101 protein-coding genes (2 of these 101 cut by a window edge) are annotated in these 112,848 nt (G+C 65.7%); 42 read left to right on the top strand and 59 right to left on the bottom strand.

Translation table 11 applies throughout. The features are described from left to right. On the top strand, window positions 1–448 hold the 3' portion of the coding sequence (locus QEP15_RS14950) for a TetR/AcrR family transcriptional regulator (protein ID WP_152384749.1). The gene continues 203 nt to the left of window position 1, outside the view; 448 of the gene's 651 nt are visible here — the last part of the coding sequence; the start codon falls outside the window, past its left edge; the stop codon is at window positions 446–448. Here the strand turns inward: QEP15_RS14950 and QEP15_RS14945 are convergent. The 4 genes from QEP15_RS14945 to prfB form a co-directional block, all read right to left on the bottom strand. Then, window positions 432–752 (bottom strand): preprotein translocase subunit TatB, encoded by a 321-nt coding sequence (locus tag QEP15_RS14945; RefSeq protein WP_175155759.1) that lies wholly within the window; start codon window positions 750–752, stop codon window positions 432–434. The two genes, QEP15_RS14950 and QEP15_RS14945, sit on opposite strands and share 17 nt — an antisense overlap. A gap of 15 nt (window positions 753–767) precedes the next feature. Then, a complete protein-coding gene (gene lysS / locus QEP15_RS14940; RefSeq protein WP_056318923.1) occupies window positions 768–2,291 on the bottom strand; it encodes a lysine--tRNA ligase in 1,524 nt (507 codons plus the stop codon). A 10-nt stretch (window positions 2,292–2,301) separates the two neighbouring features. Continuing rightward, on the bottom strand, window positions 2,302–3,057 hold the full coding sequence (locus QEP15_RS14935) for an SDR family oxidoreductase (protein WP_128828489.1): 756 nt from the start codon (window positions 3,055–3,057) through the stop codon (window positions 2,302–2,304). Window positions 3,058–3,100: 43 nt separating this feature from the next. Further along, window positions 3,101–4,205, bottom strand: a protein-coding gene (prfB, locus tag QEP15_RS14930) for a peptide chain release factor 2 (RefSeq protein ID WP_152384748.1) whose coding sequence is annotated in 2 segments (ribosomal slippage) — window positions 3,101–4,123 and window positions 4,125–4,205 — 1,104 coding nt in all. Because the reading frame shifts where the segments join, the coding sequence is not laid out codon by codon here. 254 nt (window positions 4,206–4,459) lie between these two features. Here prfB and QEP15_RS14925 point away from each other — a divergent pair. After that, window positions 4,460–5,770, top strand: coding sequence for an MFS transporter (locus tag QEP15_RS14925; RefSeq protein ID WP_152384747.1), 1,311 nt, complete (start codon window positions 4,460–4,462; stop codon window positions 5,768–5,770). Between the two features lie 134 nt (window positions 5,771–5,904). Here QEP15_RS14925 and recJ read toward each other — a convergent pair whose 3' ends face one another. Together recJ and QEP15_RS14915 are read right to left on the bottom strand one after the other, a co-directional pair. Further along, entirely contained in the window at window positions 5,905–7,605 is a 1,701-nt protein-coding gene (gene recJ, locus QEP15_RS14920; protein ID WP_280147655.1) for a single-stranded-DNA-specific exonuclease RecJ, read from the bottom strand. After that, entirely contained in the window at window positions 7,587–8,537 is a 951-nt protein-coding gene (locus tag QEP15_RS14915) for a hypothetical protein (RefSeq protein ID WP_217617541.1), read from the bottom strand. The genes recJ and QEP15_RS14915 overlap by 19 nt, the downstream gene beginning before the upstream one ends. A 130-nt stretch (window positions 8,538–8,667) precedes the next feature. On the opposite strand from QEP15_RS14915, the gene QEP15_RS14910 reads away from it, so the two are divergent. From QEP15_RS14910 to QEP15_RS14900, 3 genes are all read left to right on the top strand, one after another. Beyond that, window positions 8,668–9,948 carry a lipoprotein-releasing ABC transporter permease subunit gene (locus tag QEP15_RS14910; protein WP_056318935.1) on the top strand — a complete coding sequence of 427 codons (1,281 nt, stop codon included), beginning with the start codon at window positions 8,668–8,670 and terminating at the stop codon, window positions 9,946–9,948. Further along, a complete protein-coding gene (locus tag QEP15_RS14905) occupies window positions 9,941–10,654 on the top strand; it encodes an ABC transporter ATP-binding protein (protein ID WP_056318936.1) in 714 nt (237 codons plus the stop codon). Before QEP15_RS14910 ends, QEP15_RS14905 begins: the two co-directional genes overlap by 8 nt. Window positions 10,655–10,734: 80 nt before the next feature. Then, window positions 10,735–11,553, top strand: a complete 819-nt coding sequence (locus tag QEP15_RS14900; protein ID WP_280147654.1) for a TatD family hydrolase — start codon at window positions 10,735–10,737, stop codon at window positions 11,551–11,553. Between the two features lie 37 nt (window positions 11,554–11,590). Here QEP15_RS14900 and QEP15_RS14895 read toward each other — a convergent pair whose 3' ends face one another. Then, complete coding sequence (locus QEP15_RS14895; protein WP_280147653.1) at window positions 11,591–12,994, bottom strand: HAMP domain-containing sensor histidine kinase; 1,404 nt, start codon at window positions 12,992–12,994, stop codon at window positions 11,591–11,593. Continuing rightward, window positions 12,994–13,707: a response regulator transcription factor gene (locus QEP15_RS14890; RefSeq protein WP_152384742.1), complete on the bottom strand. Its 714-nt coding sequence runs from the start codon at window positions 13,705–13,707 to the stop codon at window positions 12,994–12,996. Before QEP15_RS14890 ends, QEP15_RS14895 begins: the two co-directional genes overlap by 1 nt. A 211-nt stretch (window positions 13,708–13,918) precedes the next feature. Here QEP15_RS14890 and QEP15_RS14885 point away from each other — a divergent pair, with 211 nt between their 5' ends. The 5 genes from QEP15_RS14885 (at window position 13,919) to QEP15_RS14865 (ending at window position 19,685) form a co-directional block, all read left to right on the top strand. Then, on the top strand, window positions 13,919–15,940 hold the full coding sequence (locus QEP15_RS14885) for a ligand-gated channel protein (RefSeq protein ID WP_280147652.1): 2,022 nt from the start codon (window positions 13,919–13,921) through the stop codon (window positions 15,938–15,940). A gap of 42 nt (window positions 15,941–15,982) precedes the next feature. Continuing rightward, window positions 15,983–16,933, top strand: coding sequence for a siderophore ABC transporter substrate-binding protein (locus QEP15_RS14880; protein ID WP_280147651.1), 951 nt, complete (start codon window positions 15,983–15,985; stop codon window positions 16,931–16,933). 76 nt (window positions 16,934–17,009) lie between these two features. Next, the gene (locus QEP15_RS14875) at window positions 17,010–17,954 is read left to right on the top strand and encodes an ABC transporter permease (protein ID WP_280147650.1); all 945 of its coding nucleotides are present in this window, start codon (window positions 17,010–17,012) and stop codon (window positions 17,952–17,954) included. A gap of 1 nt (window position 17,955) precedes the next feature. Beyond that, complete coding sequence (locus tag QEP15_RS14870) at window positions 17,956–18,930, top strand: iron chelate uptake ABC transporter family permease subunit (RefSeq protein WP_479272347.1); 975 nt, start codon at window positions 17,956–17,958, stop codon at window positions 18,928–18,930. After that, entirely contained in the window at window positions 18,927–19,685 is a 759-nt protein-coding gene (locus QEP15_RS14865; protein ID WP_280147649.1) for an iron ABC transporter ATP-binding protein, read from the top strand. Before QEP15_RS14870 ends, QEP15_RS14865 begins: the two co-directional genes overlap by 4 nt. A 13-nt stretch (window positions 19,686–19,698) precedes the next feature. On the opposite strand, the gene QEP15_RS14860 is transcribed toward QEP15_RS14865, so the two are convergent. After that, on the bottom strand, window positions 19,699–21,819 hold the full coding sequence (locus QEP15_RS14860; RefSeq protein WP_152384738.1) for a 5'-nucleotidase C-terminal domain-containing protein: 2,121 nt from the start codon (window positions 21,817–21,819) through the stop codon (window positions 19,699–19,701). A gap of 74 nt (window positions 21,820–21,893) precedes the next feature. After that, entirely contained in the window at window positions 21,894–22,709 is an 816-nt protein-coding gene (gene thiM, locus QEP15_RS14855) for a hydroxyethylthiazole kinase (protein ID WP_175155747.1), read from the bottom strand. Window positions 22,710–22,947: 238 nt separating this feature from the next. Here thiM and QEP15_RS14850 point away from each other — a divergent pair, with 238 nt between their 5' ends. Further along, window positions 22,948–23,583, top strand: a complete 636-nt coding sequence (locus QEP15_RS14850; protein WP_280147648.1) for a glycoside hydrolase family 19 protein — start codon at window positions 22,948–22,950, stop codon at window positions 23,581–23,583. 84 nt (window positions 23,584–23,667) lie between these two features. On the opposite strand, the gene QEP15_RS14845 is transcribed toward QEP15_RS14850, so the two are convergent. The 5 genes from QEP15_RS14845 to QEP15_RS14825 form a co-directional block, all read right to left on the bottom strand. Further along, complete coding sequence (locus QEP15_RS14845) at window positions 23,668–24,117, bottom strand: PA2169 family four-helix-bundle protein (protein WP_142054773.1); 450 nt, start codon at window positions 24,115–24,117, stop codon at window positions 23,668–23,670. A gap of 119 nt (window positions 24,118–24,236) precedes the next feature. After that, window positions 24,237–25,526 carry a M28 family peptidase gene (locus QEP15_RS14840; protein WP_217617547.1) on the bottom strand — a complete coding sequence of 430 codons (1,290 nt, stop codon included), beginning with the start codon at window positions 25,524–25,526 and terminating at the stop codon, window positions 24,237–24,239. Between the two features lie 46 nt (window positions 25,527–25,572). Continuing rightward, window positions 25,573–26,550 carry a Bug family tripartite tricarboxylate transporter substrate binding protein gene (locus QEP15_RS14835; RefSeq protein ID WP_217617548.1) on the bottom strand — a complete coding sequence of 326 codons (978 nt, stop codon included), beginning with the start codon at window positions 26,548–26,550 and terminating at the stop codon, window positions 25,573–25,575. A 138-nt stretch (window positions 26,551–26,688) separates the two neighbouring features. Continuing rightward, entirely contained in the window at window positions 26,689–27,612 is a 924-nt protein-coding gene (locus tag QEP15_RS14830) for a LysR substrate-binding domain-containing protein (RefSeq protein WP_056318978.1), read from the bottom strand. A gap of 97 nt (window positions 27,613–27,709) precedes the next feature. Beyond that, window positions 27,710–28,759: a cupin domain-containing protein gene (locus QEP15_RS14825; RefSeq protein WP_338077633.1), complete on the bottom strand. Its 1,050-nt coding sequence runs from the start codon at window positions 28,757–28,759 to the stop codon at window positions 27,710–27,712. Between the two features lie 23 nt (window positions 28,760–28,782). Here QEP15_RS14825 and QEP15_RS14820 point away from each other — a divergent pair, with 23 nt between their 5' ends. Next, window positions 28,783–29,313 (top strand): carboxymuconolactone decarboxylase family protein, encoded by a 531-nt coding sequence (locus tag QEP15_RS14820; RefSeq protein ID WP_056318980.1) that lies wholly within the window; start codon window positions 28,783–28,785, stop codon window positions 29,311–29,313. 49 nt (window positions 29,314–29,362) lie between these two features. Here the strand turns inward: QEP15_RS14820 and QEP15_RS14815 are convergent, their stop codons facing one another. Then, window positions 29,363–30,322 carry a GlxA family transcriptional regulator gene (locus QEP15_RS14815; protein WP_276558123.1) on the bottom strand — a complete coding sequence of 320 codons (960 nt, stop codon included), beginning with the start codon at window positions 30,320–30,322 and terminating at the stop codon, window positions 29,363–29,365. A 227-nt stretch (window positions 30,323–30,549) separates the two neighbouring features. Between QEP15_RS14815 and QEP15_RS14810 the strand changes: the two genes are divergently transcribed. Together QEP15_RS14810 and QEP15_RS14805 are read left to right on the top strand one after the other, a co-directional pair. Continuing rightward, on the top strand, window positions 30,550–31,335 hold the full coding sequence (locus QEP15_RS14810) for an SDR family NAD(P)-dependent oxidoreductase (protein ID WP_280147647.1): 786 nt from the start codon (window positions 30,550–30,552) through the stop codon (window positions 31,333–31,335). A gap of 217 nt (window positions 31,336–31,552) precedes the next feature. Continuing rightward, window positions 31,553–33,934, top strand: coding sequence for a DNA internalization-related competence protein ComEC/Rec2 (locus tag QEP15_RS14805; RefSeq protein WP_280147646.1), 2,382 nt, complete (start codon window positions 31,553–31,555; stop codon window positions 33,932–33,934). Between the two features lie 30 nt (window positions 33,935–33,964). Here the strand turns inward: QEP15_RS14805 and QEP15_RS14800 are convergent, their stop codons facing one another. The 5 genes from QEP15_RS14800 to QEP15_RS14780 form a co-directional block, all read right to left on the bottom strand. After that, window positions 33,965–35,338 carry a four-carbon acid sugar kinase family protein gene (locus tag QEP15_RS14800; protein WP_280147645.1) on the bottom strand — a complete coding sequence of 458 codons (1,374 nt, stop codon included), beginning with the start codon at window positions 35,336–35,338 and terminating at the stop codon, window positions 33,965–33,967. Then, window positions 35,335–36,612: a ribulose-bisphosphate carboxylase large subunit family protein gene (locus tag QEP15_RS14795; RefSeq protein ID WP_279988954.1), complete on the bottom strand. Its 1,278-nt coding sequence runs from the start codon at window positions 36,610–36,612 to the stop codon at window positions 35,335–35,337. Before QEP15_RS14795 ends, QEP15_RS14800 begins: the two co-directional genes overlap by 4 nt. Window positions 36,613–36,637: 25 nt before the next feature. Next, window positions 36,638–37,177: a VOC family protein gene (locus QEP15_RS14790; protein WP_056318999.1), complete on the bottom strand. Its 540-nt coding sequence runs from the start codon at window positions 37,175–37,177 to the stop codon at window positions 36,638–36,640. A 67-nt stretch (window positions 37,178–37,244) separates the two neighbouring features. After that, complete coding sequence (locus QEP15_RS14785) at window positions 37,245–39,125, bottom strand: TRAP transporter large permease (RefSeq protein ID WP_062840771.1); 1,881 nt, start codon at window positions 39,123–39,125, stop codon at window positions 37,245–37,247. A gap of 11 nt (window positions 39,126–39,136) precedes the next feature. Then, window positions 39,137–40,159 (bottom strand): TRAP transporter substrate-binding protein, encoded by a 1,023-nt coding sequence (locus QEP15_RS14780; protein ID WP_062840772.1) that lies wholly within the window; start codon window positions 40,157–40,159, stop codon window positions 39,137–39,139. A gap of 112 nt (window positions 40,160–40,271) precedes the next feature. Between QEP15_RS14780 and QEP15_RS14775 the strand changes: the two genes are divergently transcribed. Then, window positions 40,272–41,333, top strand: coding sequence for a LacI family DNA-binding transcriptional regulator (locus tag QEP15_RS14775; RefSeq protein WP_262761131.1), 1,062 nt, complete (start codon window positions 40,272–40,274; stop codon window positions 41,331–41,333). A gap of 261 nt (window positions 41,334–41,594) precedes the next feature. On the opposite strand, the gene QEP15_RS14770 is transcribed toward QEP15_RS14775, so the two are convergent. Next, window positions 41,595–42,443, bottom strand: a complete 849-nt coding sequence (locus QEP15_RS14770) for a class I SAM-dependent methyltransferase (RefSeq protein ID WP_280147644.1) — start codon at window positions 42,441–42,443, stop codon at window positions 41,595–41,597. 125 nt (window positions 42,444–42,568) lie between these two features. Here QEP15_RS14770 and QEP15_RS14765 point away from each other — a divergent pair, with 125 nt between their 5' ends. From QEP15_RS14765 to QEP15_RS14745, 5 genes are all read left to right on the top strand, one after another. Beyond that, complete coding sequence (locus tag QEP15_RS14765) at window positions 42,569–44,710, top strand: transcriptional regulator (RefSeq protein WP_280147643.1); 2,142 nt, start codon at window positions 42,569–42,571, stop codon at window positions 44,708–44,710. Window positions 44,711–44,824: 114 nt separating this feature from the next. Next, on the top strand, window positions 44,825–45,280 hold the full coding sequence (locus QEP15_RS14760; protein ID WP_063955708.1) for a MarR family winged helix-turn-helix transcriptional regulator: 456 nt from the start codon (window positions 44,825–44,827) through the stop codon (window positions 45,278–45,280). Between the two features lie 79 nt (window positions 45,281–45,359). Beyond that, complete coding sequence (locus QEP15_RS14755; protein ID WP_280147642.1) at window positions 45,360–46,868, top strand: efflux transporter outer membrane subunit; 1,509 nt, start codon at window positions 45,360–45,362, stop codon at window positions 46,866–46,868. A 44-nt stretch (window positions 46,869–46,912) separates the two neighbouring features. Beyond that, window positions 46,913–48,082, top strand: a complete 1,170-nt coding sequence (locus QEP15_RS14750; RefSeq protein WP_280147641.1) for an HlyD/EmrA/EmrK family protein — start codon at window positions 46,913–46,915, stop codon at window positions 48,080–48,082. 11 nt (window positions 48,083–48,093) lie between these two features. Then, the gene (locus QEP15_RS14745; protein WP_280147640.1) at window positions 48,094–49,620 is read left to right on the top strand and encodes an MFS transporter; all 1,527 of its coding nucleotides are present in this window, start codon (window positions 48,094–48,096) and stop codon (window positions 49,618–49,620) included. A gap of 55 nt (window positions 49,621–49,675) precedes the next feature. On the opposite strand, the gene QEP15_RS14740 is transcribed toward QEP15_RS14745, so the two are convergent. The 7 genes from QEP15_RS14740 to QEP15_RS14710 all read right to left on the bottom strand — a co-directional run bounded on the left by QEP15_RS14740 (window position 49,676) and on the right by QEP15_RS14710 (window position 58,540). Further along, entirely contained in the window at window positions 49,676–50,938 is a 1,263-nt protein-coding gene (locus QEP15_RS14740) for a nitrate- and nitrite sensing domain-containing protein (RefSeq protein ID WP_152384718.1), read from the bottom strand. A gap of 44 nt (window positions 50,939–50,982) precedes the next feature. Next, window positions 50,983–51,759, bottom strand: coding sequence for a uroporphyrinogen-III C-methyltransferase (gene cobA, locus QEP15_RS14735; RefSeq protein ID WP_152384717.1), 777 nt, complete (start codon window positions 51,757–51,759; stop codon window positions 50,983–50,985). A gap of 12 nt (window positions 51,760–51,771) precedes the next feature. Further along, entirely contained in the window at window positions 51,772–53,517 is a 1,746-nt protein-coding gene (locus QEP15_RS14730; protein WP_280147639.1) for a bifunctional protein-serine/threonine kinase/phosphatase, read from the bottom strand. Between the two features lie 12 nt (window positions 53,518–53,529). Further along, on the bottom strand, window positions 53,530–54,342 hold the full coding sequence (locus QEP15_RS14725; RefSeq protein ID WP_056319032.1) for a formate/nitrite transporter family protein: 813 nt from the start codon (window positions 54,340–54,342) through the stop codon (window positions 53,530–53,532). Between the two features lie 50 nt (window positions 54,343–54,392). Beyond that, a complete protein-coding gene (gene nirD / locus QEP15_RS14720; protein WP_152384715.1) occupies window positions 54,393–54,743 on the bottom strand; it encodes a nitrite reductase small subunit NirD in 351 nt (116 codons plus the stop codon). Continuing rightward, a complete protein-coding gene (gene nirB / locus QEP15_RS14715; protein ID WP_217617559.1) occupies window positions 54,743–57,304 on the bottom strand; it encodes a nitrite reductase large subunit NirB in 2,562 nt (853 codons plus the stop codon). The genes nirD and nirB overlap by 1 nt, the downstream gene beginning before the upstream one ends. A 360-nt stretch (window positions 57,305–57,664) precedes the next feature. Beyond that, window positions 57,665–58,540 carry a LysR family transcriptional regulator gene (locus QEP15_RS14710; RefSeq protein ID WP_152384713.1) on the bottom strand — a complete coding sequence of 292 codons (876 nt, stop codon included), beginning with the start codon at window positions 58,538–58,540 and terminating at the stop codon, window positions 57,665–57,667. Window positions 58,541–58,761: 221 nt separating this feature from the next. On the opposite strand from QEP15_RS14710, the gene QEP15_RS14705 reads away from it, so the two are divergent. Beyond that, a complete protein-coding gene (locus QEP15_RS14705; RefSeq protein ID WP_280147638.1) occupies window positions 58,762–60,378 on the top strand; it encodes a GMC family oxidoreductase in 1,617 nt (538 codons plus the stop codon). A gap of 69 nt (window positions 60,379–60,447) precedes the next feature. On the opposite strand, the gene cfa is transcribed toward QEP15_RS14705, so the two are convergent. After that, the gene (cfa, locus tag QEP15_RS14700) at window positions 60,448–61,641 is read right to left on the bottom strand and encodes a cyclopropane fatty acyl phospholipid synthase (protein ID WP_217617561.1); all 1,194 of its coding nucleotides are present in this window, start codon (window positions 61,639–61,641) and stop codon (window positions 60,448–60,450) included. Between the two features lie 352 nt (window positions 61,642–61,993). On the opposite strand from cfa, the gene QEP15_RS14695 reads away from it, so the two are divergent. The 3 genes from QEP15_RS14695 (at window position 61,994) to greB (ending at window position 64,395) form a co-directional block, all read left to right on the top strand. Beyond that, window positions 61,994–62,860, top strand: a complete 867-nt coding sequence (locus QEP15_RS14695; RefSeq protein ID WP_227741386.1) for an alpha/beta fold hydrolase — start codon at window positions 61,994–61,996, stop codon at window positions 62,858–62,860. Window positions 62,861–62,929: 69 nt separating this feature from the next. After that, window positions 62,930–63,775 carry a 3',5'-nucleoside bisphosphate phosphatase gene (locus QEP15_RS14690; protein WP_062841093.1) on the top strand — a complete coding sequence of 282 codons (846 nt, stop codon included), beginning with the start codon at window positions 62,930–62,932 and terminating at the stop codon, window positions 63,773–63,775. Between the two features lie 68 nt (window positions 63,776–63,843). Then, window positions 63,844–64,395, top strand: a complete 552-nt coding sequence (greB, locus tag QEP15_RS14685) for a transcription elongation factor GreB (RefSeq protein ID WP_056319052.1) — start codon at window positions 63,844–63,846, stop codon at window positions 64,393–64,395. Window positions 64,396–64,537: 142 nt separating this feature from the next. Here greB and QEP15_RS14680 read toward each other — a convergent pair whose 3' ends face one another. The 3 genes from QEP15_RS14680 to QEP15_RS14670 all read right to left on the bottom strand — a co-directional run bounded on the left by QEP15_RS14680 (window position 64,538) and on the right by QEP15_RS14670 (window position 67,488). Beyond that, complete coding sequence (locus tag QEP15_RS14680) at window positions 64,538–65,566, bottom strand: DctP family TRAP transporter solute-binding subunit (RefSeq protein ID WP_152384708.1); 1,029 nt, start codon at window positions 65,564–65,566, stop codon at window positions 64,538–64,540. An 84-nt stretch (window positions 65,567–65,650) separates the two neighbouring features. Continuing rightward, entirely contained in the window at window positions 65,651–66,949 is a 1,299-nt protein-coding gene (locus QEP15_RS14675; protein ID WP_253855579.1) for a TRAP transporter large permease, read from the bottom strand. After that, complete coding sequence (locus tag QEP15_RS14670) at window positions 66,946–67,488, bottom strand: TRAP transporter small permease (RefSeq protein WP_062841090.1); 543 nt, start codon at window positions 67,486–67,488, stop codon at window positions 66,946–66,948. Before QEP15_RS14670 ends, QEP15_RS14675 begins: the two co-directional genes overlap by 4 nt. A 361-nt stretch (window positions 67,489–67,849) precedes the next feature. Between QEP15_RS14670 and purL the strand changes: the two genes are divergently transcribed. Beyond that, on the top strand, window positions 67,850–71,899 hold the full coding sequence (gene purL, locus QEP15_RS14665; RefSeq protein ID WP_062841089.1) for a phosphoribosylformylglycinamidine synthase: 4,050 nt from the start codon (window positions 67,850–67,852) through the stop codon (window positions 71,897–71,899). A gap of 188 nt (window positions 71,900–72,087) precedes the next feature. Then, window positions 72,088–73,719, top strand: a complete 1,632-nt coding sequence (locus tag QEP15_RS14660; RefSeq protein ID WP_226846148.1) for a methyl-accepting chemotaxis protein — start codon at window positions 72,088–72,090, stop codon at window positions 73,717–73,719. Between the two features lie 110 nt (window positions 73,720–73,829). Here QEP15_RS14660 and QEP15_RS14655 read toward each other — a convergent pair whose 3' ends face one another. Next, window positions 73,830–74,813, bottom strand: a complete 984-nt coding sequence (locus tag QEP15_RS14655) for a Bug family tripartite tricarboxylate transporter substrate binding protein (protein WP_056319064.1) — start codon at window positions 74,811–74,813, stop codon at window positions 73,830–73,832. Window positions 74,814–74,832: 19 nt separating this feature from the next. Continuing rightward, window positions 74,833–75,789, bottom strand: a complete 957-nt coding sequence (locus QEP15_RS14650; protein ID WP_226846147.1) for an alpha/beta hydrolase — start codon at window positions 75,787–75,789, stop codon at window positions 74,833–74,835. A 162-nt stretch (window positions 75,790–75,951) separates the two neighbouring features. Between QEP15_RS14650 and QEP15_RS14645 the strand changes: the two genes are divergently transcribed. From QEP15_RS14645 to QEP15_RS14610, 8 genes are all read left to right on the top strand, one after another. Beyond that, window positions 75,952–76,869, top strand: a complete 918-nt coding sequence (locus QEP15_RS14645; protein WP_062841086.1) for a LysR family transcriptional regulator — start codon at window positions 75,952–75,954, stop codon at window positions 76,867–76,869. An 82-nt stretch (window positions 76,870–76,951) separates the two neighbouring features. Next, complete coding sequence (locus QEP15_RS14640; protein WP_253855577.1) at window positions 76,952–78,424, top strand: M20 family metallopeptidase; 1,473 nt, start codon at window positions 76,952–76,954, stop codon at window positions 78,422–78,424. A gap of 69 nt (window positions 78,425–78,493) precedes the next feature. Continuing rightward, on the top strand, window positions 78,494–79,051 hold the full coding sequence (locus QEP15_RS14635) for a DUF1415 domain-containing protein (RefSeq protein WP_280147637.1): 558 nt from the start codon (window positions 78,494–78,496) through the stop codon (window positions 79,049–79,051). A gap of 573 nt (window positions 79,052–79,624) precedes the next feature. Next, window positions 79,625–80,044, top strand: coding sequence for a hypothetical protein (locus QEP15_RS14630; protein ID WP_280147636.1), 420 nt, complete (start codon window positions 79,625–79,627; stop codon window positions 80,042–80,044). Beyond that, on the top strand, window positions 80,041–81,435 hold the full coding sequence (locus QEP15_RS14625) for a ParA family protein (RefSeq protein WP_280147635.1): 1,395 nt from the start codon (window positions 80,041–80,043) through the stop codon (window positions 81,433–81,435). Before QEP15_RS14630 ends, QEP15_RS14625 begins: the two co-directional genes overlap by 4 nt. Further along, window positions 81,435–82,826 carry a hypothetical protein gene (locus tag QEP15_RS14620; protein WP_280147634.1) on the top strand — a complete coding sequence of 464 codons (1,392 nt, stop codon included), beginning with the start codon at window positions 81,435–81,437 and terminating at the stop codon, window positions 82,824–82,826. Before QEP15_RS14625 ends, QEP15_RS14620 begins: the two co-directional genes overlap by 1 nt. 566 nt (window positions 82,827–83,392) lie before the next feature. Continuing rightward, a complete protein-coding gene (locus QEP15_RS14615) occupies window positions 83,393–84,382 on the top strand; it encodes a Bug family tripartite tricarboxylate transporter substrate binding protein (protein WP_280147633.1) in 990 nt (329 codons plus the stop codon). Between the two features lie 25 nt (window positions 84,383–84,407). Then, window positions 84,408–85,703, top strand: a complete 1,296-nt coding sequence (locus tag QEP15_RS14610) for an acyl-CoA thioester hydrolase/BAAT C-terminal domain-containing protein (RefSeq protein ID WP_280147632.1) — start codon at window positions 84,408–84,410, stop codon at window positions 85,701–85,703. Between the two features lie 12 nt (window positions 85,704–85,715). Here QEP15_RS14610 and QEP15_RS14605 read toward each other — a convergent pair whose 3' ends face one another. Together QEP15_RS14605 and QEP15_RS14600 are read right to left on the bottom strand one after the other, a co-directional pair. Continuing rightward, complete coding sequence (locus QEP15_RS14605; protein WP_223575919.1) at window positions 85,716–86,300, bottom strand: YceI family protein; 585 nt, start codon at window positions 86,298–86,300, stop codon at window positions 85,716–85,718. Between the two features lie 146 nt (window positions 86,301–86,446). Beyond that, on the bottom strand, window positions 86,447–86,911 hold the full coding sequence (locus tag QEP15_RS14600) for a MarR family winged helix-turn-helix transcriptional regulator (protein ID WP_280147631.1): 465 nt from the start codon (window positions 86,909–86,911) through the stop codon (window positions 86,447–86,449). Window positions 86,912–86,964: 53 nt separating this feature from the next. On the opposite strand from QEP15_RS14600, the gene QEP15_RS14595 reads away from it, so the two are divergent. Next, window positions 86,965–87,435, top strand: a complete 471-nt coding sequence (locus QEP15_RS14595; RefSeq protein WP_280147630.1) for a cupin domain-containing protein — start codon at window positions 86,965–86,967, stop codon at window positions 87,433–87,435. A gap of 13 nt (window positions 87,436–87,448) precedes the next feature. Here QEP15_RS14595 and QEP15_RS14590 read toward each other — a convergent pair whose 3' ends face one another. The 6 genes from QEP15_RS14590 to QEP15_RS14565 form a co-directional block, all read right to left on the bottom strand. Continuing rightward, the gene (locus QEP15_RS14590; RefSeq protein ID WP_142054826.1) at window positions 87,449–88,750 is read right to left on the bottom strand and encodes a UDP-N-acetylglucosamine 1-carboxyvinyltransferase; all 1,302 of its coding nucleotides are present in this window, start codon (window positions 88,748–88,750) and stop codon (window positions 87,449–87,451) included. A gap of 133 nt (window positions 88,751–88,883) precedes the next feature. After that, entirely contained in the window at window positions 88,884–89,363 is a 480-nt protein-coding gene (locus QEP15_RS14585; protein ID WP_280147629.1) for a hypothetical protein, read from the bottom strand. Window positions 89,364–89,389: 26 nt separating this feature from the next. Beyond that, window positions 89,390–90,025 carry a hypothetical protein gene (locus QEP15_RS14580; RefSeq protein ID WP_128827191.1) on the bottom strand — a complete coding sequence of 212 codons (636 nt, stop codon included), beginning with the start codon at window positions 90,023–90,025 and terminating at the stop codon, window positions 89,390–89,392. Between the two features lie 170 nt (window positions 90,026–90,195). Further along, the gene (locus QEP15_RS14575) at window positions 90,196–90,678 is read right to left on the bottom strand and encodes a nucleoside deaminase (protein ID WP_062841078.1); all 483 of its coding nucleotides are present in this window, start codon (window positions 90,676–90,678) and stop codon (window positions 90,196–90,198) included. 58 nt (window positions 90,679–90,736) lie between these two features. Continuing rightward, complete coding sequence (locus QEP15_RS14570) at window positions 90,737–91,330, bottom strand: BPSL1445 family SYLF domain-containing lipoprotein (RefSeq protein ID WP_128827189.1); 594 nt, start codon at window positions 91,328–91,330, stop codon at window positions 90,737–90,739. A gap of 150 nt (window positions 91,331–91,480) precedes the next feature. Continuing rightward, window positions 91,481–91,873 carry a hypothetical protein gene (locus tag QEP15_RS14565; RefSeq protein WP_217617572.1) on the bottom strand — a complete coding sequence of 131 codons (393 nt, stop codon included), beginning with the start codon at window positions 91,871–91,873 and terminating at the stop codon, window positions 91,481–91,483. 254 nt (window positions 91,874–92,127) lie between these two features. Between QEP15_RS14565 and QEP15_RS14560 the strand changes: the two genes are divergently transcribed. Further along, entirely contained in the window at window positions 92,128–93,174 is a 1,047-nt protein-coding gene (locus QEP15_RS14560) for a glycosyltransferase family protein (protein ID WP_280147628.1), read from the top strand. 3 nt (window positions 93,175–93,177) lie between these two features. Here the strand turns inward: QEP15_RS14560 and QEP15_RS14555 are convergent, their stop codons facing one another. From QEP15_RS14555 to QEP15_RS14545, 3 genes are all read right to left on the bottom strand, one after another. Continuing rightward, complete coding sequence (locus QEP15_RS14555; protein ID WP_280147627.1) at window positions 93,178–93,756, bottom strand: hypothetical protein; 579 nt, start codon at window positions 93,754–93,756, stop codon at window positions 93,178–93,180. 115 nt (window positions 93,757–93,871) lie between these two features. After that, window positions 93,872–94,615 carry a DUF899 domain-containing protein gene (locus tag QEP15_RS14550; protein WP_280148911.1) on the bottom strand — a complete coding sequence of 248 codons (744 nt, stop codon included), beginning with the start codon at window positions 94,613–94,615 and terminating at the stop codon, window positions 93,872–93,874. A gap of 165 nt (window positions 94,616–94,780) precedes the next feature. Then, window positions 94,781–95,680: a LysR family transcriptional regulator gene (locus QEP15_RS14545; RefSeq protein WP_180098532.1), complete on the bottom strand. Its 900-nt coding sequence runs from the start codon at window positions 95,678–95,680 to the stop codon at window positions 94,781–94,783. A 109-nt stretch (window positions 95,681–95,789) separates the two neighbouring features. Here QEP15_RS14545 and QEP15_RS14540 point away from each other — a divergent pair, with 109 nt between their 5' ends. After that, window positions 95,790–96,818, top strand: coding sequence for an NADP-dependent oxidoreductase (locus QEP15_RS14540; protein ID WP_280147626.1), 1,029 nt, complete (start codon window positions 95,790–95,792; stop codon window positions 96,816–96,818). Window positions 96,819–96,853: 35 nt separating this feature from the next. On the opposite strand, the gene QEP15_RS14535 is transcribed toward QEP15_RS14540, so the two are convergent. Further along, on the bottom strand, window positions 96,854–97,276 hold the full coding sequence (locus tag QEP15_RS14535) for a hypothetical protein (RefSeq protein WP_280147625.1): 423 nt from the start codon (window positions 97,274–97,276) through the stop codon (window positions 96,854–96,856). A 45-nt stretch (window positions 97,277–97,321) separates the two neighbouring features. Continuing rightward, a complete protein-coding gene (locus QEP15_RS14530) occupies window positions 97,322–99,079 on the bottom strand; it encodes an eCIS core domain-containing protein (protein WP_280147624.1) in 1,758 nt (585 codons plus the stop codon). 217 nt (window positions 99,080–99,296) lie between these two features. On the opposite strand from QEP15_RS14530, the gene QEP15_RS14525 reads away from it, so the two are divergent. From QEP15_RS14525 to QEP15_RS14515, 3 genes are all read left to right on the top strand, one after another. After that, a complete protein-coding gene (locus QEP15_RS14525) occupies window positions 99,297–100,046 on the top strand; it encodes an SDR family oxidoreductase (protein WP_280147623.1) in 750 nt (249 codons plus the stop codon). Between the two features lie 116 nt (window positions 100,047–100,162). After that, entirely contained in the window at window positions 100,163–100,768 is a 606-nt protein-coding gene (locus QEP15_RS14520; RefSeq protein WP_280147622.1) for a hypothetical protein, read from the top strand. 160 nt (window positions 100,769–100,928) lie between these two features. Then, a complete protein-coding gene (locus QEP15_RS14515) occupies window positions 100,929–101,144 on the top strand; it encodes a hypothetical protein (RefSeq protein WP_056319125.1) in 216 nt (71 codons plus the stop codon). A gap of 100 nt (window positions 101,145–101,244) precedes the next feature. On the opposite strand, the gene QEP15_RS14510 is transcribed toward QEP15_RS14515, so the two are convergent. The 6 genes from QEP15_RS14510 to QEP15_RS14485 form a co-directional block, all read right to left on the bottom strand. Beyond that, window positions 101,245–102,021, bottom strand: coding sequence for an aldolase/citrate lyase family protein (locus QEP15_RS14510; RefSeq protein WP_280147621.1), 777 nt, complete (start codon window positions 102,019–102,021; stop codon window positions 101,245–101,247). Between the two features lie 8 nt (window positions 102,022–102,029). Beyond that, the gene (hpaH, locus tag QEP15_RS14505) at window positions 102,030–102,812 is read right to left on the bottom strand and encodes a 2-oxo-hept-4-ene-1,7-dioate hydratase (protein WP_175155703.1); all 783 of its coding nucleotides are present in this window, start codon (window positions 102,810–102,812) and stop codon (window positions 102,030–102,032) included. A 9-nt stretch (window positions 102,813–102,821) separates the two neighbouring features. After that, complete coding sequence (locus QEP15_RS14500) at window positions 102,822–103,688, bottom strand: fumarylacetoacetate hydrolase family protein (RefSeq protein ID WP_279988918.1); 867 nt, start codon at window positions 103,686–103,688, stop codon at window positions 102,822–102,824. Beyond that, window positions 103,685–104,557: an amidohydrolase family protein gene (locus QEP15_RS14495; protein WP_279988915.1), complete on the bottom strand. Its 873-nt coding sequence runs from the start codon at window positions 104,555–104,557 to the stop codon at window positions 103,685–103,687. The genes QEP15_RS14500 and QEP15_RS14495 overlap by 4 nt, the downstream gene beginning before the upstream one ends. Window positions 104,558–104,569: 12 nt before the next feature. Then, entirely contained in the window at window positions 104,570–104,950 is a 381-nt protein-coding gene (locus QEP15_RS14490) for a RidA family protein (RefSeq protein WP_152384682.1), read from the bottom strand. A gap of 121 nt (window positions 104,951–105,071) precedes the next feature. Next, on the bottom strand, window positions 105,072–106,040 hold the full coding sequence (locus tag QEP15_RS14485; RefSeq protein WP_062841059.1) for a Bug family tripartite tricarboxylate transporter substrate binding protein: 969 nt from the start codon (window positions 106,038–106,040) through the stop codon (window positions 105,072–105,074). Window positions 106,041–106,282: 242 nt separating this feature from the next. On the opposite strand from QEP15_RS14485, the gene QEP15_RS14480 reads away from it, so the two are divergent. Together QEP15_RS14480 and QEP15_RS14475 are read left to right on the top strand one after the other, a co-directional pair. Beyond that, a complete protein-coding gene (locus QEP15_RS14480; protein WP_152384680.1) occupies window positions 106,283–106,915 on the top strand; it encodes a flavin reductase family protein in 633 nt (210 codons plus the stop codon). Then, on the top strand, window positions 106,912–107,703 hold the full coding sequence (locus QEP15_RS14475) for an IclR family transcriptional regulator (RefSeq protein ID WP_152384679.1): 792 nt from the start codon (window positions 106,912–106,914) through the stop codon (window positions 107,701–107,703). The genes QEP15_RS14480 and QEP15_RS14475 overlap by 4 nt, the downstream gene beginning before the upstream one ends. 21 nt (window positions 107,704–107,724) lie before the next feature. Here the strand turns inward: QEP15_RS14475 and QEP15_RS14470 are convergent, their stop codons facing one another. The 5 genes from QEP15_RS14470 to QEP15_RS14450 form a co-directional block, all read right to left on the bottom strand. After that, entirely contained in the window at window positions 107,725–108,780 is a 1,056-nt protein-coding gene (locus QEP15_RS14470; RefSeq protein WP_279988905.1) for an RNA methyltransferase, read from the bottom strand. A gap of 57 nt (window positions 108,781–108,837) precedes the next feature. Further along, window positions 108,838–109,392 carry an SMI1/KNR4 family protein gene (locus QEP15_RS14465; RefSeq protein WP_152384677.1) on the bottom strand — a complete coding sequence of 185 codons (555 nt, stop codon included), beginning with the start codon at window positions 109,390–109,392 and terminating at the stop codon, window positions 108,838–108,840. Between the two features lie 24 nt (window positions 109,393–109,416). Beyond that, window positions 109,417–110,265, bottom strand: a complete 849-nt coding sequence (locus tag QEP15_RS14460; protein ID WP_128828897.1) for a class I SAM-dependent methyltransferase — start codon at window positions 110,263–110,265, stop codon at window positions 109,417–109,419. 189 nt (window positions 110,266–110,454) lie between these two features. Next, window positions 110,455–111,624 (bottom strand): CMD domain protein, encoded by a 1,170-nt coding sequence (locus QEP15_RS14455; RefSeq protein ID WP_280147620.1) that lies wholly within the window; start codon window positions 111,622–111,624, stop codon window positions 110,455–110,457. Window positions 111,625–111,648: 24 nt separating this feature from the next. Further along, window positions 111,649–112,848, bottom strand: partial view of an acyl-CoA thioester hydrolase/BAAT C-terminal domain-containing protein gene (locus QEP15_RS14450; protein WP_280147619.1) — the 3' portion only. 150 nt of this gene lie beyond the right edge of the window; the window shows 1,200 of its 1,350 coding nt (coding positions 151–1,350); its start codon lies off the right edge, out of view; it ends in the stop codon at window positions 111,649–111,651.

Here is a 112,848-nt window from a genome sequence, read left to right as displayed (position 1 = left end):
GATGAACAACGGTATCCAGGAGGTGATCGACCTGGGCGAGAAGGCGCTGGACTGCTATGCCGTGCCGGCAGACCGCCTGGCGGCGCTGTTCCGTGTGCATATGTGGAGCATGCTGCACGGCGCGGGCGGGGATGCGATGAACGCGCTGGTGTACGAATGGCGCAGCCTGTCGGCGCCCAGCCAGGCGTCGGTCAAGGTGCTGAGCGACCGCTACGAGGCGATGTGGCAGTCCGTGGTGGCGGGGGCGGTGCAGGCGGGGTTGCTGCGGGGCGATGCGCGCGTCATCAAGCGATGCGTGCTGGGCGCGATGAACTTGACGGTCCAATGGTACAAGCCGGGCGGGCGGCTGGCCCCCGCCGCGTTCATCGACGCCATGTTGCAGGCGGCGTTGCCGGCGCTGCCCGCGGGGGCGGGCAGGTGGCCGGTGGAGCCTAGCCGCGCCGCTTGATGAAGGCGCCGACGGCGCAGGCGACCGACAGCGCCAGCAGCGAGGCCGCGACGGGCAAGAGGAAATCGGCTTCGCCGTGATAACCGCCGCCCGTGACGCCGCCAGCCACGCCGCCCATCCAGAGCAGGGCGGTCAGGATCGCGGCGATGAGCGAGATGGCGGTGGCCACGCACAAGGCAATGAACGCCGGCCGCCGCACGGGCGCGGACCGGTAGGGCGCGCCCGGCTGGACGCGGCGGGGTTGCTTGATCCAGTAGACCAGCCCCGCCACGACCAGCAGCAGCATCAGGATCTTGAAGATCATGACGCGCGCCGACGATCAGTCTTCACGGCGCAGGTGCGGGAAGAGGATGACGTCGCGGATGCTGGGGCTGTCGGTCAGCAGCATGACCAGGCGGTCGATGCCGATGCCGCAGCCGCCCGTCGGGGGCATGCCGTATTCCAGGGCGCGGATGTAGTCCGCATCGTAGAACATGGCTTCCTCGTCGCCGGCGTCCTTGGCTTCGACCTGCGAGCGGAAGCGCTCGGCCTGGTCTTCGGGGTCGTTCAGCTCGGAGAAGCCGTTGGCGATTTCGCGGCCGGTCATGAAGAGCTCGAAGCGCTCGGTGATGCCTTCTCGGGTATCGGAGGCGCGCGCCAGCGGCGAGACTTCGACCGGGTAGTCGATGATGTAGGTGGGGTTCCAGAGCTTGGCTTCGGCGGTCTCTTCGAAGAGCGCCAGTTGCAGCGCGCCCAGGCCGGCGCGCGACAGCACGGGGCCGTCGGCGTCGGCGCCCAGCTTTTTCAGTTCGGCGCGCACGAAGGCCGGATCGTCGAGCTGGGCCTGGGTGTAGCCGTCGGTGTACTTGAGGATGGCTTCGCAGATGGTCAGGCGGTCGAAGGGCTTGGACAGGTCCAGCTCGCGTTCCTGGTAGGTCAGGACGGCGCTGCCGGTGGCCGAGATGGCGGCCTGGCGGATCAGCTCTTCGGTGAAGTCCATGAGCCAGCGGTAGTCCGCGAAGGCTGCGTAGAACTCCATCATCGTGAATTCGGGGTTGTGCCGCGGGCTCACGCCTTCGTTGCGGAAGTTGCGGTTGACTTCGAACACGCGTTCGAAGCCGCCGACGATCAGGCGCTTGAGGTAGAGCTCGGGTGCGATGCGCAGGAACATTTCCATGTCCAGCGCGTTGTGGTGCGTGACGAAGGGCTTGGCCGCCGCGCCGCCCGGGATCGGGTGCAGCATGGGCGTTTCGACTTCGAGGAAGCCCGCGTTCAGCATGAACTGGCGGATGCTGCCCACGGCCTTGCTGCGCGCCTCGAAGGTGCGGCGCGTGGCGTCGGTCATGATGAGGTCGACATAGCGCTGGCGGTAGCGCAGTTCCTGGTCGGCGACGCCGTGGAACTTGTCGGGCAGGGGGCGCAGCGACTTGGACAAGAGGCGGGCAGAGGCGGCGTGCACCGACAGTTCGCCCTTGTTGGTCTTGAAGACCGACCCTTCGATCGCGATGATGTCGCCGATGTCCCACTGCTTGAACGCGGCGTAGACGTCTTCGCCAAGCGTGCCGCGGTCCAGGTAGATCTGGATGCGGCCGGTGCTGTCCTGCAGCGTGGCGAAGCTGGCCTTGCCCATGACGCGCTTGAGCATCATGCGGCCGGCGACCTTGACGTTGACCGCGGCGGCGGCCAGGGCTTCCTGCTCCTGGCCGTCGTACTTGTCATGCAGGGCCGCGGCGCGGGCGTCCGGGACGAAATCGTTGGGGTACGCGACCCCGGCTTCGCGCAGTTTGGCCAGCTTGGCACGCCGTTCGGCGATCAAGCGGTTTTCATCCTGGGCGGGTGCCGGAGTGGTCGAGTGGTCGGTCATGGTCGGGGGATCAGTCGTAATTGCGGATGTCGTCGATTTCGGTCGTGCCGAAATCTTCGCGATCCAGGTAGGCGAGGATGCGGGAGGCTACGTTGGCGGGCGAGGACAGCTTGCCGGTGGCATGGAAGTCCTGGAACTTGGCCAGCGCGGGGAAGCTTTCGGGGTCGCTTGCGCGGATGGCGGCCTGCATGTCGGTGTCGACGATGCCGGGGGCCAGCGCGACGATGCGGGCGCCGTCGGCACCTTGTTCCTGCTTGACGACGCGGGCGTGCATGTCGAGCGCGGCCTTGGTGGCGCAGTACACGCCCCAGCCGGCGTTGGGATTGCGGCCCGCGCCGGAGGAGATGTTCAGGATGCGGCGGTCGGCCTTGATGTCAGCGACGGCGGCGAGGAACCGCGCCGTGAGCAGCATGACGGCAGTGACGTTCAGGTTGAAGGCGGCGGTGATGGCCGCGCCGTCGGTGAGTTCGTCGGTGCGCGCCACCGGATGCACCGTGCCCGCGTTGTTGATCAGCAGATAGCGCTTAGCGTCGCGCGGCAGCGCGGCGCAGATGCGTTCGGCCGCGGATTCGGCCGCTTTCAAGTCCGAGAGGTCCACGGACAGTTGTTCCAGCTGCACATCCTGCGAGCGCGCGTGGGCGGCGAGCTCGGGGTCTTCGCGGCGCGCCAGGGTAATCAGGCGGGTGCCGGGTTTGACCAGGCCGCGCGCCATGGCGGCGCCGATGCCGCGCGAAGCGCCGGTGAGAATAGCAATGGTGTCGGACATTCGTGGACCTCTGGGTGCGTAAAAGCGGGAAGAATCGCGGAACTTAGACGTTTTGCTTCAGGCTGGCCTGGATGAAGGGATCCAGGTCGCCGTCCAGCACTTTCTGCGTGTTGGAGATTTCGACGTTCGTGCGCAGGTCCTTGATCCGGCTCTGGTCCAGCACGTACGAACGGATCTGGTGGCCCCAGCCCACGTCGGTCTTGGAGTCTTCTAGCTTCTGCTGCTCGGCCATGCGGTTGCGCATTTCCAGTTCGTAGAGCTTGGACTTCAGCATCTGCATGGCTTCGGCGCGGTTGCGGTGCTGCGAACGGTCGTTCTGGCACTGCACGACGATGCCCGTCGGGATGTGCGTCAGGCGCACGGCCGAGTCGGTCTTGTTGATGTGCTGACCACCCGCGCCCGAGGCTCGGTAGGTGTCCACGCGCAGGTCGGCGGGGTTCACTTCGACCTCGAAGGAATCGTCGACTTCCGGATACACGAAGACGCTGGCAAACGACGTGTGACGGCCGCCCGAGGAGTCGAATGGGCTCTTGCGGACCAGGCGGTGCACGCCGGTTTCGGTGCGCAGGTAGCCGAAGGCGTAGTCGCCCTCGATCTTGATCGTGGCCGACTTGATGCCCGCGACTTCGCCATCGGATTCTTCAAGGATCTCGGCCTTGAAGCCCTTGCGTTCGGCGTACTTGAGGTATTGGCGCAGCAGCATCGACGCCCAGTCCTGCGCTTCCGTGCCGCCCGCGCCCGCCTGGATGTCCAGGAAGCAGTTCAGGGGATCGGCCGGGTTGGAGAACATGCGGCGGAATTCCAGGGCTTCGAGCTTTTCCTGGAAGGCGTCGGCGTCCAGTTCGATCGCTTCGAGGGTGTCGCCGTCATCGTCGGCGGCGGCCATTTCGAAGAGTTCCTGGGAATCGGCCACGCCGGCGCCCAGGCTCGTGAGCGTTTCCACCACGTCCTCGAGCGATTTCTTTTCACGGCCCAGATCCTGGGCGTGCTTGGGGTCGTTCCAGACGGCCGGGTCTTCGAGTTCGGCGTTTACGACCTGGAGGCGTTCAGCTTTGGCATCGTAGTCAAAGATACCTCCGTAGAGCCTGTTCGCGCTCCGCGTAGTCGGCGAGGCGGGCTGCGAGCTGGTTCTGACGTTCGGCTTCCATGATGATCCTGTCCTGATGACTTTGTGCGAAACCTGGCATTTTACCGTGGATGGAGCCTGTTCGCGGGCGTGCATCGCGGGCACGGGTGGCGGGTCCTGTTTCCCGGGTTACGCGGGGGCAATTCCAGTTGTTCAGTTTTTTGTCAACCCGACGGCTCTAGCCTTGCCTGATGGCCGCGATGTCCCCGTTTGGGGCGCGGACCGCGACAACGCCGGCCCGCGCCGGCCTATCCCGCCAGAGGAATGGAGACAGTGATGGAAAACACGATGCCCCCCGGGCTCTCGCCGGCGCTCGACGCCAACGAAGAGGACCGGATCTACCGCAAGGTGGGCTGGCGGCTGGTGCCGCTGCTGGTGGTCTGCTACGTGGTGGCGTACCTGGACCGCGTGAACGTGGGATTCGCCAAGCTGCAGATGCTGCAGGAACTGCAATTTAGCGAAACGGTGTATGGGCTGGGCGCCGGTATTTTCTTCATCGGCTACTTCCTCTTCGAGATTCCCAGCAACATCATCCTGCACAAGGTGGGGGCGCGGATCTGGATCGCCCGGATCATGATCACGTGGGGCATCATCTCGGCCTGCATGATGTTCGTGACCAGCGTGCATATGTTCTACCTGCTGCGATTCCTGCTGGGCGCGGCCGAGGCGGGCTTCTTCCCGGGCATCATCCTGTACCTGACCTATTGGTACCCGGCCGCCCGGCGCGGACGCATCACCACGTTCTTCATGACCGCCGTGCCTATGTCCGGCCTCATCGGCGGCCCGATTTCCGGGTGGATCATGGCGACCTTTCACGGCGACCACGGCCTGTCGGGCTGGCAGTGGCTGTTCCTGCTGGAAGGGATTCCGTCGGTGGTGATCGGCGTGCTGGTGCTGATCTATCTGGACGACCGCATCAACAAGGCCAAGTGGCTGACGGCCAATGAAAAGGCCGTGCTGATCCGCAACATTGCGGCCGAGGAACAGCAAAAGGAAGATCCGCCGATCCGCGCCGCGTTGACCAAGCCGCGGGTGTGGGCGATGGCGCTGATCTACTTTTCGTTCGTGATGGGGCTGTATGGGGTGGGCTTCTGGATGCCCAGCCTCATCAAGAACACCGGCGTGCAGAGTCCGCTGGCGATCGGTCTGCTGACGGCGGTGCCCAACCTGTTCGCCGTGATCGGCATGATCTTGATCTCGCGCAATTCGGACCGGCAGCGCGAGCGCCGCTGGCACGTGGCATTGCCGGCGCTGTTTGGCGCGGTGGGGCTGTTCCTGTCGGCGGTGTGGAGCGGCAATACGGTGCTGGCGATTCTGGCGCTGACGGTGGCCAACATCGGTATCTGCACGGTCCTGCCGCTGTTCTGGAGCCTGCCGACAGCGCTGCTCGGCGGCACGGCGGCGGCTGCGGGCATTGCGCTGATCAACTCGGTGGGGAATCTGGCCGGCTTTGTCAGCCCGTATCTGGTGGGCTGGTTGAAGGACATGACCGGCACGACGAACACGGGGCTGTACATGCTGGCCGGCTGCCTGGTGGTGGGTGCATTGGTGGCGCTGGCGCAGCCGGCGAAGCTGGTGAATAAGTAGCGCCGCTGGGAGGCGGTGTCTCATAGGTGTCTGACTCCCTGGGGAGAGGCGCGTCGGCTTGGGCCGGCGGCTCAGAGGGTGTCAGACCTTTTGCGCGGACTGTGCCTGATGGGGTGTCAGACAATGTCGCGCCCTTATCCGGCGTGTTCGATCACCAGTTGCACCGACACCATCCCGTTCCACACGTTTTGTTCCAGACGGTACGCCGCCTGTATGTGTTCCGGCAGCGACTGGTCGTGGCCGAACCAAATGGCGTCAAAGCGCTGGTGGCCACGTTCCAGGGACAGCTTCAGGTGCTTTTCGCCGACCAGCCGCTGGTTGCGCACGGTGAATTCGTCCAGGAACAGGGGGGCGGCAAAGCCCGCACCCCACACCTGCTGTTGCAGCATGCCGGCCACGTCGGCGTTGGCGTAGCCCGTTTCCAGCGAGCCGTCGGTTTCGATGACGGGTTCGAAGGTGTCGCGTCCGGTGAGTTCGCGCACCGCAGCGTCGAAGGCGGGGGCGAAGGCCGGGAAATCAGCCTTGCCCAACGTCAGGCCGGCTGCCATCGCGTGGCCGCCGAACTTGCGGATCAGGTTGGGATGGCGCTTGGACACCAGGTCCAGCGCGTCGCGCAGGTGCACGTCGGGGATCGATCGGCCGGAGCCGCGGATCTCTTCGTCGCCCGCGGGCGCGAAGGCCAGGGTGGGACGCCAGAATTTTTCCTTCAGGCGCGAGGCGACCAGCCCCACGACGCCCTGGTGCCAGCCCGGGTCGAACACGCAGACGGTTGCGCCCGCGGCAGCGTCGGGCGCTTCCATGGCGGCCAGCGCCTGCTCGCGCATCTCGGCTTCGATCGTGCGGCGTTCGCGGTTGATGTTGTCCAATTCACGCGCCATTTCCAGCGCCTGCGCCTCGTCCTCCGTGGTCAGGCAGGCGATGCCCAGGCTCATGTCGGCCAGGCGGCCCGCGGCGTTGATGCGCGGACCCAGCGCGAAACCGAGGTCGAAGCCGTTGGCGCTGCGCGGCTCGCGGCCGGCGACGGCGAAGAGCGCGCGCAGTCCCGGCTGCAGGCGGCCGCTGCGCATGCGCTGCAGGCCTTGCGTGACCAGCAGGCGGTTGTTGGCATCGAGCTTGACCACGTCGGCCACGGTGCCCAGCGCAACCAGGTCGGACAGCGCGTCCAGGCGCGGGCCGCCGTCGGGGGCATACACGCCGCGGCGGCGCAGTTCGGCGCGCAGCGCCAGCATCATGTAGAAGATGACGCCCACCCCGGCCAGATTCTTGGACGGAAAGCCACAGCCCGGCTGGTTGGGATTCACGATCGCCAGCGCCTCGGGCAGGGTGTCGCCCGGCAGGTGGTGATCGGTGATGACGACGCCGATGCCGGCGGCATTGGCGGCGGCCACGCCGTCGACGCTGGCGATACCGTTGTCCACGGTGATGATGATGTCGGGCTTGCCGGCGCGGTGGCGGCAGGCCAGCTCGACCACGGCAGGCGACAAGCCGTAGCCGGTTTCGAACCGGTTGGGCACCAGGAAGTCGACATCCGCGCCCATGGCCGACAGCGCGCGCAGGCCGACCGCGCAGGCGGTGGCGCCGTCGCAATCGTAGTCGGCCACGATCAGCAGCTTCTTGCCCGCCTGGATGGCGTCGGCCAGGACGGCGGCGGCGTGCGCCGAGTGTGTCAGGCCGGCCGGCGGCAGCAGGGACGGCCAGGCGAGGCGGGTCTGGTCGGGATGGGTCACGCCGCGCGCGGCCCACAGGCGGGCCAGCAGCGGATGGATGCCGGAGGATTCGAGGATGTGGCAGGCGGCCAGGTCGGCCGGACGGATCGTTAAGCGGGGTGAGACCACCAGGCGCTCCAGTTCTTCTTGGGCGCGGGCAGCAAGCCGAGCAGGCCCCCGCGCGGTTTCAGGTCAAGGGCGGCCTGGCGGTCATCGCCCAGTAGCAGCAGTTCGATAGGCGTGGCGGGCAGGCCTTTGGCGGCCGCCAGCGGGCGCAGATGGCGCGCGTCCAGGTCAGCCAGCGCGTCGAGCCAGGCGGCCCAGTCGCCGGCGCGTTGCGGCGCGTCCAGTTCCGTCAGCACCTGGGCCGGGCTGGCGGGCGCCGCCGTCCAGGGCGTGCCGCCGCCATACAGCCACAGGGCGTTCACGGGCGGCAGGCCGCGCGCGGCCCGGTCATCGTTGACGGGGTGTTCGTGCCACGCCATCTGGATCTCATTGAGCAGGCGCCGCCACGGACGCGCTTCTGCATCCTGGCGCCACCAGTCATTCAGGCGCTTTCCCGCCACTGCTGCCGGGCTGGCCGTCTGGGGGCGCAGGTCCGCCGGCAGGCGCAGCCGCCACCGCTGGGGCGAAAGCGGCTCGACCGAGAAGCCGGTGCCGTCAAAGAGGGGGCGGGCGGTCTCCAGCAGGGCGGCCGTTTCGGATTCCGTCAGGTCCATCAAGGCGGGATCCAGCAACGAGGCCTGGTCCGCGCCCAGGGCAAGATGAACCAGCTCGCAGAGCCAGACGGGCTCTTGCGGCGAGGCACTGGACTGTTCTGCGGCCAGCAGCGGGCCGAGGCCCGCGCTTTGCAGCAGGCCGGGCTCGGCGGCGTACCCCGAGCGTGCAAGTTGCCAGGATTCGAAGGCCGTGCAGCCGTGGGCGCGCAGGTCGTAAGCCTGCAGACGGGCGGCCGCGGCCTGCAGCCAGCCGTGCAGGGTGGGCGCGCGCTCGGGCAGGAGCTTGGCCAGTTCGGCGGCGACGGGAAGGGAGGGCAACGCGCCCGGAATGACGATCAGCATGGGCGCGATTGTAGTCCGCGGCGGCATGGGGAACTTAGCGCCTTCCGGAACTGCCATACGTTGTCACGGCTGGTCTAGGATCCGCACATCCGCGCGGCGATTTGCGGACGGTTAATGCAATAATGCGCACGTGCTGAAAATACCCTACGAACTCTGGATCGGCGCCCGCTATGCGGGTCTTGCCCGTATCCGCCAGCGACGCGGCCGCCGCGATCGCTTCATCTCCTTCATCGCCGCCAGCTCCATGGCGGGCATCGCGCTGGGCGTCGCCGCCCTGATCGTGGTGCTGTCCGTGATGAACGGCTTTCAGAAAGAAGTGCGCGATCGCATGCTGTCGGTGCTGCCGCACATCGAACTCTACCTTCCCGGCGCGTCGCCCGAACGGGTGCTGGAGCAGTGGCAACAGTTTGCCACCGCCGCCGAGCGCAACCCCGAGGTCAAGGCGGGCGCGCCCTTCGTCGCGGCGCAGGGCATGCTGGTCAGGGGCCAGGCGCTGCGCGGCGTTCAGGTGCGCGGCATCGATCCGGCCACCGAGGGCAATGTGTCGGACCTGCCCCGGCAAATGGTGTCGGGCAAGCTGACCGACCTGAAACCCGGCGGCTTCGGCGTGGTGCTGGGCAATGAACTGGCCGACGGCATGGGCGTCAAGGTGGGCGACACGCTGCTGATGATGGCGCCCCAGGGCTCGATCAGCCCGGCCGGTTTCGCGCCGCGCATGCGTCAGTTCACCGTGGTGGGCGTGTTCTCGTCCGGCCACTATGAATACGATTCCTCGCTGGCATTCGTCGACAACGAAGACGCCGCCCGCGTTTTCCGCGAAAGCGGCACCGCCGGCGTGCGCCTGCGCATCGCCGACATGCAGAAGGCGCCCGAGGTGGCGGCCGAGCTGCGCAACGTCCTGCCGCCCTATGTCATGGCCAGCGACTGGTCGCGCAACAACCGCACCTGGTTTGCCGCGGTCCAGACCGAAAAGCGGATGATGTTCCTGATCCTGGCGCTGATCGTGGCCGTGGCCGCGTTCAACCTGCTGTCCTCGCTGGTCATGGCCGTCAAGGACAAGCAATCGGACATCGCCATCCTGCGCACGCTGGGCGCGGGGCCGGGCGAAGTGGCCCGCATCTTCCTGGTGCAAGGCGCGCTGATCGGCGTGATCGGCACCTTGCTGGGCGTGGCCGGCGGCATTGCCATCGCCTACAACGTCGATGTGATCGTGCCGTTCATCGAGCGCATGCTGGGCGTGCATTTCCTGCCGCGCGAGATCTATTTCATCAGCGCGCTGCCGTCCGATCCCCAGGTGGGTGACATCGTCACCATCGGCGTGACCTCGCTGGTGCTGTCCCTGCTGGCGACCTTGTATCCGAGCTGGCGCGCCTCGCGCCTGCAACCCGCACAGGTGCTGCGCCATGATTGATTCCCCGACGCACACGCCCCAGGCCGGCGCCACCCCGGCACTGCAGGCCGAGAATATCGTCAAGGTCTACGACGAAGGCCCCGCCCGCATCGAAGTGCTCAGCAACGTCAGCCTGTCCGTCGCGCGCGGCGAGATGGTCGCCATCGTGGGTGCCTCGGGATCCGGCAAGAGCACCTTGCTGCATATCCTTGGACTGCTCGACGTGCCCACCAGCGGTTCGATCACCGTTGATGGCCAGTTGGGCATCGGGCTGTCCGAATCGCGGAAAAGCGCGGTGCGCAACCGCAGCCTGGGCTTTGTCTACCAATTCCACCATCTGCTGGCGGAGTTTTCCGCGCTGGACAACGTGGCGATGCCGCTGATCGTGCGCCGCGAGAACCGCGACAAGGCGCGCGAGGCCGCGCGCGAAGTCCTGGGCCTGGTGGGGCTGTCGGCCCGTGAAGGCCACTTTCCGGGGCAGTTGTCGGGCGGCGAACGCCAGCGCGTGGCGCTGGCGCGTGCCCTGGTGACGCGACCGGTGTGCGTCCTGGCCGACGAGCCCACGGGCAACCTGGACCGCCACACCGCCCACAACATGTTCGAATTGCTGACCCGGGTGAACCAGGAGTCGGGCACGGCATTTGCGATCGTGACGCACGATCCCGAACTTGCCGCCCGCGCCGACCGTCAGTTGCTGATGGAAAACGGCCGCCTGGTGTCCGGCTAGCCCGGTCCGCAGCGAAAGCCGCCGGTCGCTGGTCCGCACGGCGGCCGCGGGCGGATAATCCGCATTCGGAGGACACGCCCATGCTCATCGACACCCATTGCCACCTGGACGCCGCTGAATTCGATGCCGACCGCACCGAGGTCGCGGACCACGCCGCCCGCGCCGACGTCCAGGCCATCGTGATTCCGGCCATCGAACGGGCCAACTTCGCCATCGTGCGTGACCTGGCCGCCAGCATCGCCGGCGGCGCCTATGCGCTGGGCATTCATCCCTTGTACGTCCAACGCGCTGACGATGCCGATCTGGACGCGTTGCGCGAAGCGATCAAGGCATCGCTTGGCGATCCGCGCTTTGTCGCCATTGGCGAAATCGGACTGGATTTCTTCGTGCCGGAAATTTCGTCCGGCGAGCCGCGCGAGCGCCAGGAGCGCTTCTACGCCGCGCAGCTGGGCATGGCCGTCGAATTTGGCCTGCCGGTGCTGCTGCACGTGCGCAAATCCCAGGACATCCTGCTGAAATACCTGCGCCGCCATCCGCGCATCGGCGGCATTGCGCACGCGTTCAATGGCAGCGCCCAGCAGGCGCAGGCCTTCATCGATCATGGATTTGCCCTGGGAATGGGCGGCGCGATGACGTTCGAGCGCGCGCTGCAGATTCGCCGGCACGCGGTGGACGTCGGGCTGGAGCATCTGGTGCTTGAGACCGACGCGCCCGACATTCCGCCCGCCTGGCTGCACGAGCCCAACCGCCGCAATCGTCCCGGCGAACTGGCACGTATTGCCGAGGTGCTGGCGGAGCTGCGCGGCATCACGCCGGGGCAGGTGGCGCACGCGACGACCGCGAATGCCATGCGGGTGTTGCCCAGGCTGCCCGCAGCCATCCTGGCCGACGCGGACTGACCGCCACGTCCTCGACCCGGGCGCCGTGCCCGTCGTCTTACGCTGGCGTTGTCAGCAGCGGCAGGTCCATGCGCACGCTCAGGCCCTGCGGCGCCACGTTACGGGCCGATATCGTTCCCTTGTGCGCGGCGATCGCGGCTTGCGCAATCGATAGGCCCAGCCCCGCGCCGCCGCCTGGCGTGTGGGCGGCGGCGGCCGATCCCGCGCGATAGAAAGGCTCGAACAACGACGCGAGTTCCTGCGTGGCGACGCCCGGACCGCGGTCTTCGATTTCAAGGCTGGCCTCGGTGGCGCTGGTCAGCAAGCATACGCGGATGACGCTTTCGGCGGGCGCGAAGCGCAGGGCGTTGCGCAGCACGTTCTCGATCGCGCTGGCCAGGCTGGCGCGGTCGCCGGCGATCAGGATGGGCGCCGGTGTTTCCCAATCGATGCGCAGGCGCCGGCCCGCCGCCTCGTAGCGCGCGTCGTCCACCACGCCCGATACGACTTCCGACAGATCCAGCGGTTCGGTGGGCACGGGCAGCGCGCCCACGCGGGCAAGCCGCAACGTGTTGCCCACCAGCGCGTCCAGGCGTTCGCATTCGCGTTCGATGCGGTCCAGCTGCAGATCGCGCCGCTCGTCGTTGCGCCGCGCCAGTTCCGAGGCCAGGCGCAGGCGCGCAAGCGGCGAACGGAGTTCGTGCGCGACGTTGTGCAGGAGCTGCTCGCGCGTATCGACCAGCGCCTTCAGGCGCACGGCCATCGCGTCGAAGTCGCGCGCCAAGAGGCCGAGTTCGTCCTTGCGCGTGGCGAGCTTGGCCGGGGTGTGCGTGTCCAGGCGTCCCGCGGCCAGGGCATGCGTGGCCTGGCGCAGTTGCGCGAGCGGTGCGGTGATGTGGCGGGTCAGCGCCCAGCAAAAGGGCGCAGTGACCGCCAGCGCGAACAGCAGCAGCGCGAGCGCGACGGGCGACAACGCCAGCACCTCCCAGCGCGACGAGTCAAAGGGCAGGAACAGCATCAGCATTTCCGAGCCGTCCGGCAGCAGCAGCGTCTGGGGATCCCACCAGGAGACGCGCTCGCCTGCGGGATCGGCCGGCGCGTAGTCGGACTGCGTGGCCCGGTCGGGTCCCGCGCGGTACGCGACCAGCCAATCATGCAGGCGCGTGGGCAGGCGCCTGCCCAGGATGTCCCGGTCCTCTGCATCCATGATGTAGATCTTCAGCGCCGAGTAGTTGTCGTCCATGGCGCGGACCCAGCGCGCCAGGCCTCCTTCGCCCTGCGTGCGCGCCACCTGGGCGGCGTCACGCGTGAGGTTGCCCGGGTTCAGGCCATCCAGCGAATTGAAGCGGTACCAGGCCACGCTGGCGGTCAGCACCATGCCGCAGACCAGGATGACCGCCATGGCGCCCCAGAACGTCAGGAATGCGCGCCAGAAGAGCGAGCGGGCGGGCAGCAGCGTCATCACGCGGCGCCCGCCAGCACGTAGCCCAGCCCGCGCAGATTCCGGATGGACAGCATGTCTGCGTGTTGATCCAGGCGCAGCTTCTTGCGCAGGCTGCTGATGTGCGTGTCGATGCTGCGGTCGTACCGGTCTGGGGCGCGGCCCAGCGCATACAGGCCGATCTGGTCGCGCGCGATCACCTGGCCGGGCGCGCGCATGAGGATTTCCAGAATGCGCTGTTCGGCGCCGGTCAGCATGACCTCGTCCTCGCCCAGGCGCGCGCGGCCCGTCGCTGGATCCAGCGAGAGCGCGCCCAGGCTGAGGGACGGGCTGACGGGGGCGGGGGCGTGCTCGAAGCGGCGCAGCACAGCCGTGATGCGGGCCTTCAGTTCGCGTGGGCTGAACGGCTTGGCCAGGTAATCGTCGGCGCCGAATTCCAGCCCCAATACGCGGTCGGTCTCGCCGCCGTGCGCCGTGAACATGATGACGGGGCGGCGTGAGCGCTGGCGGTAGTGCTTGAGCAGGTCCAGACCGTTGCCGTCGGGCAGCATGAGGTCCAGCAGCACGAGGTCAAAGTCGTCCTGCGCCAGCAGGGTCTGGCCTTGCGAGCGGGTGTGCGCCAGCGTGAGCTGGCACTGATTCGGTTCCAGGTATTCGCGCAGCATCTGCGCCAGCTCGACGTCGTCGTCGATGAGCAGGATGCGGCGCGCCACCGCTGAATGATTCAAGAGCATGCGTGTTGGGCGTCGTGCATCCGGCAGTTTGGCCGAAGGGGGCACGGCGCAGTGTCAAGAAGTGCAAAGAAGATAAAAGTTGCGGAAAGCGTGTTGCCGCGTGCTGCAAGCCCCAATTCTAATATGAGAATGGTTTTCATTAATAAGTGGGAGCCGGCGTAACGCCGCGCGTGGGGCGCGGTGCAAACCGGGGACGGGAGAAGTTGGAATCATGAGCAGGAAAGAAGTGGCCTCGGGCCCGCGCATCGCCGCGTCGCGCACGCAACTGGCCGCCGCCTTGTGCGCCGCGGCTTTCGGCATTGCGCCGCAAGCGGTCTGGGCCCAGGCCGCGGACGCCACGACGACGATGGACACGGTGGTCGTGACGGCCAGCGGTTTTGAGCAGCGCATCCAGGATGCGCCCGCCTCGATCAGCGTGATCACGCGCGAAGACCTGGACAAGAAGTTCTACCGCGACCTGAACGACGCGCTGGTGGAAGTGCCCGGCGTCATCGTCACGGGCGGCGGCGACCGCCAGGACATCAGCCTGCGCGGCATGGGACCGAAGTACACCCTGATCCTGATCGACGGCAAGCGCCAGAACTCGCGCGAAACCCGCACCAATTCGGATTCGACGGGTGTCGAAGGCGGCTGGACGCCGCCGCTGTCGGCCATCGAGCGCATTGAAGTCGTGCGCGGGCCGATGTCGTCGCTGTACGGCTCGGACGCGATGGGCGGGGTGATCAACATCATCACGCGCAAGGTGCCTGAAGAATGGCATGGCGAAATCCGCATGGATACGACCATCCAGGAAAGCAGCAATTCGGGCGACATTTACCAGGGCAATTTCTACCTGGCCGGTCCGATCAAGAACGACCTGCTGGGCCTGCAGATCTACGGCCAGGCCACCCAGCGCGACGAAGACGACATCTACAACGGCTTTCGCAAGCGCAATGCCGAAAGCGTGACGGCCAAACTGGCGCTCACGCCCAACCGCGATCACGACATCGTGCTGGAAGCGACCACGATGCGCCAGAAGTTCCAGGACACCCTGGGCAAGACGGTCGAGCCGCTGCCGCCCGGCACGGCGTGCCCGCGCACGGGCTGCCCGGCGTCCTCGGAGACCGATTACCGCAGCAGCAAGTGGGCGTTGTCGCATACCGGCCGCTGGGGCTGGGGCGTGTCCGACAGCTACGTGCAGCAGGAAGCGTTCGACAACCGTTCGCGCCAGATGAAGATCAAGAACCTGGACCTGCAGACCAGTTGGTCGCTGCCGCTGGGTTCGCACATGCTGACGCTGGGCGGCAGTTACCTGAACCAGCGCCTGAACGATCAGACGGGCAACCAGCTTGCTGGCGGCCCGAGCAAGGTCGAACGGTATCAATGGGCATTGTTCGCCGAAGACGAATGGCGCCTGACCGAACGCTTTGCCGTCACGACCGGCCTGCGCATGGACGAGGACGAGAATTTCGGCAACCACTTCAGCCCGCGCCTGTACGGCGTGTGGCACATGGCCGAACGCTGGACCCTGAAGGGCGGCGTGTCCACGGGATTTCGCGCGCCCGACCTGCGCCAGACCGTGGCCGGCTGGGGCCAGACGAGCCGTGGCGGCAACATGTACGGCAACCCGGACCTGACGCCCGAAAAGTCCGTGACCCAGGAAATCGGCCTGCTGTATGACGACGGCCAAGGCGTGAGCGCCGGCGTCACGCTGTTCAACAACGACTTCAAGGACAAGATCACCCGGGTGGCTTGCCCCCTGACGCAGTGCACGGACGGCCCCAACCAGTTCGGCTCGAATCCCACTACCTACATGAACGTGGACAAGGCCGTGTCGCGCGGCGTGGAAGCCAGCCTGAAACTGCCGCTGGCGGCCGACTGGTCGATGACCAGCAGCTACACCTTCACGAAGTCGGAGCAGAAATCCGGCCAATACAAGGGCGAGCCGCTGAACCAGTTGCCCAAGCATCTGTTCACGACCACGGTCAATTGGCAGCCGTCCGACGCGCTGCAGGCGTGGGCCCGCGTGAACTTCCGCGGCCGCGAAAGCCAGCCGACCACAGGCCCGTCGTCGGACGCGCTGGTGGCCCCGTCCTACACGTTCGTGGACCTGGGCGGTTCGTACGCCGTGAACAAGACCGTGTCGGTGTACGCCGGCATCTACAACTTGTTCGACAAACAGGTCGCCTACGACGACTTCGGCTATGTCGAAGACGGCCGCCGCTACTGGCTGGGCGTGGGCGTGAAGTTCTGAGTTTGACGGGGCGCGAGAGCGCCCCATTACAGAGAGGTTTGCATGAACAATGGAAAACAGGCGGGCGCCGCCCGCCGCTGGGCAACGCGTACCGGCATGGCCTTGGCGCTGAGCGCGGCGGCAGCGGTTTGCGCCGCGCAGTCCACCACGCCGGTCAAGCACGCGCGTGGCGAGACGGCGGTGCCGTCGAACCTAACCAAGGCCATCGTGCTGGATCTGGCCGTGCTCGATACCCTGCACACGCTGGGCGTGGACCCCGTGGGCGTGCCCAGCGCGGCAAAGCTGCCGCCGCACCTGAGCCAGTTTGCGGACAAGCGTTACCTCAAGGCGGGCACGATGTTCGAGCCCAACTACGAGGTCATCCACGCCGCCGCGCCGCAGGTCATCTTCGTGGCGGGCCGCTCGGCGCCGAAGTACGACGAGCTCTCCAGGATTGCGCCCACGGTCGACCTGACGGTTGACGCCAAGGATCTGGTCGGCAGCGTCAAGCGCAACACCGAAATGCTGGCCGCGCTGTACGGCAAACAAGACGAGGCGAAGACAAAGCTGGCGGCGCTGGACGCGTCCATTGCATCGCTGAAGGGCAAGGCGGCCAACGCCGGCACGGCGCTCATCGTGCTGACCACCGGCGGCAAGATGAGCGCCTACGGCCCGGGCTCGCGGTTTGGCGTGATCCACGACGCGTTCGGCGTCAAGCCCGCCGCGTCGGGCCTGAACGTGTCGAACCACGGCCAGGCGATCTCGTTCGAGTTCATCGCCCAGACCGATCCGGACTGGCTGTTCGTCATCGACCGCGACGCCGCCATCGGCCGCGAGGGCGTGTCGGCCGAGCGCATGCTGGACAACGAACTGGTGCGTCCGACCAAAGCCTGGAAGAACCAGCGCGTGGTGTACCTGAACGGCTTTAACTGGTACCTGCTGGGCAGCGCGGGCCTGACCGCGATGCAGCAGAACGTGGACCAGATCGCGGCGGCGTTGGCGCAGGGAAAGTAAACAGCATGCAAGACGGGAAGGGCGGCTGGTGAACTGGCGGCGCGCAATCGGCGGGTGGGGCGGCCTGGCCGCCGTAATGGTGGTATTGCTGCTGTTGTGCGTGGCCAGCGTCAGCGTGGGCGCGGGCCAGATGCCATGGACCGCGCTGTGGGGCGGCGGCGAGGCGGGCGAGCGCGCGTGGCGCCTGCTGATGGTCAGCCGCATACCGCGCACGCTTGCGCTGCTGCTGGCGGGCGTGGCGCTGGCCGTGGCCGGCCTTATCATGCAAATGCTCGTGCGCAACCGCTTCGTCGAGCCCTCGACGGCCGGCACCGTCGAGTCCGCCACCCTCGGCATTCTGGCCATCACGCTGCTGGCGCCCGATACGCCCGTCATCGGCAAGATGCTGACGGCCACGGGCTTCGCGCTGGCGGGCACCTTGTTGTTCTTGGCCCTCTTGCGACGCGTGCCGCTACGCACGCCGTTCATCGTGCCGCTGATCGGGCTGATCCTGGGCGGCGTGATCCAGGCGGTCACAACCTTCGTGGCGTACCGCTTCGATCTGCTGCAATCCCTGCATGCGTGGACGACCGGCGACTTCTCCGGCGTGCTGCGCGGCCGCTACGAACTGTTGTGGATCGGCTTTGCGCTGGGCTGCGCGGCCTATGCCGCCGCCGACCGCTACACGGTTGCGGGAATGGGCCGCGAGTTCGCGTCCAACCTGGGACTGAATCATGCACGGCTGACGCTGGTGGGCCTGTTGATCGTTTCCGCCATTTCAGCGGTGGTGGTCGTGACGGCCGGCAGCATCCCGTTCCTGGGCCTCATCGTGCCCAATGCCGTCAGTCTGGTGCTGGGCGACAACATGCGCCGCGCCATTCCGTGGGTGGCGCTGCTGGGCGGCGTGTTCGTGCTGGCCTGCGACATCATTGGCCGCCTGGTCATCCATCCCTACGAAATCCCGATCGGGACGGTGGTGGGCGTGCTGGGCAGCATTTTGTTCTTGTGGCTGCTGCGCACGCGGAGGAATCGCGTTGGCTGATATCTCGATACCGGCCCTGGCCGCGCGCGCGCCGCAGACGTGGCGCCTTGCGGCGCTGGGCGCTTTTGCGCTGCTGTGCATTGTGGCCTTCATGACGCTGGGCGCCAATGGCCAGTGGTCATTCGTCATTCCTTTTCGCGGCGGCAAGCTGCTGGCGATGTTGCTGGTGGCCTATGCGGTGGCCGTGTCTTCGGTGCTGTTCCAGACGATCACCCACAACCGCATCCTGACGCCCGCCATCATGGGCTTCGATGCGATGTACCTGCTGATCCAGGCGGTTGTGGTGTTCGGCTTTGGGCAGGCAGCGGCCACCGCCAGTCATCCGGTCGCGGCCTTTCTCCTGGAAGTGTGCGCGATGACGGCGTTCGCGTGCCTGCTGTTCCGGTGGCTGTTCTCCGATGCCGTGCGCAGTCTGCATCTGATGATGCTGGTTGGCATCGTCTTTGGACTGCTGTTTCGCAGCCTGTCCAGTTTCGTCGTCCGGCTGATCGATCCGAATGAATTCCTGGTGCTGCAGGACCGCATGTTTGCCAGCTTCAATTCGGTGCGCATCGAATTGCTGCCGATCGCGCTGGCGGCCGTCTGCGCGGCTTCGGTCCTTATCTGGCGCATGCGACGGCGCTACGACGTGCTGGCGCTGGGGCGCGATATTGCCTTGAACCTGGGCGTGGACTACCGGCGCACGCTCATGCTGACATTGGCGGCCATTGCGGTGCTGGTGTCCGTGTCGACGGCGCTGGTCGGGCCCGTCACGTTCTTCGGCCTGCTGGTCAGCAACCTTGCGTATCACGCCATGGGGTCGGACCGGCACCGCCACACCGTGCCGGCCGCGATGCTGCTGAGCGTCATATTCCTGGTCGGCGGTCAGACGCTGCTGGAGCGCGTGCTGGGGCTGAACACCACCGTCAGCGTGGTGATTGAATTCGTGGGCGGCGTGATGTTCCTAGTCCTGATCCTGCGCAGGGGGCGCCGATGATAGAAATCCAGAAGGTCAGCAAGCAATACGGCGACACCGTCGTCATCGACGATGTCAGCCTGGATCTGCCGGCAGGCGGCGTCACCGCCATCATCGGGCCGAACGGCGCGGGCAAGTCCACCTTGCTGTCCATGGTAAGCCGGCTGTTGCCGATGAGCGCGGGGCGGGTGCTGGTCGAAGGCCTGGACGTGACGCGCGCGGACAGCCGCGAGCTGGCCCGGCGCCTGGCCATCCTGCGTCAGGACAACCATCTGCCGCTGCGGTTGACGGTCAGGGATCTGGTGGCGTTTGGCCGGTACCCGCACACGGGCGGGCGGCTGACGATGGATGACAAGGTCCATATCGACCAGGCCATCGCGTATCTGAATCTGGAGCCGCTGGCAGGCCGCTACCTGGACGAGATGTCCGGCGGCCAGCGCCAGCGCGCGTTCGTGGCCATGGTGCTGTGCCAGGACACGCGCTACGTGTTGCTGGACGAGCCGCTGAACAGCCTGGACATGAAGCACGCCGTCGCCATGATGGGCACGCTGCGCCGGGCAGCCGATGAACTGGGCAAGACGGTTATGCTGGTGCTGCACGACATCAATTTCGCATCCAGCTACGCGGACCGCATCGTGGCGATGCGTCAGGGGCGGATCGCCCGGCACGGCACGCCGGCCGAACTGATCCGGCCGGACGTGCTGAGCGATCTGTACGAGCTGCCGATTGACGTGCACGAAATCGGCGGCAAGCGCATCTGCGTCTACTACCGGTAAGGCGGCGGGCCGCTTACTGGGTCAGATCAAGCGCATAACGCGACAGCTGCGTCACCGGGTCCGGCGTCGCGTCGTACACCGAGACGTTGGTCACGCCGTGCGCCGTGGCCATCGCCAGCGTGCCCGGCACCGACGAAAACACCACCGGTCCGGCAAGCCCGCTCACCTGCGTGAAGCGCCAGCTGCGATCCAGCCCGAAAGTGGCCAGGTCGAGCGTGGGGTTCTTCTTGATGTAGGCGATCAACACGTCGCGGCTGGCATCCGGCGCTTGCAGCACGATGTCGCCCTTGCCGCCGGCCAAGCCGGGGAAATCGCCGCCACCGCTGGCGCGGTAATTGTTGGTCACCACCAGGAACTGCGCGGTCAGGTCCAGCGGCGCGCCGTTGTACGTCAGCGCCTTGATGCGCGAGCCCTTCGGCTGCGTCACGTCGATTTCATACCGCAGCGCGTTGCCCGCCGCATACAGCACGTCGAAATTGAACGTGGGAAAGCCGGTGTCGATCAGGTCCTGCGGCGCGACCTGTGCGGGGTCGATCTGCTTGAACTGCTCGGCCGTCTTCTCCAGCCACTGGCGCACGATGTCGCCGCTGACTCGCACCACTTGCAGCGTGTTCGGGTACAGGTACAGATCGGCCGCGTTGTTGATGGCGACGTTGCCTTGCTTCACATACGTGAAGTCGCCGGGACCGTTGCGGCCGCCCTTGAACGGCGCTGCAGCCGACAGGATCGGCAGGCCCGCGTACGACGGGCTGTTTTTGGCGATGTAGTCGGACAGGTAGTCGATCTGCGCCATGTTCACGATCTGCAGCGCGGACACGTCGCCTGCCAGCGCGTAGTACGTGGCCATGTCGAACTGGCTTTGGCCGATCGGCGTCTTCACATAGCCGATGGTCGCGGCGTGCTCGGCCTGCACCAGCTGCTGCGCGGCCGAGTCAGGCGCGACGTAGGTCGCGGGCGTGGATCCGCTTTGCGCGGTCAGCCTTGTCGAGATGCGTTGCACCTGCGTGGCGTCCTTCTGCACCTTCCAGCCCTGGTCATACGCCAGCTTGAGCGTGATCTGACCCAGGTTGTTGCCCCATTGGCCGGCTTGCACGGTGGGCACGCCGTTGATCAAGCCCTTTTCCAGTTCGACGCCCGGCTGCCCGGCAAACTGCGACTTGGCGTTGGTGTCGGGAAACAGCAGATGCTGGTGGCCCGTGATGAGCGCATCGATGCCCGCCACCTGGCTGAGATAGCCCGCGCCGTTTTCCATGTCGGGGCTGTAGGCCGTGGCCAGGTCGATGCCGCCGTGCGCCAGCGCCACCACCAGGTCCGCGCCGGCGGCCTTCATCTCCGGCACGTAGCGCGCCGCGGTTTCCTTCCAGCCCGTGACTTCCACGTGGCCTTCCAGATTGGCCTTGTCCCATTGCATGATGGGCGGCGGCGCAAAGCCGATCACGCCCACCTTGAGGGGCACGTCGATGGACTTGCCGGTGGTGTCGGTCGCCTTGAAGGTCTTTTCCAGCAGGACGTACGGCTTGAAGATCGGCTGTTTTGAGGCGGCCGAGACAACGTTGGCCGACACGAACGGAAATGCCGGGGCGGCGCAATCCTTGGCGCCCGCCGGGTTCGTCTGCGCCGTGCCCTTGCCGATGCCGGCCAGCCCGAAATCCACATTGGTGATCTGCGACAGATAGGGCAGACCGTAGTTGAACTCGTGGTTGCCCATCGTGGCCGCGTCGTACGACAGCAGCTTCATCTGCTTGTAGATCGCGATCATGTCGGAACACTGCACCGGCGACACCAGCGCCTGATAGTCCGACAGCGCCGTGCCCTGCACCGTGTCGCCGTTGTCGAACAGCAGCGTGTTCGGGTGCTGCTTGCGCGCATTGGCGATCAGCGTGGCCGTGCGGTCCATGCCGTAGCTCTTGTCTTCGGCAAGCTTGTAATAGTCATAACCGAGCACGTTCGCATGCAGATCCGTGGTGCCCAGAATCGCGACGTCCAGCGTGGCGCCTTGCGGCACGCTGGCCTGCGGCGGCGTCTCGGGCGCGGCAGTGTCGTCGTCATCGTCATCGCCGCCGCAGGCGGACAGACCGGCTACCAGCGCAAAGCTGGCGGTGACTGCATAGATCTTGCGTAGGTGTGGCTTCACCGTCTTTCCTCCGTGTTGAAGGAAAGAATTTTGGGGACGGTGTGTGACCTACCCGTGACATGCGCGGGGCCAAATCAACGCAGGGGAGACTCGCGCGTCAGGCAATCCGCTTCCAGCGCGGCCAGCGCATCCAGGAACCGCCATGCGAACGATCCCGGTCCGTCGGCATGTAACGCGGCGCGCTGGCCCGCAATGCCGAAGCACGACAGCGCGGCCACGGCCGCGGCAAACGCATCGTTGCGCGATACCGCGGCAAACGCCCCGACCACCGCGCTAAGCGCGCACCCGGTGGCGGTCACGCGCGGCATCAGCGGCGAGCCGCCCGTGATGTGTACGTCGCGTGCGCCGTCCGTCACGTAATCGGTTTCGCCCGTCACTGCCACCACCGTCTGGCGCTGCGTGGCGATGTCCCGGGCAGACTGCTCGGCATGCGCCACCGCGTCGCGCGCGTCCACGCCTTTGCCCGAGCTGAGGCCGCCGGCCAGCGCAATGATCTCGGATGCGTTGCCGCGGATGATGGCGGGCTTGAGGTCCAGAAGCCGCTGGATGGCGTCACGGCGAAAGGCGGTGGCGTGGTGTGCGACCGGATCAAGCACCCAGGGCGTACCCGCGTGCGCGGCGGCCTTGGCCGTCAGCAGCATGCTTTGCAGCCAGGGCGAGGAAAGCGTGCCGATATTGATGACAACCGCGCCGGCGAATCCGGCGAACTCGGGGGCCTCTTCTTCGGCATGCACCATGGCGGGCGACGCCCCGATCGCCAGCACCGCGTTGGCCGCGTAATTCATGGAAACGAAGTTGGTCAGGCACTGCACCAGCGGCGCGTCACGGCGGACAGCGGACAGCAGGTCCTGGGCGTGATGGGCGAGGGGAGTCAGAAGGGAATGGGGCATGCCGGGCGGATGTTGCGCGGGGACGCGCTCCCCGGGTGAATGGCGTATGTTCCCGGGGGAACCCGGGAGGTGTCAAGCTCGCGTTGCGCAACAGCACGCCGGCCATACCCAATTTGAGGTACGGGCAGCTTTCACGCCCGGTTCACAATCATTGACCGGCCCCGGATCGTCGTGAGAATCGGGCACGCGACGTTATCGCCCGGGCGGCACGAACCTTTAAGCAAGCAGAGGAACCGCCATGCTGAGTTCCGAACAACTTCAACGCGTGTTTCCCAACTGCAGAGCCCCCGCCGAGTGGGCGCAAGCGTTGGCGCCCGCGTTTCAGAAGTACGAAATTGAAACCCCTGACCGCATGGCGAGTTTTCTGGCGCAGACGGGCTATGAATCCAGCCAATACAACCGGATCGAGGAAAACCTTAATTACTCAACCGCCGCGCGGTTGACCAAGGTGTGGCCCAAACGATTTCCGGATGAAGCGTCCGCGATGCCCTACGTGAATAACCCGCAGGGACTCGCAAATCTGGTTTACGCAAACCGGATGGGCAATGGCGATGAGTTAAGCAACGATGGTTACCGATATCGCGGACGAGGCATCATCCAGCTGACGGGACGCAGCAATTACGATTCGGCAGGCGATGCGATGGGCGTGGACCTGGTCAACACGCCCGAGTTGCTGGCCGACCCGAAATGGGCGGCGCTGAGCGCGGGTTGGTATTGGCAGTCGCGTGGGTTGAATGAGTTGGCCGACGACCGGACCCATGACGACGATCTGGAAGACTTTGCCCGAATTACGCGGCGCATCAACGGGGGACTGGCAGGGCTGAAGGAGCGCTTTGCCTTGTTCGAGCGCGTCTATGCCGAACTGATGCGATAGCCCGGCAAGGGCGCGCCGCCCGCCCGGCGCAGGTTGCATCGGGCAGGCGGCGTTTCATGTACCGCTTGGTTCGCAGCGCGACGCTTACGTCGTGGCGCGGTAGCGGTTACGCAGGTCGCGGATCTGGTCGTGGTTGTGCAGCACGCCCTGGTATTGACGTTCGACGATGGCACGCACATTTTCCGGCAGCGTTTCCTTCAGCGCCTTGTCGTAGTCGGCCTTGGCCACGTCCTCGCCTTTCTCGCATTCCTCGAGCAGCGTCAGGTCGGTGCGACTGGAAACCGCTGCCTTGATGTTGGTCCAGCCACGGTGCATGGCGCCGGCCACCGTGCCGCTGTCTTCGGGCTCGCCGCCCATCTGCGCCACGAGCGCTTGCAGTTCTGCGGCGCCAGCGGCGCAATCGCGGGAGCGGTTGCGAAAGAGTTCCTGCAACTCGGGAGCCTTCGCGTCCTCGGCCGCCGAAGCGAAGCCCTTCTCGCCGTTCTTCGACGTTTCGATGAGGTTGTTCAGCACCTTGATCACATGATCGGCCATATCGGTCTCCTTGGTTTGGAAGGATCAGGCAGCGGGGTGCTGCCTGTGGAACCGGATATTCAGCAAGCGGCGTGCCCGGCCCGCATCGCGGCCGGGCAATCGAGGTCGCCGAGGTTGCGCTAGACGCGCGGGCAAGTGGAACCGGCTTTCAGCGCATCCAGTTCCGGATCGGTCATCTCCAGCGCCAGCGACGCCATCGCGCAGGTGACCGCCAAGGCGTTGCGCAGTTCGTCTTCCCGGATGATGTCCGGCAAATCGCCGCGCGACAGGATGTGGCGCACGCGCGATTCGGGTTTCTCGAAGCCCGCAACCAGACGCAGGGCAGGAATGCCTTGCTTGGCGAAATTGGCGTGGTCGGAGTTCGGCATGAAAGGCAGCCAGTGCGACACTGGCGCCCCGGCGCGCGCGGCGGTGTCCTGGACCACGTCCGCCAGCGCCGGATAGTCGCTGATCAGCGCGCAGAGCGTGTCGTCGCCCGCAACGGTGTCCAGATTGATGTCGAACTTCAGCCGCTGACGCTCGGCGGCCGGCATGTCGGCCAGGTAGCGGGCCGACCCGGCCAGCGCCCATTCTTCAGCGGTGAAGAAGCAGATGCGCAGTCCGGGCGTGCCGGGCCCCAGCCGTTTAGCCAGCAACCGCGCGGCAGCCAGCGCGACGGCAACGCCCGTGGCATTGTCCAGTGCGCTCTGGCCGAGGTCATGGCCGTCCATGTGGGCGCTGATCACGATCCGGCTGTCCCGGCCGCCGGCCAGGTCCAGAACGCCGGCGCAGGCCATCGAATCGCGCAACTCTTCGCCCTGGATCTGCAAGCGGACACGGGCGCCGGACCGGGCGGTCAATGCGGAAGCGGCTTCGTGGCCAATATAGGCCGCGGGAATGCCCGCGCCGTCGCGGGGGCGGCCGGAAGAGCCGGACAAGGGGCCCGCGCCGGGCAGCGTGTTGGCAATGAGGAAGGCGGCAGCGCCCTGAGCGACCGCCATGTCGTATTTGCGGCGGCGGTGCACGTGCGTTTGCGAGAACGGATATTCATGTCGCACCAGCACGATCCGGCCGCGCACGGCATCGCCAGCACGCTCGAAGTCCTCTGGGCGGCCCGCGCCGACATCCAGCACTTCGCCTTCCAGGCCTTGCGCGGACGTGGAGGCCGAGCGCAGCAGGGGCACGCACTCCAGATCCTCGGGCGCGTCGCCTAGCAGGGTCAGGCGGCTGGATAGGCAGCGCCAGCCCTCGTAGGACACCGGCACGCGCCGCACGTCGGGTCCGATTTCCCGGAGCCGGTCCAGCGCCCAGTCCATGGCTGCATCGTCCTGCCCGGTGCCGGACAGGCGACCGCCAAAACTGCAAAGAGTCTGGAAATCGTGCATCAAGGCCGCGTCGTCGGCGGCCTGCTGTTGCCAGCTTGTCGTCATCAATGTCTCCGGCGCCGCGCGCATGCCGCGCGGCGCTGCTTGCGTGTTATTCGAAGGTGATATTGGCGCGCTGCACCAGATCGGCCCAGCGGGCGAAGTCCTGCGTCAGCAACGCCTTGAGGGCTGCGGCGCTGGTGTCGGGCGGCAGGTTCATGCCCACGCTGGCGAGCCGCTGCTTGACGGGCTCGGACTGCATGACCTTGGCCATCGCTTCCGACAGTTTTTTCTGGACGGGCTCAGGCGTGCCGGCCGGCGCGACCAGTCCCCACCAGCTTTGCACGGTCAGGCCCGGGTAGCCCAGTTCCTGGAAAGTCGGCACGTCCGGCGTGCCGATCTGACGGGCGGGCGAGGACACGCCAATCGGCTTGATCTTGCCGCTCTGGAACAGGGCAACGGCCGAGGCCATCGTCGTAAAGCTGGCGTCGATCTGGCGGCCGGCCAAGTCATTGACCGATGCCGACGCGCCCTTGTAGGGGATATGCGCGAGCTTGGTGCCGGTGTTTTGCATGAACAGTTCGGCCATCAGATGGGTCAGCGAGCCGTTGCCGCCCGAACCGATGGAGACGGTGTCCGGCTTGGCCGAAGCGATCTTGACCAGCGACGGCACGTCCTGCGCCTCGAACCCGGGATTCACGAACAGGTACATGGGCGACAAGCCCAACAGCGTGATCGGCGCGAAATCCTTTTTCGCGTCGTATTTCACCCGGTCCTTGTACAGCGCCGGCACGATGGTGAACGGCACGTCGGCCAGCAACAGCGTGTAGCCATCGGGCGCTTCGGTCGCCACGTAGGCGGTGCCCAGCATCGATCCCGCACCGGCGCGGTTTTCCACCACGACGGATTGCCCAAGTTCGGCGCTCAATTGATCGCTGAGCGCCCGGGCCACTACGTCCGAGCTGCCGCCCGCCGAATACGGCACGACGATCTTGACGGGTTTATCGGGATAGGCGGCCGAGGCGGATTGCACGCTTGCGAAGCACGCGGGAATGGCCATGGCGGCCAGCAGTTTTTTCCACTTGAACATGATTTTTATGGTGATCCATGAATTATTCACGTCATTGTGGTGCGCGCGCTGGCCCCCCGCAAAGGAAGTATGCGCATAGGATATTCCAAACTGGAATAGGTGCTTTTGCGGGGCCGGCGGCCTGAAAGCAGTCAGGTTCTAGGCAATGCCCGCGTATTGCCGCGTTTGCCTGTTCAGCGCCTGGCCCTGGGCGATGACCCACTCGCAGAACGCTTCGCAGTAGGGGCCGCCGACGTTGGGACGGGGCTGCATCAGGTGATAGCCGTAGCGGCCTTCGATGGCCTCGCCGAAGGGCCGCACCAGGCGTCCCGACTCCAGATGCTCCAACACCATGCACAGCGGCATGATGCCCGCGCCCAAGCCATTGAGCACCGCCGGCAACAGGATCGAAAAGCCTTCGTATTCCGCCGCGGTGGCGGCGGGACCGGACCACAACGGGGCGACGTCGGCGCGCCACTCGTCCCAGCCATAGCCGCGCTGGGCGCGCTTGAGCAAGGGCAATCGGGCGATGTCGTCCACGCACTTGACCGGATGGCGCTTGATCACCGAGGGCGCTGCCACCAGCGCCATTTCGCGGCCGCACAGATACTGCGCGCTCATGCCCGACACATATCCCGTGTGAAGCTGGATTTCCGCGTCGAACCGTTCGGAGCGGTCGCGGCCATGCAGCAGGCGAGGGCGGATGTTGACGCGGATCTCAGGGTGCAATTCAAAGAACTCGGCCAGCCTGGGCAGCAGGAAAAACTGCGCAAACGACGGCGAGACCGCCACGTTCAGGGCGACGCGCGACGCGGGGTTGGCGACCAGCGCGTCAGCCTCGTCGATGAGCCGCACCGCCGCGCTGATGCGCTCCAGGTAGAGGGCGCCCGCGTACGTCAGCCGCAGCCCCGCAGGCATGCGCTTGAAGAGCGCGGTGCCCAATCGGCCCTCCAACGCCGCCACGTGTTTGCTGACCGCGCTTTGCGTCAGGCTAAGCGCTTCGGCCGCGCGGCTGAAGTTCAGCGTTTCGGCGGCGGTGAGGAAGATGCGCAGCGAAGACAGGGAGTTGCGGGAGCCTTTCATGGGAAGCGGGGCGTGAGAGTAGGGTGGCGCTACTGTACTGCGTGCGCCCGGACGGTAAATCGCATGCGGGCGCACGTCGCACCATAGTCAGGGGTAATCAATTCGCCAGACCGGCTCGAGGTGATTTTCTCCATTGCGCGGGAGTCACGCCAAGATGCTGCTTGAACACGCGTTGAAACGCCGCGTCCGACTGATAACCCACGCGCTCGGCGATGCCGCCGATGGATTCGCCACTTTCGCGCAAGAGTTGTGCAGCCTTTGACATGCGTATGTCCGTCAAATACTCCGTTGCTGAACAATCCAGCGCTTCCTGGAAATGCCTGACAAACGTGGCGCGGGACATATTGCAAAGGGCAGCCAGGTCAGGGAGTGTCCAGGCTTGTCCCGGCGCTTGAAACATCTGATTCAAGGCCGGCGCCAAGCGCGGGTTGTTGGTTAATGCAAGCAATCCAGATGCGGCTTGTTCGGCTTTTGCCGCATGTCTCAATGCGACTGCCATCAGCGCAGTGGACAAGGCGTTAAGGATGGCGAGGCCGCCTAGCTGCTCATTCATTGACTCATTGCGGATTAAACCGATCAGGTTATTGAGCTCGGTGCTCCGGTCGGCCTGATTATCCGGATTGGTGTTGACGATCAGAGCAGGAGGCAGATGCTTGCGCATGAGCCTGTCATAGGGTTGCTTCAGCATGAATCGTCCACACAACATGTCCATCTTGGCACCCGGCCCTTGATTTTCGCCGACCGTGATGTTGGCGAGACTGCGCTTTTTGATCGGCAGGGGCGCCTTGCCACTTCCGTCATGCAGGACATGCGGGCCACCGTCAACCGCCATGAAGATCGTCCCTGCCTCAAGAAGCTGCGGCGGCTGATCTGGAAGTTCAAGCACGGCACTGCCGCTCAGTATCACGTGATAGGGAATCTCGTCGGCAGGCGCCTGTTCAAACGTCTCGCGCCACGGGGCACCAAACAAGCAGCGCACCTCCAGGCGTCCTCTCACGGTCACGATATCCAGCAGGTTGCTTAGCCAGTCAGTATTGGTCATGTTCGCGAATTCAGCGCTTTCAGGTGTGTGAGACGAATGAGCATATTGTTGAGCCTTGCTCGTCTTCAGCAACGTCGTTGAGAGAAATACAGTGACTACTCCCATCTTTGCTCTCAAAGGAGTTAGTCATGTCCCGAATCGTTACCCCTCCGGTTGAGTCTGCCTCTGGAGCCACTGCAGAACTCTTTTCCCAGATCAGCAAGGCGGCTGGTCGCGTCCCGAATGCCTACGCGGCCATCGGCGCACACAACCCTGCCGCCCTGAAAGCCATCTTGCAGGCGGACAGTGTGCCCGGCACCTTGAGCAGACAGGAAAAGGAAGTCATCAAGCTGGCCGTCAGTTCGGCATCGGGTTGCGATTACTGCCAAGCCGCGCACTTCCTGGTTGGCAAGCTGGCAGGCGTTCCGCAAGAGACGTTGAAGCAGGTCATTGCAGATCAATCTACCGGAAACGTGCGTTTCGATGCGCTTACCCGCTTTGTTCGCAAGCTTGCAAGCAACCCTGGCACGCTTGCCGACGAGGCCTTTACCGATATCAAGTCCGCCGGATTCAGCGATGCCGAAATTGTTGAAATTGGCTTGGTCGTCTCTGTGATTACATTCACCAATATCTTCAATCGCGTGAACGATACGGCAATCGATTTTCCACAAATTCCGTAATCACGGCGCGCGGAAAACACGCCGGGAACATTTTTCCGGCGTGTTGGAATCAGTTGATATAAACGTTGTCGCGCTTGCTGCGGGCCTGCAAGACCAAGGCCTTCGGCGTAACGCCATGCGACCGCATGAATGCGCGACGCATGCGCTCTTCATCGCCAAATCCCGTCAGCGAGGCAATACGGCTTACTGATGCATGGCCCTGATCAATGAGCGTCTCGGCAGCCTCGATTCTTAGCTTTTCAATCGCCTTTGCGGGCGCCATGCCTGTTTGCATTTGAAAAATCCGGCTGAAATGACGGGGACTCCAATGCACGTGTTCCGCCAGATCCTCGACGCTCAGATCCTTGCTCAGGTTCTCCTTTGCAAATCTCAGGGCTTCCTTGACGCGATCAGAGCTAGGCTCCATTTCCGCCATCGCCGAGAACTGCGACTGCCCACCCGTGCGGCGGTGGTAGACGACCATGAGGCGCGATATGGTCTTGGCGATTTCCACGCCTAGGTCAACCTCGACCAGCGCCAACGATAAGTCGATGCACGCTGTCACACCGGCCGATGACCACATGTCGCCATCCTTGACGAAGATCTTGTCCTCATCAACCTGAATTTCGGGATTTTGCTCCTGCAGAAGTCTTCCGAAGTACCAGTGCGTAGTGGCCCGTTTACCGTTCAGCAGGCCAGTCTTGGCCAGGATGAAGGCACCTGTACAGATGCTTGCCACGCGCCGGGTTGCTCCGGCTGCGTGTCGAATTTTATCGATCAGGTCAGGTGTCGCATTTGGAATGCTTGTAGCACCTGCGATGAGCAGCGTGTCATAGCTTCCCCAACCTATCGCCTCGGTGCCGACAACGACGCCGGTCGAACTTTCAATGAGTCCGCCCGAGACCGATAAGGCAGCGAATTCGTACACCACGTCTTTCTGCAAGCCGTTTGCAAATTCGAAAACGGTGAGGGCAGCCAAATCCAAAGCTTGGAAGCCCGGATAGACGACCAGTCCGATGCGCTTAATCATGGAAGTCCTTAAATGCGTTTTTCTGATTGTTGAAGACATTGCCATCGAAACTCTGCAATGTCAATTGTTGCTTATTAAACAGTCACTTAATGGCGGGGTGTGTGTGTTTCGGCGTAAGTGATGGCAGAAATTGCGTGTTTGTTGTCTGAAATGCCAAATCCGCTGGTAGCACAATGACTTCATCGCATCAACAACGCAACGCAGCACATCAACTAAGGAGCTTGACCATGACTGACAAAACCGCACTTATCACTGGCGCGTCTTCCGGAATCGGCGCCGTCTATGCCGATCGACTGGCTCGTCGGGGCTTCGACCTGATCCTGGTGGCCCGCAACCAGAATCGACTGAGCGCGGTCGCAGAAAGGATCTCGACCGCCACCGGGCGCAACGTGCAAACCGTCAACGCTGATCTGGGCAGCAACGAGGGAGTGGCGCGAGTCGAAACCATTCTGGCCAATGGCGGCATCGACCTGCTGCTCAACAACGCCGGCTTCGGCGCGGTGACGCCGCTTGCGCAGAGCGATATTGGCGAGATGGTCAAGATGATCGACCTCAACGTCACAGCCCTGACTCGCCTGACCTATGCCGCCGCGCCCGTCTTCATCAAGCAAGGTGGCGGCACCATCATCAACATCGCTTCCATCGCAGCCATCGGCCCGGAAATCCTGAACGGCGTGTACGGCGGCACCAAGGCGTATGTCCTGGCGCTTACGCAATCCCTGCATCATGAATTGGCAGCCAAGGGCTTGCGCATTCAGGCCGTATTGCCAGGCGCCACCGCGACTGAATTCTGGGACGTGGCAGGACTGCCGCACAGCAACCTTCCGGGCGAGATCGTCATGCGCACGGAGGACATGGTCGATGCCGCTCTGACCGGCCTTGATATCGGGGAGGTCGTGACCATTCCCCCACTGCAAGACGGCGCGGATTGGCACAACTTCGAAGCCGCTCGCAAGCAACTTTCCAGCCGCTTTGGTCACTCGTCGCCGGGCGCACGTTACTTGGTCAAGTGATTCCGCCTCGCTGCAGAACCCGGTGCGCGCGCTCCCATTTCTTCGTCTGGCGCACGGACTGACCGCCAGATGGTGGCGGCTGGCCGAGGGGGATCGATTCGTTCACTAGCTGCCCATCCCGGTCTCGCCGTGACCTACTCTCTTCGGTTTCTGGGAGAAGACCATTACGGGCCGCTCGATCTGTATTGCGTTTGTCGCGGGTTCGGCACTGGTGCAGATGCTGCCGTCCCTGCCCGATACTTTCGTGCTATGGCTCGTGGCCGCGGGGGGCGCCGCTTCATGTTTCGTATGGGCGCGCGCGGGCAACCGTTCCTGCCGTGTACTTGCGTCCCTCGGGCTAGGGCTTTCGGCCGGACTGATCAATGCGACGCTGCAAGCGCAGCAACGGTTGGACGATGGGCTTGCCGACGCGCATCAGGATCAGGTGTCGCGGCTGGTGTTGCGCGTGGCCGCATTGCCCGATGGCGACGCGAAGCGTCAGCGCTTCCTGGCCGAGGTTATGCCGCCCGCTCGTCCCGGCATTCCCTCGCACGTCCAGGTCACCTGGCAGGCTGGCGCGGGGTCCAGCCAGGCCGTGCCGCAGGTACTGCCCGGGCAAGTGTGGCGGATGGCGCTGGTGCTGCGGCGGCCGCATGGGTTGCTCAACCCCGCGGGGCCGGACGTGGAGGGGCGCATGTTTGCCAACGGCATCCGCGCCACGGGAACCGTGCGCGGGCAGCCCGTCCTGCTGGACGACCGGCCGTGGGCCACGCCCGGCATTGCCATCGAACGTGCCCGGCATCTCGTGCGCGAGGGCATGCGCGCGGCGTTGGGCGAGCATCGCTACGCGCCGGTGCTGATTGCGTTGGCGATTGGGGATCAGGCCGGCGTGGCGCGCGACGACTGGCGGATCTTCAATCGCAGCGGCATCACGCATCTGGTGTCGATCAGCGGCATGCACGTGACATCGATTGCCGGTATTGCTGGCTTGCTGGCGTCTTCGCTCTGGCGGCGCGTGCGGTGGCGGGGCGTGGGCCTTGCCGAGCGGATGCCTGCGCGCGTTGCCGGCGGGGCGGTAGCGGCGGTGGTTGCGTTGCTGTATTGCCTCTTGGCGGGCTGGGGCGTGCCCGCACGCCGCACGTTTTTCATGCTGCTGGTGGTGTTGGGGGCGGCGTTGTCGCGGCTGCCCTTGTCGGGTGATCGGGTCCTGGCCTGCGCGGCGGCCGCCGTGGTGGCGCTGGACCCATGGGCGCCGATGTCTGCGGGCTTCTGGTTGTCGTTCGGCGCGGTGGCGGTGCTGTTGCGCATCGCGGCCGCGCCGATCGATGTGGATGCCAACTGGCGCGCGCGATGCGCGGCCCGGCTGCGGCAGGCCGTGCACGTGCAGCTAATGGTCACAGTAGGACTGATGCCGCTGCTGGCCTTTCTGGTGCATCAGGTGTCGCTGGGTTCGCCGTTTGCCAATGCCGTCGCCATTCCGTCGGTGACATTCATCGTGACGCCGCTGGCGTTGCTGTGCGCGGCGCTGTCGTCCGTGCCCGGCGCCGAGGCGCTGGCGGCGTTGGCCGGGCTAGCCGGGCTGGCCGCGTTTGACCTGACCATGACGCCGGTTGCGTGGGTCGGCAATGCACGCTGGTCGAGCGTGCCGGTTGCCGCGGCCGGCTGGCCCTGGCTGCTGCTGGCGGTGGCGGGCATGATCTGGGCGCTGCAGGCGAAGGGTTGGCCTGGTCGGCACCTTGGGTGGTTCTGCATGCTGCCGTTGCTGTTCTGGCGGCCCGACAAGCCTGAGCCGGGCCATTGGCGCATGAGCGCGATGGACGTGGGGCAGGGCAGCGCCATCCTGGTGGAAACGGCGACTCGGTCGTTGCTGTTTGACGCGGGCCCGCGCAGCTACGGCGGCAGCGATGCGGGGGAACGGGTCGTCGCGCCTTTTCTGCAAGCGCGGGGAATCGGGCGGCTGGATGTGCTGGTGCTGTCGCATGCCGATATGGATCATGTCGGCGGCACGCGCGCGGTGCTGGGGGCGGTGCCGGTGGGGCGAAGTTATACCTCGTTCGATCTGCCCGCTTATCTACGGCGCGACGCAAGGTTGTGGCCCGACGTTGGCAATGCCGAACCGGTGTTGCCCGATACGATGGCGCGGTGCGAACGAGGGCTGGGATGGGAAGCGGACGGGGTGGTGTTCACCTTCCTGCATCCGGGGCCGTCAGAACGCAGCGCGAAGGCAGATGACCGCAATGCCGACAGTTGCGTGCTGCGCGTGGAGGGGGCAAGCCATACCCTGTTGCTGACAGGGGATGTCGGCGTGGCGCAGGAGCGAGACATGGTGGCGCAGGGGCTTGCCAGTGCCGATGTGGTGCTGGCGCCGCATCACGGGTCAGGGTCGTCGTCGGGGCATGACCTGGTGAATGCGACGCAGGCCGTCCATGCCGTTGCGCAGGCTGGGCACCTGAACCGGTTCCGCCACCCGGCACGGGCGGTGGAGCTGCGTTGGAGCCGGGCGGGCAGCAGCTTCTGGCGTAGCGACCGGGACGGCGCCGTGATGGCGGCGTCGCTGCCGGATGCGTTGGAAGTGTGGGGACAGCGCGAGCGTGCGAGACGGTATTGGCATGGTCGTTAGCCCCCCACGTCAGAACGCGTGGGCCGGGGGTTAGACCTTGCCGGCCGCCAACTCGTCAAACAGCCGATCCCCACCCATCTGCCCGCCCTTGAGCATCAGCTCAACGCCATCCGTCACCGGATCGTCGCTGCGTGCAACGCTGACGGTCACGCCGGGCGCCAGCACGCAGCGAAACGCCAATCCCCACAGTCCCAACGCAAGCGTTGCCTGGCTGGACGTGTCGCCACCGGCAATCCCAATGCGGTTCAGCCGGTGACCGGCCTGGGCGCTGGCGCGCACGATGTCGGCAACCAGCCTGGCGGTGGCGCGGGCGGTGGCGGTGGTCTGGTCTGCGTTGACGGCGCCGGCAGGCTTGTCGGTATGCACCAGCACGTTGCGGCCCTGGGCCAGCGTGGCGGCGGCCAATGCGACCTGTTGCGCGGCGTAGTCGTCATCCGCCAGCAGCCGTTCGACTTGCAGCGCTTGGCGCGTGTAGGTTTCGCACGCGGCGATCTGCCGGGCGGTGACGGGCGACAGGCTGCCCGCCACGACCAGCACCGGGCCACTGGCCGGGCTGAGTGGCGTCGCCGGTGCGGCCCCCGAGTGCCCCGCGGGCCGAGCGCGGGCCAGCGCCTGTTGCACGCTGCTGGGGCCGACGGCCAAGAGGGGGGCGCGGGAAGCGGCACGTTGAATCAAACGGCCGATGACGGGGAGCTGCGATTCGTCTATCAGATCCAGCAGCAGCGGACCGTCGGTGCTTCCGATGATCTGATCGATCCAGGCAGCGAGCGCGGCTGAGTGCGCGGCGGCGGCCTGGGCTGCACTCGTCCTCGCACCTGGTTCCAAGGCCGAAGGGTAGGCCGTGTGCGGCACCGAGCGGATGCCCGCCAAACCCTGCGCCTCCAGGTGCAATCGCAAATCCGCCTCGTGCATGGGTGTCACGGGATGCACGCTCATCACGGGATGGCGATCAATGCGGTGAACCTCCGGCGCGGAACCTGCGCGCGCAAAGAGGTTTCCAAAGCTGCAATACCGGCCGATGCTGGGCTGCCCACCCACGATCGGCACGATGGGATTCGCAAAATGCCGACGCAATTCGCGCACCGCCACCCCAATGCTGCCGACGTGCGGCGCGCTGTCAAAGGTGGAACAGCACTTGTAGTGCAGCACGCGCGCCCCGATGCTTGCCATGAATGCACCGACCGCCCGCAGCTCGTCCGTCATCTCCGCAGGCGCCATGCCGCGGGCGGCGCCCGCGATGCCGATGGCATCCAATGGCCCGGCACGTTCCAGTTGTGCGGAAGAAGGCACGCTCAGAAAAAGCAGGCTGCGCAGCCCGGCGCGAGCGACCTCGGCCAACGTGTCGGTGGCGCCGGTGAAGTCGTCGCCATACCAGCACACCTGCGGCGCGGTGCCGCCAATCATGCGCGGCTTCCAAAAAATTCCAGCGCGCGCTGCAGCTCGGGCGCGTTGCGGGCGTAGTCTTGCAGGGTCTGGTTGTCGCGCACGGCGTGCCAGGCCTGGCGGATGCTCTGCACGCCGGCGGCGGGCCCGTCGGGGTGGGCCAGGATGCCGCCGCCCGACATGAAGAGCAGGTCGTCGCTGCGCACCGCGGCCCAGGTGGCGGGCACGGTGCCGGCCCATTGACCGGACGAGAAGGCGGGCATGACGGCGTCGTCGATGCCTGGCGTCAGGGACGCCAGGCAGTCCCGGGCCGAGTCGACGACTTCGCTGTCTTCCTGCGAGAACTTGCCTTGCAGGCCGTGCACGTGCATGTGGTCCACGCCCGCCAGCCGCCACAGCGTCTGGTAGGCCTGAAAGCCGATGCCCAGCAGCGGGTGGCGCGACAGCGCGCCGAAGCCGTTGCGGTGGCCGTGCAGCGCCAGCGGCGTGCTGCGGCGCAAGGTCTGGATGGCCGAATAGCCGCACCAGTTCAGGCTGGCCATGACGCAGGTGCCGCCTTCGCGTTCGATCAGGTCGGCGTGGCGGCGCATTGCGTCGGTTTCGTCGGTGATGTTGAAGGCGACCATCACGTTGCGGCCGGTGCGTTCGCGGTGCGCACGCACCACGGCCATCACGGCGGCGACGCGTTGGGCGAGCGGGGCGTGGGACGGGTTGGCGCACACCTCGTCGTCCTTGATGAAGTCCACGCCGGCCGCGCAAAGCTGGGCCACCAGATGCGCGGTTTGCTCGGGCGAGAGGCCGACGTTGGGCTTGATGATGGTGCCGACCAGCGGACCCTTGTCCACGCCGGTCAGCGCGCGCGTGCCGGCAATGCCGACCTGCGGCAGGTCGAACTGGGCGCGGTAGTTGGCGGGCAGTTCCATGCTTTCGAGCCGCAAGCCGGTGACCTCGCCCAGGTCGTACAGATTGCCGCCGACGGTGGCCGCCAACGTGGGCAGGTTGGCGCCCACGTTGGCGACGGGAAATGCGATGCAAATCCGCGCGCGCTGGAATTTGCCGGGCATGCCGCCGGGCTGGCGCGCCAGATAGGCGTTGGGCAGGCTGGGCGCGTCGACGGTTTCCAGCGTTTCGATGGATTCGATGCGGGCGCGCGCGCGGGCGCGCAGCTCGTCGGTTTCGCCCTGAACGCGCGTGAAGGTGCCGCAGGACTGCTCGCCGGCCATGACTTCCGCGACCTTGGCGGGGTCGACGGGGGTTTCAATCAGGTAGGTGGCGGTAAACGATTGGGAATTCATGGTGGCGGTGTGCGGCAGGGGCGTATCAGAGGCGGCTCAGGTCGGGGAAGGCGCGGACGGGGTCCTTGCCGTCCCAGTTGACCGAGCTTTCGCGGATCAGGTCGAAGAGGCGGCCCTTGGGGCCGGCGACTTCGGAGAGCTCGATGACGGTGCCGGGGTGGTATTCGGTGTCGAAATAGATGAAGCGGCCCTTTTCGCCGACTTCGCCGCTCATCTTGGGCTTGAAGCCCTGCGCCAAGAGGCGCTCCAGATCGGCGTCGTAGCTTTCGGTCCAGTAGGCGACGTGTTGCAGACCGGTGCGGCCGGCCTGCAGGAAGTCGCGGTACATGGACGGCACGTCGTTGCGGGTCTGGATCAGTTCGACCTGCACGTAGCCGGAGTTGGCCAGCGCGACGGAATTGTGGGGCTCGTGCCGTTGGCCGTCGTATTCATAGTTCACGATCGGCACGCGGGGGTTGTAGTACCAGGGGCCAACGCCGAGCTTGGTGCTCCAGTAGTCCATGGCGGCTTCGATGTCGTGCACGACATAACCGAGTTGGCGGATCTCGCCCAGGAAACGACTCATGATGGATCTTTTTAAAAGGGGTGGCTGAGAGACGGGAAGGGCGCGGCCCGCGAGGGGCCGCGTCGCGTCACAGGAAACCGATGGAGAACCAGGGGAAGGCGGCCACGACGATCAGGCCGATCAGCAGCGCGCCGATGTAGCCCCAGATCGGGCGGATGCCTTCGTTGGGATCGACGCGGCTGATGGCGCAGGCGCCGTAGTAGCCGACACCGAAGGGCGGGGCGAACAGGCCAATGCCCATCGCAAAGATCACGACCATCGCGTAGTGGACCTCGTGCACGCCAGCTTGCACCGCGATTGGGAAGAGCAGGGGACCGAACAGCACGATGGCGGGGATGCCTTCCAGCACGCTGCCCAGGATGATGAAGGCCACGATGGACACCGCCAGGAAGCCGTAGCTGCCGCCGGGCATGCCCGCCATCAGCTTGGCCAGGTCGCCCGAGAAGCCCGACTGCGTCAGCGCCCACGCCATGGCGGTCGCGCAGCCCACGATCAGCATGATGGCGCCGGACAGCGACGCGGTCTCGATCAGCATGGGCTTGACACGCGCCCAGTCGAAGCAGCGGTAGATCAACAGGCCCACGACGGCGGAGTACACGATGCCGATGGTGGAGACCTCGGTGGCGGTCGCCACGCCTTCGACGACGGCGGCGCGGATCACGAAGGGCAGGGCCACGGCGGGCAGCGCGATCATGAAGAAGCGGCCGATCTCCTTGAAGGTGAAGCGCTGCACAAGGCTCAGGTCTTCCTTGCGGTAGCGCCACCAGACCACGGTGCACAGCGCCAGGCCGAGCACCACGGCGGGCAGCAGGCCGCCCGTGAACAGCGCGGCAATCGACACGCCCGTCACCGAACCGATGGTGATGAGCACGATGGACGGCGGAATCGTTTCGGTCTGCGCGCCGGTGGCCGACAGCAGGGCGACCAGGTCACCCGGCTTGGCGCCGCGCTTTTTCATTTCGGGGAACAGCACGGGCGCGATGGCCGCCATGTCGGCGATCTTGGAACCCGAGATGCCGGACACCAGGTACATGGCGCCGATCAGCACGTAGGACAGTCCGCCGCGCACGTGGCCGAGCAGGCTGGCCAGGAACTGGATCATGGCGCGCGCCATGCCCGTCATTTCGATGAGCGAACCCAGGAAGATGAAGAGCGGCACCGCCAGCAGCATCAGGTGCGACATCCCTTCGTCCAGCCGGCCCACCATGACGACCATCGGCGTGTTGGTGGTCAGCGCCAGGTACGAGAACGTGGCAAGCGCGAAGGAGAACGCGATCGGCACGCCCGAGAACACGGTGGCGGCGACGATGCCTACGAAGAAGATCACCAGGTTCAGCTTGCCCAGCCCTGAAAAGAGCGGCTGCGCCATCCAGAAGATGCCGACGACGGCGGCCACGCCGGCCAGCGCCATCGCGACCTGCGGCAGCGGCTGCGTGCGCAACAGGCGCAGCAGCGCGATGATGCCCATCAGCCCCATGCCGACCGGGATGGCGGCGGCGCGCCAGGCGTTGCTCAGCTCCAGCGCGGGGGTGATGATGAAATGCTCTTCGTGCGCATACTCGATGGCGGGCGCCAGGATCAGCACCAGAAAGGCCAGCGATGCCGCCAGCGCCGCCGTTTCCAGCTGCGCCCGGCGTGCCGGGCTGACGTTGTTCACCAGCGCCGTCATGCGCATGTGTTCGCCGCGCCGCAGGGCCACGACGGCGCCCAGCATGGACAGCCAGAGGAACAGGATGGAGGCAAGTTCATCGGACCAGACCAGCGGGCTATGGAACACGTAGCGCGACACCACGCCGGCAAACAGGACGATGATCTCGACCAGCACGATGGCTGCGGCAACGTGTTCGACCACGGTGCCCAGCACGGTGTCGAGCGCGCCGGCCGCCCGGCGCAGGGGATTGGCCGGCAGCGCGGGCGCCGCGGCGTGGGGAGCGGACAGGGAGGCCATGACGCGCGACCTCAGGCCAGCTTGCCGACGGACTGCTCCAGGAGGCCCCAGGCCTCATTGCCGAAGCGGCCCTGCCATTCCTTGTAGAAGCCCGCGGTGCGCAGTTGCTCGCGGAAGCTGTCGGCCGACGGCTGGTTGAACACCAGGCCCTTGGATTCCAGGTCGGACTGCACCGAGGCGTTGAGCTTCTTGATGTCTTCGCGCTGTGCCAGGCCCGCTTCATTGATGCCGCGCGCGACGACCGTCTTCAGGTCGGCGGGCAGGCCTTCCCACATGCGGCCGTTGGCGATGAACCAGTAGCCGTCCCAGATGTGCTTGGTCAGGGAGCAGTATTTCTGCACTTCGTACAGCTTGGCGACCTGGATGATCGGCAGCGGGTTTTCCTGCGCGTCCACCACCTTGGTCTGCAGCGACGAATAGACCTCGCTGAATTGCAGGCTGGCAGGCGCGGCGCCCAGGCCCTTGAACATGGAGATCGGCAGCGAGCTCACGGGCACGCGGATCTTCAGGCCGTCCATGTCGGCGGCGGTATTGACAGGGCCCTTGCTGCTGGTGGTCTGGCGAAAGCCGTTGTCCCACATCTTTTCAAAGGCATAGAGCTTGCGCTGCGCGATGGCCGCGCGCACGTGGGCGCCCAGCGCGCCGTCCATGGCATTCCAGACCTGGTCGTAGTCCTTGAACGCGAAGCCGACCGCGTTGATGGCGGCCACCGGCACCAGCGTGGCGATCACCAGGGCGGACGGCGTGAAGAAGTCGATGCCGCCGGAACGCACCTGGGCCAGCATGTCGGTGTCGCCGCCAAGCTGGTTGTTCGGGAAGATCTTGATGTCGACGCGGCCGTTGCTTTCCTTGAGGATGCGTTCGGCCGCTTCCTGCGCGCGGATGTTCAGCGGATGCGTCACCGGCAGGTTGTTGCCGTACTTGAGCGAGTAATCGGCGGCGCGGGCGATCAGCGGAAAGCCGGTGCCGGCGACGGCAAGGGCGGGGACCGCGCAAAGGCGGCGCAGGGCACTGCGGCGTGTAAGCAGCTTCATGGTTGTCTCCGTTGTCGTGCTTATGATGTTTTTTGATGTGCCACAAAACCGCCTAAGCCGTGCGGCAGAATGGACAATAGTGAATAGGCGGTATCATCGTCAAATCCTATTCATGATGGTTTTTGATGTGAGTAAATCCGCCTCCACCCGTGGACTTGCCCGCCTGGCCGATGTCGCCGCCCGCGCCGGCGTGTCCACCGCCACCGCCGACCGCGTGCTCAATCGCCGTCCCGGCGTGCGCCCGGCCACCGCGCAAAAGGTCTTCAAGGCGGCCATCGATCTGGACTATCTGCCGGACGAAGCCGCGTATGCGGCGGCCGCGCCCGAGCCCATGCGGCTGGTGTTCCTGCTGCCGCGCGGCAGCAACCGTTACTTGCGCATGCTGGGCGACACCGTCAACTTTGCGCACGAGCACTTTGCGCCGCTGAACGCCAAGTGCCACGTCGAATATGTGGAGAGCTTCAATCCGGATGCGCTGGCGCAGGCGCTGGCCAAGCATGGCAAGCGCGCCGACGGAATCGCATTCATGGCGCTGGAACATCCGGTGGTGCGCGAGGCCGTCAACGCGCTGGCGCAGCAGGGCGTGCCCACGGTGACGCTGATTTCCGACATCGCCAACAGCGCCCGCACGGCGTACGTGGGGTTGGACAACCGCGCGGCGGGGCGCACGGCCGGCTACTTGATCGCGCGCTTCATCGGCCTGCGCGCGGCGCACGTCGCGCTGATCGCGGGATCGCGGCACTACCGCGCCCATGAAGAGCGCGAAAGCGGATTTCTACAGCTGTATGCCGAGCAGTTCCAGGCGATGCAGGTGGTGGACCTGCGCGAGGGCTACGACGATGCGCAGCGCAACTACGAGCAGACGCGCCAGCTGCTGGAGCAGTATCCGCAGCTTGCCGGCATCTACAACATTGGCGGCGCATCGGACGGCGTGGCCCGGGCGTTGAAAGAGGCGGGGCTGCAGCACCGGGTGGTTTTTATCGGGCACGGGTTGACGCCCGACACGCGTGCGCTCCTGATCGACGGCACGATGGACGCCGTCATCACGCAAAGCCCCATGGAAGCGCTGATGAGCTGCGTGCGCATTTTCAGCAATTTGCGGGATAAACGCAGCGCGATGAACGGGGTGGAATTGGCGCGCAGCCAGGTGATATTCCGGGAAAACTTGCCGTAGGGGCTGCTGCGCGGGTCGGCGGGTGTCTCACGCGCCCCTGCATTTGCGCCGATCATCGAGTCGCGGGCGTATGATTTCGGCTATGGGCTCGCACCCAGTGCGGCAGCGGCGGGGCATGCCGCTGCCTACTTCAACGGAAGGTTCCTCTACAACGGTTGCCCGGCGCCCGCCGGACGACAGCCGGGAGGGCGCTGCGCCATGGACCACACAGCCGGCCGCCAGGAAGCTCCCGCCTCTTGCGAGGCGGGGTTTGCCATGCGCTTACCGGCGGGTAATCACGATTTCCATGTATTCGCTGGGCACCACCACCGCCGAATCGCCGGACCGGTTGAAGCGGTCGATCTGGGCCGTGATGTCGGCCGTCAGCGCCGTCTGCGCCGCGGGGTCCAGCGCGCCGAACGCCTTGAGCATCGGGCCGTAGTAGGTCTTGAAGACCTGCATCCAGTGCTCGGGCGAGCGGTAGCGGAACACGAAGTGACGTGGTTCGCACGTGATCGATGCGGCCTGCGGCCCGAACATTTCTTCGATGCGCGCCTTGGTGCCCCACAACGCGGGGGATTTGACGCCGGCGGGCGGGGGCAGGTGCTTGCCGATGGTCTTGAAGATCTGGCCGATGAAGCCGTCGGGCGTCCAGTTTGCGAGGCCGATCTTGCCGCCGTGCTTGCACACGCGCATCAGCTCGGCGGCGGCCTTGTCCTGGTCGGGCGTGAACATGACGCCGAAGGTCGACATCACGACATCGAACGACGCGTCCGGGAACGGCAGCGCCTCGGCGTCGGCCTCCTGGAATTCGACCTTCAGGCGCTCCGCTGCGGCGCGTTCGCGGCCGCGGCTCAGCAGCGCGGGCACGTAGTCGGTCGAGGTCACGTCGCACCAGCGGCGGGCGGCGGCCAGCGTCGCATTGCCGTTGCCGGCGGCGACGTCCAGCACTTTCTGGCCGGCGCGGACATCAAGGGCTTCGCAAAGCTGTTCTCCTACGATCTGCAGCGTGGTGCCGACGACGGCGTAGTCCCCGGAGGACCAGGTGCCTTGCTGGCGAGTCTTCAAGGCAGCCAGGTCGGGCTGTGCGGTGTCGCGCACGTCACTGGTGGCAAGGGAGGAAATGGACATGGTGAGTCTCCGTTAGTGCGTGGGGTGCGCGACGGCATCCGTGGCCAGCGCGCCGGGATGATGCAACCAGCGCCGCGACGATGTTCGCGTGCCGTGCGCCCCGGAAACAACGATAGGAACGGGACGTGGAGGCGGGCGTGGTAGCGGGCGTGGAATCCGGCGTGGATTCGTCCGGCGTGGATTCGTCCGGCGCGGGCATCCACGTGCACATGCTGGGGCCGATGCGCATCAGCCGGGGCGGCGCTCCGCTTGCGCTGCCGCCTTCGCGCAAGCTGCGGGCGCTGATCGCGTACCTGGCGCTGGCCCCGAACGCCGTCATGCGCTCGCACCTGTGCGAACTGCTGTGGGACATTCCGAACGATCCGCGCGGCGAACTGCGCTGGTGCCTGAGCAAGGCGCGGGGCCTGCTGGACGAGCCCGGCCGCCGCCGGGTCGAGACGATGCAGGACGCCGTGCGGCTGGACCTGTCCGACTGCCGCGTGGACGTCGTCGACATCGGGGCGGCCATGCAGGCGGGTATACGCACGGCCAGCCCGGAGCGTCTGCGCGCGCTTGCGGCCATGTTCGCGGGCGACTTCCTGGAAGGGTTGGAGATTGGCCGCAGCCCGTTCTTTCACAGCTGGCTGACCGCGCAGCGGCGGCGGCTGCGGGCCTGTCACACGGCCGTGTTGGCGCATCAGGCCGTTCTCCTGCCCGAGGGGTCGGAGGAACGGTTTGCCTGCCTGGACAAGTGGCTTGCGCTCTTGCCGTTCGATCCGCAAGCCCATGAACTGAAGCTGGACGCCTTGGGACTGCGCGGGCAATGGCGTGAAGGCGAGGAGCATCTGGCCGCGGCCGTGCGCGCCTTCGAGGCCGAGGGGCTGGATGGGCGGCCGCTGCGCGAAGCGTGGCGCGATGTGCGCGCCCGGCGGGCAGGCGGCGGCCCGTCATCGGTTCCAGCGTTGAGTCCGGCCCCGGCAGGCGCCGCAGCGCCGATGAAACCTGCCCCATTGCCGGAAGTGTTTGCGGCCCGGATAGCGCCGCAGGACGTGGCCGACACGGATTTGCCAACGCGTCCGGCCGACGCGCTGCCGTACCGGCGCGGCCGGGCATCGATCGCCGTCATGCCGTTCGTGGACCGGTCGGCGCAAGCGGGCGTCCGGGGCGGGCTGGCGGACGGGCTGGCCTTTGACGTCATCGCGCGGCTGGCAAAGCTGCGCAGCCTGTTCGTCATCGCGCAGGGCACCGTGTTTGCCCTGGACCAACGCAGCGTGGGACCGGAGGAGGCCGGGCGCACGCTCAACGTGGACTACGTGGTCAGCGGCTCGCTGCGGCGCCAAGGGCAGCGCCTGGCGGTGGACGTGCAGCTCGTCGAATCCCGCACCGCGCGTATCGTCTGGGCGGATGTGCTTGACCATCCGTTCGACGACGCCTTGCTGGCGCTGGATGAGATCGGCAACCGGATCGTGGCGTCGGTCGACATCGAGATCGAGGCCGCCGAGCGCAACCGCGCCATCCTGACGCCGCCCAATTCGCTGGACGCCTGGCAGGCGCATCATCGCGGCCTGTGGCATATGTACCGGTTCAATCGCGCCGACAACGAACAGGCCCGCCACTTCTTCGAGATGGCGGTGCGGCTGGACCCGACGTTCTCGCGCGCCTACGCGGGCTTGTCCTTCACGCATTGGCAGACGGCGTTCCAGCGCTGGGGCGAGCAGGAGGCGGCCATCGATCAGGCATTCGAGTCCGCCGGGCAAAGCCTGATCGCCGATGACCGGGATCCGGCGGCGCATTGGGCGATGGGGCGTGCGCTGTGGCTGCGCGGCAGCCAGGACCAGTCGGTGAGCGAGTTGCGGATCGCTGTCGACCTGAGTCCGAATTTCGCGCTGGCGCATTACACGCTGGGTTTTGTCGACTGCCAGATGGGCGACGCCGAAGCGGCCATCGGCGCCTCAGACCATTCGCGTCACCTCAGCCCCTTCGATCCGCTGCTCTTCGGCATGCTGGCCGTGCGTGCGCTGGCGTTGGTGCGGCTGGGCCGGATCGACGAGGCGGCGGGGTGGGCGGTCAAGGCGGCCGCCCGGCCCAACGCGCACGTGCACATCCTGGCAATTGCGGCGTGCTGCCTGGCGCTGGCCGGCAGGACGGACGAGGCGCTGGGATTTCTGCCGGCGATCCGCAAAGCGCAGCCGTCGTACCGCGTAGAAGACTTTCTGGCCTCGTTCCGGCTGGAGCCCGACACGCAGGCTCTTTTCCGCGAGGGCGCGCGGCGGATCGGTATCGGGTAACGCGGATCCCGCGTTCCGAATTCACCACGCCTCAAAAGATTCCCCTTGCTAAGTAACTGCCTAGGCAGCTAATATCCCGTTCATTGATTTCAACCGCGACGCACCAGACCCATCATGAGCAACGCAACGCCTTCCGTGCTGGACGAACTGTGCACCGGCGAACTGGGTTTCCTGGTGACCTCCGTGCGCAACGGCATTCTGGATGCGCTGGACCGCGAATTGGCCCCGCTGCAGATCACGGTTCAGCAGTACGTCGTGCTCAATTGCATCGTCAAGGGGTGGGGCCGCACACTCAGCGACTTCTGCCGCGTGCTGTCGTATGACTCGGGCGCGATGACCCGGCTGCTGGATCGGATCGTGGCCAAGGGCTTTATCCGCCGCGTCGAAAACGAAGCCGACCGCCGCAGCTCGCTGATCGAGCTGACCGAGCAGGGCAAGGCGGCGTTTCCGCAGGCGCGCCAGGCCACCGAAATCGCGTTTCGCCAGTTGCTGGATGGTTTTTCGGAAGCCGAAGCGCAGGTGCTGCACAAGCTGCTGTCTCGCATCCTGATCAACGCGCGGGCGGAGTAGGTCTTCCGCCGGCGATTTTTTTTATCCATTTATCTGCCTAGGCATAAACAGCCTGGGCATATTAAAAGCTCTCTCGACCATGCAGTCGCCCATCTCGTCTATCCATTGCCTCCCGCGCCTGTGGCGCAGTGCGGGCCTCGTCCTGGCTGCGTCTGTTTTGGCCGGATGTGCAAGCACGGGCGGTCTGCACACCCAATCGTCGATCGGCAGCGCGAACGGGCTGGCAGTCAGCGCATCTTTGCAAGGATCGCCCGTCTCGCCGGCCGCGTGGCCGACGCAGGCGTGGTGGGAGACCTTCGGCGACGCGCAGTTGAACCAGCTTGTGCAGGCTGCGCTGGCCGAACAGCCCAGCCTGCGGGCGGCGGCGGCGCGGGTGCGGCAGGCCGACGCGCTGGCCAGCGTCGCGGGGGCGCCGCTGTCGCCGCAAGGAAACTTGAGCGGCCGCGCGACGCGCCAGCGGTTCAGCGAGCACAGCACCACGCCGCAGCCGCTGGCCGGCGCGTGGGATTGGACAGCGGACCTGCAGGCGGGCGTGGGCTACGAGATCGATTTCTGGGGCAAGAACCGGGCGGCGCTGGACGCGGCGCTGCAACGCGCGCAGGCCGCCGAGGTGGACCTGCATGCCGCCGAGCTGATGCTCACGACCTCGCTGGTCCGCGCGTATCTGAAACTTGACGCTGCCTACCAGCTGCGCGATCTGGCCGAAGAGACGCTGCGCCAACGCGAGACCACGCTAACGTTGACGCAGCGCCGCGTCGACGCGCAGCTGGATTCACGTCTGGACATGACACAGGCCGAAGCCGCGCTGCCCGCCACGCGCGAGCGCATTGCCGCGTTGAACGAACAGATCGCGCTGACGCGCAATCAGGTCGCCGCCCTGGTGGGCCGGGGCCCCGATGCGGGCATTCAGCTGGGGCGGCCGGCGCTTCGCGGGCGTTTTGCCGAGGCGATCCCGACGACGGTGCCGGCGGAATTGATCGGCCGCCGGCCCGACGTGGTGGCGCAGCGCTGGCGCGCCGAAGCAGCCGGGGCCGAGATCAAGGCCGCTCGCGCGCAGTTCTATCCCAACGTCAGCCTGACCGCGTTTGCCGGCTTGCAGAGCCTGGGGCTATCGGACCTGCTGAACGCCGGCAGCCGCGTGTTGGGCATTGGCCCGGCGGTGTCGTTGCCGGTCTTTGACGGTGGCCGGCTGCGCGGCAACCTGGGCGCGCGCCAGGCGGAATACGACGCGGCGGTCGAACAATACAACGGCACGCTGGTCACGGCGCTGCATGACGTGGTGGACCAACTGGTGTCCCTGCGGTGGCAGGCTGAACGCTCGGCCCAGCAGCGCGAGGCGTTGCGCCTCACGCAGCAGGCCTACGACATGGCGTCCGCGCGCTACCGGAGCGGCGTGGGCAGCTACCTGCAGGTGCTGTCCGCCGAAGGTCAGGTGCTGCAGCAAAAGCAGTTGCTGATCGAACTGGACACGCGCAACCGCACGCTGCATCTGGAACTCATCCGCGCGTTGGGCGGCGGCTATCTGCCCGGCGCATCCGGGACGCCCGCGACCGCCGATCTCGGCGCTGTGACGCAAACCCGGTCATAAGCCGCCATCCCGCCCGATCATCCTTCTCTCAGCACTTGCAAGTCATGAACACCGAAGCCGCCCCAAATTCTCAATCCCCCTCATCCCGGCCGCGCAACGCCTTCGCGCGCAAGGTGGCCGCCGGCGGCGCGGCAATCCTGGCGGTCGCGGTGCTGGCCGGCGCGTATGCCGCGCATGCAAACGGCCGCTGGGTGTCGACGGAAGACGCCTACGTCGAAGGCAATGTCGTGCAGGTGACGCCGCAGGTGGGCGGGGTGGTGACCGCGATCCGCGCGGACAACACCGACAGGGTCGAACCGGGGGCGGTGCTGATCGAGCTGAACGGGGTGGACGCGCAACTGGCGCTGGACGCGGCGCGCGCCAATCTGGCGCGCAGCGTGCGGCAGGTGCGCGGCCAGTTCGCGATGGCCGGGCAGGACGGCGCCACCGTGGCGCTGCGCAAGGTGGACCTGGCCCGCGCCGAGGAAGACGTGGCGCGCCGGTCGGCGCTGGCCAGGATCGGCGCCATTCCGGGAGAGGAACTGGTGCACGCGCAGCAGGCCGTGCGCACCGCGCGCGCCGCGCTGGCGGTCGCCAGTGAACAGCTCAAGCGCAACCATGCGCTGATCGACGGCACCACGGTCGAAACGCATCCGGACGTGCAGGCCGCGGCCGTGCAGTTGCGCAACGCCAGCGTGGCCCTTGCGCGCACGAAAGTCGTCGCGCCGGTGGGCGGAGTGGTGACCAAGCGCGGCGTGCAGGTCGGGCAGCGCGTGGCCGCTGGCGCGCCGCTGATGTCGGTGGTGCCGCTGGACCAGCTGTGGGTCACGGCGAACCTGAAGGAATCGCAACTGCGCAATGTGCGTATTGGCCAGCCTGTCCGGCTGACGACCGACCTGTATGGCGATGGCGTGGTCTATCACGGCCGCGTGCTCGGCCAGGACGCCGGCACCGGCAGCGCCTTCTCGCTGCTGCCCGCGCAAAATGCCACCGGCAACTGGATCAAGGTGGTGCAGCGCGTGCCGGTGCGGATCGCGCTGGACCCGGCGGAGGTGGCGGCGCAACCGCTGCAACTGGGTCTGTCGATGCGGGTCGAGGTGGACACCGAGACGCGCGAAGGCAAACGGCTGGTCGCGGCGCAAGGACAGCCGCAGGTCTACACGACGGCCGTGTATGCCGACGAGCTGGCCCAGGCCGACGCGCAGGTGCGCGCCATCATCGACGCCAACCGCTGAGCCCGCGCATCATGTCGCCACCGAAACCCCCGGTCGCGCTGCTGCTGGTCATCGGCGCCCTGACGTTCATCGATTTCCTGCAGAACGGCATGGCGACGTTTGGCGCGGCGCCCATCATGGGCGAAATCGGCGCCAGTCCCGAGGAATACACGCATATCGCGCTCATCTACGCCTGCGTGGCGGTGATGATGATCGCCTTGCAGGGGTGGCTGACACATCGGCTGGGCCTGCGCGCCTACCTGCTGACGTCATTGGCCGCCGCGGGCGCCGGGGCGGCGGTCTGCGCGCTGTCGCAGGATCCGGGGCAATTTCTGCTGGGCCGCGTCCTGATGGCAACGGGCTGCGCGGCGATGCTCACGTCGTCGCGGCTGACAGTCAACCTGATTCCGCCCGGTCCGGCTCGATTCCTGGGCATCAAGGCCCTGGCGACCGGGCTGTGCGTGGGCACGGCGCTGGCGCCCTGGCTGGCCGCGATGGCGGTCGAGCACGACGGCTGGCCGTTGATGTTCTGGCTGATCGCGGCGCTGTCGTTGCTGGCGATGGCGCCGGTGATGCTGGTCATGCCGGGCCGCGAGGCGGGGTCGGTGCTGTCCGGCAACGTGCGCCTCGCGCCGATCGCCGCGCTGGGCGTGGGCAGCTTCCTGGTGCTGCATGCCTTGCAGCGCGCCTACTACGACTTCTTCAGCGAGTTCGCGTGGTTGGCGCTGTCCGCGGCGGCGGGCGTGGCCGCGCTGGGCTACTTTGTGTGGTCCGAAACGCGCAACGGCGCGCCGCTGCTGCGGCTGGGCGGCATGAAGGAAGTGCGTTTCCTTTGCGGGCTGGGCCTGTTCATGGCCTGCTATGTGATGCTTGGCGCCAATGGCTATCTGGTGCCGATGATGCTGCAACGCGGGCTGGGTCAGACCTGGATGACGGCGGGCGAGTTCTTTGTGATGGGACTGGGGGCGGGGGTCATGACCTGGGTCGTGATGTCGCAATTGCTGCCGCGCTGGCCGTCGCCGCGCAAGTTCTTCGTGACCGGCTTTCTGGCGCTGGCAGCGTTCGGCGTGTTGATGTCGCGCCTGACTCCCACTGCCAACCTGTGGACCGATGTGCTGCCGGCGCTGGCCTGCTATGGCGTCTTCATCATGATGCTCATGCCCACGACCGCGATGCAGACCTTTACCGGCTTGACGGGCGATCCCGCGGTGTTCGCCCATGCCCAGCAGGTCAAGAACATGCTGGCGCAGGTTGGCCAGGCGCTGGGCATCATGTTGGCCACCGTCGGCCAGCAGTGGTTCACGTCGCGGCACTACACAGTGCTTCAGACGGGCATCGCGGCCGGCAACGCGCATTTCGAAGCCGTGATGGCGCAGCTATCCGCCCACTTTGCGGCGGTGGTGGGGCCAGGGCAGGCCCAGCAGCTTGCCACGGCGCGGATCGCGCAGTTGCTGAACGAGCAGGCGGCGCTGCTGGCCAGCCTGGACCATTTCCGGGTGGTGGCGGGCGTGGCGCTGGCGGCAGCGGCCGTCAGCCTGGTGCAGCGGGTGTTCCGCTAGCGTGTGTTCCGCTGGGCCGTATTCAGCACGGCCGGCTGCAGCAAACCGCTGCGATTCAGTTGCCGCCGAGCTGGGCGATGATCTGCCGCGCCACGTCCGCCAGCGACAGGCCGCCGTCCATTGCCGCGCGTTGCAGGCGTTCGTGCGCGGCCTGCTCGGTCAGGCTGTAGCGGCTGATCAGAAGCAGCTTGGCGCGGTCGATGCGCTTTCTTTCGTCCAGCGCGCCGCGCACGCTGCTAAGCGCGTCGTCGGCGCGCTGCATGCGCAGGGTCTGCTCGCGCATCATGTCCAGGATCGAGCGTTCCATTTCGTTGCCCACGCCGTCTTCGGGGGGCACGTCCAGGATGCGGCTTTGCACGCTGAACACCATGCTGGGCGCGCGGCCGCTGGCGTGATCCGTGTACCGGCTGAGCAGCAGGCGGCGGTCGTCCAGTTCCTGGCGGGTGTCGGCAATGCGGCGCGCGCACTGTTGCGCCAGTTCCTGCGCCAGTTGCGTCTCGACCGTGCGCATGGCGTCGATGCGTGCGGTGCACAGGTCGAACCACAGTTCGGCCAGACCGGTGTCCACGCGCTGCGCGTCGCTGGTGTGTTGCGCCATGTCGCGCATGCGTTGCACCGGCTGCGCCTGTTGCTGAACCTGATCCCACGCCTGTAGCGGCGCGCCTTGCGCGTACTGTGTGTAGACGCCGAAGCTGCGCGCCTGGTTCGCCGCCAGACCCAGCATCCGCGCCTTGCGCGCGTCGTCGAACCAGCCGGCGGTAAAGCCCATGACGCCGCAGGCGCGCTCCTGGCCGCTCAGTTCCTTGCCCTGCATGAAATTCAACAGCGCCACCAGCAGGCGCGTCACACCGGGATCGAGCGATGCGTCGGCGGCCTCGAAGACCACCGCCAGCAGGCTGCCGATCACCTGTGTAAAACGGGCGTCGGCGTCTTCGACCGGCACGCGCCGGTCGCGGACCGCGCGGCGCAAGGCGGGCAGTTCGTCCAGCCGGAATAGGGCATACGCGATGCAGTTGAGCAGGCGCGCCCGGCCGCTGGCGCCTGCCGGGTCGGCTTCCAGGCCGTCCAGAAAGGCGCGCACGTCGGTCTCAACCGCCTGCGCATCGCTGGACAGGCCCGCCAGCGCCGGCTCAAGCCGGTCGGCGGGGCTGCACAGGGTCAGGTTGGAATAGCCGCGTTCTTTTTGCAGCGCGTGCACCAGCGCGCTGATGCGCAGCACCAGATCGCAGGTGGCGGCCAGGGCTTCCAGGCCCTGGAGCTCGCTGCGGCGGGCGGCGAGCAGAAAGCGCAGCGGCGGCGGCATGTGGCGTTCGGCCATCGGAATCTCTATGCGTTATCAATGCGCGGGGCACCGCGCAAACCTCAGGCCATGCGGCGTTGCGGGATCGTTGCGCCGGCCGCGTCGTCCAGCACACCGAACATCCGGCAAGCCGCAACGTCGCCAATGACAAGCACGGCCGGGCTGCGCAACCGGAAGGCCTGGGCGTCGGCCGCCATGGCGGTCAGCGTCGAGGCGCAGACCCGCTGGCCGGGCAGCGAAGCGCGCTCGATCATCGCGACGGGCGTGTCCGGGGCCATGCCGGCAGCCAGCAACTGGCTGCGCATGTCGTGCACCTTGGCCACGCCCATGTAGACGACCAGCGTCGTGCCGCTGCGCGCCAAGCCGGACCAATCGGGCGTCGCGCCGTCCTGCGAATGCGCGGTGATGAGTGTAACGCCCTGGGCCATGCCGCGCTGCGTGAGCGGAATGCCGGCGGACGTGGCCGCGGCCAGCCCGGCCGTGATGCCGTTCACGATGTCACAGGCGACGCCGTGGTCGCTGAGCCACTGCGCTTCTTCGCCGCCGCGGCCGAAGATGCAGGGGTCGCCGCCTTTCAGGCGCGCCACGCGCAGGCCCTGGCGGGCGTAGCGCAGCATCAGGCGCTGGATGAATTCCTGCGGCGTCGAGCGGCAGCCCCCGCGCTTGCCCACGTGCACGATGCGGGCGTGCGGGCAGTGCTGCAGGATTTCGGGATTGACCAGGTCATCGACCAGGACCACGTGCGCGCGGCCCAGGGCCTTGACGGCCTTGAGCGTCAGCAGCTCGGGATCGCCAGGGCCGGCGCCGATCAGGGATACGGTGGGGAGATGGGCGGACATGGCGGCCTCGGTTCAACGGTTGAAGGCAAGTATCACGATCACGATGGCCAGCATCAGGCAGAGGCCCTTCCAGAAGGCGACCGGATTGCGTTCCAGCAGGGGCAGACGCTCGGCTCCGCGCATGTCGCCCGGGTGGCGCAGCGCGTGCGTGAATTCGGACAGCTCGGGCGTGCGGTGTTGCGGATCGGGGTGCAGGGCGCGGCTGAGCACCCCGTCGACCCATGCGGGAATCTCGCGCTCGCGGTCCAGCACGGACACGTACGTCAGGCGCAATTGCGCGGCGCGGCTGCGCGAGCGCGCGACCTCGGCGCCGTAGGGTAGCCGTCCCGAGAGCATCTGGTACAGGATCGCGGCCAGCGAATAGATGTCGGACCGCGCGGTGCCGGTTTCGCCCAAAAAATATTCGGGCGCGGCGTACTGGGCGGTGCCCAGCACGGGCATGGCGTCGTCGCCCTCGGCGCCGAGCTCCTGAATGCCGGCCGTGCGCGCCGAGCCCAGGTCGATGATCTTTGCCGTGCCGTCCGGCGTGATGATGATGTTGTCCGGCCGCAGGTCCTGATGCACGATCTCCAGCCGGTGAAAGGCCTGCAGGCCGCGCGCGACCTGCTCGATGATGGCGATTGCCGGTTCCAGTTCGGGGCGCGGGTTGGCCGCCATCCACTGTGTCAGCGTGCGGCCTTCGAGGTATTCGCTGACGGTGTAGAGCGATCGGCGCTGGCGCGTGCGCGGCCAGGCTCGCACCACATGGCGGCTGTCGATCCGGCGCGCCAGCCATTCTTCGGTCAGCAGGCGCTCCAGGTAGGCCGGGTCGTGGCGCATGTCCAGCGACGGGATCTTGATGACCACCGTGTCGCCGCTGTCCAGGTCTTCGGCCAGGTAGACGTGGCTGCGGCTGCTGGCGCGCAGTTCGTCCGTGATGCGAAAGCCTTCGAAGGTCTGGCCGACCTCCAGAAGCGGGGGGCAGGGCAGGCTGCCCGAGTACTGGGCGATCTCGCCCGCCTGCCGCGCGGGCAGGGCGTCCACACGCACGATCTGCACGGTCAGGTTGTCGTCGCTGCCGCGCCCAAGCGCCTGGCCGACCAGCCCTCGGGCGGCGTCCTCCAGATTGTCCGCGTGCGCGGCGACGGCGTGCAGCAGGTCGTCGTCGGTCACGTGTTCGTAGACGCCATCGGTGGCCAGCACGAACACGTCGCCCGGCTCGACGGCTTGGGTGTGATAGTCGATCTCAAGGTGGGGCGCCAGGCCCAGGGCGCGACCCAGATAGCTTTTGTCGTGCGCGACCCAGACGCGATGGTCTTCGGTCAGCTGCTCCACCGCGCCGTCCCGCAGGCGATAGATGCGCGCGTCGCCGATATGCAGGATGTGCGCGGTGGCGCCCTTGAGCACCATCACGGTCAGCGTGCAGACATAGCCGCTGTCCTGGTCCTGCCCGTGGCGCTGGCGGCTTTGCGCGTGCAGCCACGCATTGGCCGCGCTCAGCACCTTTTGCGCGGACTTTTTCACCGACCAGGTTTCGGACGTGCAGTAATAGTCTTCCAGGAAGCTGGCCACGGCCGTTTCGCTGGCAATGTGGCTGACGTTGCTGCTGCTGATGCCGTCGGCCAGCGCGATGGCGATGCCCTTGGCGCCCAGCAGCGGTTCGTCCGGCACGCACAGCCCGTGAAAGTCCTGGTTGACGGACTTGACGCCGGGATCGGTGTGCTGGCCCACCGCCACCTTGAGCGAGGCGGCGGGCGCGCCGGGCGTGTAGCTGTCCATGCTTGGCGGCAATCAGCTGAAGCGGCGCTTGGGCGCGGTCTTCATGTGGGTGGTGTAGAGGGTCAGGCCCGTCAGCGAGATGCCGCCGATCAGATTGCCGAGGACCACGGGGATTTCGTTCCAGATCATGTAGTCCATGATCGAGAAATTGCCGCCCATGATCATCGCCGACGGGAACAGGAACATGTTGACGATGGAGTGCTCAAAGCCCATTGCAAAGAACAGCATGACGGGCATCCACATGGCGATGACCTTGCCGCTGACGGTGGTCGAGATCATGGCGCCCACGACGCCCAGCGACACCATCCAGTTGCACAGCACGCCGCGGATGAAGATGGTCAGCATGCCGCCCGCGCCGTATTCCTTGTAGCCCAGCGTACGGTTCTCGCCGATGTGCGAGATGACCTGGCCCACCTTGTTGGGCGGCACCGAAAAGCCGTACGTGAAGACGATGGCCATCAGCACGGCCACCGTCAGCGCACCGAGGAAGTTGCCGATGAACACCAGGCCCCAGTGCTTGAGAATGCCGCCCATCGTGACGCCCGGCCGTTTGTCAAAGAGCGCCAGCGGCGTCAGCACGAACACGCCGGTCAGGAGGTCGAAGCCCATCAGGTACAGGATGCAGAATCCCACCGGAAAGAGCGCGGCGCCCAGGATGGGCGAGTCGGTCTGCACCGTGACGGTGACGGCAAAGACCGCGGCAATCGCCAGGATGGCGCCGGCCATGAAGGCGCGGATGAGGACGTCGCGCGTCGCCATGTAGAGCTTGGATTCGCCCGCGTCCACCATCTTGGTGACGAACTCGGAAGGAGCTAGGTAGGACATGATGTTTCCTGTTGCTTTGCTGAAGGTATGAATGAATCCGGCGGCGCCCGTCAGGCGATTTCCACCGCGTCGCCGTTAAAGCGCGCCTGCCAGGTCTGCAGGCGTTGTTCCGGGAATTGCACGCAGCTGCCGTCCGCCAGCCGGAAATGCTGCTTGTAGAGCGGGGAGGCCACCACCAGGTCGCCGGCCAGCTGACCGACGATGCCGCGGCCGATCACGTTGGCGCCCGATTTCGGATCGCGGTTCGACACGGCGTACAGCGTCTGGCCCTCGGTGTCCGGCAGATAGAAAAGCGCCACTTGCGCGCCGTCCACCAGCGCCACGACGCCGGAATTGGCCACGAGGTCGCGGCGGTCGCAGGCGTGGCGCCAGACGAGGTATTGAGCAGGTTGGGCGGCCATCAGACGATCTCCTCGGCAATGGGAATGACGCGTTGCACGGCGGGCACCGGCGCGGGCCGAGGCTGGCCGCGTTCCTGCACGAACTTGATGTCCGGATCGCCCTGGCTGTCGTTGACGAAGGTGCGAAAGCGCTTGAGTTTCTCGGGGTCGCCGAGCGCGTTGGCCCATTCGCATTCATAACGGTCCACCACCAGCTGCATCTGCGCTTCCAGCTCGGCGGCGAGGCCCAGGCTGTCCTCGATGACGACCTGCTTCAGATAGTCCAGCCCGCCTTCCAGCGATTCGCGCCACACGGACGTGCGCTGCAGCTTGTCGGCCGTGCGGATGTAGAACATGAGCAGGCGGTCGATGTAGCGGATAAGGGTGGCGTCGTCCAGGTCGGTCGCAAACAGTTCCGCGTGGCGCGGACGCATGCCGCCGTTGCCGCACACATACAGGTTCCAGCCGTTCTCGGTGGCGATCACGCCGATGTCCTTGCTCTGCGCCTCGGCGCATTCGCGAGTGCATCCGGACACGGCGAACTTCAGCTTGTGCGGGGCGCGCAGGCCCTTGTAGCGGTGCTCGATGTCCAGCGCCATCTTCACGCTGTCCTGCACGCCGAAACGGCACCAGGTGCTGCCCACGCAGGACTTCACCGTGCGCGTGGACTTGCCGTAGGCGTGCCCCGTCTCGAAGCCGGCGGCGATCAGTTCCGACCAGATGCCGGGCAGCTCGTGCAGTTGCGCGCCGAACAGATCGATGCGCTGGCCGCCCGTCACCTTGACGTACAGGTTGTATTTCTTGGCGACGGCGCCGACGGCGATCAGGCCGTCGGGCGTGACTTCGCCGGCGGGCATGCGCGGCACCACGGAGTAGGTGCCGTTTTTCTGCATGTTCGCCATGAAGGTGTCGTTGGTGTCCTGCAGCGGCACCAGGTGCGGGTCCTGGATGGGGCGGTTCCAGCAGGACGCCAGGATCGAGCCCACCGCGGGCTTGCAGATCTCGCAACCCACGTGGCCGCGGCCGTGGCTGGCCAGCAGTTCGTCGAAGGTCTCGATGCCGTTCACTCGCACGATCGCGTACAGCTCCTGGCGGGTGTAGGCAAAGTGCTCGCACAGGCTCTTGTCGACCACAACGCCGCGGCTGGCCAGTTCGTGCTCGACCACCTGCTTGAGCAGGCCCGCGCAGCCGCCGCAGCCCGAGGCCGCCTTGGTGCAGGCCTTGACGCCGGCCAGGTCCGTACAGCCGCCGTCGATGGCGTCGCAAATCGCGCCCTTGTTGACGTTGTGGCACGAGCAGATCGTGGCGGTGGCGGGCAGGGCGTCCACACCCAGCAGGGGGGCGGCCTGGCCTTGCGGCAGGATCAGGCTGGACGGATCCGCGGGCGGCGCGATGCCGTTCTGCGCGTATTGCAGCAGGGTGTCGTAGTAGCTGTTGTCGCCCACCAGGACGGCGCCCAGCACGCGCTTGCCGTCGGCGGACACGACCAGGCGCCGGTAGCTGGCGCCCGCTTCGTCGATGTACCGGTAGCTGCGCGAACCCGGCGTGGCGCCGTGGGCATCGCCGATCGAGCCCACGTCCACGCCCAGGAGCTTGAGCTTGGTGGACATGTCGGCGCCCGAAAAGGCGGCTTCGGGCGCGCCGCACAGTTCGGCGGCAACGATGCGCGCCATCTGGTAGCCGGGTGCCACCAGGCCGAAGACCGTGCCGTTCCAGGACGCGCATTCGCCGATCGCGTAGATGTGTTCGTCGCTGCTGCGGCAGTGGTCGTCGATGGCGACGCCGCCGCGCTCGGCCAGCGCCAGTCCGGCCTTGCGCGCCAGGAACACCTGCGGACGGATGCCGGCCGAAAACACGATCAGGTCGGTTTCCAGCGGCGCGCCTTCGGCAAAGCGCATGCGGTAGCGGTACTGCGTGCCGGGCTTGATGTCCTGCGTGGCGCGTGACAAGTGCACGCCCACGCCCAGCGCCTCGATGCGCGCCTTGAGCGCGGCGCCGCCGGCCTCGTCCAGCTGCACCGGCATCAGGCGCGGGGCGAACTCGACGACGTGGGCTTCCAGATTCAGCGACTTGAGCGCATTGGCCGCTTCCAGGCCCAGCAGGCCGCCGCCCACCACGACGCCGCGCCGCGCGCCGCTGGCCGCCTCGCGGATCAGGTCCAGGTCGTCGATGCTTCGGTACACCAGCCGCGAATGGCCTTCGGCGCCCGCGATGGGCGGCACGAAGGGATAGGAGCCGGTTGCCAGCACCAGCTTGTCGTAGGCGAAGCGGCCATTGGCGGTGACGACTTCCCGGGCGCGGCGGTCGATATCCACCACGGGCTCGCCCAGGCGCAGGGTCACGCCTTCCTGCGCATAAAGCGCGGCGTCGCCCAGCGCCATGGACTCGGCGTCGCGGCCGTTCAGGTATTCGGACAGATGGACGCGGTCGTAGGCACGGCGGGTTTCCTCGCCGAAGATGGTGATGCGATAACGCTCAAGGGCGCCGCGGGCGATCAATTGCTCGACGCAATGATGGCCCACCATGCCGTTGCCGATGACAACCAGTGTCTGCAAGGAATCGGATGTGGCCGCTGCATTCATGGGATTTCCCCAGGCTTGGATTTTCGGATTTCAAAAGACAAACGGCGCCCTGGACCTTTCGGTCGGGGCGCCATTGCCGGTAATGCTCACGTTGTCTTGCCGGGTTTGCACCCGCACAAGCGCTATCAAGCAAAGTCCATGCCAGGTATGTTGAATGCCGTGGGGGCGGCGGGAATTTCCTTGCGGTTCATAGGGAAAGCGGGCGCGCCGGCGGCCTCGCGGCGGCAGTCGCGGCTGTTGCGGTCGTGGGCGGGCATGCCTCGGATCGGTGCATATCCGTGTGCGGCCTGCACTTGTTTGGCGCAGCGCAACATGACGTACCGCCGCTTGATCGGGATTAAGGCTGCGGCGCGGCCGATGTCAGGCGAACGCCGCCTGCACCGCGGCAAAGGCAGCCGCGACCAAGGGATCGTCGCGCCGCGCCGTCTGTGTGATGAATGACAGCTCGGCCTGGATCGACAAGCCTTTGACCAGTTGCAGGCCGCTGGACTGCGATTCGCGCAGGGCGATCGAATCGCGGGCGAGCGACAGCCCCACGCCCGAGCGAACCAGATCCAGCATCGAGGCCTCCTGGTCCACCTCGGCCACCGCGTGGGGCGCGATGCCCAACGCGTCGAACTTGTCGGACAGCAGCCGGTGATGGACGGAATCCGGCGGGGTCCAGATCCAGGGCAGCGCTGCGATCTCGGCCCAGCCCCGGCCGGCGACCTGCGCGCTCCAGCCCTTGGGTGCGACGACGTAATAGGAAAACGAAGCGAGCGGTTGGGCATGCAGGCCGGCTGGGTGCGGGGGGCCCAGGTAGAAGCCCACGTCCAGGTCGCCTGCGCGCACCTGGCGGCCGACCGATCCCGACATGCCGTGCCGCAGGGTGGGGCGGATCTTCGGGTAATGCTCGACCAGGTATTGCAGCGTGGCGCCCAGGCGCAGGAACTCCGGATCCAGGATCGTGCCGATCCGCAGTTCGCCCTGGACGGTGTCGCGCAACGCGCCGATGGCGCGCTGGAAGTCGTCTAGCGCATCCAGCACGCGCTGCGCCGGCGCCAGCAGCGCCCGGCCGTCCGCATTCGGCGCGAGCCCTTGCGCGGTGCGGGTGAAAAGCGTCAGGTCCAGCGATTCCTGGAAGTTCTTGAGCTGCAGGCTCAGCGCGGGCTGCGTCAGGTGCAGATGCTCGGCCGCCCGGGTCAGATTGCCCTCCCGCGCGACGGCGGCGAAAGTGCGGATGTGCTTCAGATCCATGAATGCTTCCAGAAGATGTGGGGACGTCTGACACCTGAGGCGCCGTGGAACTGCGGAGCATTATTAGAGACACTAATAAAGCCCTTTTCAACATTTGATTGGACAGCCGCCTCGCCGTGCGCCAGAGTCTCGGCTGATTCCCGGCGCGCGCACCGCGTCGCAGCCGGGGCGGCTCACCGTGCCGGCGTCCTTATCGGGCCCGGACTTGATAAGAAGAGCTTATGGAGACATACGACTACATCATCGTGGGCGCGGGTTCGGCGGGCTGCGTGCTGGCCAACCGCCTGAGCCGCGATCCTGCCGTGCAGGTCCTGCTGCTGGAGGCGGGCGGGCGCGACAACTATCACTGGATTCACATCCCGGTCGGATACCTGCACTGCATCGGCAACCCGCGCACCGACTGGATGTACCGCACGGCCGAGGAACCCGGGTTGGGCGGGCGCTCGCTCATCTATCCGCGCGGCCGCGTGCTGGGCGGCTGCTCGTCGATCAACGGCATGATCTACATGCGCGGCCAGAAACAGGACTATGAGGACTGGGCCGCCTTGTCCGGCGACGCGGCCTGGAGCTGGGATCAGGTGCTGCCGGTCTTCAAGCGCAGCGAGGACTACCACCGGGGCGCCGACGAATTTCATGGCGCGGGCGGCGAATGGCGCGTCGAGCAGCAGCGGCTGCGCTGGGACATCCTGGAGGCCTTTGCCACCGCAGCCGAACAGGAAGGCATTCCGCGCGTGCAGGACTTCAACCGCGGCGACAACTTCGGCAGCGGCTATTTCGAGGTCAACCAGCGTAGCGGCTGGCGCTGGAACACGTCCAAGGCATTCCTGCGCCCCGTACAGAAACGCCCGAATCTGCATGTGATGACGGGTGCGCTGGCCGAGCAGCTTGAATTCGACGCCAAGCGTTGCGTGGGCGTGCGCGTGAACCGCGCCGGGCGCGCGATGTCGCTGCGGGCGCGGCGCGAGGTCGTGCTGGCCGCGGGCGCCGTGAACTCGCCGCACCTGCTGGAAGTCTCGGGCATCGGCGAGCCCGCGCGCCTGCGCGATAGCGGCATCACGCTGCGTCATGCCTTGCCGGGCGTGGGCGAGAACCTGCAGGACCATCTGCAACTGCGGGTCATCATCAAGGTGAACGGCGTCAAGACATTGAACCGGATCGCCTCCACGTGGCTGGGCCGCGCGGGCATCGGGCTGGAATACCTGATGAGCCGCAGCGGCCCGATGAGCATGGCGCCCTCGCAGTTGGGGGCGTTTGCAAAATCCGATCCCGGCCAGGACCGCGCCAACGTCGAATTTCACGTGCAGCCGCTGTCGCTGGGCGCCTTTGGCGAGCCCCTGCATGGCTTCGACGCCTTCACCGCCAGCGTCTGCAATCTGCGCCCCACGTCGCGCGGCAGCGTGCATGCGCAAGGCCCGGCGGGGCAGAAGGGCAGCGAGGCCCCTGTCATCCACCCCAACTACCTCAGCACCGAAGAAGACCTGCAAGTCGCCGCCGATTCGATCCGCCTCGTGCGCCGCATCGCCGCCGCGCCCGCCCTGCAGCGTTACCAGCCGGAAGAATGGTTGCCGGGTCCGGCCTTCCAGACCGAGGACGAACTGCGCCAGGCCGCTGGCAAGATCGGCACCACGATCTTCCATCCGGTGGGCACTTGCGCGATGGGCCGCCACGCCGACCAAGGCGCGGTGGTCGACGCGCGACTGCGCGTGCATGGGCTGCAAGGGCTGCGCATCGCGGATGCATCCATCATGCCGCGCATCACGTCGGGCAACACCAATTCGCCGACGATCATGATCGCGGAGCGCGCGGCGGACATGATTCGCGAAGATGCGGGCGCATAGCAGCGCGCCAATGACAACAAGCCGCCCGGTATGGGGCGGCTTGCCGATGCAAGCGGGGCGGCGCCAACTTCAGCGCAGCGACCGGTAGGTGTCCTGCCGCTGCGGATGCGTCAGGATCACCTGCCAAAGCTGGCCCTCGCGCGACCGGAAAAAGCCCGCACAACACATCAGGTAGTACTTCCACATCCGGTAGAACCGGGTGCCGTAGCGCGATTCCAGCGTCGGCCAGGCGCGCTCGAAGCGCTCCCACCAGGCCATCAGCGTGCGGTCATAGTCGGCGCCGAAGTTGTGCCAGTCTTCGATGATGAAGCGGCCCTCGACGGCGGTGGCGATCTCGCGCGCCGACGGCAGCTTGCCGTTGGGGAACACGTAGCGGTCGATCCACGGATCGGTGCTCTGGCTGGTCGCGGCGATGCCGATCGTGTGCAGCAGGAAAATGCCTTCCGGCGCCATCAGCCGCTGCACGTTGGTGAAGTAGGTGTCGTAGTTCTTGGGGCCGACGTGCTCGAACATGCCGACCGAGACAACCTTGTCGAAGCGGCCCTGCAGGTCGCGGTAGTCCTGCAGCAGCAGCTCGACCGGCAGGCCCTTTACCCGTTCCTGCGCCAGCGCAAGTTGCTCCTTGGACACCGTCACGCCCGTGACCTTGACGCCATAGCGTTCGGCCGCGAACTTGGCCAGTCCGCCCCAGCCGCAGCCGATGTCCAGCAAGGTCTCGCCTTCCTTCAGTTGCAGCTTTCGGCAGATCATGTCCAGCTTGGCGACCTGCGCCTCCTCCAGCGTCTGGGCGTGTTCCCAATAGGCGCAGGAGTAGATCATCCGGCTGTCGAGCATGGCTTCGAACACGTCGTTGCCCGCATCGTAGTGCTGCTCGCCGACCTCGAATGCGCGGTGCTTGGATTGCAGGTTGAACAGCTTGTGGCGCAGGTGCTCGGCGATCAGCTTGATGCGGGCCACGCCCAGCGCCGCGGATCCCATGTCGGCGCGCAGCAGGCGGGTGAAGAGTTCGTCCAGTTGCTCGCAGTCCCATTCGCCGTCCATGTACGACTCGCCCAGCCCCAACGACCAGCTGGCGAACACCCGCTCGTACATGTGCTTGTCATGCACCTGCATGTCCCAGGGGCGCGACCCATTGATCTGCACGTCGGCGCGGGCCATCAGGTCCTGCAGGATCTTCGGGGGGGCGGGGGGAGGGGTGACGACGACGCCGGTTTGAACGGCGGGCTGTTCGGTCAGCGGGGGGACGGGACTGCTTTGCTGCATACGGACTCCATATCAATTTTGGGAAGACTGATCTGGCAATGCCTGAATCTTTTTACTGTGCGCCTTGAAAGGTGCGCAACTCCAATTTAATGAATGCATCGCGCCGATAGCCATCGGCAATGTCGGACGGGCGCCGGGCGGCAGCGGTGGCTCGGAGATGCAGGGATCGTAGCCACGAAGTTCGCGATAGTCCAGAGCCGGCCGCACCGGCCTTTCATAACCGATAAGATAGCGGCCAAAGCGGCGCCGCCGTGCCGGCCGCGCGCAACCCGTGGAGCGTACCGAAGTGCAAGCCAGCCTGGAACCCCGTTTGGAATTCGTCACCTGCGCCAGCCCGGCGGGTCTGCACCGCATGGCCTATTGGGAGTGGGGCGATCCCGCCAATGACCGGGTGCTGCTCTGCGTGCACGGCCTGACCCGCAGCGGGCGTGACTTCGATGTGCTGGCGCGCCGGCTGGCCGGCCACTACCGGGTGGTCTGCCCCGACGTCGTGGGGCGCGGCCGCTCGGATTGGTTGGTCAATCCGGCGTTCTACACGGTGCCGCAGTACGTGTCCGACATGGTGACGCTGATCGCGCGCCTGCGCCCGGCCAGCCTGTCGTGGGTCGGCACGTCCATGGGCGGGCTGATCGGCATGGCGCTGTCGGGCGCCGCCGCGTTCGCCAAGGCCATGGCCGCGATGCGCCCGCATGCCGGGATGTTGCCGCCTGCCCAGGGACTGCGTCTGGACAAAATGGTGCTCAACGATGTGGGGCCGCGTCTGGAGAACGGCGCCCTGTCGCGCATCGGCCAGTACGTGGGCGCGCCCGGCGAATTCGCCACGTTCGAAGAGGCCGTGGCGACGATGCGCGCCAATTCGGAAACCTTCGGTCCGCACACCGACGCGCAGTGGGCGGAGCTGGCCAAATACCTGTATCCGGAACAGGGCGGCAAGTGGGTCAAGCACTACGACCTGGCGATTGCCCAGGCTTTGGGGGCCCAGACGCCCGAGGAACTGGCGGCGGGCGAACAGATCCTGTGGCGATCGTATGACGCGATCGATTGCCCGGTCCTGATCGTGCGTGGCGAGTTGTCCGACCTGCTGACCCCCGCCACGGTCGAAGAAATGTGCAAGCGCAATCCGCGTGCCCGGGCGCTCGAAGTGCCCGGTGTGGGCCATGCCCCCACGCTTATCGTGGACGACCAGGTCAATCCGGTGGCGGACTTCCTCTTGGCCTGAACGGGCGGGCTGCATTGTGGGGACAGGCTGGCGCTAGGCGCGCCGCCGGGCCTTCTCTACAATAGCCCCATGAAATCGCCCACGCTGAACATCGACCTGCATTGCCATTCCACCGTCTCGGACGGCGCGCTCGCGCCCCGCGACGTGGCGCAGCGCGCGTTCGCCAACGGCGTCGACGTCTGGGCGCTGACCGACCACGACGAAGTGGGCGGCATCGCCGAAGCCTCGGCGGCGGCCCAGGAGCTGGGCATGCGGTTTGCCACCGGCGTCGAGATCTCGGTCACCTGGGCCGGCCTTACGGTGCACATCGTCGGCCTGCGGTTCGATCCCAACAACGCGGATTTGATCGAAGGCCTGCGTAAGACCCGCTCGGGACGCGCCGCCCGCGCCAAGCGCATCGGCGACCGCCTGGCGGACATGGGCATGCCCGGCGCGTATGAAGGCGCGCTGCCGTTTGCCGGCAATCCCGAACTGATCAGCCGCACGCACTTTGCGCGTTATCTGGTGCAGGCCGGCTATTGTCCGGATGTGCAGACCGTGTTTAACAAGCACCTGGGCGACGACTGCCCCGGTCACGTGCCCATGCAGTGGGCCACGCTGGCCGACGCGGTGGGCTGGATCCGCGGCGCGGGTGGTCAGGCCGTCATTGCGCATCCGGGCCGCTACAAGTACACCCCACTGCAGTTCGCCGCGCTGTTCGACGAATTCCTGCAACTGGGCGGCGTGGGCATCGAGGTCAACACGGGCAGCCATACCGTGGAAGAAGCGCGCCAGTACGCCGAGGTGGCGCGCCGCTACGGCTTCCTGGCCTCGCGCGGCTCGGACTTTCACAGTCCCAAGGAAAGCCGGATGGATCTGGGCCAACTGCCGCCGCTGCCTCCCGACTTGAAGCCGGTCTGGCACGACTGGTTCTGACGCGGGCGGCCCGCGCCGCCCATTTTCACAAGCTTCGACAGTGATCGCGACATCGCGATGCAACCGCCATGAACAAAGCCTTTGTTAAAGAGTCCGACCACGAGGACGACGACGACCTGCCGCAGGCCCAGGCGCTGCCAGCCGGCACCAAGAACTACATGACGCCCGAGGGCTACGAACGCCTGCGCGGCGAGCTGACGCAGCTCATGAACGTGGAACGACCGGCCGTCGTGCAGGTCGTGTCGTGGGCCGCGTCCAACGGCGACCGTTCGGAAAACGGCGACTACCTCTACGGCAAGAAGCGTCTGCGCGAGATCGACCGGCGCATGCGCTTTCTGACCAAGCGGCTGGACATTGCCGAGGTCGTGGACCCCAAGGCCCAACCCAATCGCGATCAGGCTTTCTTCGGGGCAACGGTCGTCTATGTCGACAAGGCCGGCGAGGAACACACCGTCACCATCGTCGGCGTCGACGAAGCCGAACCCCTGGCCGGCAAGATCAGCTGGATCTCGCCGGTGGCCCGCGCTTTGATCAAGGCGCGGGAAGGCGACACGGTCGTGCTGCGCACACCGGCGGGCATCGATGAGCTGGATATCCTGGAAGTCAGCTACCCGGAATAGGGCGGGTGTCTGACACCCCAAAAAATAACGGGCGCCGGTTTGTGGCCGGCGCCCGTCTGGTGGGCGGGATTCTAGCGTCCCTGCCTCGGTTGGCGGCTTGCGCCGCCGGTTCCCCTGGGGCTTGCTGCGAAACTTTCGCGGGTTACTTCTTGCGCTCAGCGATCGACTTTTCGGCCTTGTTGACCAGATCCTCGCCGATCTGCTTCTTCCACTTTTCGTAGACGGGCTTGGTGGCCTTCACGAAGGCGTCGTGGTCGGCTTGCGACAGGGTGGTCACGGTGACGCCGTGGCCGGCGATTTCCTTGAGGAGCGACGGGTCTTCTGGCGTCACACCCTTGCGCGCGATCACGATCTGCTGCTTGCCGGCGTCCAGCGCGGCCTGGCGCACGATGTCGCGGTCCTTTTCCGACCACGAATTCCAGACTTCGCGGTTGACCACGAAGATCAGCGGATCGGCCACGTAGTTCCAGAGCGTCAGGTACTTCTGGCCCACGGTGTAGAGCTTGGAGCCGGTGTAGATCGACAGCGGGTTCTCCTGCCCGTCGACCGCGCCGCTGGCCAGCGCGGGTTGCGCATCGGCCCAGCTCATCTGCGTGGGGTTGGCGCCCAGTGCGGTGAAGGTGTCGATGTACAGCGGCGACCCCACCACGCGCAGCTTCATGCCCTTCATGTCTTCGGGCCGCTTGATCTCGCGCTTGGAGTTGCTGACCTGGCGGTAGCCGTTCTCGCCCCAGGCAAGCGGCACCACGCCCGCCTTTTCGATGAGCTTGAACATGTCCTTGCCCACGTCGCCCTGCACCAGCGCGTCGATGGCGGCGTAGTCGGGCATCAGGAAAGGCAGCGAGAACAGGTTCAGTTGCTTGACCTGCGGCGACCAGTTGATGGTCGACCCGACGGCCATGTCGATCACGCCCTGGCGGATGGCGGTGAACTCGCGGGTCTGGTCGCCCTGGACCAGCGAGGTGCCGGGGTAGACCTTGATGTTGATGCGGCCGTCGGTGCGCTCGCGCACCAGGTTCGACCAGATCTCGGCGCCCTGGCCCCACGGGAAGGTGGTGCCCACGACGATTGAGAGCTTGTACTCGGGCTTGTAGTTCTGCGCATGCGCGGGCGCCATGCCCACCACGGCCGCCGCGCACAGCGCCACGCCGATCAGGTTGCGGAATTTCATGTTGCGTCTCCTCTCTATGCGAGTCTTTCTGTTGTTGTCATCCATGGCCGGGCACCCAGTCGGGCCGGCCCTGTCCAGCCTCTCTCAATAACCCAGCTTGCGCGGCAGCCACAGCGCCAGTTCGGGAAACACCAGCACCGCGACCAGCACCAGGAACATCGCGCCCAGCAGCCACACCACCCAGCGCACGGTCGACTCCATCGGCACGCGCGCGATGCGGCACGACACCATCAGGTTCACGGCCAGCGGCGGGGTGAACTGGCCCAGCGCCACCTTCAAGGTCAGGATCACGCCGAACCACACCGGATCCCAGCCGTAGGCATTGGCGATCGGCATGAGCAGCGGCACGAAGATCAGGAAGATCGAGATGCCGTCCAGGAACATGCCCACGGTCATCAGCAGCAGGATCAGCAGCGCCAGCACGCCCCATTCGCCCAGGCCCGAATTGACGATGGCGTGGGTGATCGGGTCGATCACGCTGAGCGTGGACAGCGCCCACGCAAAGATCCCGGCCAGCGTCACCACCAGCATGATCACGGCGGACAGCTCGGCGGCTTCGCGCAGGATCGTGTACAGGTCCCGGAACTTGATGGTGCGATGGATGAAGCCGCCCACGAAGAGGCCATAGAACACGGCAACGACCGCCGCCTCGGTGGGCGTGAACCACCCCAACCGCATGCCGCCCAGGATCAGCACCGGCGCGGCCAGGCCCCATGACGCCTCGCGCAGGCTCTTCCAGAAGGGCGGGCGCGGCAAGTGCGCTTCCAGCGCGCCCATCTTGTATTTGCGCGACAGCCACACGGCCGGAATGATCAGCGCGAAACCGGCCAGGATGCCCGGGATCATGCCGGCGGCAAACAGCGCGGGCACCGAGGCGCCCGGCACCAGCACGGAGTAGATGATGAAGGCCACGGAGGGCGGGATCAGGATGTCGGTGGCCGCGCCGGCCGCCACCACGGATGCCGAGAACGACCCCGGATAGCCCGCGCGCGACATCGCGGTGATCATCACCGCGCCCACGGCCGCGGCGCAGGCCGGCCCCGAACCCGAAATGCCGCCCAGGAACATCGCCACCGCGATCGACACCAGCGGCAGCATGCCAGGACCGCGACCGACGATGGCGATCGCAAAGTCCACCAGCCGCTTGGCCACGCCGGACCGGTCGAAGATCGATCCGACGAGCACGAACATGGGAATCGCCAGCAGCGGGTACTTGGCCAGGCCGGCGTAGAAATTCTGCGGAACGGTCAGAAGGCCGTACCACGGCGTGTCCAGGTTGGTCAGCACGATCGCGACCGTGCCGCTGATGCCCAGCGCCACGCCGACCGGCACGCCGATCACCATCAGGACGATGAAGACGGTAAAGAGGATGACGGCGATCATCGCGGGGCATCCTGGACCGGGGCGCGCGCCAGACGGCGCAGGGTGCCCAGCGTGCGCAGCGAAATGGCCGCGGCCATGACCGGCAGCCAGATCGAATACCACCACGTCGGCACGCCGATGGCCGGCGAGGTTTCCTCGTAGATGAATTCGTCGTACACCAGCTTCACCGACAGCACGGTCAGCAAGACGAAGAACGCCAGCACGCAGCTGTTCGCAATCAGCGCCATGATGCGCTGGCGGCGCGGCGAACCCGAGTCGGCCAGGATCTCGATCCGGATGTGATGGTTGCGCACGAAGGCCACACTGCCGCCCGCCATCGTCAGCACGATCAGCAGGAACACGGAAATTTCTTCCGTCCACGCAAACGACTGATCGGTGAAATAGCGCACCAGCACATTCAGGAAGGTGATGATGGCCAGGGTCGCCAGCAGGATCACGGCCAGCCAGTCCTCGACGGCCAGCGGCACCTTCACGGCGGGATCTGCTTCTACGGGGATGATCGGTTCTACAGGCTCGGCGGGGGCGTCGGGGCGGGACATGTGAGGCAACGGCCAGCGGGCGTGGGGCGCCGCTTTTCTTGTTGGATAGGGTCGCTGCATCCTACCGTCGCACCGCGAGCGAGGGTGTTCGTGTTTTCCCGCAATGCGGGGCGGCTGCAACATGCTGCATTGCGCAAAGCGTCTGCCGGCGGGCAGGGCCCGCGAGGGGAAAACCGCCTTTCCACCAAGCGGTGGCGGACCGATATTGCTGTGCACCATCCACGCCGGACAGCGCGCGGAATTCTTTTGTAACAATGGCCGGACGAGGGCGGCTGAACCCCCATTGAACTTCGGCTCCGGGAAAACCCCTTAAACGGGTAAAATCCCCGCTTTGCACCCCTCTTTATACGGCGCCCGCATCGTGTCCCTAGTTCAGCATCTGCCTGGTTCCTCCGTCCTGTCCTCCTTTCGACGTGATCGCCTTCTGGCGCAATTGAAGGAAGCCGGCCTGCCGGTGGCCGACATATCCGCCCGCTACGAGCACTTCGTCAGCACCGACGCCGCCCTGACGGCCGAACAGCAGCAGCAGCTTACCCAACTGCTGGACTACGGCACGCCCAGCACCGCCGACGCGCCCGCCAAGAGCGTGTCCCTGCTGGTGATCCCGCGCCTGGGCACGATTTCCCCCTGGGCCAGCAAGGCCACCGACATCGCCCACAACTGCGGCCTGTCGTCGGTGCATCGCATCGAACGCGGCGTGCGCTACGTCATCACGCCCGAACGCGGCCTGCTCGGCGCCAAGTCGCTCGACGAAGCCATGCTGGCGCGCGCGGCCGACTGCCTGCACGACCGCATGACCGAAACCGTGGTGGACGCCAGCTTCGACGGCCAGGCGCTGTTCCAGCCGCTGGCGGGTAAGCCCATGCGCACGGTCGACGTCCAGACGCGCGGCGCCGATGCCCTGGTCGAAGCCAACACCACGCTGGGCCTGGCCCTGTCCGACGACGAGATCGAATACCTGGCCAAGTCCTTCACCGACCTGGGCCGCGATCCCACCGACGTCGAACTGATGATGTTCGCGCAGGCCAACAGCGAACACTGCCGCCACAAGATCTTCAACGCCGAATGGGTCATCGACGGCCAGTCGCAGCCCAACACGCTGTTCGGCATGATCCGCGCCACGCACAAGGCACAGCCGCAAGGCACCGTGGTCGCGTATTCGGACAACGCCGCCATCATGGAAGGCGGCCCCGCGCAGCGCTTCCAGGCCGGCGTGCCGGGGCTGGCGGGCGAGGGCGCCGCTAGCGCCAAGTACATCCGCCGCGACACCACCGTTCACACGCTCATGAAGGTGGAAACGCACAATCACCCGACCGCGATCGCGCCGTTCCCCGGCGCCTCCACCGGCAACGGCGGTGAAATCCGCGACGAAGGCGCCACCGGCCGCGGCTCCAAGCCCAAGGCGGGCCTCACGGGCTTCACCGTGTCACACCTGCGCTTTGACGACGCGCTGCAGCCCTGGGAAGCCGACCACCACGGCCTGCCCGATCGCATCGCTTCGCCGCTGTCCATCATGATCGACGGCCCCATCGGGGGCGCGGCGTTCAACAACGAATTTGGCCGTCCCAACCTGCTGGGCTACTTCCGTTCGTTCGAGCAGACCGCCGGCGGCACGCGCTGGGGCTACCACAAGCCCATCATGATCGCGGGCGGCCTGGGCAGCATCGACGCCGGCCTCACGCACAAGGAAGTCATTCCCCCCGGCGCGCTGCTGATTCAATTGGGCGGCCCCGGTTTCCGCATCGGCATGGGCGGCGGCGCCGCCTCCAGCATCAGCATGGGCAGCAACTCGGCTGAGCTGGACTTCGACTCCGTCCAGCGCGGCAACCCCGAAATCGAACGCCGCGCGCAAGAGGTCATCGACCGCTGCTGGCAGCAGGCCGAAAACAACCCCATCATCGCGATCCACGACGTGGGTGCGGGCGGCCTGTCCAACGCATTCCCGGAGCTGGTCAACGACGCCGGCCGCGGCGCGATCTTCGATCTGAAGCGCGTGCCCCTCGAAGAATCGGGCCTGTCGCCCGCCGAAATCTGGAGCAACGAATCGCAGGAACGCTACGTCCTGTCGATCCTGCCCCAGGACCTGGAACGTTTTGACGCCATCGCCCGCCGCGAACGCTGCCCGTATGCGGTGGTGGGCGTGGCCACCGAAGAGCGCCAGCTGCGCGTGGTGGATGGCGAGGGCCTGCCCGGCCTGGACACGATCCGTCCGCAAGGCGACGCCGAAGTGCGCCCCGTGGACGTGCCCATCGACGTCATCCTGGGCAAGCCGCCGCGCATGACGCGCGACGTCACCCGCCTGCCCGGCGTGTCCGAGCCGCTGGACCTGGCCGGCATCGACCTGACCGAAGCGGCCTACCGCGTGCTGCGCCACCCCACGGTGGCCAACAAGTCCTTCCTCATCACCATTGGCGACCGCACCGTCGGCGGCCTCTCCAGCCGCGACCAGATGGTCGGTCCGTGGCAGGTGCCGGTGGCCGACTGCGCCGTCACGCTGGCCGACTACGAAGGTTTCCGCGGTGAAGCCATGTCGATGGGCGAGCGCACCCCCATCGCCATGCTGGACGCCCCGGCCTCGGGCCGCATGGCCGTTGCCGAAGCCCTGACCAACCTGGCCGCCGCCGACGTGGCGCGCCTTGAAGACATCAAGCTGTCGGCCAACTGGATGGCCGCCTGCGGCGTGGCCGGGCAAGACGCCGCGCTGTACGACACCGTGTCCGCCGTCAGCGAGCTGTGCCAGGCCACCGGCCTGTCCATTCCGGTCGGCAAGGACTCCCTGTCCATGAAGACCTCCTGGGAACAGGACGGCGAGCAACGCCAGGTCGTCGCGCCCGTGTCCTTGATCATTACCGCGTTTGCGCCGGTCGCCGATGTGCGCGCCAGCCTGACGCCGCAACTGCGCACCGACGCGGGCGACAGCGTCCTGATCCTGATCGACCTGGGCCGCGGCCGCCATCGCATGGGCGGCTCGATCCTGGCGCAGACGTATAACCAGGTCGGCCAGACCGTGCCGGACATCGATTCGCCGCAAGACCTGCGCGCGTTCTTTGTCACCATCCGCACGTTGGCCGAAGCCGGCACCATCCTGTCCTACCACGACCGCTCCGATGGCGGCCTGTTCGCCACGCTGGTCGAAATGGCCTTCGCCGGCCGCACCGGCATCTCGGTGAACCTGGACATGCTGACCTTCGATCCGCAATCGGCGGATTGGGGCGATTACAAGATCCGTCCGGAACAGGTCGCCGTGCAGCGCGACGAACTGACCCTCAAGGCCCTGTTCTCGGAAGAAGCGGGCGCCGTCATCCAGGTGCCGGCCTCGCAGCGCGACGCCGTCATGCAAGTGCTGCGCGGCGCGGGCCTGTCGGCGCACTCGCACGTCATCGGCGGCCTGAATGCCGCCGACGAAGTCGAGTTCTACCGCGACGGCCGCAAGGTCTGGGGCCAGCCGCGGGCCGACCTCGGCCGCGCCTGGTCCGAAGTCTCGCACCGCATCATGGCGCGCCGCGACAACCCCGCGTGCGCCCAGGCGGAACTGGACGTCTGGAACGACACCAAGGATCCGGGCATGAGCCCGAACGTGGCCTTCGACCCGCAAGAGAACGTGGCCGCGCCGTTCATCAACACCGGCAAGCGTCCGCGCGTGGCCATCCTGCGCGAGCAAGGCTGCAACAGCCAGGTCGAAATGGCCTGGGCCTTCGACACCTCGGGCTTCGAGGCCATCGACGTCCACATGACCGACCTCCTGTCCGGCCGTCTGGACCTGGCGGAAATGCAAGGCCTGGTCGCGGTGGGCGGCTTCAGCTACGGCGACGTGCTGGGCGCCGGCGAAGGCTGGGCGCGCACCATCCGCTTCAACAGCAAGCTGTCGGACCAGTTCGCCGCGTACTTTGCGCGTCCCGACACCTTTGCGCTGGGCGTGTGCAACGGCTGCCAGATGATGGCTGCGCTGGCGCCGATGATCCCGGGCGCCGAGCACTGGCCGCGCTTCACGCGCAACCAGTCCGAAAAGTACGAAGCCCGCCTGTCGATGGTGGAAGTGGCCAAGTCGCCGTCCATCTTCTTTGCCGGCATGGAAGGGGCCCGCGTGCCGGTCGCCGTGGCTCACGGCGAAGGCTTTGCCGACTTCTCGCAGCAGGGCGACGCCGGCCGCGTGCTGGCCGCCGCGCGCTTCATCGACAACTACGGCCAAGCCACCGAAGCCTATCCGTTCAACCCGAACGGCAGCCCCGGCGGCCTGACCTCGGTGACCACGGCAGACGGCCGTTTCACGGTCATGATGCCGCACCCGGAACGCGTGACCCGCAACGTCATGATGTCGTGGGCGCCCGAGAAGTGGGGCACCGCGGATTCGGGCGGCGCGTTCAGCCCGTGGATGCGCATCTTCCGCAACGCGCGCGCCTGGCTGAAGTAAGCGTCCGGGGGTGACACCCCGAACCGTAGCCACAGAAACCGCCGCGGCACGTCCGCGGCGGTTTTGCATTGTGCGCTTGCGTGAGGCCCGGGTCCGGGCGCCTGCATGTAACCCAATGAGATATTTAACTTTTCATTGCATTGCGCCGTTAAGGGGAGAGCGTTACGCAAACCCCGGAGTGGCTTTCAATGTTCAAGAATTTAAGTATCCGCGCAATCCTGACGACCGCCCTGGCCGTCTTCTTTGCCCTTTTCCTGGTGACCGGCATCGCGGTCTATCAGCAACTGACGTCCAACCGCACCTCGATCGAGGTGATGCTGGACACCAACCTGGTCCGCGCCAATTCGCTGGACGACGCGGCATCGGACCTGCTGCGCGCCCGCGTGGTGCTGCTGGCCGCGCACAGCGCGCTGCTGGAAGGCAAGAGCCTGGACACCGCCGCCAGCAACATGCAGCGCATGGACAGCTATGTCGCCAAGGCCACCAGCCAGATCGAGACCGCGCGCAAGCTGCCCGAAACCTCGCCGCAGGGCAAACCCCTGTTCGAGGCTGCGCTGGCCGCCTACGACGTCTACGTGCGCGAAGCCATCTTTCCCCTGATCGCCGCGATCCGGGCCGGCGACGCCAAGGAGGCCGGCCGCATCAACCAGGAGAAGGTGAGCCCGCTGGGCACCAAGTTCACCCAGGCCAACCAGCAGTACGTGGACTTTGCCGACGAAATCGGCCAGCGCGTGGCCCACGATTCGGCCGCGCGCATCAATACCGCCATCGTGTTTCTGATCTGTCTGCTGGTCGTCGTGGCGGCGCTGGTCGTGGGGCTGTACGTGGTCTTCGGCCGGGCGGTCTTCCGTCCGCTGCATGAAGCCGGACGCCTGTTCGACCGCATCGCCAGCGGCGACCTGACCAACCGCATCGAGCAGCGCGGCAACAACGAAATCGGCGTGCTGTACGCCGCCGTCAAGCGCATGCAGGACAGCCTGGCGCGCACCGTGTCGGCCGTGCGCCTGGGGGTTGAAGAGATCCACACCGGCTCGCGCGAGATTGCCGCAGGCAACATCGACCTGTCCTCGCGCACCGAGCAGCAGGCCGCTTCGCTGGAGGAAACGGCCGCCAGCATGGACGAGCTGTCCTCCACCGTGAAGAACAACGCCGACAGCTCGCGCAGCGCGGCACAACTGGCGATGGCCGCGTCCGAAGTGGCCACGCGCGGCGGCCAGGCCGTGGGCGACGTGGTGGGCACGATGCGCGGCATCGCCGACAGCTCGCACCGCATCTCCGATATCGTCGGCGTGATCGACGGCATTGCCTTCCAGACCAACATCCTGGCGCTGAACGCCGCGGTGGAAGCCGCCCGCGCGGGCGAGCAGGGCAAGGGCTTTGCCGTGGTGGCAAGCGAAGTGCGCGCGCTGGCGCAGCGCAGCGCGGCGGCCGCCAAGGAGATCAAGGGCCTGATCGACGATTCCGTGCAGAAGGTGTCGGTGGGCTCTGATCAGGTGGAGGCCGCCGGCGCCACCATGCAGGAGATTGTCACGTCGGTGCGCCGCGTGGCGGACATCATCAACGAGATCTCCAGCGCTTCCGAGGAACAGTCGCAGGGCATCGAGCAGGTGAACCAGGCGGTGTCGCAAATGGACAGCGTGACGCAGCAGAACGCCGCGCTGGTTGAAGAGGCGGCGGCTTCGGCGGCATCGCTGGAAACGCAGGCCCAGCGCCTGCGCGAAGCGGTGGCGGTGTTCAAGCTGCAATCCGGCCGGGTGATCGAGGCCGATGCGCCGGCGCTGGACAACGGCGGCGGCGAGCCGGCGCTCATCGGCGCCTGATCCCGCCCTGCAACGTTACGCGCCAACAAAAAAGCCGGCCCTGAAGGCCGGCTTGCAAGCTTCCTGCAAAGACCCCGCCGCGCAACGCGCCGGGGTCTTTTGTTTGGCGCTTACTGGTCGAGCTGGATCTTGGCGTCGTTGGCGACGTTCTTCCACTTCTTCACGTCGCTGGCGATCACTTGCTGGAAGGCGTCCGACGAACCGGCCACCACGGTGCCGCCCAGGCTGGCCATCTTGGCCTTCACTTCGGGCGTGTTCAGCGCCTTGACCGAGGCGTCGTGCAGCTTCGTCTTCACGGCTTCCGGCAGGTTCTTCGGGGCCAGCAGGCCGTTCCACGCATTGGCTTCGTAGCGCGCCAGGCCGGCTTCCTTGAAGGTCGGCGTGTCGGGCAGTTCCGGCGAACGCGCGTCGGCGGCGATGGCGATCGGGCGGATCTGGCCGCTCTTGATGTAGGGCAGCGAGGCGGGCACGGGTTCCCAGATCATCGACACCTGGCCGCTGATCACGTCCGTGAAGGCGGGACCGGCGCCGCGGTAGGCGATGTGCATCAGATGCGCGCCCGTCATCGACTTCATCAGTTCCATCGCCAGGTTGCCCAGGCCGCCCGCACCGGACGAGGCGTAGGTGTACTTGTCCGGATTGGCCTTCGATTGCGCGATCAGCGCGTTCAGGTCGGCCGCGGGGAAGTCCTTGGTGACACTCAGCACGCCGGGCACGGTGACCAGCTGCGTGATGGCCGTGAAGTCCTGCGACGCATCGTAGGTCAGATTCTTGTAGACGGCCGGGTTGGTGCCGTGGGTGCTGGAGGAAGCCAGGAGGATCGTGTAGCCGTCGGGCGCGGCGTCGGCGACGTAGCGCGTGCCGATCGAGCCGCCCGCGCCGGCCTTGTTCTCGACCACCACCGTCACACCCAGTTCGGTGCCCAGTTGCGCGGCGAAAACGCGGCCGATGATGTCGGCGGTGCCGCCCGGGGCGAACGGCACGATCATGCGGATGGGCTTGCTCGGGTAGTCGGACTGCTGGGCCGAAGCGCCGGCCGCCAGCGTGGCGCCGGTCAGGAGCGCCAGGGCGATGGTGGTTTTCTTCAGGGTCATCTGTATCTCCACGAGAAGGTTAGTCGAGGCTGCGGTCGAGCCAATCGACGATCAATCCGGCAATGTGGTCGCTGTTGCGATCCAGCATGCAGAAGTGCGAGTTGCCGGCAATGCCGGCAGCGGGCAGGTCCAGCACGTCGGCGCGTTGGCCGGCCGCGCGCAGGGCGTTCCAGTAGGCGTCCGTCTGGGCGCGGTAGCGCTGCCAGGTGTCGTCCGCGTTGAAGTGATCGCCCCAGATCAACAGCTGCGGGGGCAATTGGCAGCTGGCCTGGGCCGGGGTACCGGTGGGCTCGACCGCCACGACGGCGCGCACGGTCGCCGCGTATTCCTGGGCCAGTTGCGTGGCAAAGCCGCCGCCCTGGCTGTGGCCGATCACGACGCACGGGCCCGCCAGGTCCAGCAGCGCGCGGTACGCGTCCAGCGCCATGTCGCCGTGGGTCAGCCAGCGCGGCACGAACTGCTTGGAAAAGGTGTCGAACGCGTCGACGGGAAATTGCTGTTCGGGATACGCCTGCCGCGGCTCGCCGGCGCGTGCATAGCCCGAGGCCGGGCCAATGCGAAACAGCCGCCATGCTTCTTCCTTCGAGCGGAAGATCGGGGCCGAGTCGTAGATTTCGGGAAACATCGCCCAGGAAGCGCGGCCGCGTTCCGGCGCGTCGGACACGAAGACGTCGTAGCCGGCCTGCAGCAGCCGCCACAGCCAGCCATCGCGCCCGTCCGGCGTGCTTTCCCACTGCGCGCCCGTCATGCCGCCGCCGTGCCACAGCAGCACGGGGTAGGGGCGGGTCGGCTGGGCCAGCCGGTACTCCTGCACATACAGTTGGCCGGCGCTGTAGCCGCCATTCATGTCGATCAGCCGGGGCGACGCGTTGCCGACCACTTTTTGCTGCTGCATCGGCAGTCCGCCAGCCACCACTTCGGCGCCGCCAACGTAATGACTGCGGATGGACTTGAGCAGGACGGGGGAGTCGGGCATAGGGTTTTCCAGGAGTGGTCGAAGGGATGTTAGTTGCAAGGTGTTTCTGTCTTGTGCAAAATGCGCAAGCGTTGTGCCGGATCGGCACAGCTGCTGAGCCGAGGTAAAACACACGCCCAGCCCCGGGCAGACATGGGGCGGGCAGGGGATGGAGGAGGACACATGGACATCAAATGGCTCGAGGACTTCGTCGCGTTGTCGAAGTCGCGCAACCTGTTTCAGGCCGCCGAGTCGCGCAACGTGACGCACCCGGCCTTCGGGCGCCGCATCAAGGCGCTGGAGGAATGGGCGGGCGTGCCGCTCATCGAGCGCGGCCACCAGGTGTCCACGCTGAACGCCGCCGGCCGCAGCGTGCTGGCCGCCGCCATCGACGTGCTGGACATCCTGCAAGAGACGCGGGAGGCCCTGCAAAAGCCGGAGCAGGAACGCGCCCGCAAGATCACCATTGCGTCCGGCAAGACGCTGGCGCATTCCGTCCTGCCCGGGCTGATGGCGGGCGTGCAGCGCAGCCTGCCGGCCTTTCAACTGAAGGTGATCACGACAACGCTGAATTACGGCGTGGACATGCTGGAGGACGGCGAGGTCGATTTCCTGCTGTGCCATGCCCACGAACCGCTGTACGCCAAGATCGACAATCCCAATTACCGCTGCCGCCGTGTGGGGGCGGACAAGCTGGTGGCGGTCAGCGCGCCGGTCGCGCCGGGCGGCCGCCATCCCCGCCATGCCGTGCCCAAGCTGGCCTCGGACCCGCCCGTGCCGTTTCTGGCCTACGCCGACAGCATGTCGCTGGGTCGCATCCTGCACGACAAGCTGCGCGGCCTGTGCGAGGTGCCGCTCTTGCAGACCACGTACGAGTCCGACCTGGCCGACGCCTTGCACGCGATGGCGCGCCAGGGCTTCGGCCTGGCCTGGCTGCCGCACACGCTGGTCGAACCCGACCTGCGCAACGGCAGCCTCGTGCGGGCCGACGGCGCCCGCAACGACATCCACATGGAAATCCGCCTGTACCAGTCGGTCGGTAACGCCAAACCCCTGGCCCGCGAGGTCTGGAGCCGGATCGAGGCCTACGCAGCCAAATAGCGCCCCATGAAAATCTGCCGGCGCTCGCGCGCAGGCATAAAATAGCGGTTTGCCCCTTTTCCGCACACAGGAAGCCAGCGCCATGAACGCACGCATCCCCGAAGACGCATTGCCGCCCACCCTCGATCCCAAAGCCCTTCAGAACTTTGTGGACGACAAGTGGGACAACGAGATCATCCCCGCGCTGACCGATTACATCGCCATTCCCGCCAAGAGCCCGGCCTTCGATGCCGACTGGGAAAAGAACGCGTTCATCGAGCGTGTGGTGCGCGACGCGGCGCAGTGGGTCGAAGCGCAGAAGGTTTCCGGCCTGAAGCTGGAAGTGGTGCGCCTGCCGGGCCGCACGCCCGTCATCTTCTTTGACGCGCCCGCCACCCGCAGCGACAACGGCGACACCGTGCTGCTGTACGGCCACCTGGACAAGCAACCCGAATTCTCGGGCTGGCGCGCCGGCCTCGGCCCGTGGACGCCCAAATACGAAGACGGCAAACTTTACGGCCGCGGCGGCGCCGACGACGGCTACGCGGTGTACGCGTCGCTGACCGCCATCATGGCACTGGACAAGCAAGGCATTCCGCGTCCGCGCTGCGTGGGCATCGTCGAAACCTGTGAAGAATCGGGCAGCTATGACCTCTTGCCGTACGTGGACGCGCTGCGCGACCGCCTGGGCAATGTGGCGCTGGTGGTGTGCCTGGACTCGGGCGCCGGCAACTACGATCAGCTCTGGATGACCACGTCGCTGCGCGGCATGGTGTCCGGCACGCTGGAAGTCCAGGTCCTGGACGAAGGCGTCCATTCGGGCGACTCCAGCGGCGTCGTGCCGTCCTCGTTCCGCATCCTGCGCCATCTGCTGGACCGCCTTGAAGACAGCGGCACCGGCCGCCTGCTGCCGCAAAGCCTGCACTGCGAAATCCCCGCCGAACGCATCGAACAGGTTTCCGCCACCGCCCGCATCCTGGGCGACGAAGTGTGGCGCCGTTTCCCCTGGAGCTGCGGCGCTGACGGCGGCTTCGTGCTGCCCATGACCACCGAACCCGAGCAGGCGTTGCTGAACCGCACCTGGCGTCCGACGCTGTCGGTCACGGGCGCGGAAGGCTTGCCGCCGCTGTCCAGCGCCGGCAACGTGCTGCGTCCGCGCACCGCGTTCAAGCTGTCGCTGCGCCTGCCGCCGCTGGTCGACGCCGTGGCCGCCTCGCAGGAAATCAAGGAACTGCTCGAAGCCGATGCGCCCTACAACGCCAAGGTGATCTTCAAGGCCAACGAAGGCGCCGCCACCGGCTGGAACGCGCCCGCCACGGTGCCCTGGCTGACGCAGGCGCTGGACGCGGCCTCGCAGCAGTACTACGGCGCCCCTTGCGGCTATATCGGGCAGGGCGGCACCATTCCGCTGATGAGCATCCTGCAAAAGGGTTTCCCGCAGGCGCAATTCATGGTCTGCGGCGTGCTGGGTCCCAAGTCCAACGCGCACGGTCCCAACGAATTCCTGCACGTGCCGTACGGCAAGAAGCTGACCGCCGCCGTGGCCCAGACCATGGCCGCCATGCCGGCCGCCTGACACACACGCGTGCCATGCAGAGCGCGGGGCCCGGGGCCTTGCGCTCTTTCTTTTTCCAGGACTGATCCCATGATTTCCACTTCCGACGCCTACGCCAATGTGGTCGCAGAAACCCGCCATTGGCTGAACCAGGCCGTGATCGGCCTGAACCTCTGTCCCTTCGCCAAGGCGGTGCAGGTCAAGGACCAGATCCGCTTTGCCGTCAGCGACGCCACCGACGCCGAGGGCGTCCTGACCGATCTGCAGGACGAACTGGCGCTGCTGGCCGACACCGATCCCGACAAGATCGACACGACGCTGCTGATCCTTCCCGATGCGCTGGACGACTTCCTGGAGTTCAACGAATTCGAAGATCTGTCGGACCGTCTGCTCAAGCGCATGCGTCTGGTGGGAGAGCTGCAGGTTGCCACTTTCCACCCGCAGTTCCAGTTCGCCGACACGCAGCCGGACGATATCGAGAACTACACCAACCGCTCGCCGTATCCCATACTGCACCTGCTGCGCGAAGACAGCATCGACCGTGCCGTCGAATCGTTCCCGGACGCCGCCGAGATCTACGAAAAGAACATCGACACGATGAACAAGCTGGGTCTGGAGGGCTGGAGGAAGCTGATGACCAAAGTGTGATCATTGCGACGTCCTGCCGTTTGTCTCGTAGACATTTGATAGTGAACAGGGGCCAGTGCGTCCGCAGCGCAGCTGAACAAACGCACCGGTTATGTGTGCTAGGGCGACCGTGTTCCCAAGTGTTCCCGAAGGTCTTGGTTGGCTGTGTCAGACACGTTAGATAAGGTAAAGTGCAGTACATTTGCGAGATAACACAGATGATGTCCATAAGTGGGATTGCTGTGTTCATTGAGGGATCTTTGCGTCGAAGAGAACACTTCATGTCTCGAATAATGCATTCGACCCATTGCACTGACGCTAGAGACTTCGATTTCGATGGTTTGCGACCGACTCGGTTCTGGCATTCAGATTGTGTACCAGGCGGAGTGGCGTAGGGTTGGCTCACGATCAGGACGATTAGGGGCACCGATGCGAGAAGTCTATTGATTGGCCGCGCGACGGGGTATGGCATTTTGAGGCGAGAATCAGTTCGAGTATGTTTCACAACGGAAAGGCTGCTGAAGTGGCAGCTGTATGCAGCGTTGTAATGCGTTGGCGCTACTCAACGAACAAGCATGTGGAGGGTGGGGGAGTATGCAGGCGGATTTTCTGAACGCACATGAACGGCATTGGGACGACGCTGAACATTTGCTACGCGAACGGCGATGGGCGAACGCGGATCACCTATACGGACTAGCTGCTGAATGCGGACTAAAGCACTTATTGCGTGCGCTCGGAATGCCTTACGACGCTGCAAAAGATCGACCTGCACTACGCGTGGATCAAGTACACGCTGAAGGCATTTGGGCCCGGTTTGAAAGTTATCGCAACGGACATGCGCAGGGTGCTGGGTATGTGTTGCCCGCCGACAACCCATTTGCTAATTGGGATGTTTCCGATCGTTATGCACATCGATCAAATTTTGATGAGATAAGGGCGCAAGTTCATCAAGCAGGTGCCATGGTTGTCTGCGAACTTATAAAGAAAGCGCAACGAGAGGGGTTGCTAGTATGAGAGGAAAGCTCTTTGAAATGTTTCCGGAGCCCGCGCCAACCTTTGACAGTATTCTGCCAATTATTCGAGATTGGCTGCGAACGCACAGCGGCTCGCTCCACAATCTCCTGAGCGATGATGGTGACTGGCTCGTTGTGAATAGGGATCTTAACGGGCGTGTACGCCTGATTTTGCCCGAGCGGCACGGAGATGGCGCACAGCGTGATTTATGGACAAGCATGCTGTCGACGTTGATGCGTCGGCTGGGTGCGCACGCCTATCCTCTGAGCGCCGGGATTCTCTTTGAATCCAGCAAAGAGCGCGCGTCCCTGGGAGCAACCAGTTATTCTTTAGACGACCATGGGAAAGTATGGATTGTGGACCGGTTGGCAACCGAGGCCGACTGGACGCACATCGAGCCCGAATCTCTGGGCGTACCGCGAATCGTCTTCTTTTCGATTAAGGGCGGCGTTGGCCGATCAACAGCTTTAGCCGCTACAGCGTGGAGCCTTGCACAATCTGGAAAGCGAGTTCTCGTTTTGGATCTCGACCTAGAGTCTCCTGGCTTGTCCACTGCTTTGTTACCCCCGGAGCGTCAGCCGACCTACGGGGTGACCGATTGGCTGGTTGAGGATTTGGTCGATAATGGTGAAGTCGTTTTAGACAGCATGATGGCCACCAGCAACCTTTCTCATGACGGCGAGATCCATGTCGTGCCTTCTCATGGGGCTGATCACGGAGAGTATATCTCCAAGCTTGGCCGTGTCTGGATGCCGAAGTTAAAGGCCGATGGTACACGAGAGACCTGGTCGAATAGACTCGGGCGGTTGCTTCAAATGTTGGAATCTCGGGTCGAGCCTGATGTAATCCTGATTGACTCCCGCTCTGGTATCGATGAGGTCGCCTCAGCTTGCATCACCGATATGGGGGCAAATTTAATCCTCCTTTTTGCGCTCGAAGGAGAGCAGACTTGGAACGGTTATCGGATGCTTTTTGAACAATGGCAGCGCGCGAATGTCGCTGAGTCGATCCGGGAACGTTTGAAGATTGTTGGAGCTATCGTGCCTGAGCTGGATCGCGTCAAATACTTAGAGGGTCTGCGCGAAAGTGCATATGGCGTTTTCGCCGATACGCTTTACGATGAAATTGCTCCGGCGAACCCAGAGTCTATCGGTCCGACATCTGACGGCGACGGCAAGTGGCGAGTGGATGATCTGGTTGAAGGATGGAACTTCGATGAGGCTGATGAAGGCGCGCCTCATTGCCCCTGGGCCGTAAGCTGGCACCGGAGTTTCGCCGGTTTGCGTTCCTTGCAGGGGCGGCTTGCGGTGATAGACGCGCAAGAGGTGCAGTCAGTGTTCGGTCCGTTGATAGACGGGGTGATCGACGCTACTGCTTCGAGGAATCCGTAATGATGCACGCTAAGTTGTTGCGGGAGGCTATCCTAGCCGCGCCCCTTGAGACGAGTAACTTTGGCGAAACTCCAGAACCAGGAACGCTGTATTTGCCCCCTTCTCATCTAAAAGCCTTGAGATTAGATGCGCATATCGTTGTAGGCGGGCGAGGCGTGGGTAAATCGTTTTGGACAGCGGTATTGCAATCTGAACTACTTCGTAGCCAGTTGGGTGCTGCAGCCTCTGAACTTCAAGATATTGACGTATTTACAGGCTTTAGTAATGCGGAATGCATTGAAAATCACCCAAATGCGGATGTTTTTTCTGTTTTTCTCAATCAGGGCGGTGACCCATACGACTTATGGCGAGCGGTGATTCTGCGATGGGTAGCGCAGAAGGCAAATGAGCAAATCCCTGAGGGTAGTTGGCAGGAAACCGTGAATTGGTTGAAGCAGCAACCTGAAGAAGCCGCCCGCCTCATGCAGCGCCCGCGAGCATGGAAAGGTTTGGTTTTGTTTGACGCACTGGATCGCACTAGCACCGACTGGCGGCGTATGGATGACATCGTGCGCGGTCTTTTGCGCACTGCTCTTTGGTTGAAAACATTTCCCGGGTTATACGCTAAAGTTTTTTTGCGTGAGGATCAGGCGGAGCGCACTGTATTCAACTTTCCAGACGCCTCGAAGCTGACTGCGACGCGAGCTGAGCTCTCGTGGGCTAGGCATGATCTGCATGGCTTGCTTTGGCAACGGCTTATCAATGCACCGAACTCTCACGGAGCTTCTGTGCGGGAAGTCTGCTCATGCCACGCGGAAGATGGTGTGTGGCACGTTGCGCCAGAAATGAAGTCCGAATCGGATCGGCAGAAGCAGGCATTCGAAACGCTCGCGGGTCCTTGGATGGGCCGCGACAGGCGTCGAGGCGTGCCGTATACATGGTCGGTAGGGCACTTGGCTGATGGGCGAGGTCAAACGTCGCCGCGGTCTTTTCTTGCTGCAATCCGTCAGGCTGCAGAAGACTCTAGCGAACGCTACCCAGAGCATGGCTACGCGCTCCATTTCGAGAGCATCAAGCGCGGCATTCAGAAAGCTTCGGAGATTCGTGTTCAGGAGATGGCCGAGGATTACCCGTGGGTTCCTGACGTTCTATCTACTTTGAGTGGTATGAACGTGCCCGTCGAGTTCGATGCTGTCAGAGAAAAGTGGGAACAGAAATTCGTGAGCCCACAGGAGATGAGCTCTGCGCGTCTCCCGGCGCAACACATGGATCGCGGGTGGGACGGTGTGCGTGACGACTTGCAGCGACTAGGCTTGCTGGAGACAAAAAAGGATGGGCGCATTGATATGCCAGATCTGTATCGCGTTGGCTTTGGTTTGGGCCGTAAGGGTGGCGTCAAACCTCGAAATTGAGGTGACAAATTCTGGGAACAGCACCGATTGTTGCTCTTAGCAAGTAGTTGTTCTAATCACGCCATAGGCTTCGCCGTGTGGGAGTTATTGCTTCAGGAGGCTATCGGTGATCACAATGAATTCCAGATGCAACAGGCTTGGTGGTGGGATTCGTGTCGATGGTGGTGAAGTGTTCGTCTCCAGAAAGGCGTTTCACAGCTAATATTGACTGCGGGCACCATTCCCACCTGCGCGGATCCGGATGAAAGAATCGACGCTTTGTTGGCTCCCTAAGTTGAAGATTCGAGAGCTCAAAGACGTCCCTAATCTTCGATGTACTGGGGGTGTTCAATTAGTGCTGTCTGACCGCCTATGTGCCAAATAGTCACGTGCAAAATCGATTGATCCAAAGTCGAAAACTACACAGGGATATCCCTAGATAGCCCGTCGGTTGTATTGCATACAACATACGATCATTGTGACCGTCGCCGTTCGGCGGCGGCCTGTACGTCCTTCCCCTTTTCATTGTCTTGCCTCGCGGCCCTCGTAGGCCGCGCGTTGGCCTTTGCCTTTGTCTGGAGAGCCGTATGCGATTCACCCGCCGTCATGCCCTGGGCGCGCTTGCCGCCTTGCCGTTGATCTCGCGCCCGGCCTGGGCCCAGCAGAACGCGTTTCCGACGCGGCCCGTGCGCCTCTTGGTGGGCTTTGCGCCCGGCGGGTTGACCGACATCGCCGCGCGCGCGCTGGCCGATCGCATGGGCAAGACGCTCAAGCAGAACGTCGTCGTCGAGAACCGCCCGGGCGGGCAGGCCATCATTGCCACCGTCGCGGTGGCGCGCGCCGAGCCGGACGGCTACACGCTGGGCTTTGCCGGCACCAACGGCATGATCCTGAACCCCTTGCTGTACAACAACCTGCCGTACCAGCCGTCGGACTTCAAGCAGCTTGGATCCATGGGCAAATCGCCCATGCTGCTGATCGTGCATCCCGACCTTGGCGTGAACACCGTGCAGGAATTCATTGCTCTGGCCAAGAAAAAGCCCAACGACATCACGTGCGCGCACGCGGGCCGCGGTGTCATCAACCACCTCGCGCTGCTGCATTTCCAGTCCAAGACCGGCACGCAGTTCCAGGACGTGCCCTACAAGGGCAGCGGCCCGGCGCTGCTGGATCTGATGGCCGGCACCGTACAGAGCACGTTCGACTTTCCGACCTCGGCGCTGCCCAACATCAAATCCGGCAAGCTGAAGGTCCTGGCCGTGACCGCAGACGAGCGGCTGTCCAGTCTGCCCGATGTGCCGACCATGAAGGAAGCGGGCGTGGACGACTTCGAGCTCTACACCCGCATGATGATCTCGGGCCCCGCCGCAATGCCTGCCGACGTGGTGAAAACGCTGGAACACGCCGTGCGCGAAGGCACGCGCGACCCCAGCCTGATCCAGCAGTTTGCCGAGCAGGGCGTGGCCGTGGAGTTCACGTCATCCGCCGACCTGGACAAGGTCATCGCCGACGAATCGGCGATGTGGGCGCAGGTCATCAAGGCCAACGGCGTGCCCAAGACCGATCTGAAGGCATGAGACCGCGACTGCCAGGGAGACGACCGTGACGCACCCCCGTATCACCGTAACGCCCGAACGCGCGCTCATCGACGTCGAGCGCGACATCCACATCGAAGGCTTTCCGGCGTATGCCTTCATCACCGTCACCGCCAGCATGAGCATGTGCGGCGCGACGTGGCGCTCGGAAGCCGTGTTCGTGGCCGGCCATGACGGACGGCTGGACCTGCGGCGCGATTGCCCAGTGTCCGGCTCGTATGCCGAGCCTTCGGCCATGGGACTTGTCTGGTCCATGGTGTGCCAGGACATGGACCGCGTGGTGTTCCCGCCCGACAACACCCAGGCGCTGACCGTGCATATCCATGCCGCCAGCGGCACGCTCACCGCCGACGCCACGATGATCCAGGACTTCCTGGCCGATGGCGTCACGCACCGGTCCGTGCGAGAAACGGTGGACGGCATGATGGTGTCCGGTGAACTCTACGTGCCCGCCGGCCCCGGTCCGCATCCGGTCGTGGTCTACATGAACGGTTCGTCGGGCGGCGTCAATGCGCCCCGCGCCGCGCTGTTCGCCGCCCGCGGCTACCAATGCCTGGCGCTGGCGATCTTCAACTACGATGGTCGGCCGAAGTACCTGAACGACATGCCGCTGGAATACTTCGAGGCGGCGCTGAAGTGGGTCCGTAAATCGCTGCAGCCCCGCGACGGCTTCGTGGCGGTGTCCGGCATCAGCCGCGGCGGCGAGACCTCATTGCTCGTGGCCTCGCATTTCCCCGACCTGGTAAGCGCCGTCGTCGCTTATGTGCCGTCGCCCGTGACGCACGGGGTGGTCAGCGCGGGCGCGCCGGGCACGGGACGCAACGCCCAGGTCTGGACCCGGCATGGCGAGCCCTTGCCGCACTTGTGGCAGGACAACGCCACGGCCGACTGGGACGCCGCCTATGCCTCGGATCCGCCGTATCGCCAGACCCTGGCGTTTCTGAGCGCCACGCGCGATGCGGCGGCCGTCGAGCGCGCGCGCATTCCCGTCGAGAACTATCCCGGCCCGGTCATGCTGGTAAGCGCATCGGACGATGGCTTCTGGCCCAGCACCGCGTATTCGGAAATGGTGGTGCGCCAGCGCCAGGCGCACGACCTGCCGACGCGCCATTACGTCTGCGCGGGGGCAGGGCACCACGTCCACTATCCTTGTCTGCCCGCCACGCTGATCAACAAGCCGCACGCGATGTCCGGGCTGCTGCTGGATGCGGGCGGCACGCCGTCCGCCAATGCGGCCGGCAACGAAGGATCGTACCGGGCGATGCTGGACTTTCTGGCGCAGGCGCGGGCTGGGCAAGGGTAGGAAGGCTGGGCGTCACTGCCGGCGGATCGCCTCGACCTGGATCTTCAGTTTCACTTCCGGCTTGAAGCCCATGTCCAGCCCGAAGTTCATGCCGAAATCCTTGCGGCTGAATTCCGTGGAGGCATCGGCGCCGCAGACCTCGCGCTTGACCATCGGGTGGTCGATGCATTTGAAGTCGTCGATCTCAAGCTTGACCTGGCGCGTGACGCCGCGCAGCGTCAGGTCGCCCGTCGCTTCTTCGGGCTTGTCGCCGTCGAATTTGGTGAACTTGCCCTTGAACGTGGCGGTGGGGTACTTGGCCGCATCGAAGATGTCGGGCGCGACCGCATGCTGGTTCATCTCGTCGTGGCCGAAGTCGACCGATTTGATGTCCACGGTGACTTCCAGCGTGCCGGTGCGCGCCTGGCGGTCCAGCACGACCACGCCGCTGGACTGGTTGAACTTGCCGCGCCAAGTCGACAGGCCGCCGAAATGATCGGCCTCGAAGCTGGGGTACGTGTGCGAGGGATCAAGATCATAGGTGACCGGCGCAGCGGTGGCGCCCACGGTCAGCGATAGCGCACTTGCGCCCAGCAACAGGGTCGGGATCAACTTCATTGCGGCTCCTTGGGTATGGCGTTCAAGTCACGCTTGCGGCGGACCGCCCGCGTGCCGGAAGACAAAACAATAACATTCAGTTCCGTGTCAGCCGCGTGGCTTAGATCAAAAACTCGCGGTCCTGCATTGCGCACCGTCCGATGGCATCAATCCACGTTGCCCAGCCACGCCGACAGGTCCTGCAAGGTCTCTCGCAGCGCGTTGAAACGCTGTTCGCCCAGGTGTTCCTTCCATTCCTGTTCGACGTCGGCCACGCAGGTGCGCATCAGCGCATACATCTCCTGGCCGCGCGCCGTAAGCTGCAGCTCGGTCGAATTGGAGGCCGGGCCAGGCCGTCGCAGCACATAGCCTCGCCGCTCCAGTTCGGCCAGGACGTAGTTCATCGCCTGACGCGACATATTGCATTGGCGCGCCAGCTCGATCGGCCGGCGGCCGTGCGGGCCGGGGTACATGAAGACGCCGAGTTCGGTCAATGACACGTCAAAGCCCTGCGCGTTGACGGTGGTCAGCATGCGCGCGACGACATGCTCGCGCGGCAGCCGCAGCAAGGAACCGATCATCGGCAGGCCAGTTTGCGGTTCGGATGCGGCGCTATTTTTTCTGCTGGACATGGCGTAAAAAATTTGTACACTGCTGAGTAAAGGAACTTTACGCGGAGTATGCCATGAACGAAGACGCCGTATTCGATGCAGACGAAGTGATCCGGATAGGCCAATTGGAGATTCGCTATCTTCAGCCGAGCGGGCAAGGCAATCACATGGGGGCGTTTGAATTGCGGGTGCCGCCGGGCTCGAACGTGCCGCCGCCCCACAGTCACGACAATGAAGAGCTGATCTACGTGCTGGAGGGGACGCTGCGCTTTACGGTCGGCGCGCAAACGCGGGACTTGGGGCCGGGCGACTCGATGACCACGCCCACCGGTGTGGCCCACGCGTTCAGCAATCCGCACAGCGTCATGGCCCGGGCTCTTGTCATGAACACGCCTGAAATCAGCGCGGATTATTTCCGCGAGATGGCGGCGCTGATCAATGGCGGCGGTCCGCCGGACAAAGCCCGGATGATGGAAACGATGAAGCGATTCGGCCTGACCCCGATCGCGCCGGCGCCGGCGGTGGCGGCGCCGCCGGCAAGTTGACCGGGCTGTCTGTTTACTCGTCGTTCGCCCACTCGACCTGCACGCCCAGGCTGCGCAGGTTTTCGACAAAGCGCGGGTGCGCCCGGCGGATCGGCGTGGCGTTGCGGATCTCGGAACGGCCCTTGATGCTGCTGGCCACCATGAACAGCGCGATCGCCACGCGGATGATGTAGGGGCTTTCGACCACGCCCGGCGTCAGCGGATTGCCGCCGAAGGTCACCACGCGGTGCGGGTCCGACGAGAACACATGCGCGCCAAACTTGGACAGTTCGCCCGTCCAGCCCAGCGCGCCGTCGTAGACCTTGTTCCAGAACATCGCATTGCCCTCGGCGCATACGCCCAGCGCAATGAAGATCGGCAGCAGGTCCACCGGAAAGTACGGCCAGGGCGCCGCTTCGACCTTGGTCAGCACGTTGCTGGTGAACGGCGTCTGCACCTTCAGCGGACCCTCGCGCAGCGCGCGCGACCAGCCGTCCTTGTGCTCGATCCGCACGCCGAACTTGGCGAACGTGCGGTCGATCAGCGGGAAGTTGCCCGGCGTGCGGTTGCGCACCACCACGTCGCCGCCGGTGATCGCGCCCAGCGCGAGGAACGTGGTGATTTCGTGGAAGTCCTCTTCGAACGTGAACTCGCCGCCGCCCAGGCGCTTGCCCCCGCGCACCACCAGCCGCGACGTGCCGATGCCGTCGATGTCGGCCCCCATCATGGCCATGAAGCGGCAGAACTCCTGCACGTGCGGCTCGGAGGCCGCATTCGTCAGCGACGACTCGCCTTCTGCGGCGGCGGCGCACAACACAAAATTCTCGGTCGTGGTCACCGACGCGTAGTCCAGCCAATGATGCGTGGGCTTGAGCGGGCCGCCCGCGCGCACCAGCAGCGATCCGCTGGCGCGCTCCACCTCGCCGCCGAACGAGCGGAAGATGTCCACGTGCGGATCGATCTCGCGTACCCCCAGCGTGCATCCCTTGACGTTGTCTTCCAGCCGCGCCACGCCAAAGCGGGCCAGCAGCGGCGGCACCAGCATGATCGACGAACGCATCTCCTCCGGCAGCCGGTGCGCCGCCGCGTCGAACACGGTGTTCTTGTGATGCAGTTCCAGCGTGCGCGTCGCATCGTCCAACCGCACGTCGCTGCCCAACGTGCGGAAGATGTCGAGGATCTTGCGCACGTCGGTGATGTCCGGCACCCCGTGCAGCCGCAACGGCTGGTCGGTCAGCAGCGTGGCGCACAGGATCGGCAGCACCGCGTTCTTGTTGGCCGAGGGGACGACGCGGCCGCGCAAAGGCGTGCCGCCGTGGACGATGAGATTGGACATGGGGATGGGACAGCCGGGGAAAGAAATAGGGGAGAGCGCGGGGATTGTACCGGGGTCCTTCAAGGGTCATTTTGACCAAAGGCGGCTAAACGTTTCAGACTGCAAAGCGCCATGCGGCCCCGCGCGGCCTATCTCATGCCGGTCTATCGCGATTCTTGCGAATCAGCACCGCGCCGCCGATCGTTAGCAGCAAGCCGCCGCCCAGATACGGCAGGCCAAAGATGAGCAGGAAGAAGAACAGCGCGGTGTTTGCGTCCCGCGCGTCCGCGCCGCCGCCGGTGTGCATGGCCGGGTCCATCTGCAGCAGCGCAATCGGCACGGTCAGCAGCAGCGTCACGCCCAGCGCAAGGCACCCCCAGCCGATCAGCCGGCGCAAATTCCCGATGCGCGCCAGCAATACGGCGGCAATCACCGCGATCACCGCGTAAAGCACGGCGCTGGCGATCTGCATCCGCTGCAGCGCGGTGTCGTCCAGCGGCACGTAGGTGCCGCCGGCGGGCTGGTTCACGCCGAACAGGGCTTGCAGCAGCGGATTGGTGACGCCAAAACTGGCGCTGCCGATCAGCAGACCCAGGACAATGCTGGCCAGCCATTTGATCGCGGTCGGGGGCATGGGGGCGGCGGGTCGCTTCTTGTGGATCAGTAGTAGATGTCGACGTAATCGGTCAGGCCGCCGCACGCTTCCATCTGCTGCAGACGCCAGTACTTGCGCTTGCCGGTCGCCTTGAATTCGTAGTCGCCGGTACGCTCGCAGCGGCGGCCCTTGTCGGGCGCGTCCAGGATCAGGATCGTGCCGCGCAGCACGAAGCTGTCGCGGCCAATGGAGACGACCTCGCCTTTGACCTTCAAGGTGCCTTCATGGTTGGCCTGCGTGCCGTCAAGACGCACCACGTCGTTGTCGTCGATCGCGTTCATCTTGCCGCGCTTGGCGGACCACAGCCATTGCAGCGTCACGCCGCTGTTGTTCAGCAGCCGCTCGTAAGCGGCCTGGTCGTTGATCTGTGTTTTTTGCACCGGCGCAAGGGCGCCGCCGGCGGGGGCCTGTTGCGCGGGCGCTTGACGGGCGGGCGCCTGTTGAACCTGGGGTTGCGCAGCGGGGGCCTGCTGCGGCGCCGGCGCCTGGTTGCCCGAATTGGCGCGCGGAGGCAGGATGGCCGCGCCGGGATCCTTCTGCGCGAAGGCGGGAGCGGCGGCTGCGAAGGCCAGTCCCAGAGCAAGAAGCAGATTACCGGACTTGCGTTTGATTCCCGAGGCGCGGGCAACGTGAGTGTGCATGGTCTGTATCAAGAGAGGAAAGGGATGTGCCGTACAAACCTGACCCCGATTACGGCACGGGCGCCAACTTATCACGCCCGTGCGCGCAAATAATTGCGGTGTTTAGCCTAGCTGTATCCATTCGTTAGGCGAAAAACAGAATGCTTCACCGTCTCGGCCGTGCGATCCCCTCAGGCGCGCCGCCGCACGTTCTCTTCGTGGAGCAATCGCACGGGTTCCACGAATTCCGGGACCGGTCCCTCCGCCTCGATCCCGCTGACCACCTCGGCGATGGGCAGGGACCGCACGGGCGAGGGCGGCACGCCCCATTCGCGCATCCATTCTGCATACTGGGCGGACGACACGGCGTACACGATCCGGCCGAGTCCCACCCAGCCGTGTGCCGCCGAACACATGGCGCAATGCTCGCCGGACGTGTACACCGTGCAGGCCGCGCGGTCCGCGGGCGGCACGTTGTTCGCCGCCCAGCGCGCGATCTCGAATTCCGGATGCCGCGTGCGGTCGCCGCTGGAGACATGGTTATGGTCTTCAAACAGCACCCGTCCGTCGCCCGACACCAGCACCGATCCAAACGGCTGGTCTCCCGCATCGAGCGCCTGCCGGGCCAGCTCGACGCAGCGTGCAAGGTGCTTCTTGTCCTCTGCGGTAATCACGCGTGATCTCCTTGTAAAGATTGATCCGGCGCGCGATGTGCGCGCCGGCCGTTTTGTCCTACAGCAGCAGCGGCGAAATCTTGCTGCCGTCCACCGAGACGCCCGCCATCAGGCCGCCGTTGTTCATCACGAACCCCACGATGGGCTGCTGCGCGGTATAGGAATCAATGCTGCCGTTCACGCCCACGTTGGCCACGGCGACGGTGGCGTCCGCGCCGATGGTCCAGCCGCTGCTGGCGCGGAACTTCGCCAGCGCGTCGTCCGTCATGAAGAGCAGCACCATCGCCTTGGACTGCGCGCCCGCCTGAAAGCCGATGGAACCGCCGGTGATGCTGTAGTAGCCCTTGTCCTGCCCGCCGACCTGCAGCACGCCCGAGCCATGCTGGGCGCCCACGATGAAGCTGGCGCTCAGCACAGCCGGAAACACCAGCACGCCGCGGGCGCGTTCCACCAACTGCTTGGACTGCGGCGCCGACTCATACAGCTTGGACAGCGTCGCCGCAGCAGCGGTATCCAACTCCTGTCGCTTTTCAGCGGCGGTTGCCGTGGCGCGCGAGTCTGTCGTGGTGCAGCCCGCAAAGAGCAGGCCGGCCATGCCGAATGTGACGGCCGCCACGGCGGTTCTGCGGAATTTTGAATTGATATCAAGCATTTGCGCTTCCTTGTTGTAGGGGACCACGGTGCACTTCGAATCATCTCCTGGCTGGAGATTACTCCGGCTTGCGCGCGCAGGCGATGGGGGCGATCTTGCGAGCACAAAAATGTCCGTTCGATAGGAAAGCTGCCTCGGCTGCCCGCGCGCTCAAGGCGAGCGAATCAAAAATCGTTGCTGTGGCCGCTGCGCTGTTTGTGCGGCCAGGATGGTGTTCTCCCGCGCGCAACAAGCGGCCAGAGCGGTCAAGTCATCCATCGAATTGACCTGATGGGTTCGGGCAAGGTGCTGAAAGCGCCGAATCTCCGCTGACGAGCAGGCGCGATGCGCGTCCCGCAGCAGGCCATTGGCTTGCAACAGCCGCAGGTTTTCCGGGTGGATCAACGCCAGCAGGCTTTCCACCTTGCCGATTTTTTCTCGAAGGTGCTGTAGGGCATCCGGTTCGCTCAACACGCCGTATCGCTTCCATGCCGGTTCATGGTGGAAAAGGCGGTTGCGGAAGTCACGCAAGGTCGCGACCAGATCATGCGCATGGGCCAGCATCGCTGCGGCGCGATGCCCTGGCCACGGGCTGCGGAAGAACTGCCGCCGTGGTTTGACCGTGCCCGACGGGAAAGCATAGAATCCCCTCAAGGTTGGTGATGGCTTCCAATGGGCGCAAGCCTACGACCCATCATTTAAGACCTGATCCCACCCCGGCCTTGAGCCGGGGCTTTTATTTGCGGGTCCCCGATGCCTGTGGCCAGCTGAATCCCGGTGGCTCAAGACCGAAGCTTTCCCACGGTTAACATCGCGCCATGCTATTCATCATCTTTCTCTGGATCGCGCTGGCCATCGTGGTGGGCTTCATGGCGCGTAAGCGTGGCCGCAATGGGGTGGGGTGGACAGTGCTGGCTTGTCTGATCAGTCCGCCGGTGGCGGCCGTCTTCCTGGCTAACATCGCCAATCGTTCGCCGCTGGCCGGCCAGCCGATTCTGTCATCGCATGTCGATTGCCTGCACTGCGGCAAGCCCATCCTGCGCGAGGCGCGCGTGTGCCGGCATTGCGGCGGCGACGTGACGGAAAGCGGGCTTGCGCCGGTGCGTCAGGCAATGCCTGTCGGGTACTGGTTCGATCTTCCCGATCCCGCCTTCAAGCTGATTCGATCCGCGGACCGCGTGTCGCTCGTCAAGCCTGTTCCGCCATGGATCGTGGTGGACCAGGCGCTTGACTCCATCGTCATCGGAAGCCGCTGGCCGGGCCGGCTGTGGCGCGTGCGGGTTGAGAAGCTGGGCGACATGTCCGATCTGGTTGCCCAACCCGGCTATTGGCGCGCCAGTGCAATCGCTTTGCTGGAAGAATTGCCGCTCTCTGCCCTGTTCGGGCCGAAGGGCGAGGGCGTGCTGGAGATCGTTGAGCAGATCGGGACGTTGTCGCGCAGCCAGGCGCAGGCGTTGGCGGACAACCTGCCTGAAGACGCCTGGCGGGCGTACAGCCGGGCCTGGATGCGTTGGTCGCAACAGGGTGGCGAGCCAACCTCGAACGGCGAGGACGACTGGCGCGGCACGCTGGCTGCCGCGCGGCGGGACGACAAGGCGCGTTCGCCGGTCCATGCGGGCTTTCTGCTGATCCATGACCAGCTGCGCAAGCGCGCCGAACAAGTGGATGGCGGCGGCGCCTTCATCCTGGTCGAGGAAGATGGCGAGACCGAACAGGTGTTGAACCCATTGTGGCAGGCCGCTTGCGATGCGTTGTTGTTTGCCGCCATGGCGCGGGGGGCGCCGCAATACGTGACCGAAGCAGACGCGCTGACGTTGACGCAGGCCTGGACCCGCGTTCTGAACGGGGCCCGCCAGCGCGCCTGAGCGTCACCACATCGCTTCGTTCAGGATCTTTCGGGCCCGCCTGAAGGTAATCACCGCCGCCCAGCCAGCCAGCACCAACGCGATCCAACCGTTCATGTTGAATTGCACTTTGCGCGAATGGCTTTCGTCATGGACCTGCTTGGCGTCGACCAGCGTCTCGCCGTTCTTGCGCACGCCATAGACCCGCACGGGAATGGCCATGTTGTATTGGCGCGCAATTGTGCCGTCGGTAAGCTGCTGTTGGTCTTCAAGCACCATGAATTCGACGTGCTCGCCCTCGGTGTAGCGCACGTTGTAGGTCGCCTCGAAGAACTTGAACACCATGTAGGGATAGTTGCCCGAATAGACGCAAGGCACGGTGTAACGCTCCAACCGTCCGCGTATCCGCGCCTGGGCATCGCAGCTGGCCACCTTGTCGACACGAAGCTGGATCGTGTTCAGCTTGGCGGGGTCATAGGGCAGGCGGATGTCTTTTGCCGCATTGAAGCAGTAGATGGCAATGCCCAGGAGCACAAGTGCGGCAATCGCGGGAATGCGGCATGGCTCGAAGGCGCGTTTCCAGTCAGCCAGTTCACCCGGCATGCAGGCTGACTCGGAAACGATGGCGACGATTGCGGGAACCAGTATCGATGTTCATGGGGCGCGCTGCGGAATTTGCCAGCGCGTATCTTAAAACAGCCGCTTGCCGCGACGCAGGCTACTTCGGGTCGCAGTGATTGCGAAACGCCTTTTCTCCCGCGTCGGATACTTCGACCCATTTCTGGTCCGGCGGCGCGTCGGGCGCGTAGCTGTCGTGCCAGTTCCACCATTTGTAGGGCGGCGTCTGCGGATAGCCGGCCGGAGAATCCTCCCAGGTTTCCTGCCGCCCCAGCGGCGTGATGTCCAGGTAGTTCCACGTGCCGCCCATCTGCTCGTCGCCCCGGTTGTTCAGGAAGTACGTGCGATAGATGCGGTCGCCGCCGCGAAAGAACACGTTGGTGCCGTGCCATTCGTCCACGCCGAAATCCGCGTCGAAACGGTCGGTCAGCGTGAACCACGGCATCGTCCAGCCCATGCGCGCCTTCAGCCGTTCGATGTCCGCCGGCGGGGCACGCGACACGAAGACCAGCGTCGTGTCGCGGGCATTCAGGTGCGAAAGGTGGGCCACCTGGTCCGCCACCATCGAGCAGCCGCGGCACGCATGATCCGGCCAGCCGAACACCCCCGGCTCGTGAAACGCGCGATAGACGATGAGCTGCCGGCGGCCGTCGAACAGGTCGCGCAGCGTCACCTTGCCGGCCGGGCCTTCAAAAACATAATCGTTGTCCACCGCCGTCCAGGGCATGCGGCGGCGCTCCGCGGCGAGCGCGTCGCGCGCGCGGGTGTGGGCCTTTTCCTTGGCGAGCAGTTGCAGGCGGGCGGCTTCCCAGTCTTTGCCGGATACGACCGGGGGCGTCTGCATGGCGGGCCGGGCGCCATTGCCGGCGGATGCGGGGGGCGTCGTCATGACTTGATCCTCCTGAGGGGTTCGGTGCCAAAGGCGCCGAGCGAGCGGCGCGGGTACGGGAACAGTGTGGCACCGGGAGGCGGCGGTCAGGAGTAACAAATCTGGCGCGTGTCCGGCGGTTCAGGCGGAAAGCAGCGCGGCCTCGCGCGGCATTGCTGGCGCAGTCCACCCCCGCAGGCTTTCGCGCAGCAGGGTCACGGCGGCCTGACCGCTTTCGTTCAGACGGTGCGCCGCGTACAAGCCGAATTGCGCGGTCAGCGGCAGCGCGCCTTCGTCCCCGATGGAAATCACGCGCATGGTGTCGGGCCGCAGGCACTCGGTCGTCAGCAAGGCCACGCCCAGGCCGTTCTCGACGGCGGCGATCGTGGCGCCCACGTTGTGGCTGGTCAGCGACACCCGGAAATCGCGCCCCGACGCCGTCAGCGCATCGAACGCCAGCCGGCGCCATGAGCACGGCTCGGCGTACACGATCACGTCAAGCGGCTGGTCCGGGTCCAGGGTTTCGTCGATCCCGCAGGCCCAGTGCAAATCCACCGTCCACGTCTCGATGGGTTCTTCGGTGAATCCCACGCAGGCGCCCACGGCCACGTCCAGCGTGCCGTCCTGCCAGCGCGCGGCCAGCCGCTCGCCGTCGTCGATGACAACCTCCAGGTGGAGGTTGGGGCACGCGCGCCGCAGCCGCCCCAGCGCCGCCGGCAACGCGGCCACCGCCACGTCCTCGGACAGCCCGATGCGCACGCTGCCCGCCACCGCCCGTTCGCGCAGCCGCGCCGCGGCCGCCTCGCCCAGCGCAAGGATCCGGTTGGCGTAGCTCAGCAGCAACTCGCCCTCGGTGGTGGGGGCCATGCCGCGGCCGGTGCGATGCAGCAGCCGCTTGCCGACCATGTCCTCCAGACGGCGGATCTGCGTGCTAAGCGCCGACTGCGCGCGGCCCGACATTTCGGCTGCGCGGCTCAGGCTGCCGTATCGGCAGACCGCGACAAAGGTGCGGAGCAGGGCGGGGTCGAAGTCGGTTGACATTATCAATCCATGAAATCTGGTTTACGAGCTATCAGTCTATCTGTAACTCTTCGGCATCCCTAGGATGACCCTTGTCGCGAAATGTCCGACTCAACTCAAGGAGCCATCCATGACTCACCCCCAGAATCTGCGCGTCGTTCTCGCATCCCGGCCGGTTGGCCGCCCCAAGGCCACTGATTTCCGCGTCGAGCGCGCGCCCATTCCCGAACCGGCCGACGGCCAGGTGCTGCTGGAAGTCCAGACCCTGTCGCTGGACCCATACATGCGCTGGCGCGTCAGCGACGAAAAATCCTATGCCGAGCCCATGCAAATCGGGGACGTCATGGTCGGCGGCACCGTTGCCCGGGTAAAGACGTCCCGCCATCCCGACTGGCGTGAGGGCGACATCGTGCTGTCGTCTGCCGGCTGGCAACGCTACGCGCTGTCCGACGGCAGCGGTCTGCGCCGCCTTGATCCGGCGATTGCGCCGCCGTCGACGGCGCTGGGCGTGTTGGGCATGCCCGGCCTCACGGCGTACGTCGGGCTGCTCAACATCGGCCAGCCCAAACCGGGTGAAACCGTGGTCGTTGCGGCTGCTAGCGGCGCCGTTGGCTCGGTGGTCGGCCAGATCGCGCGGATCAAGGGCGCGCGCGTCGTGGGCATCGCGGGCGGCCCCGAAAAGTGCGCCTTCGTCAAAGAGGAACTGGGCTTTGACGTGGTCGTGGACCACCACGCGCCCGACTTCGCGCAGAAGCTGGCCGAGGCCTGCCCCGACGGCATCGACGTCTACTTCGAAAACGTCAGCGGCCATGTGTGGGACGCGGTGCTTCCGTTGCTGAACGACTTTGCCCGGGTGCCGGTGTGCGGCCTGATCGCCAACTACAACGACGGCCCCGCCGACCGCCGCGGTCCGGACCGCCTGCCCGCCACCATGCGCGAGATCCTGTCGCGCCGCATCACGCTGCAAGGGTTCATCGTGTTCGACTTTCCGAAGGAACAGGAAGACGAATTCCTGCGCGTGGCAGGGCAGTGGATCCGCGAAGGCAAGCTGCGCTGGCGCGAAGATGTCGTCGACGGACTGGAACAGGCGCCCGACGCGCTGATCGGTCTGCTTGAAGGAAAGAACTTCGGGAAGCTGGTGGTGCGGGTGGGTGACTGACCCGCGGCGCGTGGCGCGGGCGCCGGGGGGATGTTTTACTGGCCGATGGTGCGCGCCTTGCTGCGCCGCGCCCTGGGTTTGGGCGCCACCCCCATCCGCGGATCCCGCGCCAGCGCCAACGCCGCCAGCGTGGCCGCGGTCGATTCGAAGGACTCGCTCGACTGCGGAAGATACAGCCACTTTCCCAGCACCGGATGCGGCAGCAGCTCGGGAATGTCCGCCAGCAGCGCCGCGTGGCGGTCCTGCGACGTGCTGACCATCACCCCGTTCCAGGGTTCGTCGCGGTCGGCGACGATCAGATACAGCAAGCCGTCCAGGTAGGCCGCGTCGGCCCCGAACATCTTGCGATGCAGGTAGCCGGCGTCGCGCGCCAAGGGCTCCAGGATCCAGAGAAGCGAATTGGTTTTCGCGGCGCGCTGCTTGCGGGGCGGGGCGAAGGGATCGGGTGGGGTGCGCATGAAGGGAAACCGGACGGGCGGGGCACGGCGAATATGCCACAGCCGCTATTGCTCGAACAAGGGCGCCAAAGGCATAAGCGGGCCATATTTCTTCAGTTTTTCCCAGTTCTCGGCGGCTTGACGCAGCTCCTCGTTCTTGCGCGCTTCCTCCAGGATTTCGTCGATGCGCGGCGCCAGCGCCACGGACAGGTCGATGATGTCGTAAGCGGTATAACCGCGCTCCCAGCGCGCACGCAAGGTCACGTCGTCACCTTTGGCGCGCATGGCGCGCGTGCCTTCCTTCAGTAGCGCCTTGCGTTGATCTGCATTGAGCCGCTCGGCGAACGAAATGCCCGCGACCAGCCCTTGCACCACCCCTTTTTCGCGATACCCGGTGGTGGCCGCCACCTCGCTCGCGACGCTGCGGCTGATGACTTTCGGCGCCAGGTTCTCGCGTATCCAGCTGCGGCTCAACCGCAGCAATCCGGCTGCCAGACCATGGCCAAAGCCCGTGCGCATCCCTTCCGCACGCGCCGCTTCCTGCGCCTCGGCATACGTCATGGCGAACTGCACCATCAGCATGATCGCGTCCTGCGGCCCCGGCATCAGGAAGTCGGCGACCCAGCCCGCGGCGCTGCCGATCTTGCCGAGCGCCGAAGCGGTACGGCCCGACACCTTCAGAAGTGAACCGGCTTCCTCGGCCACGACCGTACTGGCGGCGGTGGCGGGCACCGCGGTGGACGCCTTTCCATACCGCGCTTCCAATTCCGCCATGCGGGGCGGTCCCGAGCCGACCTTCGGCGCCTCGCCGGGCACGCGAGGCTTGGTGGCGGGCTGTTCGACAGGCAGTTGCGGCAAGGACGATTTGGGGCGAGGCCGCACCGCGGTTTCGGGATGCTGGATGAACTTTTCGTCGGGCAATCCGGCCTGCACGGCGGGCTGGCGCATGCTGGACAACGACCGGTAGTGACCCGATCCGTCGTTCCAGGATTTGACCTTGCCCGCCTCGAATTCCACCTGTCCCGCCCAATTTACGCGCCCGCCGCGCGCCGCCTCGGTGTGGCCCAGCGGGTTCATCGTGTTCTTGGCCTTGACCGCGTAGATTTCTCCGTCTTTGACGACGAAGTCATAGTTACCGCGCGCGGTCCTGCCATATTTTCCGCCGACCTCCCGCCATGTGCCGTTCACGTTCTGCAACTTGACGACGTTGCGCGACGACCCGAACGCGGGCGCGTCCCGCGGCAGATTGCCGTACGTCGGCCCGCTGGGCTCGCGCTGCAACAGGCGAGGGCCCTGCGCGCTGATCGACGACTGCTGGACCACATGCGCGAGTTCGTGCGCCAACAGCGCTTGGCCCGCGGCGGTGCCGGGTGCGTATTGGCCCGAGCCCAGGACGATGTGATGGCCGATCGTGAAGGCGCGGGCTTGGACGGCGCGGGCTGATGCGCCAGCCCGCGCGTCCGAATGCAGCCGGACGTGGCTGAAATTTTTCTGGAGTCGCGGCTCCATGAATGCGCGGGTATCGGCGTCGAGGGGATGGCCGCCGGCCGCCAGCACGTTGGCAAGCGGCAACGGGTCGGTCATCGATGCCGCGTTGCGCGCGTCGACCGGGTGCAGGGGGATCGGCGAAAAGCCCTGCGCGGGGTCAAGTCGCGGGATGCGCATCACCTGTTCGGACGCCCGCTGCGCTTCCTGCTCCGATGCATCGCCTGACCGTGACATGGCCAGGCGGGCATCGGCGGGATGCACCGCTGCGGTTCGTGCGCGCCGTTCGGGCGGTGCGGGGTGAAAAGCCGCTTTGGGCTTCTGTACGAAAGCGCGCATGAGGTCGCTCCTTTCGTTCGGCCTGTTGAAAGCCGGGAATTCAACATGCGGTGTTGGGCCCGGCAGGGGATGCGATCTCAGGCGGGCAACGCCGATTATTGTGCGCCTTTTCCAGGGCACGCGCACCACCTGCATAGAGGAGAGCGCAAGAACCGGATAGCCGCTGCGCCGCGCGGTTCCGACAATGGCGGCACGCTATTCACCCAGGACAAACATCATGCCCCTCTTGCAAGGAAAAGTCGCCCTCATCACCGGCGCATCGTCCGGCATCGGACGCGCCGCCGCATTGCTATTCAGTGCCGAAGGCGCCGACGTCGTGCTCAATGCCCGAGGCGCGGCGGCCCTGGACGCCGTGGCCGCCAGCATCCGCGACCGGGGCGGGCGGGTGCGTACCGTCGCGGGCGACGCCAGCCAGCCTGACACGCACGCGCGATTGATTGCCGAGGCAAATGACGCTTTCGGCGGCCTGGACATCGCCTTCAACAACGCCGGCGCCACGGGCCCGATCGGCCCGCTGGCCGACATCAGCTTTGCCGATTGGCAAGCCACGATCGACGTGAATCTCACCGCTGCCTTCCTTGGCAGCGCCCATCAGATCCCGGCCATGCTGGCCCGAGGCGGTGGCGCCATCATCTTCACGTCCAGCTTCGTGGGCACCAGCGTCGGATTGCCCGGCATGGCGGCCTACGGCGCGGCCAAGGCGGGGCTGATGGGGCTGGTCAAGGGCATCGCCGCGGACTACGGCGGCCAAGGCATCCGGGCAAATGCGCTGATGCCGGGCGGTGTGGACACGGCGATGGCCGGAGACGCCGCGCAGAAGGAGTGGGCCGCAGGATTGCACGCCATGAAGCGGATTGCGCGGCCAGAAGAAATTGCGTCGGCCGCCTTGTTCCTGGCCAGCCCGATGGCAAGCTTCGTCACCGGCTCCGCGCTGTTTGCCGACGGAGGAAACGCGGCGGTGAAATGATGACGAACACGCCGTGGCGCCGGGTAGTTTCTGTAATACTGCGGCTTCGTCGCTTTGGCGTGAATCGGTCCTCATCCGGTTTCGCGCCATCCCTCCCAGCGCCTGGATGACCGGTCATGTCTGAACACCATCAATTCATCTTCCCCCGCGATTTCCATCTGGCGCCGCCCGACTGGCCCGCCCTGCAAGCGCGGCTGCTGGAAGGCGGTTACGTCCTGCCCCCGCAAGGCGACAACATTCCCTACAGCGCCAGCCGCGACAGCTTTGACGAAGCCGACGCGGCTTGGCATAGCGTCCAATACTGTCTGGGTCCGGCGGCCCGGCCCTACCTCAGCGCCGCGGTCAGGGACGATTACGACGCCGATCCCCGGAGCTTCCCGCTCCTGCTGCTGGCGTTTGACGGCGCGAACCCGCGCGTCATGGTCGGCGAGAATCTATGCGCACCCAGCACCCCGGGATCGAACGAACCCGCCTCTCCCATGCCGGCCGACGCGCATGTGGACTTCATCGGCCAAGCCTACGAGAACCCGGCCGCGCAATGGCACTGCGAACAGCGCGGACGCAGCTACCGCATTCTTGAGCTGGACTGGCACTACAGCCTGGCGATGGGGTTTCGAATGGTGCGCTGTGAAGGGCTGGACCGGGAAAGCGCGCAAGGCCTGGCGCGGTTGATTGGCGAGCTGACAGGGCAAGTGATGGGCTGCAGTCACCGGCATCTTTGATGGCGAATCGGCGCGTGGTTCACCGGCCTGCGGCCAGAGACAATTCGATACGCAACGTGTTGCGGACCCTGGCGTCTTCGTCCATGCTGAATGGCATTGCTGTGCCGGACCAACCGGCACTACAGACCCCGGCGCTACAGACCCATTCTCAAGGAGCGATATGTCGATTCAAACGTTAGGCCGTTGCAGTGTCTTGTTGTTTCTCGCGGCGTTGAATGCAGGCTGCTCCTCGGTCGTCGGCGAGTGCGGCATGCTGCGCAGCAGCTGCATGTATGAAGGTCAGTACGAGTCAGGCGAGGAAGGCTACGCGGAAGACGAAGCGAAGCGCTTGAACAAGGAGTCGACGGACCGGCTGCGCCGAAGCTCGGGCGATTGATTGGAAGCGATTGATTGGAAGCGATTGATTGGCAGGCGCTTGATGGGTAGGCGGCTGGCGTGCGCGCGGCACGCCAGAGGCCCGCGAAATTGAAACGACCCTATTCAGGCGCGGTGGCCGCGAACCGCGCCGCCAGTTGATCGCAGTGGCGCGCCAGGATCGCCGCGTCCACGCCCACCGCCGTATACAGGCTTCCTGCAGCCATGTAGCGCCGTGCCAACGTTTCATCCGTGGTCAGCACGCCCGGCGCCTTGCCCGCCGCGCGCACCCGGCGAATGGCTTGTTCGACGGCCGCCACCAAGTTGGGATGCTGCGGCTCGCCGGGATATCCCAGGCTGGCCGCCAGGTCGGCTGGCCCGATGAACACGCCGTCCACGCCGTCCACCGCAATGATGGCGTCAAGATTCTCCAGCGCTTCGCCGGTCTCGGCCTGAACCAGGAGGCAAAGCTCTTCCTCGCAGCGGCGCATGTAGTCGGGCACCCGTCCGTAGCGCGTGGCGCGCATGGTGCCGCTTACGCCGCGCACGCCGCGTGGCGCATAGCGCATGCCGGCCACGGCACTTTCGGCCTCGGCTGCGTTTTGCACATAGGGCAGCAAGAGCGTCTGCGCGCCAATGTCCAGGTATTGCTTGATCTGCACCTTGTCGTTCCACGACGGGCGCACGACCGGATGGCTGCCATAGGCGGCCGCGGCCTGCAGTTGCCCCATGACGGTGGGCAACAGCGCCGGCGTGTGCTCGGTGTCCAGCAGCAGCCAATCGAAGCCGCTGGCCGCCACCAGCTCGGTGCTGTTCGGATGGGCAAGCGTGACCCAAAGTCCCGTCTGGTGACGCTGCTCGCGCAGCGCGCGCTTGAACGTATTGATCGGAAGTTCCACGTCTTGTCCTAGGAAAAGTGCACCGAAATGCTGCCGAGCTTGCCGTAGTCGGCATGCAGCGTGTCGCCCCGCTTGACCGCGACCGTGCGGGTGAACGACCCCGCCAGCACGATTTGCCCTGCAGCCAGGCCCGTGTCGTGCTGGGCCAGCTTGTTGGCCAGCCACGCAATCCCCAGCGCCGGATGCCCCAGGACCGCGGCGGATACGCCCGATTCCTCGATCACGCCGTTCTTCAAGAGCAGGGCGCCCACCCAACGCAGATCCACGTCCATCGGACGCACGGGCCGGCCGCCCAACACGATGCCGGCGCATGCGGCGTTGTCGGCAATGTTGTCGACGATGCGGCGCGGATACTTGCTCCGTCCGTCGATCAGCTCCAGCGCCGGCACCACGTAATCCGTGGCATCCAGTACGTCAAACAGGCTTACGTCCGGCCCGCGCAGCGGCTTGCCCAGTACGAACGCCAGTTCCACCTCGACGCGCGGCACGATGAGCTTGTCGGTCGGGATCGTCTCGCCGTCCTGATAGAACATCGTGTCCAGCAGATGTCCGTAATCCGGTTCGTCAATGCCGACGGTGCTCTGCATCGCCTTGGACGTGAGGCCGATTTTGTGGCCGCGCAGTTTGGCGCCCGCAGCCAGCTTGTCGTCGATGATCCGCTTCTGAATCGCGTAGGCGTCCGCGATCTCGATGTCCGGAAAGACCTGGTCCAGTTGCGTGGTGGGCACGCCGCTGCGCTCTGCTTCCAGCAGCAGGCTCGCGGCGCGGTCGCGGTCTTTTTCATTCAGCATGTCGGCTCCTTATGCGGACACGGCCGGTTCATCGGCCACGGGATTGGACAGGACGCCGATGCCGGCGACTTCCACCTCGACCACGTCGCCGGGTTTCAGGAAGCGCGGCGGCGTGAAGCGCACGCCCGCGCCAATCGGCGTGCCGGTTGAGATCACGTCCCCTGGCTTGAGCGTGGTCCAGATGGAGATGTAGCGGATCAGCTCGGCGAACGGGAACATCAGGTTCTCGGTGGTGTCCTGCTGTCGCAGTTCGCCGTTCACGCGCGTGCTGACCGTGAGCGGCGCGGCCGGATCGAATTCATCCGCGGTTACCAGCCACGGTCCCATCGAACCGCTGGCGTCGAAGTTCTTGCCTTGGGTCACATTGAACTTGCCGTGCTTGAGCCAGTCGCGCACCGTGCCTTCGTTCAAGCACGTCAGACCCGCGACATGGCGCCAGGCGTCTGCCGCGGCAATGCGGCGGCCGGCCTTGCCGATTACGATGGCGATCTCGCCCTCGTAGTCCAGTTGTTCGGACTCCGGCGGACGCAGCAAGGGTTCACCATGTCCCACGAAAGATCCCGGAAAGCGTGGGAAAACGCTGGGATAGGCCGGCGGCGCGCTGCCGTCCTGGTATTCCTCGTTGCGCTTGCCGTAGTTCACGCCCACGCAGATGATCTTCTCGGGGGTGGGGATGGGCGGCAGCAGCCGCACCTGATCCAGCCGGTGCGTCGCGGGCAGCGACTCGGCCAGGCGCGCCAGCGCGGGCAGATCGCCGGGTTCCAGCGAGGCCCTCAAGCTGTCGTGGCCGTGGCCGTCCAGCGCTACGATCTCGTCCTGGTCGCGCAGCGCGCCAAAGCGCGCCTGGCCGTCATGCATAAAACTGAGCAGTTTCATTCGTCGAATCCAAAAAGGTGCGCGGGGTTGTCGACCAGGATCTTCTTGAGCGTGTCCTGATCGCCGGCATAGCGCGCCAACTGATCGAGCAGTCGGCCTTCGTTGGGCGTGGCTTTCACCGACACCGGATGCGGCCAGTCGCTGCCCCACACCACGCGGTCCGGGTTTGCGGCGATCAGCGCCTGGGCCAGCGGGAGCACATCGTCCCAGGGCTCGCCCGTGCGCGAGATCTTCTCCGTCAGCGACAGCATCACCCAGAAGTTGCCGCGCGAGAGCAGCGACTCCAGCAAGCGTCGCGTTGGGTCGGCGGCGCCCGCGCCCGGGTCCGCCCGGCCCATGTGGTCCAGCAGCACAGGGATGTCCAGGTTCTCGAACTGTGCTGCCTGCGCCATCATGCCGTCGGGTTCCGGCTGGAACTTGGCATACCAGCCCAGCTCGCGGATGCGGGCGATGGCGCGGTCGAAGACCGCGGGCGCCATGCTGATGCCCAGCCCCTGGCGCGTGAACCGCGCGCCGCGCACACCGGCGTCGTGCAGCTTCTGGATATAGGCGTCGTCGCATTCGGCCAGCACCACGGCATTCGCGCAGCCGCGATACGACGGGCCAGCTGCGGCCAGTCCGTCCAGCACCACCTGATGATCGGCGCCGTACGTGGTGGCTTGCACGATCACGCCGCGCTGGATACCCAGCAGCCGGTGCAGGCCCAGCGCCGTCTCGATGGTCGCACTAGGCATCTCATAGGCCGCGCCCGGACGCACCGGGTAGCGGTCGGCGGGGCCGAACACGTGGAATTGGCTATCGCACGATCCGGGCGGCAGGCGATAGGCCGGCGCGGTCGGGTTGGGATTGAAGGCTTGATATTGCGGCATCGTCCGGCTCCTTTATTCGATCACGGCCACGAAGTCGCACTCGATGAGCTTGTCGCCATCCAGGTCCGCCTGCATGGTGTGACGCGCCGGACGATTCTGCGCATCCGGAAAGGCTTGCAACCACACGGCATTGAGCGCCGCGCGCTGGCTGCGGTCGCGCATCCACACCGTCATCTTGGCGATGTGATCCAGCGAGCCGCCGCCCGCCTGCACGATGCGGCGCACGTGGTCGAACATCAGCTCGCATTGGCGTTCCAGCGAGTCGCCGTAGGCGCCCGTCGCGGGGTCCGTGCCCTGGATGCTGCCCGAATACAGCATGGGCCCGATCCGGCAGGCGGCGGGAATGGGGTTCTTGTGGCTGAAGCCTTCGGCATAGATGCTGCGTCTGCTCATGGCGTTTTCCGTCTCAGTCGAAGTGTCGGGGAAGGGGGGCGGCGTTGCCGCGCCCCGGGGTTCAGTGGGCTGCCGGGCTGGCTGCTCAGTTTTCGGGTCAGTTGTCGGCTCAGGCGGCCGCTCAGTTCGCCGTGATGCCGGCACGCTTGATGATCGGCGTCCAGCGCGCATCTTCCGCGGCCAGATAGCGCGTGAATTCCTCCGGAGAGCTGCCGCGCGCTTGTGCGCCCAGATCGTCAAAGCGCTGGATGATCGTCGGCTGCGCCAGGATCTTGGTCAGCGCCTCGCTCAGCTTGTTCAGCACCTCGGGCGGCGTGCCCTTCGGGGCCAACAATCCAGTGAACGTCGCCGCTTCCATGCCCGGCACGCCGGCTTCCGCAAACGTTGGCACGTCCGGCATCGATGGCACGCGCTTGGCCGTGGTTACGGCCAGCGCGCGCAGCCGGCCTTCCTTGACGTAAGGCAACGCCACCGAAATCTGGTCGAAATTGAAATCCACCTGGCCGCCCAGCAGATCCGTCGTCGCGGGTGCATTGCCCTTGTATTGCGCCGTCGTCCAGCGCGCCCCGGTCAGCGACTGCAGCAGTTCGCTCACCAGGTGATTCGTCGTCCCCGCGCCGGGCGATGCCATGTTCAGCTTGCCCGGCTCCTTCTTGGCCAGCGCCAGCAGCTCTTCCAGATTCTTGGCCTTGAGCTCCGGCCGCACCTGCAACACCAGTGGCGTATAGGACACCGAACTGATCGGCGCAAAGTCCCGGTCCCATTTGTAGGCGTCGCGCTTGAAGATCAGCGGCGAAAACAGCAGGGGACCGTTGGCCGCCATGAACAGCGTGTAGCCATCCGGTTCCGACCGCGCCACCTGCTCGCCGGCAATCATGCCGCCCGCGCCCGGTTTGTTCTCCACGATGAACGGCTGTCCCAGCGCCGCCTGCAACCCCGGCGCGATCAGCCGCGCCGCCACGTCCACATTCCCGCCGGGCGGGTAGGGCACAACGATCTTCACGGGTTTGTCGGGCCAGGCGGCGTGCGCCATCGAGGTAAGGACGGTCAGCGCCACTGTGGCGCAGGCGCGGAGCGCGGTGCGGTTCATGGTGAGTCTCCTGTGCGTGTCATCGCGTTTTGTTTGTTTGTTGACACTCTAGGAATTTGCGCCGCGCTGAACAACGGCAATTTTTCAAAAAGGTCCGGATATTGGACTCTTTTGGAACGCTGGGTTAGGCGCTCCTTTCGATCGGCCCCTGCTTCACGGGAAAATGACGCTCGGCGCACGAAGTCCGCATGGACGCGCCCTTAAACTGATGTTCAATATCCGGACTACGGAGCGAGACGACCATGCACTTTCCCGCCAGTGACCTGAACCCCGAGCAGACCTACCGCCTGATGAGCGGCATCATCGTGCCCCGGCCGATCGCCTGGATCAGCAGCGTCAACGCCCACGGTGTCGTCAACCTGGCCCCCTTCAGTTGCTACACCTTCGTGTCCAACCAGCCGCCCATGATTGGTGTGAACATCGGCAGAAAGGCCGGCCAGCGCAAAGACACCGGCCGCAACATCATGGAAAACGGCCATTTCGTCGTAAACATTGCCGACGAAACCCTGCTGGACCCGTTGCACGAAAGCGCTCAGGAACATCCGCCTGAAGTCAGCGAAGCCGATTTGCTGGGCCTGCCCGTCATCCCCGGCGTGGTGGTCGCCACCCCCCGCCTGGCCGCCGCGCCCATCAGTCTGGAATGCCGGCTGCACAGCGTCACGCCGTTTGGCAACACCGGCGCCGAATTCTTTGTGGGTGAAGTCGTGATGTTCCACATCCGCGAGGGCCTGATGCAAGACGGCAAGATCGACACCGCAATGCTGCGCCCCATCTGCCGCATCGGCGGGCCAAACTATGCATCGCTGGGCGAAATCATCACCAAGCGGGGCATCGTCCAAACGGCAAAGTCCGTCATGAAACCGGAGGCCGCATGAGCGGCTCCGAGGATAAAAGCGCGGCCGGCGCCCAGACCGTCCGGCGCGCATTGGCTTTGCTGCGATTGATCGCGTGCGGGCAGGAACGGGGAGTGCGCTTGGTGGACCTGGAGCGCATGTCCGGCCTGAACCGGCCGACCGTGCATCGGCTGCTCAAGACCTTGGTGCAGGAAGAGGCGGTAGAACAGGACCCGGAGACGCGCCGGTATTTGATCGGCCAGGAAATCACTTTGCTCGGGCTGGCGCGAACGCGGCGGTTCCCGTTGTTGACGCTGGCCGATCCCTATATGACGGAGCTTGCGGATCAAGTCGGGGATACCGTGTTTCTTAGCATCCGGCATGGGCATGACTCGATCTGCATTGGGCGCCGCACGGGAAGGCATCCGATACAGGTGTTGTCGATCGAGGTGGGCGTTCGACGACCGCTTGGGGTCGGGGTCTCCGGGGTGGCGTTGTTGGCCAGCCTGGACGCAGACGACAGCACGCGGCTGGTGCGCAGTAATGCGGCGCGGTTGGAGGTGTTGGGCGAGCGGGTAGAGGACGTGATCGCGCGGGTCGATGCAGCCCGCCGCGAGGGTTTGGCACATGCGCCCGTGGGCCTGATGCCGGGGACCAGTGCGGTGGCCGTGCCGATCATGTCGGCTACAGGGGAAGCGCTGGGGGCGATTACGGTGACGGCGATGGCGGAACGGTTGGGGGCCGGGAGATTCGGGGAGGTCGTGGACCGGATGAGACAGGCGGTGGCCGGGATTGCGGCAAGGTGGGGACAGGTCTCGGCTCGGGCGTGACGGGCCCGCCCGCAAGGCAGACTAGGCGGCTGCCGGTCTGGCTGTGCGCGTGCGGCGCAGCTCGACCACTTGCTCGGCGCCTACGGCGCGCGCGCGCAGCTGGCCACAGCCGCCGTCCACATCCTGCCCCGCGCTATTCCTGACTTTGGTCAGCACGCCACGGCTGTGCAGATAGCGGACGATTTCGCGGGTGCGCGCGGCATCGGGGCGCTGGTAGGTATCGCCTTCAAGGCTATTGAACGGAATGACGTTGAGCACGCCGAACTTGCCCTTGAGCAAATCCGCGACCGCATCGAGTTCGTCGTCGCCGTCGTTGACGCCTTTGAGCAGCGTCCATTGATACTGGATCGGATAGTCGGTGTCGCGAGCATATCGCTCGCCAAGTTCGATCAGTGCTTCTGGCGAAATTTTGGGCGCGCGTGGCAGCAGATGCTCTCGCAACTCGGCTTTGGTCGTGTGTAGCGACAGCGCCAGTGCAGGCTTGACGCGTTGCCGCGGCAGCGCGTCGAACACGCGCTGGTCTCCCACGGTGGAGAACACGAGATTCTTGTGCCCGATATTGCCTTCGGTGCCGAGCAGGTCGATGGCTTCGAGCACGTTGTCGAGGTTGTGCGCCGGTTCACCCATGCCCATGAAGACGACTTTCTTCACCGCACGCTGACGCCGCGCCAGCACGACCTGGGCAAGGATTTCCATGCCGGTGACCTGACGAATCAAGCCGCTCTTGCCGGTCATGCAGAAGCGGCAGCCGACCGCACAACCGACCTGGGTGGACACGCACAGTCCGTCGCGCGGCAACAGCACGCTTTCCACCATCTGCCCGTCGGCCAGTTCGACAAGCAAGCGCGAACCGTCGCTGCCAGCGTGTTCGGAGCGGATGCGGGCAAGGCCGTCAAGTTCCGCCGTCAAGGCGGGCACGGCGTCGCGAACCGCGAGGGGCAGAAAATGCTCCGCGCTACGGCGCCGCGTGCCGGTGTCGAGTGCTTGTCCTTGCAGCCAGACGCGCATGACCCGCCCGCGGTGAACGGGCAGCGCGCCGAGGGCGGCGAGGCGTTGGTCGAAGTCAGAGAAGCGCATGGGGAGCGGATTTTACTTCGGTCGTGGGAATGGGCTGGGGGCGTCTGATCCCCAGCCTTAAAAATCCCCCAGAAATTCCTCGGGGTCGGCTTCGATCTCAGCGATTGATCCCGTCAGTAGCGCGGTGAAGCTTGGCGCCACCCACGTGATCTGATCCGGGTCGTGGGTGAATGCGATGATCTGCCCCGGTGTGCCGGATTCGCTTGGGGAGTGGTCGACCATCAGCAGCATCGTTGCGCCGCCAAAGCTGGCGAAGGGGAGCCAGCCCGGGTGAAACCAGCCGTCCCTGATGCGCGCATCGCGCGGTTCTGGCTCCATATATCCGGCATATCGCGGCGCGCGGTCCGCCATCCGTGCTCGTCCCGCAATCGCCTTTTCCAGCGGCAGAAAATCATAGGCCGTCAGATAGCCCGGCCGCATGAATACCGGCACATCGCGCTCGGCCCCATTGGCCAGAAGCCAAGCCTGCCTGGCGTCCGCGGAGATGGGGAAACCAAGTTCCGCCTCGACTGCTTCAAGCCTCGATTCCGTCGCACCCGGGTTGAGGTGTAGCGCGTGGCCATGTGCGTCGCACACCGCACGAATCCGATCAAGATAATGGGAAAAATCCATCGCCGCAGGCGGTCCTTTTCAGTATTACGCAGCTTGCGGCAAGAAAAACCGATCCTTCAATTCCTGCAGCCCAATCCGCTCCAACATCTCGGTCAAACGCTGCGCGGGCTTGCGCGTCGGCAGGTTTTTATATTGCGCGATGATCAGCTCATTCTTCATCGAATGCTCCCAGCCGACCAGTTCGGTCACGCTGACCTGATATCCGTGCGCCTCAAGCTGCAGGCATCGCAGCACATTCGTAATCTGGCTGCCAAACTCCCGCGTATGCAGCGGATGCCGCCAGATCTCAGCCAACGGATCCGCCAGCGCCTTCGCTTTGTTCTTGCGCAGCACCGAAGCCACCTCGGCCTGGCAGCACGGCACGACCACGATGTATTTGGCCTTCTTCTCCAACGCAAAGTGAATCGCGTCGTCGGTTGCCGTATTGCAGGCGTGCAGGGCGGTCACCACGTCTATCGAAGCGGGCAGTTTGTCCGAAGTGATCGACTCCGCCACCGACAGATTCAGGAACGACATGCCGCCAAAGCCCAGCCGCTTGGCAAGATCTTCCGACGACTTCACCAGTTCTTCGCGGGTTTCGATGCCGTAGATGTGGGAGCCGTTTTTCAGCGCCTCGGGCTGATCCTTGAAAAACAGGTCATACAAAATGAAGCCCAGATACGACTTGCCCGCGCCGTGGTCGGCCAGGGTGACGGCGCCGCGTTGGTCTTGGACATCCTTGAGCAGCGGCTCGATGAACTGGAACAGGTGATAGACCTGCTTCAACTTGCGGCGGCTGTCCTGGTTCATCTTGCCGTCGCGGGTCAGGATGTGCAGGGCCTTGAGCAGTTCGATCGACTGGCCGGGGCGGATGTCGTGGGTTTTTTCGGACATGGGGAAAGGCAAAGCGCCCCGCTGGGGCGGGGCGCGTGTATGTGCGGGAAGGACAGTGTAACAAGCCGATCCTTCCGCGTGTCTGACACCAGCCGATCCTTCCGCGTGTCTGACACCCATATGAGCAGGCAAGGGAACCCAAGCGAGCGTATGCGGGTGTCAGACACCGGCTGAATGTAGAGCTGCCCGTCAGACCGTCACAAGGACTGGCTCACCCAAATTCAGCATCAACCGGTTCGCCCACGCAAAGATCGCGTCCGAATGCAGCAGATCCAGGATCTCCCCGTCATTCAGACCCACATCCTTCAGCGCCTGGATGCTGGCCGCGTTGACGTCGGCCTGCGCCTCGGTAATCTGGATCGAGAACTTGCCGATCGCCTGTTCACGCTTGGTCGTGCCAGCCGTGACCGGATTCTCAAACACCTGCCCAATCACGTCATTGCGCTTGGCCAGTTGCTCGAACCGCTGCGCGTGCACCGACGCGCAGTACACGCAGCCGTTCACGCGCGACACCACGGTGGCGCCCAGTTCGCGCTCGGCGCGCGACAGGCCGCCCGGCGCGTACATGATGGCGTTGAAGGCCGTGGAGCGTTGGCGCAGGATTTCGGGCTGGTGGACCAGGAACAGGTAATAGTCCGAGGCCTTGGCCTTGGGGTGACTTTCTTCCAGGACGGCGATCTGTTCGGGGGTGGCGGTGTCGACGTTGACGACGTCCAGCCACGCCTTCCATTCCAGGACTTCGTTGGTGAAGCCATGGGCCTTGATGACGGCGCCGGGTTCGGTGTTGCCGGGGTTGATGACGGACGTGGCATCCGCGGCGCCAGCACCCGCCTCAAGCCCTTCAGCCGCTTTCATCGCGACCAATCCGGCCACCAGGCGCGTCTGATACGACAGGAAGGCGATCAGCTGCGACAGCGTGACGACGGCCGGGGTGGAAACCCCCGCAGCCGGCAGCGTCTTCAACGCGGCTTCGTCGCCTTCGACCGGCTTTTCGATCAGCTTGCGCGTGAATTCCAGGATGGCGGCCAGGCGCGGGTCGGCGGCATCGGCCGGCTTGCCGGATTCGGCGACGGCGATGTCCGCGGCCGGCACGCGGGCCTCGACGGCACGGGCGCGATAGTGCGCGGCCAACAGCGGCGACGGCGTGATGCGCGTGGCGTACAGCGCGACCAGCAGGCGGTCGGCCAGCGGCAGGCCGGGCAGGGCGGGGTCGAAGAGGGCGTCGTAGCTGCCTTGCGTGGCGGCGGCGACCTTGTCGCGCTTGTGGCGCACGTCAAAAGTCTGGGTGCCGGGCGCCAGGCCCACGAGCTGGTCGACGATGTCTTTGCTGATGTCGTAGACGATCGGTTGTTGTGCCATTGAGGAGGTCTCCTAAAGTTTCGTTCAGCGGACGTTGCCCGAGGCATCGTTCGCGGTCGCTGCCGGCTTGCCAGCCGCCGCGCCCTTGGCCTTTACCGCCGCGTCCAGGAACGTCTTCACGCCTTCCCAGGATTCCTGGTCGGCGCGGGCGTTGTCCTTGGGGTTGCCGCCGCTGGTGCTGATCTTGCCCGACACGGGGTGGGCATACACAAGCTGGGTGGTGGGCACGTAGGGGAACAGGATCGAGTGGCCGCCGTTCTCGTAGTCCAGCCACTGGACCGGGTACGGGTGCCGCACGTCGGTCAGCTTGTCCTGCACCATCTTCGAGTACAGGCTGGACGGCCACGAGCCGTCGTCGGTGCCGGACAGCAGCATGACCGGGCCTTCGATGTCTTCCACGCGGATGCGTGCACGCGCCACGGCGTCCGGGTCCTGCAAGGCCGTCAAAATGGCTTTCTCGTGGCGATGGGGCGCGGGGCCTTCATCGAACGGGGCCCAGGTGGCTGTGCGGTTGTTCTCCCAGACGTGGGGGATGGGCTTGCCGCCCAGCAGCCAGGTCGGGCCTTCGCGGCCGATCTTGGGGTCGCAGGCGTTCTGGCCGCTGTGCACGACGGCGCCGGGCACGTAGGCGACGACGGCCGACACTTCCTTCGGGAAGGTGGCGCCCAGCAGCAGCACCAGTTCGCCGCCGCGCGACTGGCCGCTGATGGCGACGAAGTCGTGCAGGGGCTGGACCTTCTTGCGCAACCAGCGCAGGCCCGTCTGGAAGTACTCCAGCGGGGTGTTGGAAATGTAGTCCGACAGGCCGGGCGCCTTGAAGTACGCCAGCGCGAAGGCGGCGTAGCCGCGCGAGGCGTACAGGGCGGCGCGCGGTTCGTTGATGCCGCCGCCGGACCCGTTCAGGATCATGACGGCGGGATGCGATCCCGGGGCGCTGCCCGCGGGCAGGTACAGGGTGCCGACCAGGCCTTCCTCGCGGACCTCGACACGCGTGACGCCGTCAGCCGCCAGGCGCTGCGTGAAGCTGCCGCGCGCCTCGGCGCCTTCGACGCGGACCACCACTTCGGTGACGAGGGCATCGGTCACCGGCTGGTTGAAGTGCTCGCGGCTCTTGCCGTCATCGGGAGACTGCGCCCAGATCAGCCCCATCGGGGCCAGGCCGGTGTAGTCACCCGCGACGGGGGCGTCGCGGGTCAGGTCGACGGCGCCGTCCTCGCCTGCCGT

Source organism: Achromobacter mucicolens (assembly GCF_029866465.1).
Classification (GTDB): Bacteria; Pseudomonadota; Gammaproteobacteria; order Burkholderiales; family Burkholderiaceae_B; genus Achromobacter; species Achromobacter mucicolens.
This window is presented reverse-complemented; position numbering and strand designations above follow the sequence as displayed.

Excerpts from the sequence above, each read along its gene's own strand:
- QEP15_RS14945 (WP_175155759.1), bottom strand. The coding sequence starts at position 752 with ATGATCTTCAAGATCCTGATGCTGCTGCTGGTCGTGGCGGGGCTGGTC.
- lysS (WP_056318923.1), bottom strand. The coding sequence starts at position 2,291 with ATGACCGACCACTCGACCACTCCGGCACCCGCCCAGGATGAAAACCGC.
- QEP15_RS14935 (WP_128828489.1), bottom strand. The coding sequence starts at position 3,057 with ATGTCCGACACCATTGCTATTCTCACCGGCGCTTCGCGCGGCATCGGC.
- QEP15_RS14925 (WP_152384747.1), top strand. The coding sequence starts at position 4,460 with ATGGAAAACACGATGCCCCCCGGGCTCTCGCCGGCGCTCGACGCCAAC.
- QEP15_RS14915 (WP_217617541.1), bottom strand. The coding sequence starts at position 8,537 with ATGCTGATCGTCATTCCGGGCGCGTTGCCCTCCCTTCCCGTCGCCGCC.
- QEP15_RS14905 (WP_056318936.1), top strand. The coding sequence starts at position 9,941 with ATGATTGATTCCCCGACGCACACGCCCCAGGCCGGCGCCACCCCGGCA.
- QEP15_RS14900 (WP_280147654.1), top strand. The coding sequence starts at position 10,735 with ATGCTCATCGACACCCATTGCCACCTGGACGCCGCTGAATTCGATGCC.
- QEP15_RS14895 (WP_280147653.1), bottom strand. The coding sequence starts at position 12,994 with ATGACGCTGCTGCCCGCCCGCTCGCTCTTCTGGCGCGCATTCCTGACG.
- QEP15_RS14890 (WP_152384742.1), bottom strand. The coding sequence starts at position 13,707 with ATGCTCTTGAATCATTCAGCGGTGGCGCGCCGCATCCTGCTCATCGAC.
- QEP15_RS14885 (WP_280147652.1), top strand. The coding sequence starts at position 13,919 with ATGAGCAGGAAAGAAGTGGCCTCGGGCCCGCGCATCGCCGCGTCGCGC.
- QEP15_RS14880 (WP_280147651.1), top strand. The coding sequence starts at position 15,983 with ATGAACAATGGAAAACAGGCGGGCGCCGCCCGCCGCTGGGCAACGCGT.
- QEP15_RS14875 (WP_280147650.1), top strand. The coding sequence starts at position 17,010 with ATGGTGGTATTGCTGCTGTTGTGCGTGGCCAGCGTCAGCGTGGGCGCG.
- QEP15_RS14865 (WP_280147649.1), top strand. The coding sequence starts at position 18,927 with ATGATAGAAATCCAGAAGGTCAGCAAGCAATACGGCGACACCGTCGTC.
- thiM (WP_175155747.1), bottom strand. The coding sequence starts at position 22,709 with ATGCCCCATTCCCTTCTGACTCCCCTCGCCCATCACGCCCAGGACCTG.
- QEP15_RS14850 (WP_280147648.1), top strand. The coding sequence starts at position 22,948 with ATGCTGAGTTCCGAACAACTTCAACGCGTGTTTCCCAACTGCAGAGCC.
- QEP15_RS14845 (WP_142054773.1), bottom strand. The coding sequence starts at position 24,117 with ATGGCCGATCATGTGATCAAGGTGCTGAACAACCTCATCGAAACGTCG.
- QEP15_RS14840 (WP_217617547.1), bottom strand. The coding sequence starts at position 25,526 with ATGACGACAAGCTGGCAACAGCAGGCCGCCGACGACGCGGCCTTGATG.
- QEP15_RS14835 (WP_217617548.1), bottom strand. The coding sequence starts at position 26,550 with ATGTTCAAGTGGAAAAAACTGCTGGCCGCCATGGCCATTCCCGCGTGC.
- QEP15_RS14830 (WP_056318978.1), bottom strand. The coding sequence starts at position 27,612 with ATGAAAGGCTCCCGCAACTCCCTGTCTTCGCTGCGCATCTTCCTCACC.
- QEP15_RS14825 (WP_338077633.1), bottom strand. The coding sequence starts at position 28,759 with ATGGGAGTAGTCACTGTATTTCTCTCAACGACGTTGCTGAAGACGAGC.
- QEP15_RS14820 (WP_056318980.1), top strand. The coding sequence starts at position 28,783 with ATGTCCCGAATCGTTACCCCTCCGGTTGAGTCTGCCTCTGGAGCCACT.
- QEP15_RS14815 (WP_276558123.1), bottom strand. The coding sequence starts at position 30,322 with ATGATTAAGCGCATCGGACTGGTCGTCTATCCGGGCTTCCAAGCTTTG.
- QEP15_RS14810 (WP_280147647.1), top strand. The coding sequence starts at position 30,550 with ATGACTGACAAAACCGCACTTATCACTGGCGCGTCTTCCGGAATCGGC.
- QEP15_RS14805 (WP_280147646.1), top strand. The coding sequence starts at position 31,553 with ATGCTGCCGTCCCTGCCCGATACTTTCGTGCTATGGCTCGTGGCCGCG.
- QEP15_RS14800 (WP_280147645.1), bottom strand. The coding sequence starts at position 35,338 with ATGATTGGCGGCACCGCGCCGCAGGTGTGCTGGTATGGCGACGACTTC.
- QEP15_RS14795 (WP_279988954.1), bottom strand. The coding sequence starts at position 36,612 with ATGAATTCCCAATCGTTTACCGCCACCTACCTGATTGAAACCCCCGTC.
- QEP15_RS14790 (WP_056318999.1), bottom strand. The coding sequence starts at position 37,177 with ATGAGTCGTTTCCTGGGCGAGATCCGCCAACTCGGTTATGTCGTGCAC.
- QEP15_RS14785 (WP_062840771.1), bottom strand. The coding sequence starts at position 39,125 with ATGGCCTCCCTGTCCGCTCCCCACGCCGCGGCGCCCGCGCTGCCGGCC.
- QEP15_RS14780 (WP_062840772.1), bottom strand. The coding sequence starts at position 40,159 with ATGAAGCTGCTTACACGCCGCAGTGCCCTGCGCCGCCTTTGCGCGGTC.
- QEP15_RS14775 (WP_262761131.1), top strand. The coding sequence starts at position 40,272 with ATGATGGTTTTTGATGTGAGTAAATCCGCCTCCACCCGTGGACTTGCC.
- QEP15_RS14770 (WP_280147644.1), bottom strand. The coding sequence starts at position 42,443 with ATGTCCATTTCCTCCCTTGCCACCAGTGACGTGCGCGACACCGCACAG.
- QEP15_RS14760 (WP_063955708.1), top strand. The coding sequence starts at position 44,825 with ATGAGCAACGCAACGCCTTCCGTGCTGGACGAACTGTGCACCGGCGAA.
- QEP15_RS14755 (WP_280147642.1), top strand. The coding sequence starts at position 45,360 with ATGCAGTCGCCCATCTCGTCTATCCATTGCCTCCCGCGCCTGTGGCGC.
- QEP15_RS14750 (WP_280147641.1), top strand. The coding sequence starts at position 46,913 with ATGAACACCGAAGCCGCCCCAAATTCTCAATCCCCCTCATCCCGGCCG.
- QEP15_RS14745 (WP_280147640.1), top strand. The coding sequence starts at position 48,094 with ATGTCGCCACCGAAACCCCCGGTCGCGCTGCTGCTGGTCATCGGCGCC.
- QEP15_RS14740 (WP_152384718.1), bottom strand. The coding sequence starts at position 50,938 with ATGGCCGAACGCCACATGCCGCCGCCGCTGCGCTTTCTGCTCGCCGCC.
- cobA (WP_152384717.1), bottom strand. The coding sequence starts at position 51,759 with ATGTCCGCCCATCTCCCCACCGTATCCCTGATCGGCGCCGGCCCTGGC.
- QEP15_RS14730 (WP_280147639.1), bottom strand. The coding sequence starts at position 53,517 with ATGGACAGCTACACGCCCGGCGCGCCCGCCGCCTCGCTCAAGGTGGCG.
- QEP15_RS14725 (WP_056319032.1), bottom strand. The coding sequence starts at position 54,342 with ATGTCCTACCTAGCTCCTTCCGAGTTCGTCACCAAGATGGTGGACGCG.
- nirD (WP_152384715.1), bottom strand. The coding sequence starts at position 54,743 with ATGGCCGCCCAACCTGCTCAATACCTCGTCTGGCGCCACGCCTGCGAC.
- nirB (WP_217617559.1), bottom strand. The coding sequence starts at position 57,304 with ATGAATGCAGCGGCCACATCCGATTCCTTGCAGACACTGGTTGTCATC.
- QEP15_RS14710 (WP_152384713.1), bottom strand. The coding sequence starts at position 58,540 with ATGGATCTGAAGCACATCCGCACTTTCGCCGCCGTCGCGCGGGAGGGC.
- QEP15_RS14705 (WP_280147638.1), top strand. The coding sequence starts at position 58,762 with ATGGAGACATACGACTACATCATCGTGGGCGCGGGTTCGGCGGGCTGC.
- cfa (WP_217617561.1), bottom strand. The coding sequence starts at position 61,641 with ATGCAGCAAAGCAGTCCCGTCCCCCCGCTGACCGAACAGCCCGCCGTT.
- QEP15_RS14695 (WP_227741386.1), top strand. The coding sequence starts at position 61,994 with ATGGCCTATTGGGAGTGGGGCGATCCCGCCAATGACCGGGTGCTGCTC.
- QEP15_RS14690 (WP_062841093.1), top strand. The coding sequence starts at position 62,930 with ATGAAATCGCCCACGCTGAACATCGACCTGCATTGCCATTCCACCGTC.
- greB (WP_056319052.1), top strand. The coding sequence starts at position 63,844 with ATGAACAAAGCCTTTGTTAAAGAGTCCGACCACGAGGACGACGACGAC.
- QEP15_RS14680 (WP_152384708.1), bottom strand. The coding sequence starts at position 65,566 with ATGAAATTCCGCAACCTGATCGGCGTGGCGCTGTGCGCGGCGGCCGTG.
- QEP15_RS14675 (WP_253855579.1), bottom strand. The coding sequence starts at position 66,949 with ATGATCGCCGTCATCCTCTTTACCGTCTTCATCGTCCTGATGGTGATC.
- QEP15_RS14670 (WP_062841090.1), bottom strand. The coding sequence starts at position 67,488 with ATGTCCCGCCCCGACGCCCCCGCCGAGCCTGTAGAACCGATCATCCCC.
- QEP15_RS14660 (WP_226846148.1), top strand. The coding sequence starts at position 72,088 with ATGTTCAAGAATTTAAGTATCCGCGCAATCCTGACGACCGCCCTGGCC.
- QEP15_RS14655 (WP_056319064.1), bottom strand. The coding sequence starts at position 74,813 with ATGACCCTGAAGAAAACCACCATCGCCCTGGCGCTCCTGACCGGCGCC.
- QEP15_RS14650 (WP_226846147.1), bottom strand. The coding sequence starts at position 75,789 with ATGCCCGACTCCCCCGTCCTGCTCAAGTCCATCCGCAGTCATTACGTT.
- QEP15_RS14645 (WP_062841086.1), top strand. The coding sequence starts at position 75,952 with ATGGACATCAAATGGCTCGAGGACTTCGTCGCGTTGTCGAAGTCGCGC.
- QEP15_RS14640 (WP_253855577.1), top strand. The coding sequence starts at position 76,952 with ATGAACGCACGCATCCCCGAAGACGCATTGCCGCCCACCCTCGATCCC.
- QEP15_RS14635 (WP_280147637.1), top strand. The coding sequence starts at position 78,494 with ATGATTTCCACTTCCGACGCCTACGCCAATGTGGTCGCAGAAACCCGC.
- QEP15_RS14630 (WP_280147636.1), top strand. The coding sequence starts at position 79,625 with ATGCAGGCGGATTTTCTGAACGCACATGAACGGCATTGGGACGACGCT.
- QEP15_RS14625 (WP_280147635.1), top strand. The coding sequence starts at position 80,041 with ATGAGAGGAAAGCTCTTTGAAATGTTTCCGGAGCCCGCGCCAACCTTT.
- QEP15_RS14620 (WP_280147634.1), top strand. The coding sequence starts at position 81,435 with ATGATGCACGCTAAGTTGTTGCGGGAGGCTATCCTAGCCGCGCCCCTT.
- QEP15_RS14615 (WP_280147633.1), top strand. The coding sequence starts at position 83,393 with ATGCGATTCACCCGCCGTCATGCCCTGGGCGCGCTTGCCGCCTTGCCG.
- QEP15_RS14605 (WP_223575919.1), bottom strand. The coding sequence starts at position 86,300 with ATGAAGTTGATCCCGACCCTGTTGCTGGGCGCAAGTGCGCTATCGCTG.
- QEP15_RS14600 (WP_280147631.1), bottom strand. The coding sequence starts at position 86,911 with ATGTCCAGCAGAAAAAATAGCGCCGCATCCGAACCGCAAACTGGCCTG.
- QEP15_RS14595 (WP_280147630.1), top strand. The coding sequence starts at position 86,965 with ATGAACGAAGACGCCGTATTCGATGCAGACGAAGTGATCCGGATAGGC.
- QEP15_RS14590 (WP_142054826.1), bottom strand. The coding sequence starts at position 88,750 with ATGTCCAATCTCATCGTCCACGGCGGCACGCCTTTGCGCGGCCGCGTC.
- QEP15_RS14585 (WP_280147629.1), bottom strand. The coding sequence starts at position 89,363 with ATGCCCCCGACCGCGATCAAATGGCTGGCCAGCATTGTCCTGGGTCTG.
- QEP15_RS14580 (WP_128827191.1), bottom strand. The coding sequence starts at position 90,025 with ATGCACACTCACGTTGCCCGCGCCTCGGGAATCAAACGCAAGTCCGGT.
- QEP15_RS14570 (WP_128827189.1), bottom strand. The coding sequence starts at position 91,330 with ATGCTTGATATCAATTCAAAATTCCGCAGAACCGCCGTGGCGGCCGTC.
- QEP15_RS14565 (WP_217617572.1), bottom strand. The coding sequence starts at position 91,873 with ATGCTGGCCCATGCGCATGATCTGGTCGCGACCTTGCGTGACTTCCGC.
- QEP15_RS14560 (WP_280147628.1), top strand. The coding sequence starts at position 92,128 with ATGCTATTCATCATCTTTCTCTGGATCGCGCTGGCCATCGTGGTGGGC.
- QEP15_RS14555 (WP_280147627.1), bottom strand. The coding sequence starts at position 93,756 with ATGCCGGGTGAACTGGCTGACTGGAAACGCGCCTTCGAGCCATGCCGC.
- QEP15_RS14550 (WP_280148911.1), bottom strand. The coding sequence starts at position 94,615 with ATGCAGACGCCCCCGGTCGTATCCGGCAAAGACTGGGAAGCCGCCCGC.
- QEP15_RS14545 (WP_180098532.1), bottom strand. The coding sequence starts at position 95,680 with ATGTCAACCGACTTCGACCCCGCCCTGCTCCGCACCTTTGTCGCGGTC.
- QEP15_RS14540 (WP_280147626.1), top strand. The coding sequence starts at position 95,790 with ATGACTCACCCCCAGAATCTGCGCGTCGTTCTCGCATCCCGGCCGGTT.
- QEP15_RS14535 (WP_280147625.1), bottom strand. The coding sequence starts at position 97,276 with ATGCGCACCCCACCCGATCCCTTCGCCCCGCCCCGCAAGCAGCGCGCC.
- QEP15_RS14530 (WP_280147624.1), bottom strand. The coding sequence starts at position 99,079 with ATGCGCGCTTTCGTACAGAAGCCCAAAGCGGCTTTTCACCCCGCACCG.
- QEP15_RS14525 (WP_280147623.1), top strand. The coding sequence starts at position 99,297 with ATGCCCCTCTTGCAAGGAAAAGTCGCCCTCATCACCGGCGCATCGTCC.
- QEP15_RS14520 (WP_280147622.1), top strand. The coding sequence starts at position 100,163 with ATGTCTGAACACCATCAATTCATCTTCCCCCGCGATTTCCATCTGGCG.
- QEP15_RS14515 (WP_056319125.1), top strand. The coding sequence starts at position 100,929 with ATGTCGATTCAAACGTTAGGCCGTTGCAGTGTCTTGTTGTTTCTCGCG.
- hpaH (WP_175155703.1), bottom strand. The coding sequence starts at position 102,812 with ATGCTGAATGAAAAAGACCGCGACCGCGCCGCGAGCCTGCTGCTGGAA.
- QEP15_RS14500 (WP_279988918.1), bottom strand. The coding sequence starts at position 103,688 with ATGAAACTGCTCAGTTTTATGCATGACGGCCAGGCGCGCTTTGGCGCG.
- QEP15_RS14495 (WP_279988915.1), bottom strand. The coding sequence starts at position 104,557 with ATGCCGCAATATCAAGCCTTCAATCCCAACCCGACCGCGCCGGCCTAT.
- QEP15_RS14490 (WP_152384682.1), bottom strand. The coding sequence starts at position 104,950 with ATGAGCAGACGCAGCATCTATGCCGAAGGCTTCAGCCACAAGAACCCC.
- QEP15_RS14485 (WP_062841059.1), bottom strand. The coding sequence starts at position 106,040 with ATGAACCGCACCGCGCTCCGCGCCTGCGCCACAGTGGCGCTGACCGTC.
- QEP15_RS14480 (WP_152384680.1), top strand. The coding sequence starts at position 106,283 with ATGCACTTTCCCGCCAGTGACCTGAACCCCGAGCAGACCTACCGCCTG.
- QEP15_RS14475 (WP_152384679.1), top strand. The coding sequence starts at position 106,912 with ATGAGCGGCTCCGAGGATAAAAGCGCGGCCGGCGCCCAGACCGTCCGG.
- QEP15_RS14470 (WP_279988905.1), bottom strand. The coding sequence starts at position 108,780 with ATGCGCTTCTCTGACTTCGACCAACGCCTCGCCGCCCTCGGCGCGCTG.
- QEP15_RS14465 (WP_152384677.1), bottom strand. The coding sequence starts at position 109,392 with ATGGATTTTTCCCATTATCTTGATCGGATTCGTGCGGTGTGCGACGCA.
- QEP15_RS14460 (WP_128828897.1), bottom strand. The coding sequence starts at position 110,265 with ATGTCCGAAAAAACCCACGACATCCGCCCCGGCCAGTCGATCGAACTG.
- QEP15_RS14455 (WP_280147620.1), bottom strand. The coding sequence starts at position 111,624 with ATGGCACAACAACCGATCGTCTACGACATCAGCAAAGACATCGTCGAC.